Origin of the sequence: Microlunatus soli, assembly GCF_900105385.1 — a bacterium.
GTDB classification, from domain to species: domain Bacteria; phylum Actinomycetota; class Actinomycetes; order Propionibacteriales; family Propionibacteriaceae; genus Microlunatus; species Microlunatus soli.
Genome location: NZ_LT629772.1, coordinates 1,654,930 through 1,770,272, shown reverse-complemented (window position 1 = coordinate 1,770,272; position 115,343 = coordinate 1,654,930). Strand labels below are relative to the sequence as shown.

General features: G+C 67.8%; 97 protein-coding genes, 1 tRNA gene, 2 pseudogenes and 2 riboswitches (2 of these 102 only partly in view). Of the genes and pseudogenes, 62 read left to right on the top strand and 38 right to left on the bottom strand.

Going from position 1 to position 115,343, the window contains the following annotated elements:
- Together hisD and BLU38_RS08240 are read left to right on the top strand one after the other, a co-directional pair.
- On the top strand, window positions 1–739 hold the 3' portion of the coding sequence (hisD, locus tag BLU38_RS08245; protein WP_231920234.1) for a histidinol dehydrogenase. 593 nt of this gene lie to the left of the window's left edge; 739 of the gene's 1,332 nt are visible here — the last part of the coding sequence; its start codon lies beyond the left edge, outside the window; it ends in the stop codon at window positions 737–739.
- Entirely contained in the window at window positions 732–1,481 is a 750-nt protein-coding gene (locus BLU38_RS08240) for an SDR family NAD(P)-dependent oxidoreductase (RefSeq protein ID WP_197680043.1), read from the top strand. The genes hisD and BLU38_RS08240 overlap by 8 nt, the downstream gene beginning before the upstream one ends.
- A 125-nt stretch (window positions 1,482–1,606) precedes the next feature.
- On the opposite strand, the gene BLU38_RS08235 is transcribed toward BLU38_RS08240, so the two are convergent.
- Window positions 1,607–2,557 carry a TauD/TfdA dioxygenase family protein gene (locus BLU38_RS08235; protein WP_091522790.1) on the bottom strand — a complete coding sequence of 317 codons (951 nt, stop codon included), beginning with the start codon at window positions 2,555–2,557 and terminating at the stop codon, window positions 1,607–1,609.
- A 172-nt stretch (window positions 2,558–2,729) separates the two neighbouring features.
- Here BLU38_RS08235 and BLU38_RS08230 point away from each other — a divergent pair, with 172 nt between their 5' ends.
- Window positions 2,730–5,651 (top strand): DUF2961 domain-containing protein, encoded by a 2,922-nt coding sequence (locus BLU38_RS08230; protein ID WP_091522786.1) that lies wholly within the window; start codon window positions 2,730–2,732, stop codon window positions 5,649–5,651.
- 44 nt (window positions 5,652–5,695) lie between these two features.
- Window positions 5,696–6,850: a M20 family metallopeptidase gene (locus BLU38_RS08225; protein WP_197680042.1), complete on the top strand. Its 1,155-nt coding sequence runs from the start codon at window positions 5,696–5,698 to the stop codon at window positions 6,848–6,850.
- Here the strand turns inward: BLU38_RS08225 and BLU38_RS08220 are convergent, their stop codons facing one another.
- Window positions 6,851–8,164: an MFS transporter gene (locus BLU38_RS08220; RefSeq protein ID WP_157683300.1), complete on the bottom strand. Its 1,314-nt coding sequence runs from the start codon at window positions 8,162–8,164 to the stop codon at window positions 6,851–6,853. It lies immediately after the preceding gene.
- Between the two features lie 244 nt (window positions 8,165–8,408).
- Here BLU38_RS08220 and BLU38_RS08215 point away from each other — a divergent pair, with 244 nt between their 5' ends.
- Both BLU38_RS08215 and BLU38_RS08210 read left to right on the top strand, forming a co-directional pair.
- The gene (locus BLU38_RS08215; RefSeq protein WP_091522778.1) at window positions 8,409–10,064 is read left to right on the top strand and encodes an amidohydrolase family protein; all 1,656 of its coding nucleotides are present in this window, start codon (window positions 8,409–8,411) and stop codon (window positions 10,062–10,064) included.
- Between the two features lie 156 nt (window positions 10,065–10,220).
- On the top strand, window positions 10,221–11,849 hold the full coding sequence (locus tag BLU38_RS08210) for a PucR family transcriptional regulator (protein WP_091522774.1): 1,629 nt from the start codon (window positions 10,221–10,223) through the stop codon (window positions 11,847–11,849).
- A gap of 28 nt (window positions 11,850–11,877) precedes the next feature.
- On the opposite strand, the gene BLU38_RS08205 is transcribed toward BLU38_RS08210, so the two are convergent.
- Window positions 11,878–12,849 carry a helix-turn-helix transcriptional regulator gene (locus BLU38_RS08205; protein WP_157683299.1) on the bottom strand — a complete coding sequence of 324 codons (972 nt, stop codon included), beginning with the start codon at window positions 12,847–12,849 and terminating at the stop codon, window positions 11,878–11,880.
- Between the two features lie 114 nt (window positions 12,850–12,963).
- Between BLU38_RS08205 and BLU38_RS08200 the strand changes: the two genes are divergently transcribed.
- From BLU38_RS08200 to BLU38_RS08155, 10 genes are all read left to right on the top strand, one after another.
- On the top strand, window positions 12,964–13,692 hold the full coding sequence (locus BLU38_RS08200) for a VOC family protein (protein WP_091522767.1): 729 nt from the start codon (window positions 12,964–12,966) through the stop codon (window positions 13,690–13,692).
- 120 nt (window positions 13,693–13,812) lie between these two features.
- Window positions 13,813–15,825, top strand: coding sequence for a S9 family peptidase (locus BLU38_RS08195; RefSeq protein WP_091522764.1), 2,013 nt, complete (start codon window positions 13,813–13,815; stop codon window positions 15,823–15,825).
- Window positions 15,806–16,795: a GNAT family N-acetyltransferase gene (locus BLU38_RS08190; protein ID WP_091522760.1), complete on the top strand. Its 990-nt coding sequence runs from the start codon at window positions 15,806–15,808 to the stop codon at window positions 16,793–16,795. Before BLU38_RS08195 ends, BLU38_RS08190 begins: the two co-directional genes overlap by 20 nt.
- Window positions 16,796–16,802: 7 nt before the next feature.
- Window positions 16,803–17,930: an o-succinylbenzoate synthase gene (gene menC, locus BLU38_RS08185; RefSeq protein WP_091522757.1), complete on the top strand. Its 1,128-nt coding sequence runs from the start codon at window positions 16,803–16,805 to the stop codon at window positions 17,928–17,930.
- 458 nt (window positions 17,931–18,388) lie between these two features.
- On the top strand, window positions 18,389–18,934 hold the full coding sequence (locus BLU38_RS08180; RefSeq protein ID WP_231920378.1) for an AAA family ATPase: 546 nt from the start codon (window positions 18,389–18,391) through the stop codon (window positions 18,932–18,934).
- Window positions 18,935–19,194: 260 nt separating this feature from the next.
- A complete protein-coding gene (locus tag BLU38_RS08175; RefSeq protein ID WP_197680041.1) occupies window positions 19,195–19,878 on the top strand; it encodes an alpha/beta fold hydrolase in 684 nt (227 codons plus the stop codon).
- 71 nt (window positions 19,879–19,949) lie between these two features.
- Window positions 19,950–20,270: a hypothetical protein gene (locus BLU38_RS08170; RefSeq protein ID WP_157683296.1), complete on the top strand. Its 321-nt coding sequence runs from the start codon at window positions 19,950–19,952 to the stop codon at window positions 20,268–20,270.
- Window positions 20,270–20,617, top strand: a complete 348-nt coding sequence (locus BLU38_RS08165) for a hypothetical protein (protein WP_091522747.1) — start codon at window positions 20,270–20,272, stop codon at window positions 20,615–20,617. The genes BLU38_RS08170 and BLU38_RS08165 overlap by 1 nt, the downstream gene beginning before the upstream one ends.
- Window positions 20,618–20,794: 177 nt before the next feature.
- Window positions 20,795–20,904: riboswitch (TPP riboswitch) on the top strand.
- A 43-nt stretch (window positions 20,905–20,947) separates the two neighbouring features.
- Window positions 20,948–21,562: a YkoF family thiamine/hydroxymethylpyrimidine-binding protein gene (locus BLU38_RS08160; protein ID WP_091522743.1), complete on the top strand. Its 615-nt coding sequence runs from the start codon at window positions 20,948–20,950 to the stop codon at window positions 21,560–21,562.
- 62 nt (window positions 21,563–21,624) lie between these two features.
- Window positions 21,625–22,749 carry a serine hydrolase domain-containing protein gene (locus BLU38_RS08155; protein ID WP_091532118.1) on the top strand — a complete coding sequence of 375 codons (1,125 nt, stop codon included), beginning with the start codon at window positions 21,625–21,627 and terminating at the stop codon, window positions 22,747–22,749.
- Here the strand turns inward: BLU38_RS08155 and BLU38_RS31360 are convergent.
- On the bottom strand, window positions 22,734–22,919 hold the full coding sequence (locus BLU38_RS31360) for a hypothetical protein (RefSeq protein ID WP_197680040.1): 186 nt from the start codon (window positions 22,917–22,919) through the stop codon (window positions 22,734–22,736). The two genes, BLU38_RS08155 and BLU38_RS31360, sit on opposite strands and share 16 nt — an antisense overlap.
- A 61-nt stretch (window positions 22,920–22,980) precedes the next feature.
- Window positions 22,981–23,649: pseudogene (locus tag BLU38_RS32300) on the bottom strand (aldo/keto reductase); the annotation flags it as partial.
- A 170-nt stretch (window positions 23,650–23,819) separates the two neighbouring features.
- On the opposite strand from BLU38_RS32300, the gene BLU38_RS08145 reads away from it, so the two are divergent.
- From BLU38_RS08145 to BLU38_RS08130, 4 genes are all read left to right on the top strand, one after another.
- Window positions 23,820–24,428: a TetR/AcrR family transcriptional regulator gene (locus BLU38_RS08145; protein ID WP_091522740.1), complete on the top strand. Its 609-nt coding sequence runs from the start codon at window positions 23,820–23,822 to the stop codon at window positions 24,426–24,428.
- A 10-nt stretch (window positions 24,429–24,438) separates the two neighbouring features.
- The gene (locus BLU38_RS08140) at window positions 24,439–27,840 is read left to right on the top strand and encodes a pyruvate carboxylase (RefSeq protein ID WP_091522736.1); all 3,402 of its coding nucleotides are present in this window, start codon (window positions 24,439–24,441) and stop codon (window positions 27,838–27,840) included.
- Between the two features lie 15 nt (window positions 27,841–27,855).
- Window positions 27,856–28,833 carry a family 43 glycosylhydrolase gene (locus BLU38_RS08135; RefSeq protein WP_091522733.1) on the top strand — a complete coding sequence of 326 codons (978 nt, stop codon included), beginning with the start codon at window positions 27,856–27,858 and terminating at the stop codon, window positions 28,831–28,833.
- Window positions 28,834–28,984: 151 nt separating this feature from the next.
- On the top strand, window positions 28,985–29,371 hold the full coding sequence (locus BLU38_RS08130) for a GreA/GreB family elongation factor (protein ID WP_231920232.1): 387 nt from the start codon (window positions 28,985–28,987) through the stop codon (window positions 29,369–29,371).
- A 32-nt stretch (window positions 29,372–29,403) separates the two neighbouring features.
- Here BLU38_RS08130 and BLU38_RS08125 read toward each other — a convergent pair whose 3' ends face one another.
- Window positions 29,404–30,375 carry an amidohydrolase family protein gene (locus BLU38_RS08125; RefSeq protein ID WP_091522725.1) on the bottom strand — a complete coding sequence of 324 codons (972 nt, stop codon included), beginning with the start codon at window positions 30,373–30,375 and terminating at the stop codon, window positions 29,404–29,406.
- Between the two features lie 307 nt (window positions 30,376–30,682).
- On the opposite strand from BLU38_RS08125, the gene BLU38_RS08120 reads away from it, so the two are divergent.
- Window positions 30,683–31,363, top strand: coding sequence for a rhomboid family intramembrane serine protease (locus BLU38_RS08120; RefSeq protein ID WP_157683295.1), 681 nt, complete (start codon window positions 30,683–30,685; stop codon window positions 31,361–31,363).
- 46 nt (window positions 31,364–31,409) lie between these two features.
- Here BLU38_RS08120 and BLU38_RS08115 read toward each other — a convergent pair whose 3' ends face one another.
- Window positions 31,410–32,657 carry a glycoside hydrolase family 76 protein gene (locus tag BLU38_RS08115; protein WP_091522717.1) on the bottom strand — a complete coding sequence of 416 codons (1,248 nt, stop codon included), beginning with the start codon at window positions 32,655–32,657 and terminating at the stop codon, window positions 31,410–31,412.
- Window positions 32,658–32,719: 62 nt separating this feature from the next.
- On the opposite strand from BLU38_RS08115, the gene BLU38_RS08110 reads away from it, so the two are divergent.
- The 3 genes from BLU38_RS08110 (at window position 32,720) to BLU38_RS08100 (ending at window position 38,099) form a co-directional block, all read left to right on the top strand.
- Window positions 32,720–35,866 (top strand): GH92 family glycosyl hydrolase, encoded by a 3,147-nt coding sequence (locus BLU38_RS08110; RefSeq protein ID WP_091522713.1) that lies wholly within the window; start codon window positions 32,720–32,722, stop codon window positions 35,864–35,866.
- A 121-nt stretch (window positions 35,867–35,987) separates the two neighbouring features.
- Window positions 35,988–36,926 carry an aminoglycoside phosphotransferase family protein gene (locus BLU38_RS08105; RefSeq protein WP_091532116.1) on the top strand — a complete coding sequence of 313 codons (939 nt, stop codon included), beginning with the start codon at window positions 35,988–35,990 and terminating at the stop codon, window positions 36,924–36,926.
- Window positions 36,927–37,058: 132 nt separating this feature from the next.
- Window positions 37,059–38,099 carry an aldo/keto reductase gene (locus tag BLU38_RS08100; RefSeq protein ID WP_091522710.1) on the top strand — a complete coding sequence of 347 codons (1,041 nt, stop codon included), beginning with the start codon at window positions 37,059–37,061 and terminating at the stop codon, window positions 38,097–38,099.
- Between the two features lie 18 nt (window positions 38,100–38,117).
- On the opposite strand, the gene BLU38_RS08095 is transcribed toward BLU38_RS08100, so the two are convergent.
- From BLU38_RS08095 to BLU38_RS08080, 3 genes and pseudogenes are all read right to left on the bottom strand, one after another.
- Entirely contained in the window at window positions 38,118–39,317 is a 1,200-nt protein-coding gene (locus BLU38_RS08095; RefSeq protein WP_091522706.1) for an anhydro-N-acetylmuramic acid kinase, read from the bottom strand.
- Window positions 39,314–40,423: pseudogene (locus BLU38_RS31620) on the bottom strand (serine hydrolase domain-containing protein). The gene BLU38_RS08095 and the pseudogene BLU38_RS31620 overlap by 4 nt, the downstream one beginning before the upstream one ends.
- A 171-nt stretch (window positions 40,424–40,594) precedes the next feature.
- On the bottom strand, window positions 40,595–41,254 hold the full coding sequence (locus BLU38_RS08080; RefSeq protein WP_091522694.1) for a DUF7691 family protein: 660 nt from the start codon (window positions 41,252–41,254) through the stop codon (window positions 40,595–40,597).
- Between the two features lie 287 nt (window positions 41,255–41,541).
- Here BLU38_RS08080 and BLU38_RS08075 point away from each other — a divergent pair, with 287 nt between their 5' ends.
- Window positions 41,542–42,618: an SdiA-regulated/phytase-like domain-containing protein gene (locus BLU38_RS08075; protein ID WP_157683293.1), complete on the top strand. Its 1,077-nt coding sequence runs from the start codon at window positions 41,542–41,544 to the stop codon at window positions 42,616–42,618.
- Here BLU38_RS08075 and serC read toward each other — a convergent pair.
- Window positions 42,582–43,712, bottom strand: coding sequence for a phosphoserine transaminase (serC, locus tag BLU38_RS08070; protein WP_091522688.1), 1,131 nt, complete (start codon window positions 43,710–43,712; stop codon window positions 42,582–42,584). The two genes, BLU38_RS08075 and serC, sit on opposite strands and share 37 nt — an antisense overlap.
- A 293-nt stretch (window positions 43,713–44,005) precedes the next feature.
- Here serC and pdxH point away from each other — a divergent pair, with 293 nt between their 5' ends.
- Window positions 44,006–44,668: a pyridoxamine 5'-phosphate oxidase gene (pdxH, locus tag BLU38_RS08065; RefSeq protein ID WP_091522685.1), complete on the top strand. Its 663-nt coding sequence runs from the start codon at window positions 44,006–44,008 to the stop codon at window positions 44,666–44,668.
- 209 nt (window positions 44,669–44,877) lie between these two features.
- On the top strand, window positions 44,878–47,037 hold the full coding sequence (locus BLU38_RS08060) for an MSCRAMM family protein (RefSeq protein WP_157683292.1): 2,160 nt from the start codon (window positions 44,878–44,880) through the stop codon (window positions 47,035–47,037).
- Between the two features lie 24 nt (window positions 47,038–47,061).
- Here BLU38_RS08060 and BLU38_RS08055 read toward each other — a convergent pair whose 3' ends face one another.
- The 3 genes from BLU38_RS08055 to BLU38_RS08045 all read right to left on the bottom strand — a co-directional run bounded on the left by BLU38_RS08055 (window position 47,062) and on the right by BLU38_RS08045 (window position 50,252).
- Complete coding sequence (locus BLU38_RS08055; RefSeq protein WP_091522678.1) at window positions 47,062–48,279, bottom strand: MFS transporter; 1,218 nt, start codon at window positions 48,277–48,279, stop codon at window positions 47,062–47,064.
- A 129-nt stretch (window positions 48,280–48,408) separates the two neighbouring features.
- Window positions 48,409–49,392, bottom strand: coding sequence for a hypothetical protein (locus BLU38_RS08050; RefSeq protein WP_091522676.1), 984 nt, complete (start codon window positions 49,390–49,392; stop codon window positions 48,409–48,411).
- Between the two features lie 227 nt (window positions 49,393–49,619).
- The gene (locus tag BLU38_RS08045; protein ID WP_091522673.1) at window positions 49,620–50,252 is read right to left on the bottom strand and encodes an acVLRF1 family peptidyl-tRNA hydrolase; all 633 of its coding nucleotides are present in this window, start codon (window positions 50,250–50,252) and stop codon (window positions 49,620–49,622) included.
- A gap of 327 nt (window positions 50,253–50,579) precedes the next feature.
- On the opposite strand from BLU38_RS08045, the gene BLU38_RS08040 reads away from it, so the two are divergent.
- The 5 genes from BLU38_RS08040 to BLU38_RS08020 are packed head-to-tail and all read left to right on the top strand — an operon-like array spanning window position 50,580 to window position 55,768.
- The gene (locus tag BLU38_RS08040; RefSeq protein ID WP_091522669.1) at window positions 50,580–52,157 is read left to right on the top strand and encodes an ABC transporter substrate-binding protein; all 1,578 of its coding nucleotides are present in this window, start codon (window positions 50,580–50,582) and stop codon (window positions 52,155–52,157) included.
- Window positions 52,157–53,257 carry an ABC transporter permease gene (locus BLU38_RS08035; RefSeq protein WP_091522666.1) on the top strand — a complete coding sequence of 367 codons (1,101 nt, stop codon included), beginning with the start codon at window positions 52,157–52,159 and terminating at the stop codon, window positions 53,255–53,257. Before BLU38_RS08040 ends, BLU38_RS08035 begins: the two co-directional genes overlap by 1 nt.
- A complete protein-coding gene (locus tag BLU38_RS08030) occupies window positions 53,254–54,159 on the top strand; it encodes an ABC transporter permease (protein ID WP_197680038.1) in 906 nt (301 codons plus the stop codon). Before BLU38_RS08035 ends, BLU38_RS08030 begins: the two co-directional genes overlap by 4 nt.
- Window positions 54,156–54,983, top strand: coding sequence for an ABC transporter ATP-binding protein (locus BLU38_RS08025; RefSeq protein WP_091522662.1), 828 nt, complete (start codon window positions 54,156–54,158; stop codon window positions 54,981–54,983). The genes BLU38_RS08030 and BLU38_RS08025 overlap by 4 nt, the downstream gene beginning before the upstream one ends.
- Window positions 54,980–55,768, top strand: coding sequence for an ABC transporter ATP-binding protein (locus tag BLU38_RS08020; protein ID WP_091522657.1), 789 nt, complete (start codon window positions 54,980–54,982; stop codon window positions 55,766–55,768). The genes BLU38_RS08025 and BLU38_RS08020 overlap by 4 nt, the downstream gene beginning before the upstream one ends.
- A gap of 757 nt (window positions 55,769–56,525) precedes the next feature.
- On the opposite strand, the gene BLU38_RS08015 is transcribed toward BLU38_RS08020, so the two are convergent.
- On the bottom strand, window positions 56,526–57,296 hold the full coding sequence (locus tag BLU38_RS08015) for a DeoR/GlpR family DNA-binding transcription regulator (RefSeq protein ID WP_091522653.1): 771 nt from the start codon (window positions 57,294–57,296) through the stop codon (window positions 56,526–56,528).
- Between the two features lie 155 nt (window positions 57,297–57,451).
- On the opposite strand from BLU38_RS08015, the gene BLU38_RS08010 reads away from it, so the two are divergent.
- The 11 genes from BLU38_RS08010 to BLU38_RS07960 all read left to right on the top strand — a co-directional run bounded on the left by BLU38_RS08010 (window position 57,452) and on the right by BLU38_RS07960 (window position 70,189).
- Window positions 57,452–58,351: an SIS domain-containing protein gene (locus BLU38_RS08010; RefSeq protein WP_231920231.1), complete on the top strand. Its 900-nt coding sequence runs from the start codon at window positions 57,452–57,454 to the stop codon at window positions 58,349–58,351.
- Window positions 58,352–58,394: 43 nt separating this feature from the next.
- Window positions 58,395–59,378: an ROK family protein gene (locus tag BLU38_RS08005; protein WP_157683291.1), complete on the top strand. Its 984-nt coding sequence runs from the start codon at window positions 58,395–58,397 to the stop codon at window positions 59,376–59,378.
- A gap of 2 nt (window positions 59,379–59,380) precedes the next feature.
- Entirely contained in the window at window positions 59,381–60,565 is a 1,185-nt protein-coding gene (nagA, locus tag BLU38_RS08000) for an N-acetylglucosamine-6-phosphate deacetylase (protein WP_091532112.1), read from the top strand.
- On the top strand, window positions 60,562–61,428 hold the full coding sequence (locus BLU38_RS07995; protein WP_231920230.1) for a class II fructose-bisphosphate aldolase: 867 nt from the start codon (window positions 60,562–60,564) through the stop codon (window positions 61,426–61,428). Before nagA ends, BLU38_RS07995 begins: the two co-directional genes overlap by 4 nt.
- 354 nt (window positions 61,429–61,782) lie before the next feature.
- Entirely contained in the window at window positions 61,783–62,478 is a 696-nt protein-coding gene (locus BLU38_RS07990; RefSeq protein WP_091522638.1) for a metal-dependent transcriptional regulator, read from the top strand.
- Window positions 62,479–62,483: 5 nt separating this feature from the next.
- A complete protein-coding gene (locus BLU38_RS07985) occupies window positions 62,484–63,257 on the top strand; it encodes a class I SAM-dependent methyltransferase (RefSeq protein WP_157683290.1) in 774 nt (257 codons plus the stop codon).
- Window positions 63,258–63,378: 121 nt separating this feature from the next.
- Entirely contained in the window at window positions 63,379–63,783 is a 405-nt protein-coding gene (gene trxA, locus BLU38_RS07980) for a thioredoxin (protein ID WP_091522631.1), read from the top strand.
- Window positions 63,784–64,252: 469 nt separating this feature from the next.
- Entirely contained in the window at window positions 64,253–65,233 is a 981-nt protein-coding gene (locus BLU38_RS07975; RefSeq protein ID WP_091522627.1) for an ABC transporter permease, read from the top strand.
- Window positions 65,234–65,286: 53 nt separating this feature from the next.
- Window positions 65,287–66,225, top strand: coding sequence for an ABC transporter permease (locus BLU38_RS07970; protein WP_091522623.1), 939 nt, complete (start codon window positions 65,287–65,289; stop codon window positions 66,223–66,225).
- Window positions 66,222–68,312 (top strand): ABC transporter ATP-binding protein, encoded by a 2,091-nt coding sequence (locus tag BLU38_RS07965; protein ID WP_091522620.1) that lies wholly within the window; start codon window positions 66,222–66,224, stop codon window positions 68,310–68,312. Before BLU38_RS07970 ends, BLU38_RS07965 begins: the two co-directional genes overlap by 4 nt.
- 158 nt (window positions 68,313–68,470) lie before the next feature.
- Complete coding sequence (locus BLU38_RS07960) at window positions 68,471–70,189, top strand: ABC transporter family substrate-binding protein (RefSeq protein WP_091522617.1); 1,719 nt, start codon at window positions 68,471–68,473, stop codon at window positions 70,187–70,189.
- 79 nt (window positions 70,190–70,268) lie between these two features.
- Here the strand turns inward: BLU38_RS07960 and BLU38_RS07955 are convergent, their stop codons facing one another.
- Window positions 70,269–71,333, bottom strand: a complete 1,065-nt coding sequence (locus tag BLU38_RS07955) for a YeiH family protein (RefSeq protein WP_157683289.1) — start codon at window positions 71,331–71,333, stop codon at window positions 70,269–70,271.
- 194 nt (window positions 71,334–71,527) lie between these two features.
- Here BLU38_RS07955 and BLU38_RS07950 point away from each other — a divergent pair.
- Window positions 71,528–71,603 (top strand) — tRNA-Arg (locus BLU38_RS07950).
- Window positions 71,604–71,632: 29 nt separating this feature from the next.
- On the opposite strand, the gene BLU38_RS07945 is transcribed toward BLU38_RS07950, so the two are convergent.
- Window positions 71,633–72,937: an alpha-amylase family glycosyl hydrolase gene (locus BLU38_RS07945; protein WP_091522611.1), complete on the bottom strand. Its 1,305-nt coding sequence runs from the start codon at window positions 72,935–72,937 to the stop codon at window positions 71,633–71,635.
- The gene (locus tag BLU38_RS07940) at window positions 72,934–73,902 is read right to left on the bottom strand and encodes a hypothetical protein (protein ID WP_157683288.1); all 969 of its coding nucleotides are present in this window, start codon (window positions 73,900–73,902) and stop codon (window positions 72,934–72,936) included. Before BLU38_RS07940 ends, BLU38_RS07945 begins: the two co-directional genes overlap by 4 nt.
- An 84-nt stretch (window positions 73,903–73,986) precedes the next feature.
- On the opposite strand from BLU38_RS07940, the gene BLU38_RS07935 reads away from it, so the two are divergent.
- Window positions 73,987–75,366, top strand: coding sequence for a UTP--glucose-1-phosphate uridylyltransferase (locus BLU38_RS07935; RefSeq protein ID WP_197680036.1), 1,380 nt, complete (start codon window positions 73,987–73,989; stop codon window positions 75,364–75,366).
- A gap of 97 nt (window positions 75,367–75,463) precedes the next feature.
- Here BLU38_RS07935 and BLU38_RS07930 read toward each other — a convergent pair whose 3' ends face one another.
- From BLU38_RS07930 to BLU38_RS07915, 4 genes are all read right to left on the bottom strand, one after another.
- Window positions 75,464–76,114 (bottom strand): malonic semialdehyde reductase, encoded by a 651-nt coding sequence (locus BLU38_RS07930; RefSeq protein ID WP_091522600.1) that lies wholly within the window; start codon window positions 76,112–76,114, stop codon window positions 75,464–75,466.
- Window positions 76,115–76,183: 69 nt separating this feature from the next.
- The gene (locus BLU38_RS07925) at window positions 76,184–76,804 is read right to left on the bottom strand and encodes a LutC/YkgG family protein (protein ID WP_091522595.1); all 621 of its coding nucleotides are present in this window, start codon (window positions 76,802–76,804) and stop codon (window positions 76,184–76,186) included.
- Window positions 76,801–78,336 (bottom strand): LutB/LldF family L-lactate oxidation iron-sulfur protein, encoded by a 1,536-nt coding sequence (locus BLU38_RS07920; protein ID WP_091522593.1) that lies wholly within the window; start codon window positions 78,334–78,336, stop codon window positions 76,801–76,803. The genes BLU38_RS07925 and BLU38_RS07920 overlap by 4 nt, the downstream gene beginning before the upstream one ends.
- Window positions 78,337–78,397: 61 nt before the next feature.
- Entirely contained in the window at window positions 78,398–79,093 is a 696-nt protein-coding gene (locus BLU38_RS07915; RefSeq protein WP_091522590.1) for a (Fe-S)-binding protein, read from the bottom strand.
- 188 nt (window positions 79,094–79,281) lie between these two features.
- On the opposite strand from BLU38_RS07915, the gene BLU38_RS07910 reads away from it, so the two are divergent.
- Window positions 79,282–79,671, top strand: a complete 390-nt coding sequence (locus BLU38_RS07910; RefSeq protein WP_091522586.1) for a hypothetical protein — start codon at window positions 79,282–79,284, stop codon at window positions 79,669–79,671.
- Between the two features lie 122 nt (window positions 79,672–79,793).
- Window positions 79,794–80,693, top strand: a complete 900-nt coding sequence (locus tag BLU38_RS07905) for a LysR family transcriptional regulator (RefSeq protein ID WP_091522582.1) — start codon at window positions 79,794–79,796, stop codon at window positions 80,691–80,693.
- A 106-nt stretch (window positions 80,694–80,799) separates the two neighbouring features.
- On the opposite strand, the gene BLU38_RS07900 is transcribed toward BLU38_RS07905, so the two are convergent.
- The 4 genes from BLU38_RS07900 to BLU38_RS07885 all read right to left on the bottom strand — a co-directional run bounded on the left by BLU38_RS07900 (window position 80,800) and on the right by BLU38_RS07885 (window position 85,241).
- Window positions 80,800–81,567, bottom strand: coding sequence for an oxidoreductase (locus tag BLU38_RS07900; protein ID WP_091522578.1), 768 nt, complete (start codon window positions 81,565–81,567; stop codon window positions 80,800–80,802).
- A gap of 210 nt (window positions 81,568–81,777) precedes the next feature.
- A complete protein-coding gene (locus BLU38_RS07895; protein ID WP_091522575.1) occupies window positions 81,778–82,413 on the bottom strand; it encodes an SAF domain-containing protein in 636 nt (211 codons plus the stop codon).
- Between the two features lie 111 nt (window positions 82,414–82,524).
- Window positions 82,525–82,887: an FmdB family zinc ribbon protein gene (locus BLU38_RS07890; RefSeq protein WP_091532110.1), complete on the bottom strand. Its 363-nt coding sequence runs from the start codon at window positions 82,885–82,887 to the stop codon at window positions 82,525–82,527.
- A 128-nt stretch (window positions 82,888–83,015) separates the two neighbouring features.
- A complete protein-coding gene (locus BLU38_RS07885) occupies window positions 83,016–85,241 on the bottom strand; it encodes a DUF6351 family protein (RefSeq protein WP_197680035.1) in 2,226 nt (741 codons plus the stop codon).
- Between the two features lie 206 nt (window positions 85,242–85,447).
- On the opposite strand from BLU38_RS07885, the gene BLU38_RS07880 reads away from it, so the two are divergent.
- The 7 genes from BLU38_RS07880 (at window position 85,448) to BLU38_RS07850 (ending at window position 92,670) form a co-directional block, all read left to right on the top strand.
- Window positions 85,448–87,961, top strand: a complete 2,514-nt coding sequence (locus BLU38_RS07880) for a penicillin acylase family protein (protein ID WP_197680034.1) — start codon at window positions 85,448–85,450, stop codon at window positions 87,959–87,961.
- A gap of 87 nt (window positions 87,962–88,048) precedes the next feature.
- The gene (locus BLU38_RS07875; protein WP_091522568.1) at window positions 88,049–88,588 is read left to right on the top strand and encodes a mycothiol transferase; all 540 of its coding nucleotides are present in this window, start codon (window positions 88,049–88,051) and stop codon (window positions 88,586–88,588) included.
- A gap of 51 nt (window positions 88,589–88,639) precedes the next feature.
- Window positions 88,640–89,233 (top strand): GNAT family N-acetyltransferase, encoded by a 594-nt coding sequence (locus BLU38_RS07870; protein ID WP_091522565.1) that lies wholly within the window; start codon window positions 88,640–88,642, stop codon window positions 89,231–89,233.
- A gap of 93 nt (window positions 89,234–89,326) precedes the next feature.
- Complete coding sequence (locus BLU38_RS07865; protein WP_157683287.1) at window positions 89,327–90,820, top strand: ArnT family glycosyltransferase; 1,494 nt, start codon at window positions 89,327–89,329, stop codon at window positions 90,818–90,820.
- 185 nt (window positions 90,821–91,005) lie between these two features.
- On the top strand, window positions 91,006–91,653 hold the full coding sequence (locus BLU38_RS07860; RefSeq protein WP_231920229.1) for a class I SAM-dependent methyltransferase: 648 nt from the start codon (window positions 91,006–91,008) through the stop codon (window positions 91,651–91,653).
- 26 nt (window positions 91,654–91,679) lie between these two features.
- Entirely contained in the window at window positions 91,680–92,036 is a 357-nt protein-coding gene (locus BLU38_RS07855) for a hypothetical protein (RefSeq protein ID WP_091522558.1), read from the top strand.
- Window positions 92,037–92,160: 124 nt separating this feature from the next.
- A complete protein-coding gene (locus BLU38_RS07850) occupies window positions 92,161–92,670 on the top strand; it encodes a GNAT family N-acetyltransferase (protein ID WP_091522553.1) in 510 nt (169 codons plus the stop codon).
- On the opposite strand, the gene BLU38_RS07845 is transcribed toward BLU38_RS07850, so the two are convergent.
- Window positions 92,651–93,241, bottom strand: a complete 591-nt coding sequence (locus BLU38_RS07845) for an ATP-binding protein (RefSeq protein WP_157683286.1) — start codon at window positions 93,239–93,241, stop codon at window positions 92,651–92,653. The two genes, BLU38_RS07850 and BLU38_RS07845, sit on opposite strands and share 20 nt — an antisense overlap.
- Window positions 93,242–93,316: 75 nt before the next feature.
- Window positions 93,317–94,372 (bottom strand): NAD(P)-dependent alcohol dehydrogenase, encoded by a 1,056-nt coding sequence (locus tag BLU38_RS07840; RefSeq protein ID WP_091522546.1) that lies wholly within the window; start codon window positions 94,370–94,372, stop codon window positions 93,317–93,319.
- A 117-nt stretch (window positions 94,373–94,489) separates the two neighbouring features.
- Between BLU38_RS07840 and BLU38_RS07835 the strand changes: the two genes are divergently transcribed.
- Window positions 94,490–95,068, top strand: coding sequence for a TetR/AcrR family transcriptional regulator (locus tag BLU38_RS07835; protein WP_091522543.1), 579 nt, complete (start codon window positions 94,490–94,492; stop codon window positions 95,066–95,068).
- 21 nt (window positions 95,069–95,089) lie between these two features.
- Here the strand turns inward: BLU38_RS07835 and BLU38_RS07830 are convergent, their stop codons facing one another.
- The 4 genes from BLU38_RS07830 to BLU38_RS07815 all read right to left on the bottom strand — a co-directional run bounded on the left by BLU38_RS07830 (window position 95,090) and on the right by BLU38_RS07815 (window position 100,469).
- On the bottom strand, window positions 95,090–96,460 hold the full coding sequence (locus BLU38_RS07830; RefSeq protein WP_091522539.1) for an MFS transporter: 1,371 nt from the start codon (window positions 96,458–96,460) through the stop codon (window positions 95,090–95,092).
- Between the two features lie 95 nt (window positions 96,461–96,555).
- Window positions 96,556–97,665 carry an alcohol dehydrogenase catalytic domain-containing protein gene (locus BLU38_RS07825; RefSeq protein WP_231920228.1) on the bottom strand — a complete coding sequence of 370 codons (1,110 nt, stop codon included), beginning with the start codon at window positions 97,663–97,665 and terminating at the stop codon, window positions 96,556–96,558.
- Between the two features lie 142 nt (window positions 97,666–97,807).
- Window positions 97,808–99,253: an aminotransferase class V-fold PLP-dependent enzyme gene (locus BLU38_RS07820; RefSeq protein WP_091522535.1), complete on the bottom strand. Its 1,446-nt coding sequence runs from the start codon at window positions 99,251–99,253 to the stop codon at window positions 97,808–97,810.
- Window positions 99,254–99,298: 45 nt separating this feature from the next.
- Window positions 99,299–99,413: riboswitch (SAM riboswitch) on the bottom strand.
- 114 nt (window positions 99,414–99,527) lie between these two features.
- Complete coding sequence (locus tag BLU38_RS07815) at window positions 99,528–100,469, bottom strand: quinone oxidoreductase family protein (RefSeq protein WP_157683285.1); 942 nt, start codon at window positions 100,467–100,469, stop codon at window positions 99,528–99,530.
- Window positions 100,470–100,551: 82 nt separating this feature from the next.
- Between BLU38_RS07815 and BLU38_RS07810 the strand changes: the two genes are divergently transcribed.
- Both BLU38_RS07810 and ileS read left to right on the top strand, forming a co-directional pair.
- Complete coding sequence (locus BLU38_RS07810; RefSeq protein WP_172836096.1) at window positions 100,552–101,196, top strand: TetR/AcrR family transcriptional regulator C-terminal domain-containing protein; 645 nt, start codon at window positions 100,552–100,554, stop codon at window positions 101,194–101,196.
- 281 nt (window positions 101,197–101,477) lie between these two features.
- Window positions 101,478–104,819, top strand: a complete 3,342-nt coding sequence (gene ileS / locus BLU38_RS07805; RefSeq protein WP_091522526.1) for an isoleucine--tRNA ligase — start codon at window positions 101,478–101,480, stop codon at window positions 104,817–104,819.
- A gap of 24 nt (window positions 104,820–104,843) precedes the next feature.
- Here ileS and BLU38_RS07800 read toward each other — a convergent pair whose 3' ends face one another.
- Window positions 104,844–105,617 carry a helix-turn-helix domain-containing protein gene (locus BLU38_RS07800; protein WP_091522523.1) on the bottom strand — a complete coding sequence of 258 codons (774 nt, stop codon included), beginning with the start codon at window positions 105,615–105,617 and terminating at the stop codon, window positions 104,844–104,846.
- Between the two features lie 142 nt (window positions 105,618–105,759).
- On the opposite strand from BLU38_RS07800, the gene BLU38_RS07795 reads away from it, so the two are divergent.
- On the top strand, window positions 105,760–106,143 hold the full coding sequence (locus BLU38_RS07795; protein ID WP_231920227.1) for a nuclear transport factor 2 family protein: 384 nt from the start codon (window positions 105,760–105,762) through the stop codon (window positions 106,141–106,143).
- Window positions 106,140–106,526, top strand: coding sequence for a DUF1330 domain-containing protein (locus BLU38_RS07790; protein ID WP_091522519.1), 387 nt, complete (start codon window positions 106,140–106,142; stop codon window positions 106,524–106,526). Before BLU38_RS07795 ends, BLU38_RS07790 begins: the two co-directional genes overlap by 4 nt.
- Window positions 106,527–106,538: 12 nt before the next feature.
- On the opposite strand, the gene BLU38_RS07785 is transcribed toward BLU38_RS07790, so the two are convergent.
- Window positions 106,539–107,705: a mandelate racemase/muconate lactonizing enzyme family protein gene (locus BLU38_RS07785; protein ID WP_091522516.1), complete on the bottom strand. Its 1,167-nt coding sequence runs from the start codon at window positions 107,703–107,705 to the stop codon at window positions 106,539–106,541.
- Window positions 107,706–108,055: 350 nt separating this feature from the next.
- Between BLU38_RS07785 and BLU38_RS07780 the strand changes: the two genes are divergently transcribed.
- The gene (locus tag BLU38_RS07780; RefSeq protein ID WP_091522512.1) at window positions 108,056–111,160 is read left to right on the top strand and encodes a BTAD domain-containing putative transcriptional regulator; all 3,105 of its coding nucleotides are present in this window, start codon (window positions 108,056–108,058) and stop codon (window positions 111,158–111,160) included.
- Here the strand turns inward: BLU38_RS07780 and BLU38_RS30790 are convergent.
- From BLU38_RS30790 to BLU38_RS07770, 3 genes are all read right to left on the bottom strand, one after another.
- Entirely contained in the window at window positions 111,133–111,333 is a 201-nt protein-coding gene (locus BLU38_RS30790; RefSeq protein WP_157683283.1) for an HD domain-containing protein, read from the bottom strand. The two genes, BLU38_RS07780 and BLU38_RS30790, sit on opposite strands and share 28 nt — an antisense overlap.
- A gap of 165 nt (window positions 111,334–111,498) precedes the next feature.
- Complete coding sequence (locus BLU38_RS07775; protein ID WP_157683282.1) at window positions 111,499–111,849, bottom strand: hypothetical protein; 351 nt, start codon at window positions 111,847–111,849, stop codon at window positions 111,499–111,501.
- A gap of 79 nt (window positions 111,850–111,928) precedes the next feature.
- Window positions 111,929–112,753, bottom strand: a complete 825-nt coding sequence (locus BLU38_RS07770; RefSeq protein WP_091522505.1) for a class I SAM-dependent methyltransferase — start codon at window positions 112,751–112,753, stop codon at window positions 111,929–111,931.
- Window positions 112,754–112,874: 121 nt separating this feature from the next.
- Between BLU38_RS07770 and BLU38_RS07765 the strand changes: the two genes are divergently transcribed.
- The gene (locus BLU38_RS07765; RefSeq protein WP_091522501.1) at window positions 112,875–114,053 is read left to right on the top strand and encodes an FAD-dependent monooxygenase; all 1,179 of its coding nucleotides are present in this window, start codon (window positions 112,875–112,877) and stop codon (window positions 114,051–114,053) included.
- A 137-nt stretch (window positions 114,054–114,190) separates the two neighbouring features.
- Window positions 114,191–114,736 (top strand): hypothetical protein, encoded by a 546-nt coding sequence (locus BLU38_RS07760; RefSeq protein ID WP_091522497.1) that lies wholly within the window; start codon window positions 114,191–114,193, stop codon window positions 114,734–114,736.
- A gap of 46 nt (window positions 114,737–114,782) precedes the next feature.
- Here the strand turns inward: BLU38_RS07760 and nadC are convergent, their stop codons facing one another.
- Window positions 114,783–115,343 carry the 3' portion of a carboxylating nicotinate-nucleotide diphosphorylase gene (gene nadC, locus BLU38_RS07755; protein ID WP_091522494.1) on the bottom strand. The gene runs 360 nt beyond the window's last position, so 561 of the gene's 921 nt are visible here — the last part of the coding sequence; its start codon lies off the right edge, out of view; its stop codon occupies window positions 114,783–114,785.

Sequence of the window (115,343 nt, the reverse complement as noted above, 5' to 3'; positions counted from 1 at the left end):
CGAATCGATTCCGCGGGTCGACCTGCTGGCCGGTCCCGGCAACGCATTCGTGGCCGAGGCGAAGCGGCAACTGTTCGGCGAGGTCGGCATCGATCTGTTCGCCGGGCCGACCGAGGTGCTGATCGTCGCCGACGACGCGGCCGATCCGTTCGTGGTCGCGGTCGACCTGCTGTCGCAGGCCGAGCACGGACCGGACTCACCGGCGGTGTTGATCACCACCTCCGAGCAGGTGGCGACCGAGACCATGGCGCACATCGAGCGACTGCTGCCCGACATGCCGACGAAGGACTTTGCCGAACCGGCCTGGCGTGATCACGGCCAGGTGCACCTGGTGCCCGATCTGGCAACGGCGTATCGGCTGGCCGATGATTTCGCTTTCGAGCACGTGCAGATCCTGACCGAGCAGCCGCGTGCGGCACTGGATGCAATGCACAACTACGGCGCGCTGTTCCTCGGCGAAGGCACCTGCGTCTCCTACGGGGACAAGACGATCGGGACCAACCACGTGCTGCCGACCCGCGGGGCTGCTCGCTACACCGGCGGGCTGTGGGTCGGCAAATACCTGCGGACCGTGACCTATCAGGAGGTCACCGATACCGGGTCCAGTGCGATGCTCGGCGAGGTGACCGGCCGCGCGGCCCGGGTCGAACGCTTCGAGGGCCATGCCCGCTCCGGAGACGTCCGGGTCGCGAAATACGGTGATCGCCGCTTCGACTGGATCGACGCGGCGCGTGGCTGACCCCGGCAGACCGCTGTCCGGTCGCAGCGCGGTGGTCAGTGGGGCGGCTCGCGGCCTCGGACAAGCGATCGGTGACGCGCTGCAGACGGCCGGTGCGGAGGTCCGCGGCAGCGTACGGACGGCCCGGGACGCCGAACCGGTCGCCGCCCGCTGGGGGACCGAGCCGCTGGTGATGGACGTCACCGACGTGTCCGCGATCCGGTCCGCCGTCGACGCGGTCTTCGCGGCCGGCGCGGCACCCGATCTGCTGGTGGCCAACGCCGGGATCAACCGCCCGGAGCCGGCGCTGGAGATCGAACCCGACAGCTGGGATCTGGTGCACCGGACCAATCTGCGCGGCGCGTTCTTCACCGCACAGGCGTTCGCCCGGCACTGGACCGCCGACGGTACGCCGGCCGGCATCGTCTTCGTCGGGTCCCAGGCCGGACGAGTGGCGATCGAGAACCGCGCGGCGTACGGATCGAGCAAGGCCGGGATCGATCAATTGGTCCGCAACCTGGCCTACGAGTGGGCCGACGCGGGCATCCGGGTCAACGCCGTCGCACCGACCTTCGTGAAGACCGGTCTGACCCAGGATCTGGAACGGTCCGACTTCGGTGCCGCGGTGCTGTCCAGGATCCCGATCGGGCGGCTCGGTCTGCCGTCCGAGGTCGCCGATGCCGTGGTCTATCTGGCCGGGCCGGGGGCGTCGCTGATCACCGGCCAGACATTGGTCGTCGATGGCGGCTACACCATCCACTAGGGAAGTGCTGATCTCGTCGGGTTGCAACGCGGGCCGCAGCCCGAAGAGCAGTGCGTGCCTCGGCAATCCCACGGCGCGCCGACGGCGGTCGACCGATGCCCGCTGGATGCCGGCTGCGGCAGCTGTCAGGCCAGCGTCGAGTAGTGCGAGGCATCTCCCTGGCGGACGCTGGACCGGACACCGTCGATGCTGACCGGCACATCGCCGGCGAGCGTGATCCGGTGCAGCACCCGCTTCTGGTCGCCGTAGTCGGCGATCCCGTAGTGCTGGGTCGCCCGGTTGTCCCAGATCGCGATGTCGCCGGGCGACCACACCCAGCGGACCGTGTTCTCCAGCCGGGTGACCTGACGTTGCAGCAGCTGGAACAGCGCCTCGGAGTCGACGGACTTGATCCCGACGAAGTGCTTGACGAAGTGGCCGAGCACCAGCGAACGCTCGCCGGTCTCGGGATGCACCCGGACGACCGGGTGCTCGGTCTCGTAGAGCTGGCTGCGGAATTCGTCCTTGTAGGACTGCTCCTTGACGTCGATGCCGCCGATCCGCTTCTCGTCGATGTCGGCGGCGTAGTCGTACTGATTGGTGTGCACGGCCCACAGCTGCTCGACCAGCGCCTTCAGCGCCGGGTGCAGCCGCTCGTAGGCGGTGACGGTGTTGGCCCAGACCGTGTTGCCGCCCCACTTCGGCAGGGTGACCGCGCGCAGCAGGCTGATCGCGGGGATCCGGTCGACGAAGGTGACGTCGGTGTGCCAGCTGTTGGCCTTGCTGAAGTCGGAATCGACCGGCAGCACCGACCGGCCGTCGCCGCGGACCGTCGGATGCGGCAGGGTCGGGGTGCCCAGCCGACTGGCGAATTCGTGCTGGATCTCGTCGGTCAGGTGATCCTGGCCGGAGAAGAAGATCACCTTGTTCTCCAGGAGAGCTCGCCGGATCTCCGCAACGACATCGTCATCGAGGTCGCCGCTGAGGCGTACGCCGCTGATCCGGGCGCCGATGTGTTCACCGGCCTTGGCGACCGCGATCCGGCTGTAGCCGAGATCGGCGTCGGTGGCGACCGGACGCTCGGTGGTGAGGGTCATGACTGAATCTCCTGTCGGGCGGTTCCACTGCATTCCGGTATCAACTGTAGGAAATACCGGATATGGATCCAACGACTCTCGCCTGCTGGACACACGATTCATGTCTTGACAGCTGATTCCCGGTGCTGTTCGATCACTCGAAATCGATTTCATCAAATTCAGGAGCAGTTCAGTGTCGAACTCGGTCCGCACTCTGCGGGTGCTCGTTGCCCTCACGGTGGCAGTCAGCTGCCTGATCGCACCCGGTGTCGTCCCGGCCGCCGGGTCACCGCCGGCTCAGCCGACGCCGACCTCCTCTACCCACGCGACCGGTGGCCGGACGACCCAGGTCGCTGCCGACCAGCCGGCCGTCGGGTGGGACAGCTATCGCCATCTCGACCGACTCGCCGAGATCGGCAGCGACACCCGATCGCGGCAGTTCTCCAGTTTTGATCGGAGTGACGGCAACGACGACGGCTTCGACGGCACCTACTCCTGCCTGCGGACCGACGACGGCTGCGTGATCGCCGAACGGTCCGGCGCCGGTGAGATCAGCTCGATCTGGTTCACCCGGGACGGCGGTGACGTTTCCAACACCGGCAACATCACGATCGAACTCGATGGCACGGTGGTGCTGGATGCGCCGCTGCAGGACGTCGTCGACGGCAAGCTCGGTGCGCCGTTCAGTCAACCGCTGGTCGCCAACGCTGATCAGAGTTCCGGCGGTGTCTACATCAAGGTGCCGATGCCCTATCGGACCTCGATGAAGATCACGACCACGCACAACCCGCTCTTCTATCACGTCACCTATCGCGACTTCTCCAGCGCCGTCGGTGTCACGACCTTCGATCCCGATGATCAAGCCCTGGACGTGATCAAGAAACTGCGGGCCGCCGGCACCGCCGATCCGAAGCCGGCGCAGCCCGACACCGAGACGATCAGCACGTCGGTCGATCTTGCTGCCGGACGTTCGCAGGTGCTTGCGCGGTCACACGGCCCCGGTGCCGTCACCGCGCTGAAGCTGCGACTGCCGCAACTCGCGCAGACCAAGATCGATCGGGCCCGTCGGGCGCCCGCCCGACCGACGGATTCGAGCATCGACCCCCGCAAGGCACGCTGGCTACGCCCCGACCCGATCACTGCTCAGCAGACCGACGCGACCAAGATCACCGATCAGATCCTGGCCGGCGCCAGGATCCGGGTGACCGTCGACGGGCAGCGGACCGTGGACGCGCCGCTGGGCGAATTCTTCGGCACCGGGCTCGGCCTCTACGACGTCCGATCACTGATGTTCGGCGTCGACGCGCAGACCAAGACCCTGCAGGCGTGGTGGTTGATGCCGTACGCCGGCAACGTCAAGATCGAACTGGCCAACCGATCCGAGGCCAGCATCGAGAACGCGACCGCAGCGGTCACAGTCTCCGACAACGCCGCCTGGAAACAGCGCCTGCGCAACCACCAGGTCGGCTACTTCCAGGCCACCAGCAATCGTGAGCAGACTCCGTTCGACCAAGATCATCTCTTCCTGCACACCCAAGGCACCGGTCGAGTGGTCGGTGTCTCGCAGACCGTCGAGGGCCTGATCCCGGACGGCAACCTGCGCAACTACCTGGAAGGCGACGAACGGGTCTTCGTGGACGGCTCGGCGAGCCCGGACTGGCACGGCACCGGGACCGAGGACTTCTACGAGGGTGGCTGGTACTTCAACCGGGGCACCTTCAACGCACCGATGAACGGCAACCCCGCCCACGAGGAGGCCGGCGGCGGCTGCCGATATGACTGCACCAGTCTGTATCGGCTGATGGTGTCGGAGGCGATCGACTTCGACAGCTCGATCAGATTCGGCATCGAACACGGGCCCGGCAACGACGCCGACGCGATCGAGGGATCGACGACCTACTGGTACGGCCAGGACGGCGGCCGGCTGCGCTGGACCGACTCGGTCGACCTCGGCGACGCTCGCAGTGAACGGGCTCACGACTACCGGCCGACCGCACCGGACGACTCGGTGTTCCAGCAGACCAGCCGGTACGAGGGGATCGACGGGCCCGACGAACCGATCACCCTGGACGGCAGGACGGCGACCGGGCCGATCAGCTTCCGGCTCACGATCACCCGATCCAACACCGGAGTCCTGCTGCGCCGGATCTCCGATCAATCCCGGCCCTATCAACGGGCAGACGTCCGGATCGACGGCAGGGCCGCCGGGACCTGGCTGCAGCCACTGGGTAATGATCATGATCGCTGGCTCGACGATGCGTTCGCGATCCCGCCGGACCTGACCCGGGGCAAGTCCTCGATCAGCGTCCAGCTGACACCCTCCGACCAGGCACCCGGCTGGCAGGCGGCGAGTTACCAAGCCCTGTCCAAGATCACCGACGCAACCGATCGTCGGGCACCGGGACGGATCAACGGTCCGGTGGCGACACCGGACGAATTCACCGGCATCACCCTCGGCTGGCAGCCGGCCACCGACGACGTCTACGCGCCGCACTACCAGGTGTTCGCGTCGACGACGGCCGGCTTCACCCCGTCGGAGGAAACGCTGGTCGGAACGACCCGGGGCAACGGATTCACCCACCTCGGACTCGATGTCGATCAGACCTGGCACTACCGGGTGCGGGCGGTCGATGACGCCGGGCACACCGGCCCCTTCTCCGCCGAGATCGAAGCCACCACCGGGCGGACCCTGCGGATCGAAGCCGAATCCCTGATCGCCGACGCGACCGCGACCGCACCGGTCCAGCTGCAGGGCAACTGTTGCGGGCTCACCTGGTCCGGCGATGCGCAGCTGTGGTTCACCCCGGACGCGGCCGACAACACGGTCACGATGCGATTCGAGCTCGGCACCGCCGGCCGATACCGGCTGTCCGGGCTGCAGACGATGGCCGCCGACTACGGCATCAACACCCTGACCCTGGACGGGAAACAGCTGGGCGAGGCCTTCGACGCCTATCACACGCCCGGAGTCGTACTGAGTGATCCGATCGACTACGGCGAACGAGAACTCGCGGCCGGGCAGCACACGCTCGAACTGCGGGTGACCGGCCGCAACGACGCTGCGACCAGCTACATGGCCGGGCTGGACTACCTGCAACTGCAACGCCAGCCGTGACGTAGCCTGCCGGGCAGGATCTTCGAACACGGAAGGACAGCCGGGTGACTGAGTTGCTGGCACGCGCCGAGGGGCGATTCGACGAGTTGATCAAGGACATCGAGGCGTTGGTCCGCCTGGAGTCACCCTCGGACGATCTCGAGGCGGTCGGTCGCAGCGCCGATCTGGTGGCCGAGATCGGTGAACGCTACCTGGGCTCGGCACCGGAACGGGTGGAGGTCGACGGCCGGCCGCACCTGGTCTGGCGGCTCGGTGACGGTCCACGCCGGGTGATCGTGCTGGCCCACCATGACACCGTGTGGCCGATCGGTTCCTGGGGTCCGGATCCGTGGTCCTTCACCGATGGTGTGATCCGGGGTCCGGGCTGCTTCGACATGATCACCGGGATCGTGCAGGCCCTGCTCGGGATGCGGTTGTTGATCGAGGACGGGGTGTCCCTGGACGGCGTCACCCTGTTGGTCACCGCCGATGAGGAGGTCGGGTCGAAGACCTCCCGGTCGCTGATCGAGAGCGAGGCGGCCGGCTGTCGGGCCGCGTTCGTGCTGGAGGCGTCGGGGCCCGGCGGTGCGCTCAAGATCGAACGCAAGGGCACCTCGGACTACCAGATCAACATCAACGGTCGAGCCGCACACGCAGGTCTCGAGCCGGAGAAGGGGATCAACGCCGGCGTCGAACTGGCCCACCAGCTGCTGGCGATCAACGAGCTGGGTGACTCGGACCTCGGCACCACGGTGACACCCACCGTCCTGTCGGCCGGCACCACTACCAACACCGTGCCGGCGAAGGCGATGATCAAGGTCGACTGCCGGGTCCGGTCGGCCGCCGAACAACAGCGGGTGGATCACGACATGCACGCCCTGCAGGCGGTCCTGCCCGGAGCGGAGTTGATCATCGAAGGCGGACCGAACCGTCCGCCGTTGCCCGCTTCCGCGGCCACTGCGCTGTTCGACCGGGCCCAACAACTCGCCACCGACGCCGGCCTCGACCCGCTGCAGTCGATGGCGGTCGGCGGAGCCTCCGACGGCAACTTCACCGCCGGGATCGGCGTCCCGACCCTGGACGGACTGGGCGCGGTCGGCGGCGGTGCGCACGCCGACGACGAGCACGTCGAGGCCGACAAGATCCCTGCCCGTACGGCGCTGCTGGCGTTGCTGATCAAGGACCAGCTCGTGTCCCGCGGGACACTGGACCAGCAGTAGTCAGCGTCGGACTCCGGTGGGCGTCGGCTGCGCGACGTCGGAGTAACCGCCCTCCAGCCGCCAGTTGCGACGCAGCCGACCGGCCAGGTGGACCGGGGTCTGCGGCACGACCAAGGCCATCACCAGCGTCAGCAGCGCACCCGCGACCGGGAACATGAAGGCGGCGGTGTAGCTGAATCGGTCGACGAGGAAACCCATCACCACCGGCGCCAGCACGCCGGCCATCTGCCCGCCGAAATTGATGGTGCCGGACGCCGACCCGGTGAAGCGACCGTTCAGGGTCTTCAACGGCACCGACATCACCGGCATGAACGACAGCCCGAAGCAGCCGATCCCGACGCACTCCCAGATCACGAACGCGGTCAGCGAGTCCGACAGCGCCATCATCAACAGCGCGGCTCCGCCGACCGCCATCGCCGGTGCCACGACCAGCCGAGGACGACCGCCGAGCCGGTCGGTCAGCCGGCCGCCGATCATGGTCGTGATGCCACCGATGGTCGGCGGGATGGCGAGCAGGATCGCCGAGCCGCTGATGCTCAGGCCGCGGACCTCGGACAGATAGGACGGCATCCAGGTGTTGATGCCCCAGCCGATGATGTCGAGCCCGAAGAACATCACCACGTACAGGTAGATCGCCGGGCTGGCCAGGATCGCCCAGACCGGACCCTTCCGTTGCCGCGAGGTGTACTGCGCCGGATCGGTACGCGGTCGGTCGCTGTTGCCGGGCGGTGCGGTCGCGAGGTCGGGATGGTTGCGTCCGGGCAGCCAGATCAACAGCACCGCGAGCATCACCAGACCGGCGATCGCCGAGAAGCCGAAGCTGAGCCGCCAGCCGATCGCGGCGACCAGCGGAACCGCGACCAGCGGAGCGACGGCGGAGCCGAAGTTGTTGGAGCTCAGCATGATGCCGTTGGCGAGCATCCGCTCATGCGGCTTGGTCCGTTCGGTGATCGCCTTGATCGACGCGCCGGGGAAGATCCCCTCACCGATCCCGAACAGGCCGCGGATCACCAGCATCGCCGCGAATCCCCAGGCGACGGCGGTCAGGCCGGTGAACAGCGACCAGATGATCATCGCCGCGGCGATCATGAACCTGGTGCCGAAGCGGTCGGCGAGGATCCCGCCCGGCAGCTGGGAGAACGCGTAGGCGAAGAAGAACGCCGAGATGATCAAGCCCTGTTGGGTGTGGTCGAGGTGGAAGGCGGCGCCGACATGGGGGAGTGCGATGGTCATGATCAGCCGGTCGAAGTAGTCGATCAGCCAGGTGACGAACAGCAGTCCGGTGGTGACCTTGGCGACCCGCGACATCCGCATCCCTGCTGGTCCTGCAGGCGGGGGTGGTCCGGCAGCACCGGTCGGTCCGGCATCGGTGGGCGACATCTGACCTCGGCTCATGATCGGCCGGAGTTGCGGTGCAGCTCTGGCGGCGTGTTCGAGTTCCACCCACTGTCGTTGACCGGGGCCCGAGCCCGCCTTGTACGGACGACCAAAGTCTGCCGGCCGGAATTGGGCGGACGGATGGTTCCCGTGCTCGGCCCGCTGCACCGATGATGGGCCGATGACTCTCCCCGACGGCGGCCAATCTCCCGACGCTCTCCGATCCGGGACCGGCGGGGGCTCCTGGGACGGTGAACGGTCGGGACGTGGCCTGTCGGAACGTGAACCGTTCGATCTGTTGGTGACCGGCGGACGGGTGATCGATCCGGCGTCCGGCCGGGACGAGATCGCCGCCGTCGGCATCCGGGCAGGCAGCATCGCCTACGTCGGGCCCGTGCCGGACCGCGCGGCGGCGTACAGCCGCCGTACGATCGACGCGACTGGCCAGGTGGTCGCACCGGGCTTCATCGATCTGCACAGCCACGCGCAGACGATCAGCGGCGGCAGGCTGCAGGCGTTGGACGGCGTGACGACCGCGCTGGAACTGGAGGGTGGCGCGTTGCCGGTGGCCGACCACTACCGCTACGCCGAAGATCAGGGACGCGTGATCAACTTCGGCATGTCGGCGTCCTGGTCATCGGCCCGGATGTGCGTCCTGGACCAGGCTCCCGCGGTCCGGCCGCAGGATGATCCGCGGTTCCGGCTGCCGCTCGCCATGTTCGACCAGTTCCAGAACGGCCCCCGGTGGCAGTCGGCCGCCGACGACGCTCAGGAGAGCAAGATCGTCGGCCTGGTGGAACGTCAGATCGCCGCTGGCGCGATCGGCATCGGGGTGTTGCAGGGCTATGCGCCGGGATCGCGGCTGAGCGAGCAACACCTGCTGGGCAGGCTCGCCGAGCAGGTCGGGCAGCCCCTCTTCGTGCACGCCCGCTCGATGGCACCCGCCGGACCCGGCAACGCGGTCGACGCGGCACACGAGCTGATCGACACCGCGGAGCTGACCGGCGCCCACGTCCACCTGTGCCACCTGAACTCGACCTCCGGACGGCGGGCGGACCGGGTCACCACCGACTGGGCGACCGCGCAGCGGTCGGGCCTCCGGCTGACGGCCGAGGCCTATCCGTTCCATGCCGGCTCGACAGTGATCGGTGCAGCCTTCCTTGATCCCGAGGTGCTGGCCAGGGACGGGATCTCCACCCGATCGGTGATCTACCTCGCTACCGGCGAACGGGTCGCCGACGCCGACCGGCTGCTCGAGCTGCGGGAGACCGACCCCGGCGCGCTGTGCATCCTGGAGACCTTTGATCTTGATGATCCTCAGCAACTCGCGCTGCTGCTCACCGCGGTCACCTTCGGCGATGCGGCGATCGCCTCCGATGCGATGCCGTTGACCTACACCGGTCCGGCACCAAGATCGGGCACCGATCACTCCGAACGCGCGCTCGCCGCACTCACCGGTGACGTCTGGCCACTGCCCGACGGGCTGATCGCGCACCTGCGGACCAGCGGATGTTTCGCCCGTGCGTTGCGCTGGCTGGTGCGCGATCTCGGCGTGCTGGATCTGGTCGAGGTGATCCGCCGCTGCACCATCCTGCCGGCGACCATCCTGGCAGCGGCCGCACCCGCGATGCAGCGGAAGGGCAGGCTGTCGGTCGGTGCCGACGCCGACCTGACGATCTTCGATCCCGATCGGGTGCAGCCGGCCGGGGACTACACCCGGCTGGCGCCGTCGATCGGTTTCAGCCACGTGATCGTCGCCGGCACCCCGGTCGTCGACGGCGGCGATTTGGTCCCCGACGCGTTCCCCGGGCGCGCGATCCGAGGCTCGGCCGGCTGACCCCACCCCACCCGCCGACCCGCCATTTTCTCCCCGACACGCCCGGCGTGTCGGGGAGAAAATGGCGGGTCGGCGGGTGTGGGCATCCCAACTGGCGAAGAAGGGCGCCATGCTCCGCCGCAGAGTACGGTGCGAGACAGCGGGAGGAGGCGAACCTTGTTCGGTGAGACGTCAACGACGATCGAGCAGTTGCTCGACAGCCTGGGCTTCACCCTGATCAGGGCGGTCGACGACGCGGTCGACCTGCGTGCCCCGGTGGCGACCATCGGCATCCATGATCCGCTGGAACCGTTGCCGGTCGCGGCCGGCGAGCTGATCTTCGGAGCCGGAGTCACCGATGACGAATCCGCGTCGACCTTGATCAAGAACGCGGCTGCTGCCGGAGCAGCCGGCGTCGTCCTGCGCGATCAGCTGACCACCGGCAGCGCGGTCCGGGAGGCGGTCCGGTCCACCCGGCTGCCGGTGCTGGATCTCGTCCGCGGGGCGTCCTGGCTGCAGTTGGCCTCCATGATCGAATCCCAGTTGACCGCCGCCGGCGCGGGTGATCGCGGATTCGGTGCGGCGGGGGCCGATCTGTTCGAGCTGGCCAATACGATCGCCGCATTGGTCGGCGGGCCGGTGACGATCGAGGATCTGTCGTCTCGGATCCTGGCCTATTCCTCCGATCAGCAGGAAGCCGATCTGGCCCGGCAGCAGACCGTGCTCGGTCAACAGGTACCGGCCGGTTATTCCGAGCGGCTCAGCCAGGACGGCGTCTTCTCCCGGATCTACGGCACCGACGGGCCGGTGTACGTGGCATCGCTGGGGCCCGAGGTGCTGCCGCGGGTGGCGATCCGGCTGGCGGCCGGCGGTGAGATCCTCGGATCGATCTGGGCGGTGGCGGCAGAAACCGATGCCGAGGACGGACCGCTCACCGAGCAGCAGCGGCTCGGCCTGGTCGAGGCGGCCGGCGTGGTGGCGTTGTCGATCATGCGCAATCGGATGAGCACCGAGTCGGCTCGGCGGCAGCGCGCCGAGGAAGTGATCACACTGCTCGAGGGCGGACCGCAGGCCGTACAGGCCGCCCGCCGAGCAGGCTTTCCGGACGGTCCGGCGTGCGTCCTCGCCTTCGGCGTCGATGATCAGAGCGGCGACGCGCAACGCGGGGTGGACCGGCTGGCGGGCTCGCTGCAGATGTACCTCGCTGCGGCTCATCCGTCGGTCCGCACCGCCGTACTGGGCGATGTGGTGTACGCCGTCCAGCCGTTGTCGGAGGATCGCGGACTGCAGGCGGCGGTCCAGCTGGCCGAGGACTTCGTACGCCGCAGCGCAACGTTCGCTTCCAGCCCGCTGGTCGGGATCGGTCGGTCCGCCGAGGATGTGGAGACCCTGGCCTGCTCCCGGCGCGATGCCGACGCGACCCTGCGGGTGCTCGCCGAGGACCGGCAACGGCCACGGACCCGACGGCTGGCGACCGCCGATCAGGTGCAGGCGGCCATCCTGTTGATCAAGGTTCGTGATCATCTGACCGAGTCGGACGACCTGGACACCGGTCCGCTGGCGGCGTTGCTCGCCTACGATGCCGCGCACGATGCCGGTCTGGTCGAGACCCTGCGGGCCTGGCTGGAATCGTTCGGTGATGTCAACGGGGCGTCGGCCGAACTGCACATCCACAAGAACACGTTCCGCTACCGGCTCCGTCGGCTCAGTGAGATCGCCGACCTTGACCTGGCCGATCCCGACACCCGACTCGGTCTGATGCTGCAGTTGCGGCTTGTCGGCGATGCCGCGACGGCCACGGGCTGAGAGATGACTTCCGGTCACCCCGGCACCGTCACCACTGCGGTGCGTGGGCGGCGATCAGCCGATGCCCGATCCGGACCAGCTCGGCGCGGACCGACGCCGGTTCGAGCAGCTGGACGCCGTCGCCGAGACGGATCAGTTCACAAGCCGCCTCGTGGACCGAGGTGAAGGTGGCCCGGAACACGCGCGCCGATCCTGGTTCGGTGTCGACCGGCTGTAGCCGGGCGTCTTCGGGCAACGCCGAGGCGACCCGGCCGACAGCCTCCGATCGGACCCGGAAGGTCACCTCCACCCGTGTTCGCCAGCAAGGCACCTGGCGGCGGTTGACGTCCTCCCAGGCACGGACGAGATCGAAGCCGTCCGGCCGCTCGACCGGCTCGCGGGTGGCGACGGTGCTGCTGACCCGGGACACCCGGAAGGTCCGCAGGTCGGCGTCCACACCGGCGACCAGATACCAACTCCCGTTCTTGCAGACGAGTCCGTACGGGTGAACCCGGCGGACCGTCGGTTCGGTCGCCGGCGGGGCGTAGCCGAGATCGACCCGAACACCGGCGACAACGGCGGCCCGCAACGCCGACAATGCGGCAGGCACCGGCTGCGCCGGACGTCCCCACCGGGTCGGATCGATGTGGATGGCCTGCCGGGTCCGGTCGGCCTGCTCGCGGGTGGTGGCCGGGAGAGCGGCGAGCAGCTTGCGGACGGCCGAGGTCACGCCCTCCTCCATCCCGAGGCCGGCCAGCAGCTCCGGACCGGTGACGAGGAAGAGCGCCTGTGCCTCCTCGGTGGTCAGCGCCGACAGGTTGATCGCGGGACCGTCGAGCAATGCCCATCCGCCGCCGCGGCCGCGCTCGGAATACAGCGGGAGACCGGAGAGCAGCAGGGTGTCGAGGTCCCGGCGGATCGTCCGCTCGGACACGTCGAGGCGGCGCGCCAGCTCTGGCGCGGTCAGTCGTCGGTGTGCCTGCAGCAGCAGTGCGATACCCACCAGACGCTCGGCTCGCATGATCGCCAAATTAGCAACAGAACAGGACAGACAGCTGTCCGGTTTTGTTGGCTACGGTCGAAGAAACGTCCAGCAGGATCCGACGGCAGACTCATCATCGAGAGGGAGACCACTATGACCACCCAGGTGCTGACCGGGCAGCAGATCGGAGCGGCCGAGCTCGACGGCTGGACCCTGCTGCTGTCCTACGGGCAAGGCGGACTACAGACCCGCATTCACACCGAAGGCTTCAGCCAAGGGCTCGAGCTGGTGGCGTCCATCGGGCGAGCAGCCGAGGAGCTGAACCATCGGGCAGAACTCGATCTGCGCCCGTTCCTGATCGACGTCAGACTGTCCAGCCGGGATGACGGCGGTGTCACCGAGACCGATCTGACGCTGGCCGGCCGGGTGACCGAGATCGTCACTGCTGCGGGCGCCGAACTCGAGTGCGGCAGCATCACCAGGATCGAGCTCGGCCTGGACACACCCGGCTACGACAAGATCGCGCCGTTCTGGGCGGCGGTGTTGGACTCCGAGCACGTGATCGGCACTGACGACTGGGGTGATGTCGGCGATATCCGCACCGGTCTGCCGATGCTCTGGTTCCGGACCGACCCCGACGCGTCGTCCCGACGGGTCTGGCATCCTCACCTCTGGGTCGACCCGGCGCAGGTCCGGCCCCGCATCGACGCCGCACTGGCCGCCGGCGGCAGCCTGATCAGTGATCACGGCGCACCGTCGGTCTGGGTACTGTCCGATCCCGACGGCAACCACGTCTACCTGTGCACCTGGCAACCAGGGGACAGCATGCTGTGCGATTCGCAGTACCGCCCCGGAGGGCCGAATTGGGTGGATCACACCTGAGGCCGCTGCACCGAGCCGCCGGCCGAACCGATCCCGGCCGGCCGTTGCACGAATCGAGGACCGGAAGTTTGGCCGATCGGCCAACGGTCCGGCGGTCCGGGGTAGGGCAGGCTGAGGTGCATGGAGGCCGCACCCGACACCGGTTGGATCGACACCCTGTATCGGATCGAGATCCCGACCGGCCCGACGATCAACCCGGACGGAACGATCGCCGTGTACGTCCGGCAACGATCGGACCGGACCTCGGACAGCATCACCGGTCGACTGCACGCGGTCGGCCCGGAGCTCGCCGACCGCCCGATCACCGACGGCCCGTACGACTCCGCACCGGTCTGCTCGCCGGACGGCAGCACGATCGCCTTCCTGCGAAAGATCGACGACGTGCCACAGCTGTGTACGGTCGCGGTCACCGGCGGCGAGGTCAGCGTGCTGACCGATCGTGCCCTCGGGGCCGGACCACCGGTCTGGACGCCGGACGGTTCCATGATCGTCTTCGTCGCACAGACCCGGGCCGAAGCTGACGTCGAGACGGGTGATGACGGGGCTGGTGCCGGCGAGACTGGTAGCGGCGGGGCTGGTGTTGGCGAGGCGGAATCGGCGCCGATCGTCGCCGACGACCTGCTGTTCAAGGCCGACGGCATCGGTCGCTTCGGCACCAGGCGCCAGCATCTGCATGCTGTCGAGCTCGACTCCCGCACCGTCCGGCAGTTGACGGCGGGGGACTGGCACGCCGGACAGCCCGCGGTGTCGCCGAGCGGGACCATGATCGCCTTCACAGCCCGGCTCGACGCCGGGTCCGATCGCGCAATGACCTCCTCGGCCTACCGCATCCCCGTCAGCGGCGGCGTACCGACCCGGATCGGCACCAGTCGGCATGTCAGCGGACCGCTGCTCTGGCTCGAGGACAACAGCGGTGTCGTCGCGGTCGGACGACAGGACGCCGAGATCGGTAACGCGCGACTGTTGACCCTCCGGCTGGACGGCGCTCCGGACCGCGACCTCACCGGCCACCTCGACCGCAACATCATGCCCGGCGGTTCGGCTGCCTATCCGGGCGCGCCCCCGGCTCTCACCAGCACCGGCGAGATCGCCTTCTGCATCAGGGATCGGGGCTGGACCCACCTGTATCGGATGCCGGTCGGGGGAGGACGCGCGCAGCCGGTCGTCGCCGGTGATCAACAGCGCGTCGACGCAGTCGCGGTCGCCGCGGCTGCGCCGGTCGCAGCGGTGATCATCACCGACGACGCGTCCTACGGCGAGGTGGCCTTCGTCCGGCTGGACGAGCCGTCGCTGCGGATCGCGACGAGCATCAGTGCCGATCTGCTGGACGACCGCCGACCCCTGGCCCAGCAGCAGCGGGAGTTCATGATCAGTGACGGTCGTCGGGTGCACGGCTGGTTGTTGCGTGCCCCGAACACCAACGGACCGGCCCCGTTGTTGCTCGACGTCCACGGCGGCCCGCACAACGCCTGGACGGGGGTCGCGGACGCGACCCATCTCTACCAGCAGGAACTGGCCCGACGCGGCTGGAATGTGTTGACCCTCAACCCGCGCGGCTCGGACGGCTACGGTGAGGACTTTCTGCGTGCCGTTGTCGGTGGCTGGGGTGTCGCCGACCAGGCCGACTTCCTGGAGCCGATCGACCGATTGATCAGCGAAGGACTGGTCGACGAGGACCGGGTCGCGATCACCGGCTACAGCTACGGCGGCTTCACCAGTTGTCATCTGACGGCCCACACCGATCGGTTCGCCGCGGCCGTCGCCGGCGGGCTGGTCTGCGACCTGAACGCCCAGCTCGGGGCCTCCGATCTCGGCGTCGAACTGACGCGCGCGTTCGGACGGACCGACCCGGTCACCGAGCAGCACGATCTGGCGGCGGGATCACCGATCACCGCTGTCGGTCAGGTCAGCACGCCGACGCTGGTGTTGCACGGCGAACAAGATCACCGTTGCCCGGTCAATCAGGGTGAGCGTTGGTTCGGTGCGCTCCGGTTGCAGCAGGTCCCCACCCGGCTGGTGGTCTACCCCGGTGCCGCCCACGGCTTCTTGATCAACGGTCGGCCGTCGCATCGGGTCGACTACGGGCGGCGGTTGTTGGACTGGTTGGATCGCTATGTCCCGACCCTTCCGTGACGGCTCGACGGCTGCTCCGATGATCACCGGGCGACCAGCCGACCTCGCCGACGGTGTGCGCGCCGCCCAACGGACGGCCGGCCTGGCTGCACAGCGGTCCGGCGTCCGGATCTCGTTACTGCGCAGCAAATCCGAGGCAGCGGCGTTGGTCGGATTGCTGGCTCGGATCTGGGGTGTGCCCGATGATCACGCACCGGTCGACCCGTCCATCGTCGCCGCGATGATGCACGGTCAGGGCTATGTCAGCGGCGCCTATGCCGGATCAGAACTGGTCGCCGGCAGCATCGGCTTCGTCACCGGTGACGGCCTGGACACCCTGCATTCCCACGTCACCGGCGTCCTCGGCGGTCGAGCCGGGGCCGGCGTCGGCACCGCGATCAAACACCACCAGCGAGCCTGGGCCGTCGAGCACGGCCTGACGTCGATCACCTGGACCTTCGACCCGCTGATCGCCCGCAACGCCCGATTCAACCTGCACCGGCTCGGTGCCCGACTGGAGGAATACCTGGTCGACTTCTACGGGCCGATGAACGACGACCGCAACCGGGGTCAACCGTCCGATCGGGCCTTCACCCGTTGGGATCTCGACGATGCCGGCACCCCGCCGACGTCGTCCGCTGCCTGCGGAAGGACTGATGCCAGCACCGTGCTGGACATCGTTCGAGGTGGTCCGACGATCGACGATCGGGCTCTGGCGACGGCTCTGCGACACGACGTCGGCCTGGTGGAGTTGATCATCCCGGCCGACATCGAAGCGGTCCGATCCCGTGCACCCGAGCTGGCGATGAGCTGGCGAATCGCGTTGCGCGACACTCTCCGGCCACTGCTCGCCGCGGGTTGGCGGGTCGCCGCCTTCCTGGCGTCCTCCCGGACCGATGCCGTCGACCCGGACAACGACGTCGGGTGCTACCGACTGATCCGCACCACCTCCACCGACAACGACTCGACAACGACTGCCGACAAGGACTGATGCTGCGATGAAGATCGACGAGTTGCTGCTGCACACCGTCTCGATGCCGTTGGTGGCACCGTTCACCACCTCGTTCGGCACCCAGACCGAACGCATCGCCGTCATCCTCGAACTGCGAGCCCGCGATGATCATGGCGATCCGGTCACCGGCTGGGGTGAGTGCGTCGCGATGGCCGAGCCGCTCTACTCCAGCGAGTACGCCGCCGGCGCCCGCCGGGTGATCGGCGACTTCCTGCTGCCGATCCTGGCAGCCGCCGAACACCTGACCGCAGAGACCGTCGACCATCTGCTCAAGCCGATCGTCGGACACCGGATGGCCAAGGCCGCGGTGGAGATGGCCGTCCTTGATGCTCAACTGCGCAGTCGTGACCTCCGGTTCGCCGACTACCTGGGAGCGGTCCGCGACTCCGTACCGTCCGGGGTCAGCATCGGCATCCAGCCGAGCATTGATCAACTCCTGGATACCGTCCAGGGCTATCTCGATCAGGGCTACGTGCGGATCAAGCTGAAGATCGAACCCGGGCGCGACATCGCGCCAGTCCGCGCGGTCCGGGAGCGGTTCGGCGATGACCTGCTGCTCCAGGTCGATGCCAACGCGGCCTACACCTTGGTCGACGCCCCGCTGTTGCGACGGCTGGACGACTTCAACCTGCTGCTGATCGAACAGCCACTCGGCGAGGAGGATCTCCGCCAGCACGCCGAGCTGGCCCGGCAGATGCGGACGCCGATGTGTCTGGACGAATCGATCGTCTCCGCCGAGGCCGCCGCCGACGCGATCACCCTCGGTGCGGCTGCCGTGATCAACATCAAGCCCGGCAGAGTCGGTGGCTACCTGGAAGCCCGCAAGATCCACGACCTGGCCCGCGCCCACGGCATCGCGGTCTGGTGCGGCGGCATGATCGAGACCGGCATCGGTCGGGCAGCCAACGCCGCTCTGGCTGCGCTGCCCGGTTTCACCCTGCCCGGCGACATCTCCGCCTCCGACCGCTTCTACCGCACCGACATCACCGAGCCGATCACGATCGACAACGGCTCCGTCACGGTACCGACCGGCCCGGGCCTGTGCTCGGAGCCGATCCGCGACGCGTTGGCCGAGTTCACCGTCGACTCCACCCGTATCCCGATCGACCGGTAGGCACAGCAGCCTCGTGCGATGACCGTCGGCGAGATCGGCCGAAGACGGACAGATTGTCGTCGGAGTTCTGTGACGACGCACCGGACGGCACCGACCGTGCCCTCCAACGGCTTGCGGGCAGGTTACGCGAGTGCGACAGGTGTCGATCCGGCTGTAGCGTCCGACCGTGCACAACGACGATGCCATCCTCTCGGACTCAACACGAGTGCTTGACCTCCGAGCCACTCTGCCGAGGGCAGACCGACCCGACGACGCGGTCGATGACCTGTGCTTCACCCCGGAGATGGTTGCCGGGGTGGGCCAGCGGCATCGGCTGGGGAACTGACCCAGGTGGGCGTCAGGGCCAGCAACGCGGGAGTTGTCGGGTCACTGATCATGAGCACACCGCTCCGACGCTCGATCGTCTCCGGCAGCGGGATCCGTGGTCAGCCCCAGCCGATAACGTGTCCAAGGTGAGCATGGAATCGTCTTCGCTGGCATTCGTTCTGCTGGTCGGACCACAGGCGTCCGGTAAGAGCACGATCGCGCGCGCACTCGCGGCGGAGTTGCGTCGCGAAGGCGAGCGGGTGGCTCTGGTCGAGCTTGATCAGATTGCCGAGATGGCTCGTCCGACCCTTCCGAGCTGGGACACCGCGTCCCGCATCTTTGCGATGGTCGCTGGGGAGTGGGCTCGTGATGACCTGACGTGCGTCATTGCCGAGGGGATATCGAGTCAGGATGAGGTGTCGATCTTGCTCGAGCAGGTACCTGAGGCCGCCGCGATGATCACTGTGGCCATGACGACTCCGCTCGAGGCCGCGCTGCCACGGGCACAGGCAGACCCGTCCCGCAGTACGTCTCCGTCTCGCGATCGCTACTGGCTTGCCGAGCGTTATCAGGAATGGTCGCTGGAGAAGGACCGGATCGGAGCTGATGTGCTCCTCGACGCGAGTGCGATGCCGCTGGATCAGAGCGTGCGCAAGCTCATCGCGGACATCCGGTCTGCTCGCGCATCTCACGGGTGATTGCACGGCGCTCGTCACCCGACGGACTCACCAATCGCCGGCTACGCGCGTCGGGCGGGGTCCGACGTTCTGCAGGAACGGCCCTGCGCGGGAGGTCTGCCCGTGTCCGTTCACCTGCCAGCCTCCACGGCGGACGCAGCGCCTAAACTCCGGTGCCGGCGACCGTCATGATCAACTTTGTGCGGCCGCCACTTCCTTCCTCGATCTCGACAACCGCGGGCGAGCGACCGCGGCGGACGGGTGCGGAATAGGCTCTGGTCGTGAAGTTCGTGATGGTGCCCGGCGGTTGGCAGGGCGGCTGGGTCTTCGACACGGTGGCGGCCGAACTCCGCGGCAACGGTCACCAGGTGGAGGCGCTGACGTTGGCCGGCCTGGGGACCGAGGGGCCGGCAGAGGTCGGCAGTCCTCCTAACCTCGACACCCATATCGATCAGGTGGCCGAGGTCATCGAAGCAGGGGGCGACTCACCACTGGCCCTGTGTGGACACAGCTACGGCGGGATGGTGATCGCCGGAGTGGCCGACCGGCTCGGGGATCGTCTCGATCAGTTGATCTTCATCGATGCCTACGTTCCCGACGACGGCGATTCCTGCTGGTCGTTGACCAGTGACGATTTTCGCGCGCAGTTCATCGCCGGCTCAGCAGCGGACGGCCGGTGGGTCGCGGTGCCCGACGGGCTCGACCCACGGGCCAGGCCGCACCCGCTCGCCTCGTTCGTCCAGACGGTCCGGCTGGCCGGTGATGCGGGACCGCTGCCGAACAGGACCTTCATCAGCGGTGGCGCGTGGCCGGGGAGCCCGTTCGTCTCCTTGGCCGAACGATTACGTCACGATCCCGGATGGCGAGTCCTGGAGATCCCGGTCGGGCACAACATCGCACGGCGGGATCCACACCGCCTTGCCGGTGCGCTGCACGACCTGGCTTCGGCCGATCACGGGCGGTGAGTCCGCGTACCTGATACCAGGTCCAGAAAATCCGCGAGCCTTCGGACCGTCGGGAGGCTAGGGTGGCCGCGATGGTCGAATTTCGGATACCGGCCGCGGAGTTCCTGTCCGCTGCAGTCATCGTCATCTGCTTCGTCATCGCCGTGGTCATGATCAACATGCAGGCGATGGGCAGAGCCCGGACGTTCGGCGTTCTGGGTGTCGCGCTGCTGTTCGCGAGCATGATCATCGCCGCCCTGAACGGATCCCTCGGCAGTGCCTACGGGACGGGTTCGCTGGTGTACGGCGTCGGTGCCGTGCTGGTCGCCGCAACCGCCGCTGGCGGGTTGATCCTGCTCGCCCTGGCCGTGATCCGAGCCGACAAGGCGAGGACGAGGACAGGTGATCGCTGATGACTCCCGGTCCGATCGTCGCCGGCGTCCTCGTGGTCATCGGGCTGCTGCTGGCCCTCTGGCTGTTCATCGGCCGGGCCGACGGGCGGGGCCGGGTGACCGGAAGCATCGGCTCGGTGCTGCTGGCCCTCGGTGTGTTCAGCCGGTTGGCCTACCAGAGCTTGGCCGAGCGGCTGCTCGGGACCGCCGACGACAGCGTCATCGTGTCGATCCTGGCCGGTGAGATCGCCGCCGGCGCGTTGCTGACCGGCGTCGGCCTGATCCTGCTCGCGCGAGCGGTCGTCATCGCTGGCTGGCCGCCGAAGGTTTCCAGACGCAAGGACGCACCGGTCCGCAGCACGTCCTAGTGTGGTGAGTCGTTGATCCGGCACCCTATTCGAACGCCCGAAGCGGCGATCTGCTGCGTTGTCGTCGGCTGACATGCCCCAGCATGCGCACCTGCTCCGCCTCTGCAGCTCACCATTTCAGCCTCCGACTCCTCGCACGACCTTCGGACGCGGGATACCAGTCGGTGCTGTTAGGTTGATCATGAGCACGGGAGCCCGCCACAGGAGGGGCTGAGAGGGAGCATTCGACTCCGACCGTTGAACCTGATCTGGATGATGCCAGCGAAGGAAGCGAACTTGGCTCGGGCACGGTGCCCGGTCCACCGTGCCGACGACCGGTGAGGTGGACGGATGACCGAGATCATTGACGACCCGATGCGATTCGGGGTCGGCGCCCGGGTGACGGCGGCGGTGATGACCGACCGGTACGCCGACGTCATCAGCAAGGCCTTGCAGACAACGGATCCGGGCGGACTCGTGGTGCAGATCGGTGATGTCAGCAGCTACGTCGGTGGCAGCGAGCCGGAGTTGCTGCGCTACCTGACCGACCTGGCCGCGGCGATCGCATCGACCGGCGAGCACGCGTCGCTCACCATCCAGCTGTCCCGCGGCTGCCCGGGCGAGGTGGTCTGCGACCTTCCCGGTGGCGCCGGACCGCGTCCGGTCGACGTACCGGAGGGCAGGCAGACCGGACTGTACGCCGCGGCCGAGTGGTCGCTGTATCCCTTGGCCGACGAGGTCCGGGCCGGGACCGTGCCGGACCACATGCGCGACATCTACGCCGCGATCGACCTGGCCAAGGAGAACGGGACGTTTCGGGGATCGGAGCACTTCGTGACCCGGTTGGAGGGCGATCTCGGCGCAGTGCTGGCGACGGCCGTCGCGGGCTGGGTGCTGGTCGGCAGCAGCGTGCAGCACGTGACCAGTCATCTCACGGTCTCGGTGAACAGCCCGTCCCATCGGTGACCTGAGCCCCGGTGATCGTCATCCCGTCGGCGTCCGGCGGGCGGATCTGGCAGTGTGTCGACATGGGTGAACTGCAACGCATCCTCGATCGGTCCTGCACCAGCGGACACGTTCCGGGAGCAGGCGCCCTGGTGGCGCGTGATGGCGAGATCGAGATCGCCTTTGCCGGCGAGCAGACGGTCGGCGGCCCGTTGATGTCGGAGGACACCATCGTCCGGATCGCGTCGATCACCAAGCCGATCGTCGCAGCAGCGACGATGGTGCTGATCGAACGGGGTCTGGTCGGACTCGACGACCCGATCGATCGGTGGCTCGACGAGCTCGCCGAGCCGGTGGTGCTGCGTACCCTGGACGGCCCGGTGGACGACGTGGTGCCCGCCGAGCGGCAGGTCACCGTCCGTGACCTGCTCACCTTCTCCGGCGGCCTCGGGCTGCCACAACGCTTCGATCTGCCGATCGCTCAGCTGCTCTTCGAACGGATCAGCGAGGGGCCGCCGCAGCCGCAGCAGCACCCGGCGCCGGACGAATGGTTACAGCGGGTGGCCACCGTTCCGCTGCTGCACCAGCCGGGGCAGGGATGGACCTACAACACCGGTGCCGAGCTGTTGGGCGTGCTGCTCGGGCGAGCGGCCGGCGGCACGCTGTTCGACGTCCTGACCGACACCGTGCTCGGACCGGTCGGGATGGCGGACACGGCGTTCTTCTGCACCGACGTCGAACGGATCGCCTCGCTCTACCAGCACACCGACGACGGGCTGGAGTTGATCGATCCGCCCGACGGGCAGTGGGCGGCCGAACCGCCGTTTCTCAGCGGTGGCGGTGGCCTGCTGTCGACCGTCCGCGACTGGTACGCCTTCGGCGCGATGTTGCTGGCCGGCGGTGAGCACGACGGACATCAGGTGCTCACCGAGGACTCGGTACGGCAGATGACGTCGGCCCACGTCGATGGCGGGCCGAAGCATCTCTTCCTGGACGGTCAGGGCTGGGGCTTCGGCGGCGGGGTCGACCTGCGGACCACCCATCCGTGGAACGTCCCGGGTCGCTATGGCTGGGTCGGTGGCACCGGGACCGCCGGCTACCTGATCCCGTCCACCGGGACCGTCGTTGTCTGGATGTGCCAGGTCCAACTCGGCGGCCCCGACGACACCCGCTCGATGGCCGACGTGCTGACCTACGCCGCGCGCTGACCGGGCCGTGCCCGCGCCGGCGGCTTCGTGGCCCGGTCGGCAGCCTCGTTCAGCGCAGCCAACTCGTCGGCATCGAGCCGCAGGCGCATCGCGGAGGCAGATTCGGCGGCCTGGGCCGGCTTCGAGGCACCCGGCACGCAGACCACGGTGTCGCCGTAGTTGGTGATCACCCCAGGCCAGCGCGACCTGCCCCGGACGGACGCCGTGCGCGTCGGCGATCGCGGTCAGTTCCTTGATCAACGGCTCCGACCGGCGCACCATCCGGTCACCGCCGATCATGGTCCGCCGGATCAGCGGCAGCGCCCGCAGCGCCGCCGGGTCGGCATGGAACCGGCCGGTCAGGATGCCCTGCCGCAACGGTGCGTAGCCGATCAACGTGATCCCCAGACGACGCGCCGTGGCGAGCACGCCGTTGGTCTCGATGTCTCGATGCAGCAGGTTGATCTGCACCTGGTTGCTGGCCACCACCAGTCCGTGCGAACGGGCCCTGGCCTGGGCGCGCTCCAACTGGCGGGCGTTGAAGTTGCTGACACCGATGGCAGCGATCCGGCCGGAGCCGACCAACGCGGCCATCGCGTCGATCTGCGCGTCGACGCCGGAGAAGCTGACCGGAAAATGGATCTGATGCAGGTCGAGCGGATATCCCTGCAGGGCGTCCAGCCGGCCGCCGATGGTCCGGCCGATGCTCGCCGCGGTCCGCCCGACCGGAGTCCACTTGCTGGCGATCCGAACGCTCCCGGACCGGACACCCAGCTCGGTCAGTGCCGTGCTGAGCGCGCGCTCGGACTGCCCCCTGCCGTACATCTCGGCGGTGTCGAACCAGTCGACACCGTTGTCCAGGGCGGTGCGGACGATCTCGGTCGCGGTCTGCTGCGGAATCACCGGGAACACCTGCTCCATCACGCCACGGCCGCCCATCTGCATGCAGCCCAACCCGATCGCGGAGACCTCGATCCCGGTCCGGCCGAGCTGTCGCCTGCTCTCCATGATGGTTCTCTCCTGTCGGCGAATGAGACAGTGATGTCTTATTCAGAAGCATAGTCGTCTCCGTCCAGCGTTAGGGTGTGGCCATGAGGACGACACCGGAGCCCGCCGTCCGCAGTGGTGTTCGGGCGGCGATCCTGAACACTGCGGCCGCCGTGATCGCCGAACGGGGCGACGCGGCCAGCATGGCCGAGATCGCTGCCACCGCCGGCGTCGGCCGGGCGACCCTCTATCGCTACTTCCCCAGCCGGGAGCAGTTGCTGCAGGGCATGACGGTGGCCGCGATGGAAGAGCTGGCCGGCAATATCGCCGCGGCCGAACTCGAGACCGTCGACGTACCCGAAGCACTGGCCCGGCTGAGCCGCGCGTTCCTGGCGGCAGCCACCCGGTATGCCGCCCTGGTCCACCTGCGGGACCGGCATCTGACCAAGCCGGCCGAGCTGGAGGAACGCATTGCCCGACCGGTACTCGACGTCCTCCGCAGGGGCATCGCCGACGGTTCGCTGCGTTCCGATGTGCCGCTGGAGTTGCAGTTCACGGTGCTGACCGGGCTGTACGAGAAGGTGATGCGCCTGGTGCTCAGCGGCGAGTTGCAGGCCGAACGGGCCAGCAGCCTGGTTACCAGCGTCTTCCTGGACGGCGCCGGTGTCAGCAGTGTGGGACGCGAGTTCGGTCCGACAGCCGGGAACCGTTAGATTCCTGGCTATGTTCGCCAAGGTCTTGGTTGCCAATCGCGGGGAAATCGCTGTCCGGGCATTCCGTGCTGCCGTCGAGTTGGGGGCGCACACCGTTGCCGTCTACCCGTACGAGGATCGCAATGCGGTGCATCGGATCAAGGCGGACGAGGCCTACCTGATCGGGGAGCGCGGCCATCCGGTCCGGGCCTACCTGGACGTCGACTCGATCGTCCAGGCAGCGGTCGCCTGCGGCGCCGACGCGGTCTACCCGGGGTACGGGTTCCTGAGCGAGAACCCCGATCTCGCGCGCGCCTGCGACGAGGCCGGGATCACCTTCGTCGGCCCACCCGCCGACGTCCTGGAACTGGCCGGCAACAAGGTGCGGGCGATCGCCGCCGCTCGCGAGGCGGGCATCCCGACGTTGCAGTCCACCGAGCCGTCGACCGATGTCGAGGCGTTGGTCGCCGGAGCGGAGGAGATCGGCTTCCCGGTCTTCGTCAAGGCCGTCGCCGGTGGCGGTGGCCGCGGCATGCGCCAGGTCAACGAGGCGTCCGAGCTGCGGGACGCGCTGGACCAGGCGATGCGAGAGGCCGACAGCGCCTTCGGCGACGCGACCGTCTTCATCGAGCAGGCCGTCACCGCTCCGCGGCACATCGAGGTCCAGGTGCTGGCCGACGGGCAGGGCAACACCATCCACCTCTTCGAGCGGGACTGCTCGCTGCAGCGTCGGCATCAGAAGGTCATCGAGATGGCCCCGGCGCCGCACATCAGCGACGAACTGCGCGCCGCGCTGACCGCCGACGCGGTGAAGTTCGCCGAATCGCTGAACTACTCCTGTGCCGGCACGGTGGAATTCCTGGTCGAGACCGAGGGGCCGCGTGCTGGTCAGCACGTGTTCATCGAGATGAACCCGCGAATCCAGGTCGAGCACACCGTCACCGAGGAGATCACCGGCGTCGACCTGGTCCAGGCGCAGCTCCGGATCGCCTCCGGTGAGACACTCGATGATCTTGATCTGCACCAGGAGCAGATCAAGATCACCGGCGCCGCTCTACAGTGCCGGATCACCACCGAGGACCCCGCCAACGGCTTCCGGCCGGACACCGGCACCATCACCGCCTATCGGTCGGCCGGCGGTGCCGGCGTGCGATTGGACGGCGGCACCGCCGATACCGGCGCCGAGGTCAGCGCGCACTTCGACTCGATGCTGGTCAAGCTGACCTGCCGCGGTCGCGATTTCAGCACCGCTATCGCTCGTGCGAAGCGGGCGTTGGCGGAGTTCCGGATCCGCGGCGTCAGCACCAACATTCCTTTCTTGCAAGCAGTTCTGGAGGATCCGGAGTTCCTCGCCGGGAACATCACCACGCATTTCATCGAACGGCGCCCGGAGCTGCTGAACGCCCGGACGCCGGGGGACCGCGGCACCAAGCTGCTGCGCTACCTCGCGGAGGTGACGGTCAACAAACCGCACGGCGATCGGCCGACGGTGTTGGATCCGGGGGACAAGCGACCGACCGGAATCGATCTTGGTCAACCGTCGCCTGCCGGATCACGGCAGCGGCTTCTTGATCTTGGTCCGCAGCAGTTCGCTGCTGATCTTCGTTCTCGGACCAGGGTCGAGGTCACCGACACCACCTTCCGCGATGCCCACCAATCGTTGCTGGCCACCCGGGTGCGGACCAAGGATCTGCTCCGGATCGCGCCGTACGTCGGCCGGATGCTGCCCGAGTTGTTCTCCGTCGAATGCTGGGGCGGTGCGACCTACGATGTCGCGCTGCGCTTCCTGCACGAGGATCCGTGGGACCGGCTCGCCGCGCTGCGCTACAACATGCCAGGGCTTGCGTTGCAGATGCTGCTCCGCGGGCGGAACACCGTGGGCTACACGCCGTACCCGACGAAGGTGACCCGCGCCTTCGTCCAGCAGGCTGCCGAAACCGGGGTGGACATCTTCCGGATCTTCGACGCGCTGAACGATGTCGAACAGATGCGGCCGGCGATCGAAGCCGTACTGGAGACCAACAGCACCGTGGCCGAGGTCGCGCTGTGCTACACCAGCGATCTGAGTGATCCCGACGAGAAGACCTACACGCTGGACTACTACCTGCGACTGGCCGAACAGGCGGTCCAGGCCGGTGCGCACATCCTGGCGATCAAGGACATGGCCGGACTGTTGCGACCGCCGGCTGCGGCCAAGCTGGTCGGTGCCCTGCGGGAGAACTTCGACCTGCCCGTGCACCTGCACACCCACGACACCGCCGGTGGTCAGATCGGCACTCTGCTGTCCGCCGTCGAGGCCGGCGTCGACGCCGTCGACGTGGCCAGCGCGCCGATGTCGGCGACCACCAGCCAGCCGCCGGCTTCGGCGCTGGTCGCCGCGCTCGCGCACACCGAACGGGAGACCGGTCTCGACCTTCGTGCGGTGATGGACCTGGAGCCGTATTGGGAGGCGGTGCGGCGGATCTACGCGCCCTTCGAGTCGGGGCTGCCGAGCCCCACCGGCCGCGTTTATGATCATGAGATTCCCGGCGGTCAGCTGTCCAATCTGCGGCAACAGGCGATCGCTCTCGGCCTGGGCGAGAAGTTCGAACAGATCGAGGCGATGTATGCAGCAGCCGACAAGATCGTCGGCCGGCCGACCAAGGTGACGCCGTCGTCGAAGGTGGTCGGTGATCTGGCCCTGCACCTGGTTGCCGTCGGCGCCGACCCGGCCGACTTCGAAGCCAACCCGAACAAGTACGACATCCCCGACTCGGTGATCGGCTTCCTGGCCGGTGAGCTGGGTACGCCGTCGGGCGGCTGGCCGGAGCCGTTCCGGACCAAGGCGCTGGCCGGTCGGACCGTACCGGTCCGTGAGGAAACCCTGGAGCCGGCCGACGAGAAGGCGCTCGACGAGGGCGGCCGGACCGCGCAGCAGACCCTGAATCGGCTGCTCTTCCCCGGTCCGACCAAGGATTTCGAGGCCGGCTACGAGACCTACGGCGACATCAACCGGTTGGACACCGCGGACTTCCTCTACGGCCTGCAGCAGGAGACCGAGCATGTCGCCCGGATCGGTCGCGGCGTCAGCGTGATCCTCGGCCTGGAAGCGATCGGCGAGGCCGACGAGCGCGGCCTGCGGACCGTGATGTGTACCTTGAACGGCCAACTACGTCCGATCCGGGTCCGGGACAATTCGATCAAGGTCGACATCAAGGCCGCCGAACGAGCCGACACCGGAAATCCGGGTCACGTCCCGGCGCCGTTCTCCGGCGTGGTCAGCCTGAAGGTCGCCGAGGGTGACACGGTCGAAGCCGGAGCCACCATCGCCACCATCGAGGCGATGAAGATGGAGGCAGCGATCACCGCGCCGAAGGCCGGCACCGTCCAGCGGCTGGCGATCGGCGGTGTGCAACAGGTCGAGGGCGGCGACCTGGTGCTGGTCCTCGACTGAGCGCGGGCCGTGATCATGGAACACAACAGACCCGGCGATCCAGTCCACCCGGCCTTGATCGGGGACCCCTGGGCTGATCGGGAACGCATCGGTGCGCCGTTCAGCAAGGATCCGTCGGTGGTGCGGCTGGGGGATCGTTATCTGCTGTACGTGTCGTTGCCGCCGGACCAGTCCTGCCCGCAGCCGCAGGGAAATCAGCCGGGCGAGGCCGGATGGACGTCGGCGGTCGCGGTCAGCGACGATCTGATCAGCTGGCAGTTGGTCGCAGACATCGGGCCGTTCGGTGACTACGACGCCAACGGCACCGCGGCACCTGGCGCCGTCGTCATCGATGGCCAGGTCCATCTGTTCTTCCAGACCTACGGCAACGGCCGGGACGACGCGATCTGCCATGCGGTCAGCGACGACGGCATCAGCTTCACCGCCAATCCGGCGAATCCGGTTTTCGCCCCGACCGGCGACTGGACCTGCGGTCGGGCGATCGATGCCGATGTCGTCCGCGCCGGCGACCGGCTGCTGTTGGCCTGGGCCACCCGGGATCCGCAGATGGAGGTGCAGATGGTCGGCACCGCCTGGGCACCGATCGACAGCTCGTTCGGCCCGGACAGCTGGACCCAGCTCAGCGTCGACGGTCCGGCGCTGCGCCCCGAGTTGGACTGGGAACGGGACTGCATCGAGGCACCGGCCCTGCATTGGGACGGCGAACGCTTCACCATGTTCTACGCCGGCGGCTACAACAACGAGCCGCAGCAGATCGGCTGGGCGACCAGCACCGACGGCATCGATTGGGTCCGCGGCACCGAGCAGCCGTTCATCGCCAACGGCGCGCCCGGCAGCTGGAACAGCTCCGAGAGCGGCCATCCGGGTCTTTTCACCGATCACGACGGCAGCAGTTTCCTGTTCTTCCAGGGCAATGCCGATCACGGTCGGACTTGGGAGATCGCAGCCACCCGGATCGGCTGGACGGCGGCGGGGCCGGAGTTGCTGGGCTGAGATCCACGCCGCGCGGCGCACGGTCCGATGCGTTGATTCAGCAGTATTCGCTCTGCTCTGTACGATAGGAACTTCACCCTCAGCAGGTCGGCCACTCCGGCGGACCGCGCGAACCCAGGGAAGGTGAGGTATGGCGACGGATTCGGTGTGGATGACCCAAACCGCTCGGCAGCGGTTGGAGGACGAGCTCGCGACGTTGGAGCAGGCCCCGGCGGGCTCCGCGACGGACGGAGCCCGCGCACAGGAACTTCGCCGACTGCTGCGGACCGTCGAGGTCGACCGCAAACCCGACGACGGACTGGTCGAGCCGGGGATGCAGGTCACCGTCCGCTTCGGACAGGACAGCGACCAGGTGACCTTCCTGGTCGGTGACCGGGAGATGATGGGACTCGACCCCGACCTCGACCTGGACGTCTACTCGCCGACCTCGCCGATGGGTGCCGCGATCACCGGCAAGTCCGTGGGCGACACGGTCAGTTACCAGGCGCCGAACGGCGAGCAGCAGGTGACCATCGTGCAGGCTCAGCCGTTCGGCTGAGTCACAACCGACCGCCGACCGGCCCGTCACCTTCACGCGGTCGGTCGGCGGCCCTCGTACAAGGCTCGGGCGTTGCCGGCCAGGATGTCGTGGATGTCGATGTCCGGTAGTGGTGCTGCCCTGATGTAGTCGAAGGCGCGAACGTACTTGTCGTGTTGGAAGTACGGGTGATCCGATCCTGCCAGGATGCGATCGCTGCCGAAGGTGTTCCGGGTCAGGACCAGTGACGGCGTGTGGAAGTTGGCTGCGTCGAACCACATCGCGCGCAACGTCTGCACCGGGGATGCCGGAAAGGCGTTCCAGTCGGCGTAGTTGTCCTCGATGCGTTGGGCGAGGAACGGCAGGTCGCCGCCCAGATGAGCGATGTGGAACCTGATCCGCGGGTAGCGGCCCGGGATGTCGGCCTTGAGCAGCTGCAGGGTTGCCGTCGCATCCTCCACCGGGGCACCGTTGACCCACTCCAGCCGGGGCTCGGTGATCATCGGCGAGAACGCGCCGAACCCGGTGGGATGGATGTTGACCACGGCCGCGTGATCATCGAGCGCTGCACATACCGGATCGAGCCGGGGCGAGGCGATCGACGTGGCGTCGGGAAGGGTGGTGGTGATCGACACCCCGACCGCAGGCGTCCGGGCGAACAGGCGACAGATCTCGCTGACCGACTGGTCGATGTGGGGCAGCGGCGGTGCGCCGTACACATCGAACCTGCCCGGGTATCGTCCAGCGATGTCGATGTACTCGTCGTTGATCATCCGGGCCGTTGCCTGGCTGGACGCAGGGTCCGGCCCGGCCGGGACCTGCGGCGTCGGTGCAATGACCTGAGTGGCGACCCCGGCACGGTCCATCCAGAGCAGCCGCTGGGCGATGTCGTGATCAGTACTGTCCGCGTCGAGGCCGCGGGCGATCGCGGTGGTCGCGGGGTTGATGCCGATCTGTTCGAGCCGATCCAGATACCAGGTCGGGTAGATGTGCGCGTGGGTGTCGATCGCCGCAGGCTGGTCCATCGGGCTGGCTCCTGATTTCCTCGGTGACGAGGTCCGAAACCGCGATCGTACCGACCGACGGGCCGACCAGGTACCTACGACGATGGACACAGCGATCGAGCGACGCCGATGCCTTGCCCGGTTGATCGTTGTCCGGGAGCCCCGTGCCGCAGCCGCGACGAAAGTCGGGTGATGAACCACCGAACTGCCGATGTGCGACCACTGCCCCGAGCCCGATGATCGGACCATGATCAGAACCACATCTCCGACCGCTGCCGGACCTAGCGCTCGCGCCGGAATCCTCCGTCGCTGCCCGACGACCGTCGTCGTGACCGCACTGACCGCCGTCGTGAGCATCCCGGCGCTGTTCGTCCCGAGCATCGTGACCGCGTTGCAGCAGGATCCGGGGCTGATCCGACACGGGCAGTGGTGGCGGCTGATCACCCCGATGCTCGTCCAGGGGTACGGGATCGGCCAGTTCGTCTTCAACCTTGCCGGCATCGTGCTGGCCGGATCAGCGGTGGAACGTCGGACCGGACCGCTGAGGTGGTTGACGATCTACCTGATCGCCGGTGTCGTCTCGATCGCGGTGACGTCGGCGATCTTTCCCGATCGGGTCGACTCGGGTTCGTCGGCGGCGGTCGCCGGGCTGATCGGTGCACTTGTCGTCACGACGGCGATCCGGCGCGAGTCACCGCCGCTGCCGGCGCTGCTGTACACCGTGTTCTTCGCGGCCTACCTCAGCGGACTGGCGCTGGCCGGCCCGGTCGTCGGAGCGGTCGCCGGCAGTGCCGGTGTCGCGGCGATCGGCCTGGCGCGGCGCGTCACATCCCGGTCGGCTCTGCGTCTCGGTGCAGCCGCGGTCGTGATCACGGCGACCGCCGCGATGCTGGCCGTCGGTGATGTGCACGGCATCGGCCTGCTCACCGGCATGATCATCGCCGCCGCGCTGTCGGCTCTCGTCGACCGGCGGCCGTCGGCCGCGGAAGACCGCCCACGGGGACGATGATCGGGACGGCCGACCTGTCGGGTGTCGTGTTGGAGGTGCGGTCGGGTCAGGTCAGGCGGGAGTAGTCCTGCTGCTTCCACGCCAGCATGCCCTCGATCCGGACCATCGCGGCCTGATGCAGCAGCGGCACCGGTTCCTCGAAGGTGTACAGCCCGCTGTCCGGGGCGCGGTAGCGCCGGTACGCCTCGTCGGCGTACCAGGCCAGGGCCTGCCGGTAACGAGGATCCGGTGCGATCACCGACAGTTGCAGCAGGTTGGCGAAGAAGATCGCGTGGAACTCCGCCGGCTGGCTGAAGTAGCGCTCATCCTCGGCATAGAACGCCAGCGCTGCCGCCGCGGTGTCCTTGGCCTGTTGGAGATAACGATCGTCCCGGGTCGCTCGGTAGAGCAGCGCACCGGCGCCGATCATGACGCCCTGGTTGTACGACCATTGGGTCTTTTCGATCACACCGGCGAGGTTGACGTGGTCCCAGTAGAGGCCGTTCGGCGCCAGCATGTAGCTGCGGGTCCACTCATACATCTTCAGCGACCAGTCCAGATAGGACTGCTGCCCGGTCTCCAGATAGAGCCGGAGTCCGACCTCGGCACCGGGTGCGTTGGACACCGTGTTCCGGTCGTTGCTCCAACTGGCCTGGGTCCAGAAAACGCCACCGGGGCAGGGATGTGAGCTGTCGTCGTCCCAGCCGAAGACGATCAGATCGAAGATCTCGGCGGCCCGACGCAGCGCAACGCTGTCGCCGTGCGGGCTCATGTTGTGCCGCAGCAGGAAGGACAACGCGATCCACTCGTTGTCGTCGTAGAACTTGTCGCCGCCCTGGCCGAGCGGCGGACGCAGATAGGAGTCGTAGCCCGTCGGCGTGGTCTCGCTGTTCCAATAGGCCTCGAGCGCGTCGAACCGGCTGCTGACGGCCGACGCATACTGCCGGCCGACACCGGGGATACCGGCCAGCACCTGGGTGCCGACCACGGCCTGGGAGAAGGGCCACACGTAGGACCAGGGATTGCCGTCGGTCTGCGGCGTGTGTTCGCGATAGAGACCGGTCTCGGGGTCGTAGAGATGATCCTGCAGCGCGGAGTAGGCCTGGCCGGCGCGCACCAGATGGGACGGCAGGTCGTCGTCGGCCCGAGCGACCGGCGTCGAACGCCAGCCGGCAGCGACCGCGGCGGTTGCTGCCAGTCCTCCGGTCAGTGCAGTGCGGCGGCTGAGCCTCGGTGTGGCGGTCGCCGAACCCTCAGCTGATGCTGGGCCGGCAGCAGATTGTGGGCGAGCAGGGATGGCGGGGCGATGCGTCATTGCATGTCTCCTCAGGCGTCCTGGGTCGGCGGAAACGTTTCCCGGACCCGTAGCATAGTGCCGTGATCATCGAGGTGGGTAGTGGTCCCGTCGACGGAACCACCAGCAAGGACGGTGCAGGCTTCTCCTCTGTCGAGGCGACCCGTTATGCCGGGACGGCCGACGGGCGACAGTCGGCGGTGATCGACCGACGGTCGGTGCCGGTGGCTGCCGGCGATCGGCTGCGCTACCTGATCTATCCCGAGCTCGACGACGCGCTGAGCTACGTCGCGACCTACGCCGCGGTCGACCTCCGGTTCTCCGACGGCAGCTTGCTCTCCGATCTCGGCGTGACCGACCAATATCAGATGGCGTTCGGTGCGGCCGGCCAGGGAGCGGCGAAGATCCTCTACTGCGGCCAGTGGAACGACGTCCAGGTCGACCTGACCGCTGCCGCCGGCCGGACCGTTGCCGAGGTCGTGCTGGTCGTCGATACCCCGACTTCTCTTGCAGGGCAGGATTTCACCGGCTGGCTGGACGGTATCGAGATCGGCCCGGCGCCGGCCCGCAACGATCCGGCCGATCTCGTCGGCTACGTCGACACCCGGCGCGGCAGCAACGCCAGCGGAGACTTCTCCCGGGGTAACAATCTGCCGATCACCGCGTGGCCGAACGGTTTCAACTTCCTCACCCCGGTGACGAATGCGAGCACCCATCGCTGGCCGTATGAGTACCACCGTGCCAACAACGCCGACAATCGGCCGGAGCTCCAGGGGCTGGCCTTCTCCCATCAGCCCAGCCCGTGGATGGGCGATCGCGATCAGCTGATCGTGATGCCGGTGGCATCGACCGAGCCACTCGGCGATCCGGCCGAGCGAGCGGCCGCGTTCAGTCACGATCAGGAGACCGCACGTCCCGACCATTACCGGGTACGGCTGGACTCCGGCGTGGTCGCCGAACTGGCGCCGACCGACCACGGCGCGATCTTCCGTTTCGATTTCGGTGCCGATGCGGCCGGACGGCACGTGATCATCGACACCATCGATGACCATGCCCGGTATCAGATCGACGGCACCGTGCTGACCGGTTGGGTCGAGAACGGCTCGGAGTTCGGTCGGACCCGGATGTACTGCTACGGCGAGTTCTCCGTCGCACCGGCCGACTTCGGACCGACCGTCGGCGGTCGACCGTCCGCGCGGGCGGCCTCCTTCGCCGACGAGTCGGAGGTCGTCCTGCGGATCGCCACCTCGTTCATCGGCACCGAGCAGGCCAAGCACAATCTGGCACTGGAACTTGCCGGTCGCAGCCTCGAAGAGATCCGGCAGGACGCCCGGCAGGCGTGGCAGCAGCGGCTGTCGGTGATCACGGTCGAGGACGCCACCGAGCCCCAGCTGCGGACGCTCTACGGCTGTCTCTACCGACTCAACCTGTACCCGAACAGCCAGTTCGAGAACGCGGGCAGCGTTGATCAACCGGAGTATCGCTACGCCAGCCCGGTGCTGCCGCCGGACGGCGAATCGACCGACGACCGCACGGCGGCGGTGATCAAGTCCGGCAAGGTCTACGTCAACAGCGGCTTCTGGGACACCTACCGGACGGCGTGGCCGGCCTACGCCTTCCTCTATCCGGAGCTGGCCGCCGAACTCGTCGACGGCTTCGTCAGTCAGTATCGCGACGGCGGCTGGGTCGCCCGGTGGTCCTCGCCGGGCTACGCCGATCTGATGACCGGCACCAGCTCCGACGTCGCGTTCGCCGACGCCTACGTCAAGGACGTACCACTCCCGGATCCGTTGTCCACCTACGACGCCGGGCTCCGCAACGCGACCGTGACCCCGACCGACCCCGCCGTAGGACGCAAAGGTGTCGACCGAGGACTCTTCACCGGTTACGTCAGCACCGACGTCGACGAGAGCGTCTCCTGGGCCCTGGAGGGCTATCTCAACGACTTCGGACTGGCCCTGATGGCCGAACGGCTGGCCGCCGATCCGGCCACCCCGGCCGATCGCCGCCGACAGCTCAGCGAGGAGGCCGTCTACTTCCGTCGCCGGTCGCTGAATTACGTGCTGCTCTTCGATCCCAAGATCAACTTCTTCCAGGGACGGCGAGCAGACGGCGAGTTCGCCAAGTCACCCGAGGAATTCGATCCGGCCGAATGGGGCGGCGATTTCACCGAGACCGACGGTTGGAACTTCGCCTTCCACGTCGCCCACGACGGCCGTGGCCTGGCCAACCTGTACGGCGGCCGGGACGGGCTGCGGGCCAAGCTCGACGAATTCTTCACGACGCCGGAGTTGGCCGACAAGAAGGGCACCTACGGCACCGTCATCCATGAGATGACCGAGGCCCGGGCGGTGCGGATGGGGCAGTACGGCTTCTCCAACCAGCCCGCTCACCACATCGCCTACCTGTACAACTACGCGGGTGCCCCGCACCGGACCCAGCAGGTGACCCGGGAGGTGCTGCAGAGGCTCTTCGTCGGTGAGCAGATCGGCCAGGGCTACCCGGGCGACGAGGACAACGGTGAGATGTCGGCCTGGTACATCTTCAGCGCGCTCGGGCTGTATCCGCTCCGGGTCGGCGCTCCGGAGTATGCGGTCACCGCACCGCTGTTCCGGCGTGCCGAGGTCCGGCCGCAGGGCCGAGAGCCGCTGTCGATCACCGCCCACGACCAAGATCACGAACACCACTACATCCAGTCCGTCCAGCTGAACGGCCGACCGGTGCGGACCTCGTCGATCGATGCTGCCGCCTTGCGCGACGGCGGGACGCTGGACTTCACCCTCGGAGCCGAGCCGTCCACCTGGGCAGCGGGCGCGGATGTGGCCCCGCCGTCGATCACCGATCATGATCGGATCGCGGCCCCGTTGACCGACCTGATCGGATCCTCGTCGACGCCGACCGAGCTCTTCGACGACGACTCCACGACCGAGACAACCTTCGCCACCGCGACACCCACCATCAGTTGGTCGCTGACCGAACCGGCTCGTGCGGAGTTCTACACACTGACGTCGGGGCAGAATGACGGCGACCCCTCGGCCTGGCGGCTGGAGGGCTCGGCCGACGGCAAGGACTGGGTGCTGCTGGACGAGCGGACGGACCAACGCTTCGACTGGCGACGACAGACCCGGCCGTTCATGATCGACAATGCCGGTGACCATCAGCATTACCGGCTGGTGATCACGCGGGCTCCGGGGCGATTCGCCCTCAGTGAGATCGAGTTGCTGCGGTGACATCGCCGCCGCGGAGGCCCACCCCATTCCGCTGACCCGTCAGTTTCTCCCCGACTCGCCCGGCAAGTCGGGGAGGAACTGACGGATCAGCTGGTTGGGATGCTGTGACAGGATGAACGGGATGTCTTCGTCGATCCCCGCCGGTCTGTTGGCCAAGGCCGGTCAGTCGCCGGACTGGGCCGACTGGCTGGAACGACTGCCGAAGCTGATCAAGGATCTGCTGGCTGAGTGGTCGCTGACGCCGGACGGGGCCGCGATGCACGGTGCCGCCGGCTACGTGCTGCCGGTGAGCACTGACGACGGCGCGTCGGCCGTACTCAAGATCAGTTTCCCGCACCCCGAGGCCGAGCACGAGCACCTGGCACTGCGCAGTTGGGCCGGTCATGGGGCGATCCGACTGTTGCGTGCCGACCCGCACCGGTGGGCGATGCTGCTGGAACGCGCTGACAGTGCCCGTACCCTCGATGATCTTGATCCGCTGGACGCATGCCGGGAGGTGGCCGATCTGTATGCACGGCTGCACATCCCGGCAATCCCGCAATTGCGGCGGCTGTCGGAGGAGACGGCCGGCTGGGCCGACCGGTTGCGCTCCCTGCATGACCATCCGGCGGTGCCGCGCCGGCTGATCGACCACGCCGCGAGTCTTGCTTCGGGGTTGGCGACCGACCCACAGACCGACGGCCGGTTGATCCACACCGATCTGCACTTCGACAACGTCCTCGGATCCCGTCGGGCTGCCCTTCGACAAGCTCAGGGATCGGCGGACGAATGGTTGGCGATCGACCCGAAGCCGTTGTCAGGGGATCCGCACTACGAGGTCGCGCCGTTGCTGTGGAACCGCTGGGACGAGATCGTCGCGACCGGCAACGTCCGCAACGCCATCCTGGACCGGATCTACACCGTCGTCGATCACACCGGCTTGGACGAGGACCGGGTCCGGGACTGGGTGCTGGTCCGCGAACTGGTCAACGTCCTCTGGGCTCTGGCCGACGGCGAGGACGCGGCCGGCAACGACTGGGTGACGATGTCCATCGTGATCGCCAAGGCCGCACAGCGCTGACCGGTCGATCGGGCTGACCGGTCGATCGGCTCCGCACAGCAGCCGATAGGCTTTCGCGGAAGCGCTTTCCTGCTCGTCGGGTGGTTGTCACCGCCCGGACAACAGATACGCATCTCGCCGAAGGAGACCCTGGTGGACCCGCTGACTCCGAATCCCGATCTCTACAACGTCACCTATCAGGCCGACAGCTACCAGTCGATGCCGTACCGGTTCCTGGGGCGCAGTGGACTGCAGGGCCCGGCGATCGGCTTGGGGACCTGGAAGTTCGGCTACCCCGACACCGGCGACGAAGCACGGATCGGCCCCGACCTCGCGATCAAGATCCTGGACCGGGCCGCCGAACTGGGCGTGATGTTCTGGGACACCGCCAATCGCTACAACGCCGCCTCCGGCAACTCCGAACGGATCATCGGTCAATGGTTCACCGCCCATCCGGAGCGCCGTCGCGACGTGGTGCTCGCGACCAAGACGCACGGCGGGATGGACGGCTGGACGCCCAACCACTCCGGGCTGTCCCGGCTGCAGATCACCGAATCGGTGAAGGCGTCGCTGGCCCGGCTGCAGACCGACTACGTCGACGTGCTCTGGTTCCACCGGTTCGACGAACGGGTACCGCTGGAGGAGAGCCTGGAGACCGTCGAGGACCTCGTCAGCCAAGGCTTGGTGCGTTACCTCGCGGTGTCCAACTTCACCGCCGACCAGCTCACCGACTGCCTGCGGGTCAGCGACTCGCTGTCCCGACGCTGTCGTCCGATCGCGGTCCAGAACCGCTTCGACCCACTGACCGGCGAGTCGATGCCGGGGGTGCTCGACATCTGCGCCGATCAAGGGGTCGCGTTCGTCCCGTACTCGCCGCTGGCCAAGGGATTGCTGACCGATCGCTACCTCGATCCGGCCAAGGTCGGCCCGGGGGACCGGCTCTTCGACGAGGGCACCTTCGCCGATATCGGTCAAGATCAACTCGCTGCCGTCCACCGGCTCGGTGAGCTCGCGACCGAGTGGAAGATCAAGGTCAGCACGCTGACCCTGGCCTACATCCTGACGCTGCCGGCCATGGGTACCCAGATCCCGTCCAGCTCGTCGGTCGAACAGCTCGAGGACAACGCCGCGGCCGCAGCCGTCGAGCTGTCCGAAGATCAACTCGGCGCGTTGCGAGAGATCTTCGCCAGCTGATCAGGCCCACTCTTCTGATCAGATCCGCTCATCGGGTGGGACGACCAGCATCCGGCTGGGAGCGATGGTCTCGGTTGTCGGCAGCCGGAGTGGAGCGGCGCCGGGGGTGAACGAGCCGAGCAGCGAACTGGCGCCGGTTGCGGTGCCGATCGTCCCCGGTAGGCCATGCCAGGACAGGTAGCCGATCAGCGCCATCAGATAGCCCTCCTTGGCCTGCGCGGGGATCCCGAAGTCCTCGATCGGGCGGACTGCTACGCCGTCGGTGAGCGCTCCGATCCGGTCCATCAGGGTCGGGTTGCGGACTCCGCCGCCGGCGACCACCAGCTCGGCCAGCTGGTGTCGGTGGCAGGCATCGCCGACCAGTCGAGCGGTCAGTTCGGTGAGGGTCGCGACAAGGTCATCGAGCTCGAGGTCGTCGTCGCCGATGATGGCGTCCAGGTAGTCGGTGTGGAAGAGCTCCTTGCCGGTCGACTTCGGCGGATCGAGCCGATAGTAGGGTTCGGCCAGCAGCCGTTCCAGGAGTTGATCATGGACCCGGCCGTGGGCGGCTCGTCGGCCGTCGGTGTCCATCCGCTCGGCGCCACCGGTGTGCCGACCGATCACAAGATCAAGAAGGGCGCCGGCCGGGCCGAGGTCGTACGCGATCACCTCCGGTGCGCCGATCGCGGTGCCGGGGACCGGGGAGTCCTGGACGGTGATGTTGGCGATCCCGCCCAGGTTGAGGGAACCGCGGCGGACGTCGTCGGACAGCACCAGCAACGCGTCCAGGACGGCGGCCAGCGGCGCACCCTGGCCACCGCGGGTGATGTCCCGGGTCCGGACGTCGGACAGCACAGCCACGCCCGTCGTCTCGGCGATCCAGGCGGGACTGCCGAGCTGCAGGGTGCCGAGGACGGTGCTGTCCCGTACCCAATGGAAGACGGTCTGGCCGTGGGAGACGACAAGATCAACATCGCCGAACCGCTGCACCGCCTCGCCGGCGACGTCGGCGAAGAGCTGCCCGAGCTCGGTGTCCAGCCGGCACACCTGCTCGATGCTGGTGCCGTTCGGCGGCAGCAGCTCGGAGATCCTGGCCCGCAGCTCCGGCGCGACGGCACGGCTGATCATGCCGAGCGGCGTGCAGGTCAACAGCTCACCGTCCTGGTCGAAGTCGGCCACCGCGACATCGACCGCATCGTAGGAGGTGCCGCTCATCATCCCTGCCACCCGCAACGTCATCGTGGTCCCTCCGTCGGCTCCGTCGGTGTCGACGAGGTCGCCGTCACCGCCTCGATCATGCCGTGCAGCGCCGTCTGCCAGAGATCCTCCAGCCCGACCGGCGTGCCGTCGGTGTGCAGCCGGTTGGTGATCATCGCGAGCACGGCATCGGCGTCCGGTAGCACGGCGAAGCCGACGCCGGGAAAGCCGGTGTGACCGATGGCAGGGCCGGCCGGGGTCTGCCAGATCCGCCAGCCGAGCGCCTGACCCGGGTCGTCACCGGCAGTGACGAAGATGTCCGCCGTCCGTCGGCTGATCGGTCCACTGCCGGCCAGGCTCTGCAGGATCACCCGGCCGAACCGCAGCAGGTCACCGAGCGAGGTGAAGAGGCCGGCGTGACCGGCGCACGATCCGAACGCGTGGAAGCTGTTGCCGTCGTTGACCTCACCGACGAGTGGATGATCACGCCAGCCGGCGAAGTCGTCCGGCGAACCGTCGACCGGATACGGCACCCCGGTCGCGATCATGGTCCGCTCGATCCGGTCGCCCGGAGAGCTGGCCGCGACCGGCCTGCCCTCGACCGGCGTGCCGAAGCGGGTGTCGGCCAATCCGTACGGGGTGAAGACGAGGCTTTCGGCGGCCCGGTCCAATCGCAGTCCGGTGACTGATTCGATCACCGCACCGAGCAACATGAATCCAAGATCGGAATAGTGCCGACCGGAGCGTGCCGGCTAGCGCCGCGGAAGCGTACCGATCGTGGCCAGCGCGGCGGTGCGATCGCTGCAGTCGAGGTAGAGCGGCCACCACTCCCATAACCCGGACCGGTGCTCCAACAGGTCCCGGACCGTGATGTCACTGGCCAGACCGAGCCCGAGGACCGCGTCCACCGACTGGTCGAGGGACAGCCTGTCGTCGTCGACCAGCCGCATCAGCACCGCCGTCGTCGCCATGATCTTGGTCACCGACCCGGCATCGGTGCAGGTCGTCGTGGTGAACGGGACCCGACGGCCCCCGTCGATCCGCTGTGCGTCACCGACCGCCGCACCCAGGACACGGTCGCCGACGTCCGCCCCGAGCGCCGTCCCAGGCGGCGCCGCCAACCCAGCCGGACCAACGTCAGCACACATCGCGCCCGCAAGCTCGCCCAGAGCGCTCCGCAGTCGGTCCGACACGTCCCCAGGTTAACGATCCCTCACCGGGTGAGCACCTGGGCGCGATATATCAAGGTTAGGCACGTTCCCGCGGTGCTGGAACGTGCCTAACCTTGATATATCGCGTTCCGGCTTGTGACCTGGGGGTCAGGAGATGCCCCAGAGGCCGATGAGGTCGGGGGTGGGGCGGGCGGTGGTAGGGGCCAGTTCGGTCCAGTGGGCGAAGCCGTCGAGCCAGGTGGCGATCCGGCGGACCAGTTCTCGATGGTCCTCGGACTCGATCTCGCCGATCGCCTGGTGGTAGGACTCCGCCATCCAGATCGCCTGGTCGCCGGTGTGATAGCCGACCATCAGACCGTGTGGAGTGACCAGCGGCAGCTGGGTCGGGGTGGTCAGCAGATGCCGGAGACCGGCGGCGGCGTGGACGCCGCCGCGGGCCAGGGCGAAGTCGAGGCTGTCCAACTCCTCGCCGGTCAGGGTCAGGCCGGTGCAGCCCCAGCTGTTCTCCTTGATCAACAACTCCCAGAGCCGCCAGGTCGCCGCACTGCGTTCGGCCGGGATGTAGCTGCCGGCCAGGATCCGGTCCAGGTCGGCCGGGATCGGATCGTCGGGATCGAGCACCGGGGTGCCGGGCGGCCGTCGGAAGATCGGGCCGAGCCGGGACAACAGACCGCCGTGCCGCGGATCCTCGGGCGGGGCCAAGGCGACCTGGGCCTGCCGGCGCAGACGTTCGGCCAGTCCGGCGGGTGCGCCGAACATGTCCCGGACTTCGTCGATCCCGATGGCGTACAGCCGTAGCTCGCCCATGCTCACACGGTAAACCAGCCGAATGGCCGAGGCCAGTAAGGCGACGCCGACAAGGCAACTAGGCTCAGGATCATGGACACCCGGACGCGTCGGATCATCGTCACGGGTCTGTTGGTGCTGTTGGTCGCCGTCGTCGTCCTCGGCGCGGTGATCCAGGCGGTGCGCTGAGCCGGTTCGCTTCGGTGTGGTTCCGCTCCGTTGCCCTTGATCGCGTACGCTCCAGTTCTGCGCGGCGGACACGGGTCCCGCCGCGTCGGCGTACCGAGCGATGAGGGGATCACACAGGCATGGGCGGAGCTGAGACGCGCACCCGACCGAGAGGTCGAGCCGCTGCCTGGTCCGGTGGTCCCCGCGTGGTGCTGGTCGCCGTACTGACGATGCTGCTCACCCTGGCCTGGGCGGGCACACCGGCACAGGCGAAGCCGAAGGTGGCCTTCAAGATCACTGATGAGGCGATCGCCGAGTCCAGTGGTCTCACCCGAGATCCGGACCGTGGCCTGTACTGGACGGTGAACGATTCCGGGGACACCGGCAGAGTGTTCGCGTTGAACGAGTCCGGTGAGCTGCAGGGAACGGTCAGCTTCCGGGCTCAGCCGACCGATGTCGAGGCGGTGGGCTATCACGACGGCAGCCTGTACGTGGCCGACATCGGTGACAACGAGTCGTCCCGCGAGTTCGTCACGGTCTATGCGCTGTTCGACACCGAACCCAACGACAGCACGGTGCTGTATCACGCCTACGACTTCGCCTACCCCGACGGGCCGCACGACGCCGAGACCCTGCTGATCGACGGCGACGGCCGGATTTCCCTTGTCACCAAGGGAAAGAAGGGCGCCATCTACCAGGCTCCCGAGGACCCGTCCCGCAGCGAGGTCAATACGCTGACCCGGGTCGCCGACGCTCCCGGCTACGTCACCGACGGCCAGGTCCTCGACGACGGCCGGATCGCGCTGCGCAGCTACGTCGACGTCAAGATCATCGACCCCGAGGACGACTACCGGGTGGTCGCGAAGGCCGCGACCCCGTTCCAGCCACAGGGCGAGTCGCTGAGCCAGGAACTGGACGGCGATGGTCTGCTGGTCGGCAGCGAAGGCAAGGACTCGGCCGTCTACCGGATGGATCTGCCGGACCGGATGGGTGATGCACCGTCTGCCGGTGCCTCGCCGCCGGAGAGTGCGGAGCCGTCCCCGTCGCCGAGTGCCCGTCAGACCCCGGCAGCCGACGGCGCAGCGGAGGACACAGACCCGACCTCGGGCGGCGCGCGCGGCGGAACCACGACGGCGGTGCTGATCGCCGCCGCGGTCGCGATCGTCGCCGGCGGTGCGGTCTACCTGCTCCGCGGTCGGGCTCGCGCCAACAAGTAGTCCAGGCAGCCGCAGAGGGCACTGATGTCGTCGGGGTCGACCGCGGCGAACATCCCGATCCGCAGTTGGTTGCGGCCCAGGCTGCGGTACGGCTCGGTGTCGACGACACCGTTCTTCCGCAGCGTGGCAGCCAGCCAGCCGGCGTCGATCGAGCCGTCGAAGTCGATGGTGCCGATCACCGGTGACCGCAGCTGTGGATCGGACACGAACGGCGTCACGCCGTCGGTCGCCTCGGCCCAGGAGTAGAGCCGGCGCGAGGATTCCGCCGTCCGACCGGCGGCAAAGCCCAGCCCGCCGGAGGAATTCAGCCAGTCGATCTGGTTGGCCAGCATCAGCAGAGTGGCGACGGCCGGGGTGTTGTAGGTCTGGTTCTTGGCCGAATTGCTGACCGCGGTTGCCAGGCTCAGCGTCGGTGGGATCCACCGATCGGAGCCGGCGATCTCGGCGACCCGGTCGAGGGCGGCGGGGGAGCAGAGGGCGATCCAGAGCCCACCGTCGGCGCCGAAATTCTTCTGCGGGGCGAAGTAGTAGACGTCGGTCTGGGAGACGTCGACCTCGACGCCGCCGGCCGCGGAGGTGCCGTCGATGACGGTCAGCGCATCGCCGGCGGTGCCGATCCGATGCACCGGTGCGATCGCCCCGGTCGAGGTCTCGTTGTGGGCCCAGGCGTACAGATCGACGCCGGCGCTGTCGGTCGGCAACGCGACCGATCCCATCGCCGCGGTAGTCAGGATCGGCTCGTCCAGGTACGGCGCCGCAGCGGCCGCCGCGGCGAACTTCGCCGAGAACTCCCCGAAGCTACCGTGCGCACTGCGCTGCCGGATCAGCGAGCTGACCGCGATATCCCAGAACGTCGTCGAGCCACCGTTGCCGAGCACCACCTGGTACCCCTCAGGCAGGGTGAACAGTTCGGCCAGGCCGCCGCGGATCCGGCCGACCAGATCCTTCACCGGTGTCTGCCGATGAGAGGTGCCCAACGGCGATCGGCCGGCCGCGGTGAGATCCGCGACGACCTCGGGCCGGATCTTCGAGGGCCCGGATCCGAAACGGCCGTCGGAGGGGAGCAGGTCGGCAGGAATGACGAGATCGGTCACGGCGGCAATTCTTTCAGAACGCCGCGGCGCACTTCCGCGCTGTCCACCCTCCAGCCGGGCCGCTGTCGCCGCGAAGGACGGAGCTCCCAGGGCCTTCGCGTACTTCCCGCACCCCGCTCCGTCTTCCCGCACCCTGTGCACGCGGTGCGGGAAGACGGAAGGGGTGCGGAAACGTGGCGGCGGACGGTCGGAGGGAGCGGCCGGTCGGCGGGAGCGGCCGGTCGGCGGGAGCGGGCGGGCGTCGGAGAGCGGGCGTCGCGGGCGCGCTGCGACGGGTAGGACAGACTGGGGCCATGAACGACGCCCATCACGACCTGGCGGCGGAGCGGATCGACTACCGCAGTGACCAGCTGCTGGAGGAGAACGCACCGAAGGAGCCGTACGCACTGTTCGACCGTTGGATGGCGGACGCGTTCGCCGCCAAGGAACGTGGTGTGCTGCCCGAGCCGACGGCGGTCGTGGTGTCCACCGTCGATGCCGACGGACGTCCGAGCTCACGGACGGTGCTGCTCAAGGACGTCAGCGAGGGCGGCTTCGTGATCTACACCAACTACGACTCCCGCAAGGGCACCGAACTGGCCGGCAACCCGCGGACCGCGATGCTGTTCGGCTGGTATCCGCTGCAGCGGCAGGTCCGGATCGAGGGAATCGCCGAACGCGTCTCGGCGGCCGAGTCCGACGCCTACTTCGCGACCCGGCCGCGCGGTTCGCAGCTGGGCGCCTGGGCCTCGGCGCAGTCGTCGGTGGTCGGGTCGCCGACCGAATTGCAGGATTCCTACGCCGCGGCAGAACGACGCTTCGACGCACGGGACGTCCCGCGGCCGGAGCACTGGGGCGGCTACCGGATCGTGCCGGAGACCATCGAATTCTGGCAGGGCCGGCCGAGCCGGATGCATGATCGGCTGCTCTATCGGCGCGGCGGTCAGGCCTGGTCGATCACCCGGCTGGCACCCTGATCCAGCAGCGGCAACCGAGGACCCCGGTGCAGTGACCGGGGCACATCGGCCTCGACCTCGGAGCCGATCAGCACGGGACCATCGCCAACGGCGGGTCGACAGAAGTCTGGTCACCGAGCACAAGCTGCTCTACGCTCATCTCCATCCGGACCGCATCGGCCCTGCCGACCTCTCCCTTGACGTGGCCGGTGATCCGAGGAGTCCGTCTCGTGCGCCCAGTCGTCCGTTTCCTGGCCGTTGTCGTCGCCGCATCGTTGATGATCATGTCTGCGGGGTGGCTGCCGGCCGCGGCTGCCGAGACGAGTTGGGCCTCCTTCGGCCCGCTGCAGGGTGCGTCCAGGGACTACACCACGACCATGAGGCAGAGCCCGGCATATTTTCCGGCGGCCGCGGTCACGACCACCTCGGTCGGTGGCAGCGGTGTCGGGCCACAATCGGGCGCCAGCAGTTTCCTTGCCCCGACGACACCACCCGGAGATGCGTACGGATCCAGCAGGAATCAGCCCTACCTCAATCTGCGACCGAACGGGTTGAGCAGCGCTCCGCCGTCGGTGACGACGTACACCTTCGAGCGGCCGACGCCGACATCCGGCTGGACCTTCGTGCTCGGTGACGTCGACGCCGACCGAGTGATCATCACCGCGACCGATACCGACGGCCACCCGGTGGCTCCGGCGGACCTCGGGTTCCGGAGCGTCTTCAACTACTGCGCGGCGGGCACGACCCCGAAGCCGAGTTGCTCGGGGCCGGGGAACGACGGCAGCGATCTGCCGAGCTGGGACGAGAAGACCGGCGTGCTGAACGGGAACGATGCCGCCGCCGACACCGCCGGCGCGGCCGCCTGGTTCGAGCCGACGGTCGCCCTGTCCTCGCTGACCTTCACCTACGAACAGCGATCCGGCAGCCCGGTCTACCAGACCTGGTTCGCCGCCAGGTCCTACGAGCTGAGCGGCACCGTGACCGCGCCGGCAGGTGAGCAGGGCGGCATCGGCCTGCGGCTGGTCGACCCGGACGGGAACGAGGTCGCGAACACCACCACCGAAGACGACGGCAGTTACAGCTTCGGCGAACTCGCCTCGTACGACGGCTATCAGGTCGAGCTGGATCGGCCGAGCGGTCTGACCTCCGACGACCCGCTGATCCAGACCGTCGATCTCGGTTCCGGTGACCGGATCGACGTGGACTTCGCGCTGCGCGCCATCGAACCGGTCCAGGTCAGCGGCACCGTCGCCGACACCGAGAGTGGCGATCCGATCCCGGGAACCACGGTCACTCTCACCGACAGCAACGGGGACACCGTCGACACCGCGGTCACCGACGAGGACGGCGGCTATGTCTTCGACAACGTGCCGGTCGGCGACGACTACCAACTGGCCGTCACCGATCAGCCCGACGGCTATCAGCCGACCGACGACAGCCTGACCATCGACGTCCCGGCCGATACCGAGGAGCCGATCACCGATCAGGACTTCACGCTCGACCCGGTGCCGTCGCCGGTCAGTGGTTCGATCTCCGGGACGATCACCGACCAGACGGCCGACGGACCGGCCGCGGCTGTCGAGGTCACCGCGACCGACGCCGCCGGAGAGTCCTATGTCACCCACACCGACAGCGACGGCGACTACACCTTCGATGAGATGCCGGCCGGCGACTACGACGTGACGGTGGTTCCGCCGGACGGCACCGAGGTGGTGGGGGAGGACACCCAGCGGGCGACGATCACCGAGGATCAGACCTCGGTCGACGACGTCGACTTCGTCGTCGCGACCCCGGTCCTGAACGACATCGCCGGCAGCGTGGTCGATGCCGACCACGACCCGGTACCGGGTGCGGTGCTGACTCTCGACCCGCCGAAGGGCGAGGAGATCACCACGACCACGAACAAGGATGGTGACTTCGGCTTCGAGAGCCTGCCGCCCCAGGACGGCTACCAGCTCACCGTGACGCCGCCGGACGGGTTCACCATCGACGACGAGTACGCGACCCAGCCGGTTGACCTGACCGACGGCGATGTCACCGACATCAGCTTCGCTGTGACGGCTGAGGAGACGGCCCCGCCGAGTTCGATTCCGCCGAGTTCGATTCCGCCGAGCTCGATTCCGCCCAGCTCTGCGCCCCCGTCGAGCACGCGTCCGAGCAGCGCAGCACCGACTCCGTCGGTCTCCGGCAGCCCCGTACCGTCCGACGTCCCGAGCACCCCGGATCAGACACCGACCGGTGCCGCGCCGTCCACCGGGCCGTCCGGGCCCGCAGGTCCGGACGGCGGTCTGGCCAGCACCGGTGGCGTCTCGCTGATCATCGTCTTCGCCGGAGCGCTGGCGATCCTGGCCGGAGCCGGCACTCTGGCATTGCGTCGGCGTCATCGGTAACGGGCTCGCTCGCCGCGCTCCTGCTCAGCGGGTGGCGAGCCGCCACGCCAACGGGACAGCGATCAGCATCAGTGCGCCGAGGACGATCACGCCGGCGGCGAAGCTCGCGGAGGTTGCGACGACGCCCAACAGCATCGCGCCGATCGCGGTACCCGAGTCGAAACCGATGTTCCAGACCGCGCTCGCTGTGCCGTACTGGGATGCGCGGACCTGTTGGAAAGCCGACAGCAGGGTCAGGTTCTGCAGGGCGCCGTAGGCGCAACCGGCCAGGGCGACGCCGATGATCATCAACGCGACCCCGGAGACGATCAACGATGCGGCGAGCAGGCCCATCCCGAGGGCACCCAGGAAGAGCAACGGGATCATCATCCGGCCGGCGCCGCGACGATCGGCGAGATGGCCGATCCACCAGCGGGTGAAGGCCCCGGTGGCGGTGAACGCCAACAGTCCGGCAGCCGACCAGATGCCCGCCCGGCTCGTTGTCAGGTCGTTGGTCAGCTGTGGCAGGAAGGTCATCACCGCGCCGCCGGCCAAGGTGACCGACAACAGGATCGCGGCCGGCGGCCACAGCCGCAGCAGTGCGGTCCGGCGGCCGGCTCGCTGTTCGGGTGACGATTCGTGCGCGTGTCGGTTGTGTCGGTGCACTGCGCGGCCGAGCAGCATCGCGGCGGGTACGCCGACCAGCGGCATCGCGCCCGCCGCGAACACCCACCCGAAGCCGAACGTCTCCGCCGCAACGACACTGAACGGCAGGAAGATCAAGTTGGGCAGGGCGATCGCCAGACCGTACGCACCGATCGCCGCCCCGTGCCGGCTCGGCGGAGCAAGATCGCCGACCACCGCGCTGCCGGTGACGGTCAGGATCCCGAAGCCGAATCCGCGAACGGCCGAGAGCAGCAACACCCAGGCCAGGTCGGACGACAGCCCGAAGCCGACCGCCGGCAGGCCCAGCGTGATCAGCCCGGCAGACAGCACCACCGACAGACCGAATCGGCCCAGCATTCGGGGGACGAAGGTCTGGGTGAGCACGGTCGCGAGCAGCATCACGGTGGTGACCAGGCCGGCGCCGGTCTCGTTCGCGCCGCCGCGGACCACCCAGAGCGGGACCACCGAGATCAACGAATCGAAGCCGCCGAAGCCCAGGAGCGACACCACGGCGAGTGATCGCATCCCCGGCAGCAACCAGACCGATCCGGAATGGTCGGCGGTGTCGGCATCCGAGGAGGCAGGGGTGTGATTCATGACCGCCCCAGCCTAGGAGGGCACCGATGGTCGGCTGCCGGGGGACGCTGATGAGGGCCTGAGTTGCCGGGGACGGGCTGCCGGGAAGCCGACGAGTGTGCCGTCCCCGACCGTCCGCCGTGACCGAGATCAGGAATCGACGGTTGCCCGGACCGACTCGATCGTGCCGGCCGCCGAGGTCTCCGGCGGCCGCGGCGCCGCCGCCGTCCGTCGGGCGTGGACGACGGCGAGCCCGACGGCGACCGCCGACAGCGCGGTCAGCGCACAGCCGGCACCGGTGATCCTCGGATCGATCATGATCACCGACTGCCCGATCGCTGCCTGCGCGGCGAGCAGCAGGAAGATGCCGGTGCACCAGATCCCGGCGACCGTGATCAGCACCGTGCGGATCCGTTCCGGCCGCAGCCAGGGATACCGGGACGACGCGATCACCAGCACCAACACCAGCGCGAGCAACAGATGGATCACGTGCATGCCGAAGAAGTGCGGCACCCGCAGGTCGCCGGCGGTCGTGCTCCAGCCGACCAACGGCAGCCCGGGCCCTCCCGGTGCCGCACCGACGGTGTGGGCTGCGCCGAGCTCGACCGGATGACCGTAGGCGTCGGTGACCTGGTAGCGATGACCGCCGCCGGCCAGGGCGAACGCCACCACCATCCCGGCCGCTGCCAGTGGTAGGCCGAAGATCATCGCCGTGTTGATCGCTCTCGACCCCGCACGCTGGATGAGCAGGACGATCACCAGCACCAGGTTGGCGAGGAAGAGGCCGATCACGCCCCATTGGAAAACCTGCTGCCCGATCCGGTTGAAGCGTTCAGGGTCGGAGTTGAAGTGGCTGAAGGTTCCGCGGGCCGCCTGGATCGCGACGAACGCGACGTCGATGATGCCGGTGACCGCGAACGCGGTGCCACACCACCACCCGATCCGACCGGCGATCCTGCGCAGGGGGTCGAGGCGGCTCAGCAACCAGGCCAGCGTTGCCCCGTACAGCACGAACGAGACGGCAAACTTGAACGGCTTCAGCCAGACGGACTCACCGAGGATCTGCCGACCGTCGACGATCAGCCCGCCGGCGGCGACGACGGCCAACGCGGCCATCGCAGTGACCATGATCATCAGAGGTCGATGCCAGCGGCGGGGATCGACGCCGTTCTGCTGAGCAATGCTTGTGGCTGTGGGCAACATCGGGGCCTTCCGGATCGGCGACCCGCAGGTCGAAGGAGTCACCCTCGACGCTATGGAGACGGGGCCGCCGAGTCAGTGATGGTGCCCGGCCGATCCGGGGTAGGGCTGACCCCACCGCAACCGCCGCAGTGAATGGCCCGGTTCGGTACGGCAGCCGATCACGCCAGGTCGTTCAGCTCGATCTCGACTGCGAGGAAGCGAGCCGGAAAGTCCTCGAGAACCCGGCGTCGAGGATCGTCGGTCGGATGGATCGTCGGCAGCAGCAGCTGCCGTACCGGGGCGAGCACGCTCGGCTCCAAGGCGGCCACGACGCCTGCGCGGTCACCGCCCCCGACGACGGCGACAAGATCATCGACCACCGGCAGCAAGATCGACTCGACCACCGCCGAGGCCTTGCCATACAGCTGCTGGGCCTGGTTGCTGCGACGTCGGGCGTAGCGCTGCTGCGACCATCCCCCGGCCTTCGTCCTGCCCTGGACGTAGCCGGACCCGGTCTTGGAGCTGCTCAAGGAATCGCCGTCGAAGACGCCGACTGCGAAACCGCCGCGTCGGACCAGGACGGCGCCGATCAGCCGGTCGGCGGCAACATGATCAAGCAGTCGCGCCGTCGGATCGCCGATGTCCGGCGCGAGCGGTCCGAAGGGCACCCGGACCCGTGCTTCGGCGCCGTCGACAGCCTGGAACAGCACCGCTCCCTGCTCCGCCGTTGCCGTCACGCTGCCGTGCCGGGAACCGAAGTTGTCCAGCCAGCGCGGCAACCGGTGCCGGTCGATGCTGATCATGCGGGCCATGGGACGAGCTTAGGGAAGCACCGACCTGTTCGGGCTACTGCGGCCCACGCTGCACGCCCGCTCGCTGCGTTGCACTCGTTTGACGGGCCCCGGCCCGCCTGCACTCGTGCGCCTGGCGAGCGGCCGCGCATCGCGGGTCCTCGCAACGCCTGAACAACTCAGTGCTTCCCTCATCAGCGCAGCCGCGTATCGATCCGCCCGTTCGGGCGTGTCAGGTGTTACCACTGTGTAAGAAACGCGGACAATTCCTGACACGGACCGGGTGGCTGTCATAGGTTCGGCCACGACCGTCGGTCGCGCAGGGCAACACGAACCGAGGAGTTTCTCATGGGAGTGAAACGTCGTACCGTGCTCGGTGGGTTGGCGGCGCTGGCCGTCGGCGGTGCGGTCACCGGATGCAACAGCGACAGCGGGGTCTCCGGTGGCTCCGGCGGCGGTTCGGGCGGCGCCAAGGCGCTGGTGGTCGATGATCAGTTCGACGTCAAGACGATCGACCCGGCGCGGCAGTTCGAACCGACCGGATCGACGCTGGACCAGCAGATCTACCAGCAGGCGCTGACCTTCACCGGCACCGATGTGAAGAAGGTCCAACCGGACATCTGCAGCTACCAGATCTCCTCGGACAACAAGATCGTCACCCTCAAGATCGAAGGCAAGCACACCTTCTCCGACGGCACCGAAGTCACCGCCGACGACATCGTGTTCTCCTATCAGCGGGTGCAGGGGATCAAGGGCAATCCCTCATTCATGTTGGACGGGGTGACGGTGGAGAAGGTCGACGACAGCACCGTCAAGCTGACCAGTGAGGCACCGAATCCGCAGTTGCCGTACATCCTGCCGAATGCGTCGCTGAGCATCGTCAACTCCAAGGTCGTCAAGCAGAACGGTGGGACCACCGGGACCGACGACAAGGCCGAGCAGTTCCTGAACGAGAAGTCCCAGGGCTCCGGTGCCTACATGGTGGAGTCCTACAACGCCCAGTCCAAGATCACCCTGAAGCCGAATCCGCACTACGCCGGTGACAAACCGGTCTACGGCCGGATCGTGATGGAGAACGTCACCGCCGACTCGCAGAAGGTCAACCTGCTCGGCGGCACCGCACAGATCGCCACCGGCATCGCCCCGGACGAGATCGCCAGCCTGGACACCTCCAAGGCACAGTTGATCAAGGGGACCAGCACGACGACGATCTTCCTCTGGTTCAACGCCGACCCGAAGTACGGCAAGGCGGTTTCCGATGTGCACTTCGTCAACGCGATGCGGCATGCAGTGGACTATCAGGAGGTGCTCAAGGTCGCCGGAGTCGGTTCGGTCCAGCCCGGCGGTCTGGTGCCGGTCTCGTTCCTCGGTGCCTTGGAGTCCGACGAGGCGAACAGCTACGACGCGGCGGAGGCCAAGCGGGAACTGGCGGCGTCGCCGTACAACGGTGAGCCGATCACGGTGTTGTACTCCAACGACGTCGGCTACAGCCTGGACGAGGTCGCACAGACCGTTCAGGCACAGGTGAAGAAGGTCGGCATCAACCTCAAGCTGGCGCCGCAACCGTCGGCGACCTCGCTGGATCGGTTCCGCAGCGGCAAGCAACAGGCCGGAATCGCCTACTGGGGTGCGGATTATCCGGACCCGGCCGACTACTTGGTGTTTGCGCCGGGGCAGAGTGTTGCCGTCCGAGCAGCCTGGACACCGGCCCGCGGCAAGGCAGCGGCGGCACTGGCCAAGAAGGCTGCCGCGATCACCGACAACGACGATCGAGCGGCCGCATACCAGGAGCTTCAGCGGGAGTTCAACCGGAGCGGGCCGTGGATCCCGCTCTACCAGCCGCCGGCGGTGACCGTCGCGGCGCCGACGTTGAAGAACGTCGTGGACAACCCCGCGACCGGAATCCTCTACCGCAACATCACCTGATGACGGCCTCCGCAACACCGGCGACGGCACTGGAGTCGGCCGGACCGAAGATCGAAGGACAGCGTGGCTTCTTCGCCCGTTATCCGTTGGTCCGCTACATCCTGGTCCGCCTGGTGGTCAGCGTCGTCCTGCTCTGGGGTGTCACGCTGGTGACCTTCGTGTTCACCAATCTGGTGCCGTCGAATCCGGCGCAGGCGGCCCTCGGCGACCGGGCAGCGTCCGATCCGGCGGTGGTGGCACAGTTCAACCACGAGTACGGCCTGGATCGTCCGGTGTGGGTGCAGTACGGCGTCTACCTGTCCCATCTGCTGCACGGCGATCTCGGCCGGTCGACACAGACCCATCAGCCGGTTGCTGCCGACCTGGCGACGGTCTTCCCGGCGACGGTCGAGCTGGCCGTCGTCGCGGTGATCATCGCTGCGCTGTTGGGGATCCTGCTCGGCCTCCATGCGGCGCTGCACCAGCGGTCGCCGGTTGATCAACTGATCCGGGTGGTCAGCCTGATCGGGGTGTCGACACCGACCTTCTGGATGGCGCTGGTGATCTACTTCCTGCTGTTCTACAAGCTCAATCTGTTCCCTGGGTCGGGGCGGCTGGACCCGGCGCTGGTGCCGCCGCCGCAGGTGACCGGCTTCTACACCGTGGACGCCCTGATCGCCGGACAGTCCCACGTCTTCATCAACGCCGTCCAGCACCTGGTGTTGCCGTCGCTGGTGTTGGTGATCTACAACCTCGGCTACCTGGCCCGGTTCACCCGGTCGTCGGTGCTGGACGTGTTGGGCAACGACTACGTGACGACAGCGCGCGCCAAGGGCTTGCCTGCCCACGCCGTGACCGGTCGCTACATCCTCCGCGGTGCCCTGGTGCCGATCCTGACCATCGTCGGGATCTCCTTCGGCGGCGTGCTGTCCGGGGCCGTGCTGACCGAGACGGTCTTCTCCTGGGGAGGCCTGGGACAGTACGCCTACAAGGCGTCGACGACCCTGGACCTGCAGGCCGTGATGGGTGTCGGTGTCGTCGTGGGGGCGGTGTTCGTCGGCGTCAACTTCGTCGTCGACCTGCTCTACGGTCTGATCGATCCTCGGGTGCGTGTCGGATGAGCCAGAACACCGGGGAGCCGGGGACGACCGGAACGCTGCCGGTCCGACGCCGTCGGACCATGATCAATCTCCCGTCGACGTGGCGGCAGCCGCTGTCGGTCATCGGCGTCGTGATCATCGTGCTGTGGGCGCTGATCGCGGTCTTCGCGCCGCTGATCCAGCCGTACGATCCCTTGGCCCAGGTGGCCGACCGGCTGCGGCCGCCGAGCGGTGATCATCTGCTGGGGACCGACAGCCTCGGACGGGATCTGTTGTCCCGGATCATCGCCGGGTCCCGGATCACGCTTCCGGTGGCGTTGATCGTCGTGGTCGCATCGGCCGTCGTCGGGATCACCGTCGGCGCCATCGCCGGCTACTTCGGTCGGGTGATCGACGAGGTGCTGATGCGGATCACCGACCTGGTGTTCGCCTTCCCGACGATCATCCTGGCGATGGTGATCACCGCCGCTCTCGGGCCCGGGATCCAGAACGCGATCCTGGCCATGTTGTTGGTGTCCTGGCCGAGCTACGCCCGGGTCACGCGGTCGCTGGTGCTCGGCGCCCGGGAGAGCGACTATGTGGTGGCCGGCAGGTTGCTCGGCCGCAGCATCTGGGCTTCGTTGCTGCGGGACATCCTGCCCAACGTGATCACGCCGCTGCTGGTGCTGGCCACCATGGACTTCGGCTCGGCGATCCTGACCATCTCGGGGCTTTCGTTCCTCGGGCTGGGCACCGTGCCGCCGAGTCCGGAGTGGGGTGCTCTGGTGTCGGAGGGGGTCGGCCAGTTCAGCTACTGGTGGATCGCGGTCTTCTCCGGGATGGCGATCTTCACGGTGGTGATCGCGTTCAACTTCGTCGGAGATGCTCTGCGTGACTCGCTCGACCCGCGGACGCAGGAATCGGTACGGGGGCAGTCGATATGAGCGGCCCGAACAGCGCTGGTCCGGATGCGTCGACCGGGGGTCTGGTGATCAGCGGACTCGAGCTGCGGATCGGATCGGCGACCGTCCTGGACGGTGTCGACTTCACCGCGGCGCCGGGGCAGGTCAGCGGGCTGGCCGGCGAATCCGGATCGGGCAAGACGATGACCGGGATGACGATCATGGGACTGCAGCCGGCGGGCGCGGTGCTCGGCGGCAGCATCCGATTCGGCGACAGCGAACTGATCGGGCTGGCCGACAAGCAGCGGAACAGGCTGCGCGGACGTCATATCGCGATGGTGTCGCAGGATCCGTCCACTGCGTTGCATCCGATGATCAGCATCGGCGCGCAGCTCACCGACCATCTACGACACCATCTGCGGATCCGGCGAACCGACGCACTGCAGCGCGCGACCGATCTGTTGGGTGAGGTCCGGGTCCCCGACCCGGGGGCTGCGTTGCGACGTTACCCGCATCAGTTCTCCGGCGGACAGCTGCAGCGGATCGCGATCGCGTCGGCGCTGGCCTGCGAGCCGGAGCTGTTGATCGCCGACGAACCGACGACCGCGCTCGACGTCACCGTCCAGGCCGGCATCCTGCGGCTGCTGCGTCGGCTCTGTGACGACCGGGGGATCGGCATCGTGTTGATCACTCATGATCTTGGTGTGATGTCGGCACTGGCCGACACGATCACGGTGTTGCGGTCCGGCAGCGTCGTGGAGCACGGCTCGCGCTACCAGGTGATCAACGACCCGCAGCACCCGTACACCCGTTCCTTGATCGACGCATTGCCGGACCGGATCGCTGCCGAGGAGGGGACGTCGTGAGCACGCTGCAGTTGGATGACGTCGGTGTCAGTTATCGATTGCCCGGCGGTCAGCGACTGCTTGCCGTCGACGGCGTCGATCTGCAGGTGGCGGCCGGTGAGGTCGTCGGTCTGGTCGGTGAGTCGGGCTGCGGCAAATCGACACTGGCCAAGGCGATCTGCGGTCTGGTGCCGCTGTCCGCCGGCCGGGTGCGCTATGACGATCGGCCGATCGGCAGGCTCGGTCTGCGGACCCGGGCAGCCGAGCTGAGGCGGATCCAGATGGTGTTCCAGAATCCGTACGCCTCACTCAATCCGCGCCGCAGGGTGCGTGATCAACTCCAGGACGGTCGACGGATCAATCCCGGTGCGGCGCCGTCGGTGGCCGAGTTGCTCGACCAGGTCGAGCTGCCGGCCGATGCCGGTGCCCGGTTCCCGCATGAGTTCTCCGGCGGGCAACGGCAACGGATCGCGATTGCGCGGGCGATGGCCGCCGGACCGACACTGCTGATCGGCGACGAGCCGATCGCCTCGCTGGACGCCTCCCTCCAGGCGAGGATCGCCAGCCTGATGCGAGAGGTCGCCCTGGCCGCCGGCGCGTCGATGCTGTTCATCAGCCACGACCTCGCCGTGGTCCGGTTGATCGCCGATCGCGTGGCGGTGATGCGCGCCGGCCGGATCGTCGAGCTCGGACCGACCGAGCAGGTCTGGCGCGAGCCGGCGGACGCCTACACCAAACGGCTGCTGGCCGCGATCCCGGTCGCCGACGGACGAGGACGGCTACCGGAGGAACTGGCTGTGGACTGATCAGCGGGGGATCACTGGATCGTCAACGCCGGCGGACGCGCTCAGCGGAGGTCGGGCTGCTGCGGACGTCTGAGCTTCCGACGAGGTCCGGGCTAGGAGTTCTGGGCTAGGAGGCCCGGGCTAGCAGGCCCGGGATTCGAGCGCTGCTCCGGAGCCGAAGGCGTACCAGGCTCTGCATCCGAGGATCTGCTTCGCGGTCGGTCCCAGGAACGGACAAACCCGCGAGCTTGCGACGATCCCAAACCGCTCACTTAGGGAGAACGGTCCTCGCGGGGAGGTGGTGGGTCCGTCGGCCGGGGGACAACTCCGGCGCTCGCGGGTTCGGGTGTGCGGCTGTGGATTCGCCGGCCGCTCGGCCAGTGATCCAGACCAGCTGAATCGTTAGCAGCGGCTAGCTAGCCGTCACCTCACATGTCCGATAAGCAATCATTCTTCGGACCACCTCCTTTCCGTGTGTGATCAACGGTAGGTCGCGCCGCTCTGCCGGTCAACGGATTTGCCGGGGCAGCCAGATGTGGTGCGCGTCACAGCCGCCGCCTCCGCAGAGCTTTCGGGCCGGCAGGGTCGAGCCTGGGACACCACCGTTCCGCCCGCTCCCCGCCATGTGGCATCTCGTACTGCGAAATCGCCCCGTCCGCCCGCTTTTCGAGGACGATATGGCGCCACGTGCTGCGTTCTGACCCGAGGGAATGGGCGGGGTGGCGCCTGCCCGGGAAGGGCTGCGAGCCGGCGTGGGTGTCGCGTTCAGGGAACGGGATCAGGCGAGGATGACCTCGACGCCGTTCTTGCGCATCCGCTTGACCTGGTCGGGGTCGGCGTCGCTGTCGGTGAGGACCGCGGCGACCTCGTCCAGCTGGCAGATCCGGGAGAAGCCGATCTCACCGAATTTGGTCGCGTCCACCACGACGATGGTCTGCTTGGCGCGGGTCACCATGATCCGGTTGATGGCGGCCTCGGCCTCGTCCCCGGTGCTGACGCCGGCGTCGGCGTCGATCCCGGTCGCGCCGAGGAAGCAGATGTCGGGGGTGAGCTGGCTGAGCGTGTCCGCGGCCAGAGATCCGACCAGTTCATAGCTCTGCGGCCGGGCCACACCACCGCAGACGACGATCTTGATGAACGGCCGGACGGTCAGCTCGGTGGCGATGTTGATCGCATTGGTCAGGATCGTGACGCCGTTGTGCAGTGCTGCCGAGGTCGGGATGGTGCGGGCGATCTCCACGGTGGTGGTGCCGCCGTTGAGCGCGACGGTGCAGCCGGGCCACAGCATCTCCACCGCGCGTTCGGCGATCCGGGTCTTGGCCTCGGCATGCGAGCTGGACTTGTAGCGCAGCGGGAGGTCGTAACTCGTCGAATTGGGCACCGCACCACCGTGTGTACGGGACAGCAACTGCTGGTCGGCCAGATGATCAAGGTCGCGCCGGATGGTGGCCGCGGACACCCCGAAGAACTCTGCCGACTGCTCGACGTCGATCCGTCCGTGGTCGACCAAGCGCTCGAGGAGGGCGGTCAATCGCTCGGCTCGGGTCATCGGGGTGGGCCTCCTGTTCGATCCCTCATGGCGAGAAGATCAGAGCGACGCCCGTGTGGGCGTTTCCAGCATGATATGTTCATATCTGCTTGTTTGAGTAGCAAACACGCAAATATCAGCCCTTCGGGCCCCTCTTCTCGCAGATGGAGATCACGGTGAGCACTGCGTCGGATGCCGGGCAGCACGTCACGGCCGAAATCGCTTCCCAGCCCGAGACCTGGGCCCGCGGCATCGAGCTCGCCGGCCGGGTCGCCGGGCAGCTCGGCAAGCCCGGCGAACGTATCGCATTCGTCGGCTGCGGCACGTCCTGGTTCGTCAGTCAGGTGATCGCCTCCTGGCGCGAATCGGCCGGCCTCGGTGAGTCCGACGCCTTCACCGCCACCGAGGCCCCGCTCGAACGGGGCTACGACCGGGTCGTCACCATCACCCGATCCGGCACCACGACCGAGATCATCGAGTTGCTGAACGGGCTCCGTGGCAAGACGCCGACGGTGTCCTTGACCGCGGACCTGTCCACCCCGGTGGTCGACGCCGCGGACGAGATCGTCGATCTGTCCTTCGCCGACGAGCGCTCGGTGGTGCAGACGCGCTTCGCGACCACCGCGATGATGCTGTTCCGACAGGCCTACGGGCTGGTGCCGGACGGCATCGTCGAAGCGTGCAGCGAGGCGACCACCGCCGAGCTGCCGCCGGCCCACGCCGCCGCCGAGCAGGTCAGCTTCCTCGGCGCCGGCTGGACCATCGGTATCGCCAACGAAGCGGCACTGAAGTTCCGTGAGACGTCGTCCAGTTGGGCCGAAGCGTATTCGGCGATGGAGTATCGGCACGGCCCGATCAGCGTCGCACAGCCGGGACGGTTGACCTGGATGTTCGGCAAGGCGCCGCAGGGTCTGGCCGACCAGGTGGCGGCGACCGGCGCCGAGTTCGTCGATCATGATCTTGACGGAATGGTCGATCTGGTGCTCGCACAGCGGGTCGCGGTGGCCCGGGCACTGCAGCTCGGTGGCGATCCGGACACCCCGCGCAACCTGACCCGTTCGGTCGTGCTGTCCTGACCGTCACCACGACGCGGGGGAGGACGCCAGGAGGATGGGCGCGATGACGACGACCGCCGAGCTGGTCGCTGCTGTTGATCTTGGTGGCACCTTCACCAAACTCGGCTTGATCGACCGGACCGGTACGGTGCGGGCCGAGCAGCGGGTGCCGACCAAGATCACCGCCGGAGCCGATGATGACGGCCGAGGCACCGTCGACTGGCTCGGCGACCAGATCGCCGAGCTGGCCGCGGCCGGTGCTACCGACATCGGCGGCAGCGTCACCGCCTTCGGGGTGATCGTGCCGGGCATCATCGACGCCGTCGCCGGCACCGTGATCGCCGCGCCGAATGTCGGCTGGTCCCAGATCGAGGTGGCTGCACCGTTGACCGACCGGCTCGGGCTGCCGGGTGCGATCGGGCACGACGTCCGGACTGCCGGCCTGGCCGAATGGCAGCTGGGGGCCGGCAAGGGCGTCTCCAATCTGATCTTCGTCCCGCTCGGCACCGGGATCGCTGCTGCGGCCGTGGTCGACGGCCGGTTGTTGGAAGCCGACGGGTACGCCGGCGAGCTCGGCCACGTGTCGGTGCCGGCTGCCGGTGACCAGGTGTGCGCCTGTGGCCGGATCGGGTGTCTGGAGATCGTCGCATCGGCCTCCGGCGTGGTCCGCAACTACGCCCAGCTGACCGGGGAGACGGCGCCGCCGACCGCCGAGCAGATCGCGGTCGCAGCGCGAGGCGGGGACCCCGCCTCGCTCGCGGCGTTCGAGATCGCCGGCCGTGCGCTGGCCGAGGCGTTCACGATGGCCCTGACTCTGTTGGGTCCGGAGATGATCGTCGTCGGCGGTGGCCTCTCCGGCGCCGCCGACCTGCTCTTCGGGCAGATCGAATCCGAGTTCGACCGGCGACTGAGCTTCCAACGCCGACCGACCTTGATCACCTCGGTCTTCGGTAGTCAGGCAGGACTGATCGGTGCCGGGCTGCTGGGCTGGCGGCAGGCGGAGGAGAACGACTCGTCGACCGACCCGGGCCGACCGGAAGGCAGATGATCATGGCCGAGCAGTCAACCGGGTCGACGGCTCGGATCCGCTTGCGGTGTGCACATCTGGTGACTCCGACCGGGACGCTGACCGACGGCGTGGTGGTGATCGACGGCGACACCATCACCGAGGTCCGATCCTTCACCGATCACGATCTCGAGTCGGGTGAGCCGATCGAGAAGATCGACGGATGGGTGCTGCCGGGCTTCGTCGACACCCATACCCACGGCGGTGCCGGACGCGATCTCGGCAGCACCGACAGTGACGACATCCGCGCCGTCGCCGCGTTCGCCCGCCGGCACGGCGCCACCAGCATCTTCGCCAGCCTGGTCACCGCCGAGCTGACCCGGATCGAAGATCAACTGAGAACTCTCGGGCCACTCGTCGCTGCCGGAGAGATCGCCGGCATCCACGCCGAGGGTCCGTTCCTGTCACCGGAACGACGTGGCGCCCACGATCCGCGCCTGTTGCGACATCCGGAACCCGAGGCCGTCGACCGGATCCTCACCGCTGCCGACGGTCGACTGTCCATGATCACGATCGCACCCGAGTTGCCGGGCGCGCCGGAGGCGATCAGCCGCTTCGTCGACAACGGCGTCGCGGTGGCGATCGGGCACACCGACGCCGACGACCGGATCGTCGCTGCGGCGGTCGATGCCGGTGCTCGGGTCGCCACCCATCTGTTCAACGCGATGCCGCCGATCCATCACCGTCACCCGGGGCCGATCCCGCTACTGCTCACCGATCCGCGGGTCACCGTCGAGTTGATCATGGATGGCGTGCACCTGCATCCGGAGGTGCTGGCGATGGCGGTCGCGGCCGCCGGGCCGGACCGGGTGGCGATGGTCACCGACGCGATGGTCGCGACCGGAATGGACGACGGTGACTACCGGCTCGGTGACCTGGAGGTGGCCGTCGAGGCCGGGGTCGCCCGGCTGCGTACTGCCGACGGCAGCGTCGGCTCGATCGCCGGGTCGACGCTGACCATGCAGGCTGCGTTCGGTTATGCCGTGCAGACGCTGGGGCTGTCGATCACTGACGTCGCCGCGATGGCGGCGACGACTCCGGCTCGGACCCATCGGCTGGATTCCGTCGGCACCGTCGAGCCGGGCCGTCGAGCCGATCTGGTGGTCGTCGATGATCAAGGAAATCTGCACGCGGTGATGGCCGCCGGACAATGGGAGGACCGTCAGTGACACTGGCCAGACTGACCGACCTGATCGGCCGCGCAGCTGCCGACGGCCGCGGCGTCGGGGCGTTCAACGTGTTCAGCATCGAGCATGCCGAGGCGCACGTTGCCGGTGCCGAGGAAGCCGGGCTGCCGGTCGTCCTGCAGTTGTCCCAGAACGCAGTGAAGTATCACCGCGGCCTGGAGCCGATCGCCTTGGCCACCCTGTCCATCGCGCGAACCGCGACCGTCCCGGTCGTCGTGCACCTGGACCATGCCACCGACGACGCTCTGGTCGACGAGGCGATCGCGATCACCCGAGCCGAGAAGGCGGCCGGCCGCGACGGGTTCGGCTCGGTGATGTACGACGCCAGCGCGCTGGACTACGACGCCAATCTCGCGGCCACCGCCGATGTCGTCCGCCGCTGCCGGTCCGCCGGGATCGACGTCGAAGCGGAATTGGGCGAGGTCGGCGGCAAGGACGGCGTCCACGCGCCGGGAGCCCGTACCGATCCGGCCGAGGCCACCGCGTTCGTCGAGGCCACCGGAGTGGACGCCTTGGCGGTCGCCGTCGGCTCCTCGCACGCGATGACCACCCGGACCGCCGCACTCGATCTGGACCTGATCTCACAGTTGGCTGGGGTGGTCGGCGTACCACTGGTGCTGCATGGCTCCTCGGGAGTCCCCGACGACGAGATCGCCCGCGCGGTCCGGGCCGGGATCACCAAGGTCAACATCGCCACCCATCTGAACGTGGTGTTCACCGATGTCGTCCGCGGGCTGCTCACCGAGAACGCCTCGATGGTGGACAGCCGGAAGTATCTCGGCCCGGCCCGGGAGGCGGTCGCCGTCGAAGTGGCGCGCCTGCTGGCCCTGCTCGACAGCAACTGACCCGGCAGCCGGAGCAGGACAGCGGCGAGGGCTCGGGCAGCCGAGGTCATCCCCACCGACGTCGGGTGAGCGGAGGCGTACGGTCGGCGCCTTCGCTGGACTCCCGTTCGGTTCCCGCAGTGCACTGCAGCGTGGATCCATCGATGTGCCGCTGCTGCGCGGCCCCATACGGGCACATCGCCGGCGTTGCCGACGCTCAACGGTCAACCAGACCGCCCTCGCGCCGGCGCCTGGCCGATGTACCCGTCTGGTGCCGCTCGCGACACGGCACATCGATGGATCCACGCTAATCTTGCATCGTTCCAGATTTGAGCAGAATCGGCCCGACCTGCCGGTTTGTCACGAGGAGTTGCCGTGCGGGACCTGATCGACACCACCGAGATGTACCTGAAGACCATCTTCGAGCTGGAAGAGGAAGGCATCGTCCCGCTGCGGGCCCGGATCGCCGAGCGGCTGCACCACAGCGGACCGACGGTGTCCCAGACCGTGGCCCGGATGGAGCGCGACGGGCTGCTGCATGTCGAGGGCGACCGGCACCTCGAGCTGAGCAAGCTGGGCCGGCAGCGAGCGACCCGGGTGATGCGCAAGCACCGGCTGGCCGAGCGGCTGCTGACCGACGTGATCGGGCTGGAGTGGGAGCTGGTGCACGACGAGGCCTGCCGTTGGGAGCATGTGATCTCCGAGGAGGTCGAGGAGCGGCTGGTCGAGCTGCTGAAGGCGCCGAGTGCCTCGCCCTACGGCAACCCGATCCCGGGCCTGAACGAGCTCGGTGTCAGCTGTCAGGTGGAGGGCTTCCGGGACGGCAACGCGCCGCTGGCCGAGGTCGTCGATCCCGACGGCGCACCGTTGGCGGTCCGCGTGTCACGCATCGGTGAGGAGCTGCAGAAGGACGTCGAGCTGATGGCCACCCTGCGCAACGCGGGGATCCAGCCGGGCGTCGAGGTGAAGGCCGGCGTCGGCGGTCTGGGCTACGTGCTGCAGCCCGAACAGGGCAGCGGATGCGAGATCGACTCCGCTTCCGGGGTCCACCTGTTCGTTGCGACGGTCTGATTCCGATGGCGCCCGAGGACGCCGACTGGTCGGACTATCTGGCCGACTTCCACGCCAAGCGGCCGGGAGCGGTGGAGACGGTGCTCTCCCAGTCCCTGGCCGGCGACCACACTCCGTACCGCTGGCTGGCCCGCGCCGTTTCCGGGCCGGCCAGGACGGTGCTGGATCTGGCCTGCGGTTCGGGCGCGATGTCGCGCGAACTCGCCGCACCGGACCGTACGGTGATCGGCATCGACAACTCCGCTGCGGAGTTGAAGCTGGCCGCCGAACGGGGGCCCGGGCCCTGGCTGCGCGGCGACATCCGCGCGCTGCCACTGGCCGATGGTTCGGTGGATGCGGTGACCGCATCGCTCGGCCTGGTGGTGGTGCCCGAACGGGATCAGGTGCTCGCCGAGGTCGCCCGGGTGTTAAAGCCGGGGGGAGTGCTGGCAGCGATCGCACCGGCGTTGCGCGGGATCGCACCGCGGGACCTGCGGGTGCTGACCCGGGTGACCACCCGACTGCGGACAAAACCGCAATTCGCCGGACCGTTGGAATTCACCGGCTTCAGTAAGGCGCTGGAGGCCCGCGGCCTGCGCAAGGTCGAGGACGGCCGCCAACGGTACGGCTTCTGGATCACCTCCCGTGCCGATGCCGAGACGGTGATGTCGGCGATCTACCTGCCGGACACCCGCTGGTCCCGGGTCGAGGCCGCGATCGAGCACCTGGAGGACCGGGTCGCCTCCCGTGGACCGTTCGAGATGGCGATCCCGATCCGTCGGCTGGTCGCGATCAAGTAGAGCGTCCCGCACGTCACGACCGTCGGAATAGTCGCCGGTACGGTGGCGTTGGACATCACGAAGGCAACAGAACCAAACCGCCTGATCCGCCGCCGGCGGGCCGGGCAACAGAGGAGTTCGGATGGCAACCGTCGACATCAGTGCCGACACCTTCGAGAAGACGATCACTGACAACGACATCGTGCTGGTCGACTTCTGGGCTGATTGGTGCGGCCCGTGTAAGCAGTTCGGGCCGGTGTACGACAAATCGTCCAGCACCCACGAGGACGTCGTTTTCGCCAAGCTCGACACCGATGCCAACCAGGAGCTGGCCGGCGCGCTGGGCATCCAGGGCATCCCGACGCTGATGGCGTTCCGGGAAGGTGTGCTGGTCTTCAACCAGGCCGGCGCGCTGCCCGCCAAGTCGCTGGAGGAGGTCGTCACCGCGGTCAAGGGGCTGGACATGGAAGAGGTCCACGCCGAGGTCGCGAAGATGCAGGCCGAGCAGGACGGTCAGGCGCAAGGCGCTTCCGCCGAGCAGGGCTGACACCAGCAACGAACGGGCCGGGTGGAGCATGGTCTCCATCCGGCCCTTTGCTGTGCCCGGGAATCTTTCTGCCGGGTTCGGGATTGTTCTGCCCGGTCGGGATACTTCGCCGGCACATTCACCAGGTGGTGGGGCTCAGGGCCGGCCGACGCCGCCGATTCGACACCGGCCGAATACACACGACTGTTGCAACACTGTGACAGTTTGGCGCCCAGAACTCGACGCGCGTTCGACGCTGGCGGTCTATAGTCTCGCGAGGAATGGCTGACCAGGAGGCGCGAGGGGTGCAGGCGCAAGATCTTGTCGCGGCGGGGGCCAAAGTGACCAGTTCCTCAGGAGCGGCAGCTCCTGAGGACGTTTTGTTGCGTGGCGTGTCTGTGGGTTACCGTCCATCGTCGGACGGACTGTCCTGCCCGTCCGGATTTCTCGGCGTCGTTTCGCAGCGACCCGCATCCTGGAGGACTCGGTAGTGGTCAAGTATCTGCTCCGGCGCATCGGCGGCTGGTTGCTGATGATTGTCGTCGCGACCAATCTCACCTATTTCCTGGCCAACGCCTTCCTCGATCCCCGGTCGTTGTACATCGGTCGACGACCACCGCTGTCGCAGTCGGCGATCGATCAGCTGTTGCAGGTCAACAACCTGAACGACAAGGTCAGCATCTTCGAGCGCTGGTGGATCTGGATCAAGGGCATCGTCCTGCACTGGGACTGGGGTAACAGCCCGGTCGGTGATCCGGTCAACGCCCAGGTCGGGTTCCGGATCTGGGTGAGCGGCGAGCTGGTGATCGGCGCCTTCATCCTCTACACGCTGATCGGCGTCGCGCTCGGCGTCTTCGCAGCGTCCCGGCAGTACAAAGCCGCCGACCGGGTCACCCAGGCGCTGTCGATCATCACCCTGAACATCCCGATCATCGTCGCGGCACTAGGGATCGTTCTGCTGGCGATCAAGTTCAATAACGCCGTCGGAACACGGATCTTCTACGTCACCGGTTCCAAGAGCCAGGACGTGCACGGTCTGGCAGTGATCCCCGACGTCGCTCAGCACCTGGTGTTACCGACCATCGCGCTGATCATCGTGAACTACGCCTCCACCCAGATGCTGCAGCGGTCTCTGCTGCTGGACAACATCTCCGCCGACTACGTCCGGATGGCGCGAGCCAAAGGCCTGACCAAGGCCCAGGCGATCCGCAAGCACGCGCTGCGGCCCTCGCTGATCCCGGTCGCCACCCAGGTCGCCTTCTCGATCCCCGCCCTGTTCACCGGTGCGGTGCTGACCGAGTCGATCTTCAACTGGGAAGGCATGGGGAAGTACTTCATCGACACGATCGGTAAGTCCGACGTCCACGGCGTTGTCGCCGTCGCGGCGTTCGGTGCATTGATGACGGCGATCGGCGCGATCCTCGCCGACATCGCCGTCGTGGTGCTGGATCCACGAGTGCGGGTGAGCTGAGATGGCCCCGTACGGAGGTGAGCTGAGATGGCCCCGAACGGAGGTGAGCTGAGATGGCTTTGACCGATATCGACAACGACTCGATGCGCGATCCGGAGGCGTCCTCGACGACGCCGGCTCCGTCGACCGGACGGCGACGGCTGTCCCGGCGGCAGCTCTACACCCGGCGCTACCTGCGCAACCGCCCGGCCGTGGTCGGTCTGGGGATCTTCGCGATCCTGGTCCTGTTTGCCGTGCTCGGCGGACTGATCGCCAAACACGACTACCTGGCGACCGACTTCATGAACCTGTCGACCGGACCGACGCCGGACCATTGGTTCGGCACCAACGACGCCGGCAACGACCTGTACGCCCAGACCGTGCACGGTCTGCAGCGGTCCCTGATCATCGCCCTGATCGTTGCTGCCGGCAGCACCGTGCTCGCTGCCGTCATCGGCGCCTCGGCGGCCTACTTCGGCGGCCCGTACGAGCGGATCGTGCTGACGGTGATCCACTTCCTGATGGTGATCCCGACCTTCCTGATCCTGTCGCTGTTCTCCAACAGCTCCGGCGGCGACTGGAAGGTGATCGCGATCATCCTGCTGTTGATCAACTGGTTCTTCCCGGCCCGCACCGTGTGGACGCTGTCGCTGTCACTGCGGGAGCGGGAGTACGTGTCGGCGGCCCGCTACATGGGTGTCGGCGGCTTCAAGGTCGTGTTGCGGCACATCATCCCCAACATCGGCTCGCTGCTGATCATCCAGTTCACCCTCGGTGTGGTCGGTGCGGTGCTGGCGGAGACCAGCCTGTCCTTCATCGGCTTCGGCGTGAAGGCCCCCGATGTGTCGCTCGGCTCGCTGATCGGTGGCGGTGCCGACACGATCACCAGCTCGCCCTGGCTGTTCTACTTCCCGGCCGGCGCGCTGACCTTGCTCACGGTGTCGATGGCCCTGGTCGCCGATGGCCTGCGCGACGCTCTCGATCCGACCTCGGCGGCTGGAGGCCGGGCATGACCGATCCGGTGCTGAGTGTCCGGGACCTGCGGGTCAGCTTCCCGTCCGAAGCCGGACGGGTGGACGCCGTCGACGGTGTCTCCTTCGATCTGTTGCCCGGCCGGACGCTGGGCATCGTCGGTGAGTCCGGATCGGGCAAATCGGTGACCTCGCTGGCCGTGATGGGACTGCTGGCCGACTCGGCCCGGATCCGCGGTTCGATCAAGCTCGGCGACCGCGAGTTGCTCAACCTGAACGACAACGAGATGTCGAAGATCCGCGGTCGCGACATCTCGATGATCTTCCAGGACCCGCTGTCCTCGCTGACCCCGGTGTTCTCGATCGGCGATCAGCTCATCGAGGCGCTGACCATCCACAACACGATGTCCCGGCGGGATGCCGCCGCCCGGGCCGTCGAGTTGCTCCGGCTGGTCGGCATCCCCCAGCCGGAGAGCCGGATGAAGTCGTTCCCGCACGAGTTCTCCGGCGGCATGCGGCAGCGTGTGGTGATCGCCATTGCGATCGCCAACAACCCGAAGGTGATCATCGCCGACGAGCCGACCACGGCCCTCGACGTCACCATCCAGGCACAGATCCTGCAGGTTCTGAAGCGGGCCCAGGAGGAGACCGGCGCGGCGGTGGTCATGATCACCCACGACATGGGAGTGGTGGCCGGCACCGCCGACGACGTCGTGGTGATGTACGCCGGACGTCCGGTCGAGCAGGCGTCGGTGCATGACCTGTTCTCCGAGCCGCGGATGCCGTATTCGATCGGTCTGCTGGCGGCGATCCCGCGCGCGGACAAGAGTGAGAAGGCTCCGCTGGTCCCGATCAAGGGCAATCCGCCGATCCTGATCGATCTCCCGGCCCGGTGCCGGTTCGCCGATCGCTGCCCGATCGCGGTCGACGAGTGCCGAGTGACCGATCCGGAACTGATCGCGGTCCCCGATCTCGGCACCGTCGATGCCGCGGCCGGACGCGACACGTTGGCGGTGCCCCATCAGGCTGCTTGCATCCGTTCCGACGAGATCCGGGCCGGTGGCATGATCAACGACGAGCCGGTCTATCCGGTGCCGGAGATCCCGGACGGCGAACTGGCCACCGTCCCGCGCGAGCAGCGCCCGGTGGTGCTCGGGGTGGACAACCTGATCAAGGAGTTCCCGCTGCTGAAGGGCGCGGTGCTGAAGCGGCGGGTCGGCACCGTGTACGCGGTGAACGGCATCTCCTTCGACATCCGCGAAGGCGAGACGATGGCCATCGTCGGCGAATCAGGATGTGGCAAGACCACCACCCTGCTGGAGATCATGGATCTGGCCGACCAGCCGAACGGTGACATCCAGGTGGCCGGCCGCAGCGTTTCCACGCTCAGCCGTCGGGAGACCCGTGCTCTGCGTCGCGACCTGCAGATCGTGTTCCAGGATCCGATGGGGGCGCTGGACCCGCGCCTGACGGTCTTCGACATCATCGCCGAGCCGCTGAGGTCCTTCGGTTACAGCTCGGCCGACATCGAGGCCCGGGTCGACGAGCTGATGGAGCTGGTCGGTCTCAACGTCGAGCACAGCGATCGGTTCCCGGCCGCCTTCTCCGGTGGTCAGCGGCAGCGGATCGGCATCGCCCGGGCGCTATCCAGCAACCCCAAGGTGATCGTGCTGGACGAACCGGTGTCGGCACTGGACGTGTCCATCCAGGCCGGTGTGATCAACCTGTTGGACGAGTTGAAGGCCAAGCTCGGCCTGTCGTACCTGTTCGTGGCCCACGACCTGTCGGTGGTCCGACACATCGCCGACCGGGTCGGCGTGATGTATCTGGGCAAGTTCGTCGAGTACGGCGACATCGACTCGGTCTTCGACAATCCGCAGCACCCGTACACGCAGGCCTTGCTGTCTGCGATCCCGTTGCCGGATCCGATCAAGGAACGGACCCGCGAACGCATCCTGTTGTCGGGCGATCTACCCAGCCCGATCGACAACTCCCCGGGTTGCCGGTTCGTCAGCCGCTGCCCGCTCTACCTGACGCTGCGTGAAGATCAGCGGGTTCGTTGTCGGGAAGAAACACCACAGCTCACCGGAACGGAGGGGGTCCACACCAATGCATGCCATTACCGCTGATGCAGCCAGTGCTGCCGATCAGACGATCACTGCCGATCGGCGCGTGCGACCGGGTGCTCCGTCCGGTTTGCACGAGGGGAAAGGTCCTGGCTATCGAGTGATGAGATGAACAACAGAACCCTTTGTTTCGTTTGATCAAAGTTGTGAAAGGAAGTCTCATGAGACTCGGCAAAAAGGCCGTGGTCGCCGGCGTGGCGGCACTCGCCCTCGCGCTGTCTGCCTGCGGCAGTGGTGGTAGCAGCGGCAGCGGTGGCGATGGGAACGGTGACGGGGCGGGCCAGGGCAGCACCGAACTGTTGGCTGACTACAACCCGCAGCCGCGGGACAAGGTGAAGGACGGCGGCACGGTCACGCTGCCGATCACCGAGGTCTCGGCTCAGCAGAACACGTTCCAGGCAGATGGATCTGCCTACACCAACCAGCTGTGGACCTGGTACAACCCGCAGATGATGTTCTTCAGCCCCGAGGGCGAATGGTCCTTCAACAAGGACTACCTCAGCGATGTGAAGGACGAGGAGAAGGACGGCAACACCGTCATCACCTACACGATCAACCCGAAGGCCAAGTGGAACGACGGGTCACCGATCACCTGGGAGACGTTCAAGACTACCTGGGAGACCAACAACGGTAAGAATTCCAAGTACATCGCCAGCAGCACCGACGGCTACTCCCAGATCAAGTCAGTGACCAAGGGCGCTGACGACAAGCAGGCCGTCGTCACCTTCGATGGTCCCTGGGCATGGTGGCAGGGCCTGTTCAACCTGGTGCTGAATCCGCATGTGGACAACCCGGACGTCTACAACAAGGGCTACCTGAACAAGATGCACCCGGAGTGGGGTGCAGGCCCGTACACGATCGACAACGTCGACTTCAAGACCGGCATCGTCAACTTCAAGCAGAACCCGAAGTGGTGGGGCGACAAGGGCAAGCTGGACAAGCTGACCTTCAAGCAGATGGAAGACACCGCCTCCATCAATGCCTTCAAGAACGGTGAGATCGATCAGACCGGTGTCGCCACCAAGGACCGGTTGGCGCAGGTCAAGGACATGCCCGACACCACGATCCATCGCGCGACGCGGCTTTACGTCGGAGTGTTCGAGCTGAACGCTGATCGACCCGTACTGAAGGACGCCAAGGTGCGGCAGGCGATCATGGAAGGCATCGATCGGCAGACGGTGGCAAAGATCCGCTTCAACGGGCTGGACTACAGCGAGAAGCCGCCGGGTTCGCTGAACCTGCTGCCTTTCCAGGACGGCTACAAAGACTCCTTCACCGAAGCCGGCTACAAGTACGACAAGGCCGCGGCCGGCAAGATGCTCGACGAAGCAGGCTGGACCAAGGGGTCGGACGGCATCCGTGAGAAGGACGGCAAGAAACTGACCTTCGAGTTGCCGCTGACCGGCGACGACCCGTCGATCATCGCTCAGGGCAAGGCGATCGTGTCGATGCTGAAGGAGATCGGCGTCGACATGAAGATCAAGCAGATCGCCAGCGCGGACTTCTCCAATGTCTTCAGCGGTGGCGACTGGGATGCCTTCCTGCTCGGCTTCACCCAGAGCGATCCGTTCGGTGTGGCCTACATGTGCCAGTTGTACTGCTCGAGCTCCACGTCGCTGAACAAGTCGGCAACGGCGGACAAGGCCGACGATGCCAAGATCGAGGCGCTCTGGAAGATCTCAGATCAGAAGGAGCAGACCGAGGCGGGTATGAAGCTCGAGGTCGAGATCATGAAGAAGACCTGGGGCATCATGCCGATGTGGAACGGCCCGTCGATCTCGGTGACGAAGAAGGGGCTGGCCAACCTGACCCCGGAGCCGTACTCGGGTCTGGACGGATTCGGCATCCAGCCGGTACAGAACTTCGGCTGGCAGAAGTAGCACTGGATCCTCAGTTGGACTGACTGATCGGCGGGATCGCACCTCGGTGCGGTCCCGCCGTTCGCGTTCCGTGATGTCGTCAGCCCACCAGGAGCTGCAGCGCCAGACTGCTCAGGGTGACCGTCACCCAGAGCAGCGCGCCGAGCAACAACGGCCTGCCACCGGCCCGACGCAAGGCCGCGATGTCGGTCGTCAACCCGATCGCGGACAGTGCGACGGTGATCATGAAGAGCGCGAGGCTGCCCAGCGGCTGCTGCAGTGCGGTGGGGATCAGGCCAACGGAGTTGGCGATCGCCATCAGGACGAAGCCGACCAGGAACCACGGCACCAACCGCAGCACGCGGGGAGAGCGGGTGCGCCGCGCCTCGCCGGCGGCCTGACCGGCGGCGACCTCGGCCGCGGCCTGTCGGCGCCGGACCAACGCTGCCAAGCCCAGGCAGATCGGGATGATCATCAGGCTGCGGACCAGTTTGACGACCACCGCGTGGTGGGCTGCCTCGGGCCCGTAGGCGGCTGCCGCAGCGACCACCGAGGAGGTGTCATTGACCGCGGTGCCGGCAAACAGGCCGAAGGCCTGCTGGCTCATCCCGAGCAGGTGACCGATCGCCGGGAAGGTGACGACGGCGGCGATGTTGAACAGGAAGATCGTCGAGATCGCGTAGGCGATGTCCGCGCTCAGCGCCCCGACCACCGGTGAGACCGCCGCGATCGCCGAGCCACCGCAGACCCCGGTGCCGACCCCGATCAGCGTCCGCAGGTCGCCGACCACGCCGAGCAGCCGTCCGAACAGCCAGGCGGCCGTCAGGCAGAGCGCCAGCGTGCCCAGCATCACCGGCAGCGACGTCAGGCCGACCCGGGCCACCTCGCCGACCGACAGCTGGGTTCCGAGCAGCACGATCGACAGCTGCAGCACCGGGTGGCTGGCCAGCTCGATGCCCGGCGTTGCCGGCCGGCCCGGCCGGAAGATCAATCGCACGAGCACGCCCAGGAGCACCCCGGGCACCGCGCTCCCGAGCACCGGCAGGATCCGGCCGATACCGGTCGCGCAGGCCGCGATCGCCAGCGCCAACCCCAGACCGGGCAGGACCGCGAGGACGCGGCGCGCGATGGTCGGCCCTGAGGGTGGGGTGGCAGATGTTGTCATGGCAGCATCCATCGTCTGTCCCGCCGGCTGTCCGGAGTACCCCTGCGCGACTTGTGTAGCCACAAGCGCACCTTGTGGTCGAGGCGCATCGTGGTCGGCTGCTGTGCCGCGGCGGGCGCAAGATGCAGCTTCGGCGGCCGATGCCGTACGCTGGGGTCGCCCGACTGGGTGCCGGAACCGAGACTCCCGGCGTTGCCCTCGTAGCTCAGGGGATAGAGCAACCGCCTCCTAAGCGGTAGGTCGTGCGTTCGAATCGCACCGAGGGCGCCAGTGGCGCGGGCCGGTCCCGACCGACGGCCTCACTCCGCAGCGAGAATGCACCAGCCGTGTGGCTCCACGTCGCCTGGTGGGCGCCCGGGGGCGGAAGCCGCCAGCACGGCATCACCGGCACTGGAGTCGGTCGACAGGGGCTCGTCGGAGAGATTGAGGATCAGCCGGAGAACGGATTCGTCCGCGGCTCGCCCGGACGCGGCGAGCACCAGCCGTTCATCCTCGAGTAGCTCGACGTCGACGGTGGCGTCTGCCAGATACCGATGGCGGCGACGCACCGCGATCAACTGCCGATACAGATCGGGCAAGCCGTCGACGGCCGGAGTCAGCTGGTCCGGAGTCGGCGGGAACGCCGGCCGGATCGCATCGTCACCGCCGAGCCGGTCCTCCTTGACACCGGGCAGCCCGTCCCCGTCACCGTAGTAGACACTCGGCACCCCCGGGAGGAAGAACAACAGTGCGACCGCGTGCGGAAGATGGCGTTCGTCGGTGATCATGCTGGCGATCCGGGTCACGTCGTGATTACCGATGAAGGTCAGCGGCTGGAAGGCGGCGACGAAGTCGGCGTGTCGTTGCAGGGCCCAGGACAGCTCGAAGAAGTTGTGGTCGTTGATCGAGCTCCAGATCGCCTTCCACAGCTCGTACTGGGTGATCGAGTCCAACCCCGAGGCGGCGGCGTATCCGGCGTAGTCGCCGTGGATCATCTCACCGACGAACCAGGCCTGCGGATGTCGTTCGCGGATGACCGGCAACACCCCGGCCCAGAACGCCGCCGGCACCTGATAAGCGGCATCCAGCCGCCAGCCGTCGACACCCCGCTGCAGCCAACGATCGAGGACGCCGGTCACCAGCTCGGCGACCGGTGGATGATCATGATTGAGCGCGACGAGTCGATCATGGCCTTCGAAGTTGTCCGGCACCGGCTGTCCGTCGCGTTCGGTCCAGCGCAACCAGCGGCCGGCCTCGGAGTCCGGTCCGTCCTGCACGGCTGCGCGGACGCGGGGATGGGCGCGACCCAGATGGTTGAACACGCCGTCCAGCAGGACCCGGATCCCACGATCGTGGGCTGCCGCCACGAGCCGGTCGAAGTCATGATCATCGCCGAGCCGCCGATCGATCGCGAGATGGTCGACGGTGTCGTACCCGTGACTCTCCGATTCGAAGATCGGCCCCAGTAACAGCCCGTTACATCCCAAGCTGATCAGGTGATCCAGCCACGACACATCGGGTAGCCGGTGCTCCAGCCGACCGGCGGGCAATCGGCTCGGCTCGGCGCCGACGAAGCCGAGTGGGTAGACCTGCCACCAGATCGCCGTACCGGACCAGTCGATCATCGGCTGACCTCGAGGCCGGTCTGCCGTTCCTCACCGGAGACCAGGGTGAGCTTGCCGGCTTCCGGGACGATCGCGGCGAACATGCCGCCCCAGTCGGAGACCACCTGGCGATAGTGGTCGGGATAGGTCTTGTGTTCGGTCGCGGCCGGTGCGAAGAACACCGACTTGCCGGCCGACGCGGTGACGGTCTGGTTGAAGCTGTAGCTGCCCAGTGCCAGGTAGCCGCCATTGATGCCGATCGCGATCAACAGGCTGCCCGGCGTGTATTCACGAGCGACCGTCCCCATCGCGGCCGCCTTGCTGGTCTCGGTTGCCAGGTCGTCGGCGAAGCGCTGCCGGACATCACTGGCTCCGAACTTCTTCGCGTCGGCCGAGTCCGGATCCTGCAACGCCTTGGCCACCAGACTCGGGACCGTGTTCGGGACGGCGGCGAAGTCGGTGCTGTCCGGAGCGATCGAGGACAACGCCTCCTCAGAGCCGAAGTCCGGCACGTCGTCGGCGTACATGCCGCCGCTGAAGACCCGCAGCCATCGTCCGGCCTCTCCTTGCCGGACGTAGAGACCGAGATTGCGCCACGGTGCGGTGGTGTTGCTGTAGCTCCCGACGGTGACCAGGCGTTGTTGATCACTGTCGGTGGTGGAAGCGATCGGGTGACCGGTGGACTGCGGGAAGGTGAATTCGTCGGTCGTCCTCGGGTTGTGCAGCCGCGCCGCGAGCTTCATGGCCGCCAGATCGCGTTCCAGCAGATCGCCGGCCTCGACGGTCTTGATCAATGCCTGGTCCCGCTTCCGCATCGCCTTGAACGATTCCCGTGCGTAGCGGTCCTGGAGCTGTTGCACCTCCGCGGCGGTGAGCCGGGGAACGTTGTCACCCGGGCGCTGGCAGCCGGCGAGGATCGGCACCGTGACGGCCAGGCCGACCAGACCGAGCAGCCTCCGACGGTCGAGCCGTGGACCGTCGTACATCGGTTGCTCCCGTCGTTCGGCACTGCCCGCCACCGCGATTGGCTGGTTGGTGGCCAATATCTCATGTCCCTTACGATCAGGCACATGAATGGTCTGACCCAAGCCCGGGAGAAGATGGCCGACGCCGGCGTGGCTGCCGAAGCGATCGAGGTCTTCAGCCATTACTACGAGCAGCTCGCCTCCGGCGCCACCGGCCTGATCGGTGAGGAGACGATCAGGCCGCTCACCGACCCCGACCGGCTGGCGGACGTGCAGATCAGCGACGCCGACCAGCAAGCCGCCTTCGCCAAGACGGTGATCATCAAGCTGAACGGTGGTCTCGGCACCTCGATGGGGATGGAGCAGGCCAAGTCGCTGCTCCCGGTCCGCGGTGACAAGACCTTCCTGGACATGATCGTCGGCCAGGTGCTCGCCGCGCGCAAGCAGTACGACGTGCCGCTTCCGTTGATCCTGATGGACAGCTTCCGGACCCGGGACGACACCCTGGCCGCGCTGCAGCCGTATCCGGAGTTGGCGGTCGACGGGCTGCCGCAGGACTTCCTGCAGAACCGCGAGCCGAAGCTGCTGAGTTCCGACCTGACACCGGTGGAGTGGCCGGCGGACCCGAGTTTGGAATGGTGCCCGCCCGGGCACGGTGATCTGTACACCGCGTTGCTGGCCTCCGGGGTCTTGAAGTCCCTGCTGGACGCCGGCTACCGCTATGCGTCGGTGTCCAACTCCGACAACCTCGGTGCCGCGCCGAGTCCGGAGATCGCCGGCTGGTTCGCCGCCTCCGGGGCTCCGTACGCCGCCGAGCTGTGTCGGCGGACCAAGGCCGACCTGAAGGGCGGCCACCTGGCCATCCGCAAGTCCGACGGACAACTCATCCTGCGTGACACCGCCCAGACCCCGCCGGAGGAGATGGACTACTTCACCGACCAGGACCGGCACCCGTTCTTCCACACCAACAACCTCTGGTTCGATCTGGAAGCGCTGCACCGCACCCTGGTCGAGCGCAAGGGCGTCCTCGGGCTGCCGTTGATCAAGAACGTCAAGACCGTCGATCCGTCCGACTCGTCCTCGCCGGAGGTGATCCAGATCGAGTCGGCGATGGGCGCGGCGATCGAGGTCTTCCCGGGTGCGACCGCGATCGTGGTCGGGCGGGAGCGCTTCCTGCCGGTGAAGACCACCAATGACCTGTTGCTGTTGCGCTCCGATGCCTACCGGGTCACCGAGGACGGGCGGATCGAGGCCGTCGGGACGGTGCCGCTGATCGATCTGGACTCGCGGTACTTCAAGAAGATCGCCGGTTTTGACGCGCACTTCCCGGCCGGCGTCCCGTCGCTCACCGAGGCGGACAGCCTGACGGTCAGAGGCGACTGGACCTTCGGCTCGGGTGTCCGCGTGGTCGGCGCCGCCGAGCTGTCCGACGACGGCACCCCGCAGACCGTCTCCGACGGCTCCACCATCGGCCCCACAGCCTGAAACCACCTTCCCGCACCAGTTACGTCTCTCCGCACCGCGTGTACACGGTGCGGAAGTACATAACTGGTGCGGGAAGGGGGTGTTGTGCTCCTGGCGGTCAGAGGACGGTGGCGACCTCGTCGAAGGACAGCCGCGGCTGACGGTCGAACCACGGGTTGTCGCCGGGCTTGCCGATGTTCACCACGACCAGCGCCTCGTGCTTGCCGTCGGGGAAGAACTCCTTGCTGACGGCCGCGGCATCGAAGCCGGCCATCGGACCGGCGGCCAGGCCGGCGGCGCGGACACCGAGGATGAAGTATCCGATCTGCAGGCCGGCGCTCAACCGGGCGGTGCCGACGCGGGCCTCGTCGTTGCCGGCGAACATCTCGCGGTAGGCCTCACCGGCATGCGGAAAGACCTTCGGCAGTTCGTCGTGGAAGTCGGTGTCGGCGGCCAGGATCGCGACCAACGGCGCGGTGCCGGTCTTGGCGCGGTTGCCTTCGCTCATCAACGGCAGCAGCCGCTCCTTGGCCTCCTGAGAACGGACGAACGCGATCCGTAGCGGCTGGCTGTTGGCCGCCGTCGGGGCGTACTTCACCAGCTCGTAGATCGCCTTGATCTGCTCGTCGCTGACCGGTTCGTCGGCAAACGTGTTGGCGGTCCGCGCGTTGCGGAACAGCAGATCCTGGGCGTCGGGGGTCAGCGCGAGCTGAGCGGCGAACTCGGCCTCGAAGTCGGCGAGCTCGGCGGATGTCGTGGTGTCGATCATAGTCGGTTGAACATTCAAGAGACGGTTGGATGTTCCGGCTATGTATTGTGACGATGGTCACGACCGAGGTCAGTCGGTGACGATCAGGACGACCAGGGTACGGGGTCCGTGGACGCCCTCGACCCGGTCCAGTTCGATGTCGCTGGTGGCGCTCGGGCCGGAGATCCAGGTCAGCGGGCGGGTGGCGTCCAGCCGGGCCACCGCCTCGGACACGGTGCCGACGATGCTGTCCGCCTCGACCACACACAGATGCAGATCCGGCACCAGACTGATCGCCCGCCGGCCCTGGATCGGGCCCGCGTCGAGCACGATGGTTCCGGTCTGAGCGATGCCGAGTGCGCTGCCGGTGACCACCGCGTCAACTCCGTCGAGATCGCCCGCGGCGAGATCCGGTGCGTCCTTGATCACCTTGCAGGTGACCGTGGTGAGCAGGCCCGGATCAAGATCATCGGGAACCACCACCGAGCCGGCCTGTCGGCGTCCCAGCTGGGCACCGATCGTGCGGCCCAGATCGGAACGCTGCACCGCGGTCACCTCGGCGCGGTAGTCGTCGACGCGTTCAGTGAACAACTCGATCAGCCCGTCCCGGTCCAGGCCGAGATCGCGGACGTAGTCCCGTGGCACCTCCGGCGCCGCAGCATCCCGGATCGCGCCCCGGACGGCGGCCAACACCTGCTCCCTGCTGCTCATCGGGACCCCTGTCCGCGGGTTCGCGCCCACCATTGATGGAAGGACTCCTTCGGCACCGGCGGCAGGTCGCGGCTCTGCGTCCAGCCACCCAGCATGCCCGGCAGCCGGCGTACGTATTTGGCGGCCGGCCCGACCGCGCCGGCGACCTTCTGGACACGTTCCAGCCGCCGGTGATCGGCGAAGGTCCAGGCCGCCACCCGCATCGCCAGCGCCTCTGGATCCGGGGCGGTGTGGTCGGCCTTCTCGTCGACCACCTCGGCCCGCTGTTCGATCAACACCGTCGGGATGTCGATCTTGACCGGGCAGGCCTCGTAACAAGCACCGCACAGGCTGGAGGCATACGGCAGGGCGGCGTCGTGCTCGTCGGCAACCCCGTGCAGCAAGGGATTCAGGATGGCGCCGATCGGTCCGGGATAGACCGAACCGTAGGCGTGCCCGCCGACCCGCTCGTACACCGGACACACATTGAGACAGGCAGAGCAGCGGATGCAGCGCAGCGCCTGCCGGCCGACATGATCGGCCAGCGCCCGGGTCCGGCCGTTGTCCAGCAGGATGATGTGCATCTCCTGCGGTCCGTCTCCGGGCGTCACACCGGTCCACATCGTCGTGTACGGGTTCATCCGCTCGGCGGTCGAGGACCGGGGGAGGACCTGCATGAAGACGTCGAGGTCGGCGAAGGTCGGCAGGATCTTCTCGATCCCGACCACCGACACCAGCACGTCGGGCAGGGTCAGGCACATCCGGCCGTTGCCCTCCGACTCCAGCACTACCAGGGTCCCGGTCTCGGCGATCGCGAAGTTGGCACCGGAGAAGGCGACCTTGGTGGACAGGAACTTCTCCCGCAGGTGCAGCCGCGCTGCCTCGGCCAGCCGTCGCGGCTCGTTGGTCAGATCGTCGGGGGCGGCGCGTCCGACTTCGCCCATCTTGTCCAGGAAGATCTGGCGGATCTCGTCGCGGTTGCGATGGATGGCGGGCACCAGGAAGTGGCTGGGGGTGTCGCCGCCGAGTTGCACGATCAGCTCGGCAAGGTCGGTCTCCCAGGCATGGATCCCGTTGTCGGCAAGGGCTTCGTTGAGTCCGATCTCCTGGGTGGCCATCGACTTGACCTTGATCACGTCGGTGGCCTCGTGCTGCCGGGCGATCTGCAGACTGATCCGGCACGCCTCTTCGGCGTCGGCCGCCCAGTGCACGGTGGCGCCGGCCGCGGTGGCGGCGGCCTCGAACTGTTCGAGATGTCGATCAAGGTCGGCCAGCGTGCTGTCCTTGATCGCTGCCGCCGAGGTGCGCAGCTGCTGCCAGTCGTCCAACTCGGCGACCGCCCGCTTGCGTTTGTCCCGGATGGTGTGGGTCGCTCGGCCGAGGTTGTTGCGGAGTTGATCATCATCGAGCGCGATGTGTGCGGCCTTGGTGAAGGACGGCATCCCCAGGAACGCGACTCCGGGCTGGGGTTTCAGGCCGACCTCGGTTGTTCGTCGCCGGGAGACCCTGCCGCGTCGTCGGGCAACCGGTTCGAGTTGGTGACCCGGTGTCATGATCAACTCCTCTCGTTCAGTCCGGGGCGTTCAGGCCGTGATGTTCAGTCCGTGCGGGCGTTCACTCTTGGGCTGCGAGGATCTCGGCCAGGTGCATCGACTTCACCGGGAGCTTGCGGCGGCTGGCAAATCCGCCCAGATGCATCATGCAGGAGGAGTCGGAGGTGCAGACGATCTCGGCGCCGGTCCTGATCACGTTGTCGATCTTGTCGCTACCCATCGCCGACGAGGTGTCGGCGTTCTTCAGGGCGAAGGTGCCGCCGAAGCCGCAGCACTGCTCGGCCTCGGGCAGTTCCCGCAGATCGATCCCTGTGACCTTGGACAACAGCTGGTACGGCCGGTCGCCGACGCCGAGCAGTCGCAGCGAATGGCAGGTCGGGTGGTAGGTGACGCTGTGTGGGAACGATGCGCCGACGTCGGTGACCCCGAGCACATCGATCAGGAATTCGCTGAGCTCGTAGGTCGGCGGCAGGTGTACGCCGGGCGCGACGTTGCTGCCGTGTTCGCGCAGCATCCCGGTGCAGGACCCGGACGGCACCACGACGGCGTCGGCGTCGGCGAAGGTGTCGGCGTAGCTGCGGACCATGTCGCCGGCGGGCCGGGCGTACCCGGTGTTCATGTGCATCTGGCCGCAGCAGGTCTGAGCAGCCGGAAAATCGACCTCGCAGCCGAGTCGCTCCAACACGGTGACGGTCGCGCGGCCGACGTCGGGGTACAGCGTGTCGGCCAGGCAGGTGACGAACAGCGACACCCTCACCCGACACCTCCTTGCGTCCAGACATGGATCGAACGCTCCAACCCTATGGCACCGGCCGCCGTGGCACCGGTCGGGGCGACCGAGCTCGACCCAGGGTGTGTCTCCCTATTCGGGTGGCAGCCCACACGAGTAAGGAGAACGCCCTCATCGCCGTACGATGACCGAGGAGTCGGGAGCGGAGGTGCGCGATGGCGCAAGGACAGGATGACGGCGCGGCAGGACCGGCCTGGCATCCGGCATTGATCTTCGCGATCACCGGCGAGCGAACTGCGGCCGGTACGTCACAGCTACGGCCCGACCTGGCCGCGGTCGGTGATCAACTGGCGGCGCGCACGGGCGGGTTGGAACAGCTGCGAGCCGACGTCCGGGCCCGGCGGGCGGCCGGGCGACCGTGGCCGTACCCGATTCCCGATGATCTTCGCCGAGGGCTGGGTGCGGCTCAGCTGCTGGCAGCGTTGGCCGAGTTGCGGCGTCGACTTCTGCTGGACGAACCGGAGCGCGCAGTGCTGAGCAACCGAGCGCCCGATGCCGACGAACGCCGACTGCTCGCCGACGTGCCCCCGCACCACGGACACTGAAGGCAGACCTCGGATCGGCGTCAGCGGCACTGAGGGTGGATCCAGGCTGAGGCTGGGGCCCGACCTCGGGCGAGCAATACTGGCAGCCGCCGACCGGAGCGCCGGTGAGGAGAGGGAGCCCGATGAGTCTTCGTCAATACGAGTACGCCCTGGCCGTTGCCGAAGCGGGTTCGGTGACCGCTGCCGCCGAGCTGCTCCGCGTCGCTCAGCCGTCGATGTCGCAACAGATCCGCGGCCTGGAACGTGACCTCGGCGTCGAACTGTTCGACCGCACCCCGACCGGACTGGTTCCTACCGCGATCGGGAAGGCGTTCCTGCGCGAGGCCGAAGTTGCGGTGAACGCCGCACGGCGAGCCACGGCGACGGCCCGCGCCGGAATCGGGGAGCTGACCGGTGAACTGGTGGTCGCTGCCCAGTTGGGTCTCGGCTCCCGACAGTTGCCGGGCGCGTTGGGTGCTCTGCGTCGGCGATTCCCGCGGCTGGAGGTCACCGTCTTCGAAGAGCCGAGTGCCGTCGAGCTGGACCGCCTCTGTCGAAGGGGCAACCTCGATCTCAGCCTGATGGCTGCCTGCCGTCAGTCCCCGGATGACGCCCATCGGTTGGGCGAGGAGGAGTTCGTGGTGGTGCTCGGACCCGGGCACCCCCAGCTGGCCGCGGACCGGGTCCCGTTGCGCGATCTCGGGGGAGCGTCGTGGGTCCGATTCGACCCGGACAGCGCGCTGGATGCCGTCCTGCGGGAGGCGCTGGGTGCTCACGATCTGACGCCGTCCACGGCCGCCCGGGTGTCCCAGACCGCGACTGCCGTCCGGTGGGCCGCGCAGGGCCTGGGCGCCGCGCTGGTCCCTGCCTCGGCGGTGCCGCCCGGTCATGATCATCTGGTCCGGGCGGTGTGGCCGGCGGTGACTCAGCCCGTGATCGCGGTCCTGCCCCGCGACGCCGGTCCCGGCGGTTCGGCACTGCTCGAACTGCTGCGCCGGGAGAGCTGGTCGGAGAATTCCGCACCGATGTCGGCGGCGTCCTGATCGTGCGTTCTTCGATGCGTTTCGGCGATCCGCGTGACCGGACGTCATGCCTTGCGCGAGCGGCGGCCGCGGAATTTCTTCGAGATCGATAGCCGACGCCGGCGCGTTATCGAGGGAATTCGCCGCCGTCGACGAAAAGATTGCTTCCGGTCAGCCATCCGGCCCGGTCCGACAGCAGGAACAGCACCGCCTCGGCGATGTCGTCGGGCTGTCCGTCCCGTCCCAGCGGCGGGCTGGTGACGTCCTGGCCGGGGCCGGAGCCCAGGTGCGCCCACTGCTCACGGGTCGCCTCGCCGCCCGGTGTTGCGGTCCGGCCGGGTGAGACGGTGTTGACCCGGACGCCGTACGGAGCCAGGTCCTGGGCCATCCCGCGGCTGTAGTTCTCCAGTGCTGCCTTGGCTGCGGTGTAGTGCAGGAACGGCGGCGCCACGGCCGGCACGGCAGCCGAGGAGACATGCACGATCGACCCGGCGCGCTGATCCCGCATTCCCTGTGTCAGTAGGGAATCCAGGCGTACGGCCGACAGGAAGTTCAGGTCCAGCGCGGCCCGCCAGGTTTCGTCGGTGATCTCTGCCGCGGCACGGTACGGACGGGCGCCGCCGACATTGTGAACCAGCAGATCCACGCCGCCGAGTCGATCCTGTACGGCCGCTGCGACGGTCTCGGCGGCGACCGGGGACTGGGCGTCGGCCTCGACGACCTGGACGCCGTCCGGAGCGTCCCGGGGCGCCGACCGCGCCGTCGTCAGCACCGTGGCGCCGGCCTGCTGGAGTCGACGAACGACCGCCGCGCCGATGCCGCGGGTGCCGCCGGTGACCACGGCCCGCTTGCCGGCGAATTCTTGCGTTCTGGATTCGGTCTGAGTGAGAGTCATGGCCGTCATTCCTTCCGGATATCCCGAGTTGTCGGCTCGACGGAATGCGGTCGCTGAGATCGTCGGCGATGACGTGTCGGAAATCCTGCTGCGACAGCAATTGATCGAGTGATATCACCGTACGTTCGGAATATCCGGCCGGGCAAAGACGAAATATCAGTAGCTGCCAGAGGGTCTTCCTATGGCATTTCGTGGGTGACGCGAAGAGCGCTACAGGAGCAGGCTGATCTGGCTCCTGGCGGCCGCGTCGGCCAGCACGGTGGCCTGCTGCCGATCGACCTCGACCAGCAACAACGACGCGGCATCGCGGTCGGTGCCGCCGAGACCACCGGCGCCGGACGTCCGCGGGATGGTCACCACCCGGACCTGCTCGGCAATCACCCGGGCGCCGGTGCCGGACTCCGGATCGGAGGCAACCACATCCACCCGGTCGCCGACCCGGAGCAACGCCAGCACCGCTGCGTCACCGATCCGCAGCGGGGTGATCACCAGGCCGGCGGCGGACTCCGGACGGGTACGCAGCACGCTCACCGAGGTCAGCACCGATCCTTCGCTCAATGGTGCGACCAGCGTCCGACCGACGATCGAATCGGGTCGGGTGATGGCGTCGACCGGCAGCAGGTCGCTGGAGACGTCCCTGGTCGTCACATCACCGGCGGTGAGCTGCTGGCCGCCGGTCAGCCGATGGGCTGCGACCGTCACCGTGGTGGTCGGCGGCGGGTCGGGTGTTGCCGCGGTGATCCCGAGAGCGGCAGCCGACATCGCGGCCAGCACGGCGAGCTTGCGCCGATGCCAGGAGATCAGCCGGATCAGATCGGTGAACGGGGAACTGCCGTGACGGGCCATGCAGCGACGGTACGAAAATCGGGCCGACCCGTGGCGTGGTTATCCACAGGCGGCCCGATTCGGGTCGTCAGTATCGCCGGCGCCAGCGATCGCCCAGCTCGCGCCGGTCGCTCAGTTCGCCGCAGCCTTGGCCGGAGCCTTGGAACTGCTCGACTCCGACGAGCTGGACCCCGAGCTGCTGCTGGACGAATCCGACTTGCCGGAGGAGGAGTCGGCCTTGGCATCGGAGGAGGACTTGCTGTCCGAGGACGAGCTGGAGGAGTCCGAGCCGTTGCCGGCGCCGACCTTGGTTCCCTTGCTCCGGTTGTCGGTGCTGTAGAAACCCGATCCCTTGAAGACCACACCCACTGCGTTGTAGACCTTGCGCAGCGCGCCGTGGCAATTGGGGCACTCGGTCAGCGACGCGTCGCTGAACTTCTGGACCACTTCAAGGTCCTGTCCGCACTCGGAACAGCGGTACTGATAGGTCGGCATCTGGGCTCTCTTCGGCACGAAGGTCTCGGGACGTAGCACAGCCGGTCGGCGCCGTGGCCGCACCAGCTGGCACTCCAGCATAACGACTGCTAACCGAAACCTATTCCTCGGCGCCCTGGACGGCACATCTAGCCGGCCCGTCCGAGCCGGTGATACTCACCCGGCTCCGGCCCGAAGGTCAGCCAACTGCCGGCCAGCTCCCGTTGTCCCTTGCCCGGCTGACGCCAGTCGCAGACGCCGTCGGGGAAGACCTCGCGCAGCCTGCCGAGCTGGTCCTCGGTGAGGGTCTTGCCGTACTCGTCGGGATCGACCGGCTTCAGGGTGCAGCCGATGATGTCGGCGCTCAGCGCCTCACCCGCCTGCAGTCGTGGTGAGGAGTAGGCGGGGTAGAGGTCGTTGCACCGGGTCTGACCGCCATACACCTGCGGCTCGGTGATCTTCGTTCCGTCCGGTGCCCAGCAGGCGTCCTTCAGGTCGGCCGGCTTGGCGTCCACGACCGCGTCGTGCCCGTGCCGTCCGGAGCTCCGGACCGCCATGATCCAGTCGTCCATCTGCTCGATCGCGTCGGCGGCGTGGCCGGTCTCGATGTTGAAGCCACCGGAACCGGGTTCGGTCCACCGCACCTGGTTGTCGGCGTCGCCTGCTGCCTTGATCAGCCGTTGCTCGATCACGAAGGTGTGATAGCGCATGTGGATGTCGCCGGACCCCGGTGCCTCGGTCCAGGCCCGGTCGTCGATGATCGGGATCTCGCTCAGACCGGCACCGGCGTTCAGCATCCGGCCGGTTGCGTAGGCTCCTGCGACCGCCTCCGGGTCAGCAGTGGTGCGTTCGGTGGTCGGGTTGAAGTCGATGTCCACACCGCCGACGCCGGCGTTCAGGTCGAGGAACTGATCGAAGCTGATCGAGCCGTCCCGGACCTGGGCCAGACCGTACTGCACTCCGACGTTGTCCACCGGCTGCCGACCGAACCCGCGATCGTCGACACCGTAGGCGCTCTTGCCGTGGTCCCACAGCGTCGACCGGGCGCCATCGGGATTGCTCACGGGGTCGTAGCGCAGGACCGCGGGGAAGTCGCCGATGAAGTCGGCGTCAGGGTCCATCCGGCGCGCCTCGCTGCTCATCGACGCGACGGCCTGGTAGGAGCCGAAGCCGGAGATCGCGGTGAGTTGTTCCTTGGTCAGCGCATCGGGGTTCTTGCGGGCGTACTGGTCGAGCAGTCGGGCGTCGAACAGCTTCTGGGACTGGTCGAAGCCGACGTCGGCGAAGCTGCAGCCGACCACGATGCCGTCCAGCAGGCCGGGATAGTTGTCGGCGATCTGCTGGGCCTGGTACGAGCCGCCGGAACAGCCGACGCCCATCGTGAAGGTCGGCAGGCCGTGATCCTCGATGAATTGCTCACGGGTCATCGCCATCGCCTCGGCGGCGATCAGGTCGTTGCAGTTCTGGCCGAACACGTTCAGTGAGTTGGACGCCATCCCGTAGCCCTGGGACAGCAGGTTGGGCGACAGGACGCCGCCGGTGCCGGTGCCCTGGACGTACCAGCCGCCGTGGCAGCCGCCGCCGAAGGTGTAGATCAACTTGTTGTTCCAGGCCGAGGTGCCGTCCGCCGGGTCGTCCAGGATGCTGCGCTGGGCGACGCCACGGTCGATGGTCGAGGTGTCGATCCGGACGATGAACGGCACGGTCCGGCCGTCGACGGTGATCATCTGCAGATCGTCCGGGCGGGATCGTTGATCATCCTGCGCGTCGGCCGGCAGCGCCTTCCAGGTGTCGGCGGCGGTCCGGTAGACGTAGTCGGTGCGCGGCTCGATCGAGCAGTCGTCGTCCAACGCCGGGCCGAGCGTGCTGCCGTCGGCGAGCTTGAACTTCTCGGTCTGACAGACGAACGGCTGCTCCGCCGGTCCGGCGAACACCGGGCCGGTGATCGGGTGGTTGGTCACCTTGAGCGTCGACCGCTGACCGGCTGCTGTCGCGACGATCGTCGACCGCCCGTCGGGCAGCCCGGTGAGCACACCTTCGAGGGTGTGGCGTCCGGTCGTCCGGAACTCGTCGGTGTGGTCACCGTCGGCGGTACGCACCCGGACCGACTTCGGGGAGGCGTTGCGCGGCACCGTGATCCGGACCCGGGCGTCGCCGCCACTGACCACCTCCGGTCGACTGGACAGTGTCTCGATCGCCAGCTCGTGGCCACCCGATCCGGTGGATGTCGATCCGGTGGAAGTGGCGGAATCGTCGGGGTCGGCGAGGGCTGGGGTCGGGGCGGCGAGTGCCAGCGGGAGAGCGATCGCACCGGCGCCGATGATCACCGCGAAGCGGTGCTTCCAATGGGGGAGAACCTTCGTCATTGAGGGCATTTCGGCATTCTTACCGGGCCGCTGCCCGGACCACAACCGGCCTGGAGGGTGGGGCTGCGCGGCACGCGGTCGGCACCTCGCCGCAGCCGGACTCGGTCGCCATATCCCGATATGCCTGGATCGCCGGCCACGCCGAGGCACTCGACCGCGCACCTGATCGCTCCCACCCGAACAACGAGACACGCCCCAGTGGGTACGCTGTGCCGGTGCGTCGGGTGCATCGGTGGATGCTTTTCGTGATCTTCGTGCTGGTGTTGATCATCGGCGCGCTGTCCAGCCTTGCCGTGACGACGGTGCGGTCCTCGTTCCCCGAGCAGGACGGCACCGAGTCGGTGCCCGGGCTGAACAGCCCCGTCCAGGTGGTCCGCAACGCGTCCGGGGTCGCCGACATCTATGCCGACAATGCCGAGGATCTCTTCGCGGCACAGGGGTATGTGCACGCCCAGGACCGATTCTGGGAGATGGACTTCCGGCGACACGTGACCGCCGGCCGGTTGTCGGAGCTCTTCGGGCCGTCCCAGCTGAAGACCGACGAGGTGATCAGGACACTCGGCTGGCGGCGGGTGGCCGAGCAGGAGTTACCGATGCTGTCATCGGCGACCCGGCGCTATCTGGACGCCTACGCCGACGGTGTCAACGCCTACCTGCGCAGTCAGTCCCGGTCGGCCCTGTCCTTGGAGTACAACGTGCTCGGGCTGACCGGGCTGGATTATCGGCCGGAACCGTGGACCGCGGTGGACTCGATCGCCTGGCTGAAGGCGATGGCCTGGGATCTGAGCAGCAACAAGGACGACGAGATCGAACGCGCCCTGCTGTCGTCCCGCTTCTCCAAGAGCCAGATCGCCGAGCTGTTCCCCGGTTACGATCTTGATCATTACCGGCCGATCGTCGGTGCCGGCAAGGTGGCTGGGGGTTCGTTCGACCCCGGGGCGAAGGCGGCTTCGGGACGACCGCCGGTCGCCGGGCCGGGGCAGCAGGCGGCGTTGACTCGTGCGGCCGGTGCGCTGGACGCGATCCCGGACCTGATCGGTCAGGGCGGGGCCGGCGGCGGGATCGGTTCGAATTCGTGGGTGGTCTCCGGGGACCGGACGACGACCGGCAAGGCGATGCTGTCCAACGATCCGCACCTGGCACTGTCGATCCCGTCGATCTTCGAGCAGATCGGGCTGCACTGCCGGACGGTCAGCGCATCCTGCCCGTTCGACGTCAGCGGCTACTCCTTCTCCGGGATGCCGGGGGTGATCATCGGCCACAACCGGGAGATCAGCTGGGGACTCACCACCTCCTACGTCGATGTGGAGGACCTCTACACCGAACAGATCAGGGACGGCAAGGCCAGGGTCGGCAACGACTGGCAGCCGTTGACGACCCGGGTCGAGGAGATCGCGGTCAAGGGTGAGGCGCAGCCGCGTCGAATCACCGTACGGGAGTCCCGGCACGGTCCGCTGCTGTCCGACGTCGATGATCAGTTCCGCAAGGTCGGCAGGGTTTCGGGCACGACGTACGCGGTGGCGTTGTCCTGGACGGCACTGCGCCCGTCCAACACGATGGACGCGATCTTCGCACTGGACCGGGCAACCGACTTCGCCGAGTTCCGCAGCGCGGCCCGACAGTTGCACGCGCCGTCGCAGAACCTGATCTACGCCGACCGATCGGGCAACATCGGCTACCAGTTGCCCGGCGACATCCCGATCCGCGGCCGCGGCGACGGATCCGTGCCGGTGCCCGGCTGGGACCGACGTTACGACTGGAAGTCCATGATCGACTTCGCGGCGCTGCCGTACAGCTACAACCCGCCCAGCGGCTACATCGTGGCGGCCAATCAGCCGATCGTCTCCGAGGACTATCCCTATCCGTTGTCGGCGGGCGAGTCCTACGGCTGGCGCAGTCAACAGCTGGCGAAGAGGATCACGGCCGCCGGCAAGATCGACCCGGACACCGCGGCTGATCTGTTCACCGATGATCATGTTCCCTATGCCGACGCGCTGCTGCCGGCTCTGACCGATGTCACGATCAGTGATCGTTGGATTTCTCAGGGGCAGGATGTGCTGCGCGCCTGGGATCGCCGTGACAGCAAGGATTCGGCCGGTGCGGCCTATTTCAACGTGGTGATCAAGAACCTGCTGAAGGCCACCTTCGATGATCAACTTCCGGCCGAGCTGCGACCGTCGTCGGGCGATCGGTGGTACGCCGTCCTCGCCGAATTGCTCAAGCATCCGAAGAGCGTCTGGTGGGACGACGTCCGGACCAAGGACGTGGTGGAGACACGCGACGACATCCTGGTCACGGCGCAGACCGAGGCCCGCAAGGACATCACCGCGTTGATGGCACGTGACCCCGACCGGTGGCAATGGGGCAAGCTGCATCGGATCACCGTGAAACATCAGGCCTTCGGCGAGATCGGCGGCATCGGCAGGCTCTTCAACCGCGGTGACATCCCAGCGGCCGGCGGTCCGGCGGTGGTCAACGCGATGGCCTTCGACGACCGCTCGAGTTTTGCCGTCACCAACGGGCCGACGATGCGGATGTTGATCAACTGGGCCGACCTGGACAACTCGCGCTGGATCAACCAGAGCGGCAACTCCGGACACGCCTACCATCGCAACTACGCCGATCAACTGCCGCTGTGGGCCGACGGCCGACTGCTGCCGTTCCGCTTCAGCAGGGCAGCAGTGCACCGGAACGCGACCGCCACCCTGACCCTGCGGCCGGTCACCTGATCGCCCGGATCCTGAGCCTGTGCCCGACGCGGTCGGCGGCGTACTAATGTCGGGATCGTCACCTTGCGTCGAGGGCAGGAGAGATCGATGAGTGAGACCGGATCGCCGAACGACACCGCGGCGCTGCGTGCCCTGGTGACCGACGCGTTCGAACGGGTACTGGAACTGGTCGAGGGCATCTCCGCCGACCTCAGCCCCGAACTGGCCGGCTACCGTCCCGATCCGGAAGCCAACACGATCGCCTGGCTGGTCTGGCACGCGGCACGGGTCCAGGACGACCACATCGCCGACCTGGCCGGTATCGACCAGGTCTGGCCGACCTGGCGCGACCGCTTCGCGCTGCCGTTCGAGCCGTTCGCCACCGGCTACGGGCAGAGTGCCGATGACGTCGGCAAGGTCGCGGTGAGCGGGGACCTGCTCGCCGGCTACTACCGCGACGTCCACACGCTCACCTCCGGCTATCTCGACCGTCTCACCGCCGCCGAATTGGAACGGGTCGTCGACACCAACTGGGATCCGCCGGTCACCGCCTCCGCCCGACTGGTCAGCGTCATCGGCGACACCACCCAGCACCTCGGCCAGGCCTACTACATCCGTGGCCTCGCCGAGCGCGCCGGCGTCGCCTGAACGCCGCTGCGGCTCGGTCCGCTTCCGAAACGTCTGCTGTTGAGTTCGGCCATGGGTGAAGCATGGGTGGAGATCTTCGACGCGACCGATGCGGCAGCCCAGGCCGACGCTGTCGCGGCGGTCTGGTGTGATGCGTTCGACCCGATCGACGACCTGGCCGAGTGGCGGGACACGATCTTCGATCGGCACCGCGGCCGCGAGGCGTACCGGCTCGCCGTCGCCTTCGACATCGATGGGCCGGTGGGATTGGCTTGGGGATACATCGGTCAGCGGGGACAGTTCTGGCCGGACCGGGTGCTCGACCGATTGGGCCGCGTTGCCGAACCCTGGGTCGGCGGTCACGTCGAGTTCGTCGAACTGGCCGTGTCCCGCAGGGCGCGGCGGCACGGGATCGGAGGGCGGCTCCACGATGCGTTGCTCGCTGCGTTGCCGAACCGGCACGCGTTGCTCGGCACCTCCTCCGATCCGGACGATCCGGCGGTGCGGCTCTACCGCTCCCGGGGTTGGGCGCCACTCGGTCTCCTGGACGCCGACGCGCAGGTGATGCTGCGCCCGCCGGACCCCGCGAGATCCCGTGACGGACGGGCGGCCCGGAGCAGCAGCCGTGCGGATCGGGTCGCGGGCGCAGAGCATCCCAGACGCTGAACGCCGGACCGGGCCGTTGCCCTGTGCCGGCGTGCGATCGTGGAACTTGTCGGCCCTAAGGTTCCGGAACGACGGCGGTTGGAGGCTGGTCGCGTGGAGAGAGCCGATGGTCGGTCAGCGCGGGTGATGGCAGTCGTGCCGGTGCTGGTCAGCGCCGCGGTGACCGGGCTGTTGTTGGTGATCAGCGGCCGCTACGGCTACCACCGCGACGAGTTCTACTACCTGGCGGCCGGGTTGCATCCGGCACTGGGCTACGTCGACCAGCCTCCGCTCACGCCGATGATCGCCCGGGCTGAGGTCGCGTTGTTCGGCTACTCGCCGACCGCGCTGCGGATCGCGCCGGCCATCGCCGCCGGCGCCACCGTCTACCTGACCGCCGCGATCACACGCGAGCTCGGCGCCGGCACGGCCGCGCGGGCACTCGCCGCCTGTTGTGCGGCGGTGTCGGCCTTTGCGCTGGCCACCGGGCACGTGCTGGCGACCAGCACCTTCGACCTGCTGGCCTGGACGGCGTTGACAGTGCTGCTGATCCGGGCGCTGCGGCACGGCGGACGTTCCTGGTTGGCCGTCGGCCTGGTCACCGGCGTGGCCCTGGAGAACAAGTCGCTGGTGCTCGCCTTCCTCGGTGCCGTGGTGATCGGGGTGCTTGCCGTCGGTCCACGTACGGTGTTCCGTGATCGATGGCTGTGGGTCGGTGTGGCGGTGGCTGTCGTGCTGTGGGCGCCGCACCTGGCGTGGCAGATCGCCAACGGCTGGCCGCAACTGGCGATGGCCCGGCAGATCGCGACCGTCGGCAACGGCGGTAGTGCACCGGCCTGGAGCTTCCCGCTCTTCCAACTCCTCGAGGTCAGCCCACTGCTGGTGCCGATCTGGGTTGCCGGACTGGTCGCTCTGATACGCGATCCGAGGCTGCGGTCGGTACGGGCGTTTGCCGTCGCCTACGGCGTGCTGTTCGTCATCCTGCTGGTCGGCGGTGGCAAGCACTACTACCTGGCCGGGATGTATCCGATCTTGTTGGCCGCCGGTGCCGCGCCGACCGTGCGCTGGATGCTTCGGTCCCGGCCGCGTCGGCTGTTGGTCGGGCTGGGCATCGGCGCGAGTGCGGTGATCGTTCCGGTGCTGATGTTGCCGCTGTTGCCGGTCAGGACCGTTCCGGACAATCCGGTCGGCGACATCCAGCCGATCACCGCCGAGACCGTCGGATGGCCCGAACTCGCCGATGCGGTTGCCGTCGCCTATCGCACCGTGCCACCCGAACGCCGACCGCAGACGGTCGCGCTGACCGGCAACTACGGAGAAGCGGGAGCGGTGGACCTTTTCCGCCGCCGGATGGATCTTCCACCGGCCTACAGCGGACACAACTCCTACGCACAATGGGGGCCGCCGCCGGACTCGGTCGACACGGTCGTCGCCATCGGGATCGAACACCAGCGACTGCGGCGATGGTTCGGTTCCGTACGCCGTGTGACGCGCGTCGACAACAGGCTCGGCATCGACAACGACGAGCAGGGCGCCGTTGTTTGGGTCTGCACCGGACGGCGGCTGCCCTGGCAGGTCATCTGGCCCGAGATCAGCCACCTCGGTTGAACGAAGGCAGGGCCCACCCGGCAGCGACAAGATCAACTGACCGAACCGTTGATCTCTGACTTGCCATAACCGCAAGTAGTAGTGCCAGACAGGCAATCACCGGCTACTCTCGCGATGGAGTCGACCCGGTGTCGGCAGAACGCGATGGAGAGGTGGACCCGATGGTTGCTCCCCATGATCGGAGAGTGCACGAACGAAGCCACGGCACCGGCGCCGCCGAAGACCACGCCTTCGACAAGGCCTACTGGGAACGGCATTGGAGGCAGCCGCACGGGGAAAGTGCCCCGGCCGGACAGCCACCCAACCCGTACCTGATCGACGAGGTCGCCGACCTGACTCCGGGCACAGCTCTCGACGCAGGATGCGGTGCGGGCGCGGAGGCGATCTGGCTCGCCTCGGCCGGCTGGCGGGTCACCGCCGCCGACATCTCGACCGAGGCCCTGGCCCGCGCAGCCGCACGCGCACCGGCCGATGATGCCGGCCCGCTGGACTGGATCCGGGCAGACCTCGGAGTCTGGGAACCGGAACACCCGTTCGATCTGGTGACGACCCACTACGCCCATCCGGCGATGCCGCAACTCGACTTCTACGAACGCATCGCCCGCTGGGTGGCACCCGGTGGCACCTTGTTGATCGTCGGTCATCTGCACGGTCGACATTCCGGTCACGGCGAGCAGCCACCGTCCGAAGCCTCGGCGACGCCGGCGACAGTGACGGCATTGTTCGCCGAGCCCCAGTGGGGGGTCGTCACGGCAGCAGAGCACAGCCGTACGGTGGTCGGCCGCCCGACGCCGCTGCAGGACTTCGTCGTTCGGGTCACCCGACTCAACTGACGATCGGCATCGGCTACGGTCGGACGATGCGGAAGCGGCGACAGCGTGGGACTCCCGAGCAGCTTCGCGAGGCGCTCGCGCAGCTCGATGCGGAGTCCTCCGGTGATGCGATCTGGACCTACGTCGGCCGAATCCTCCCGATCGCTCTCGGGCAGATCGCCGCAGTGATCGCCCTGGTCGTCATGATCATCAACGGGTTCGCCCGGCGCCGGCGCGGCTTCCGCTATCTCCTCACCAACCGGTCGACCGGGGTGTTCGTGATCCTTGCCGTCGTCGTCCAGACGACGAGGATCATCGTCGTCCGACGAGCACGGGATCAGCTCACAGCGGCGTATTGGCGGTCGCAACAAGGAGACCATTCGGCAGACGACGCCGAATCCTGATCATGCCGGCCGGCGGGTGATCCGACGATCGGCAACTCCTGCCAGGGCGGCGCATCGGGTGTCGGTGCAGGCCGATGACGGTGCCACTCCTCGCCCGACGGGCGGTGCAGGAAGAATGGCGCCCATGGCAGATACCGCGGCACCCACCGTCCGCGAGGCCGTTGCGGAGGACTGGCCGGCGATGTGGGCATTCATGGAGGGCATCGTGCGGGCGGGCGAGACATTCTCCTGGGACCGGGACACCACAGAGTCGCAGGCGCGGCAACTGTGGTTCGCGGACTCACCGGGGCGCCGCACCTTTGTGGCGGTCGACGCCGACGGGACCGTGCTCGGCACCGCCACCAGCGTGCGCAATCACCGCGGCGGTGCCTCACACATCGCCGGAGCCAGCTTCATGGTCGACCCGAAGCACGGCGGACGTGGCGTCGGTCGGGCCCTCGGTGAGCATGTGGTGGAGCAGGCCCGCCTGGACGGTTTCCGGGCCATGCAGTTCAACGCCGTCGTCGAGACCAACGAACGGGCCGTCGCCCTCTGGCGTTCCTTGGGCTTCGAGTTGGTGGGAACGCTGCCAGCAGGTTTCCGACACCCGGTACACGGCTACGTCGGCCTGCACATCATGCATCGGCCGCTCTGAGCGGCCGGTCGGTCAGTCGCGCCGCAGTCTGCTCGACGGCGACGAGGACCTGGTCGAGCGTCATCTCCGAGGTGTCGAGGACGTCGGCACGAGGCTGCTCCCGCCAGGACTCCCAGGCCCAGCGATGGCTCTCCCGGACGCTGTCCTCGCTCAGGGCTTGCACCCGACCCGGATCCAGCCGGCGGCGTTCGAGGCGGGTTTCCAGGCTGGGCAGCAGGGCGATGGTGATCGGCTGCAGTTGATCAAGCTCGTCCCAGACGCCGACCCAGGACGGCGGGTCATTCGGGCCGGCCGGCACCCGTGGCCCGGCGATCAGACAGTCGAAGCCCGAGTCGATGATGTGGGCCGCCGTCAGGGTTGCGATCCTGGCCGCGAATCGGTACTCCGTGCTGATGTCGTCGGCCGCCTGCAGCCGGCTCCCGCGGAACAGAGTGCCGCGCAGCTCGTCCCAGTCCATCGGTGCGGTGATCCGGGAACGTTGGGCCGCCCAGGCCATCGCCGTTGTGGTCTTCCCGGCCAGCGTCGGGCCGGTCAGGAAGATCACCTGTCCGCGCGGCTTGGACTCGCTCATGGTCCGCAGCGTCGCAGCCGGGCCGGCCGGCTGCAACAAGTTTCGCGCCGGGCCGGTCCGGCGACTGTTCGGTTCTCAGGAGGCTCGTTGATCAAGATCGGCAAGATCAAGTACGAACCGGTACCGGACATCGCCCTGCTCGAGTCGGCTGAGCGCTTGCCCGACCTGGGCCGAGGGGAGCAGCTCGATGTCGGCGGCGATCTTGTGGTCGGCGGCGAAGGTCAGCATCTCGGCGGTGCCGGTCGAGCCGCCGGTCCCGGATGAGGTCAGCTTCTTGCGACCGATGGCCAGCGCCATCAACGGCACCGTCGTCTCGAGAGGGAGCCCGACAACGCTCAGTGTGCCATCGAGGTCGAGGAGTGCGATCAACGGCCGGAGATCGTGTGGCGCGGAGACGGTGTCCAGGATCAGGTCGAAGCTGCCCGCGGCAGCAGCCAGCTGGCGTTCATCGGTGGTGATGATCACGTCCGTGGCGCCCAGTCGGCGCGCGTCCTCGATCTTGTCGGGGGTCCGGCTGAGCACCGTGACGTCAGCACCGAGGGCGACGGCGAACTTGACGCCGACGTGGCCGAGGCCGCCGAGACCGGCGATCGCGACGCGGCTGCCCGCACCGACCCCGGCAGCGCGGAGCGGTTCCCACATGGTGATCCCGGCGCACATCAAGGGCGCAGCAGCCGCAGCATCGAGCGCTGCGGGGAGTTGAAAGGCGAACCGATCCCGGACGACGTACTCGCGGCTGTACCCGCCGCGTGTCGGGGTGCCGTCGATCCGGTCTGTGCCGCCGTAGGTCGGGGTCGGCCCCTGGGTGCAGTAGTTCTGCTGCCCGGCCCGACACATCCGACACTCCCCACAGGAATCGACCAGGGTTCCGACCGCGACCCGATCACCGAGCGCGAACCGGGTCACCGAGGGCCCGAGGTCGGTGACGACTCCGGTGAACTCGTGACCCGGGACGAGTCCGTCGGTGGGTTTGCCGACCAATCCGTGGATGGCGTGCAGGTCGCTGTGGCAGACACCGCAGTAGTCGACCCGGACGGCGATGTCGTCGGCTCGCAGCTCTCGACGGTCGATCTCTCCTCGGCGCAGCGCGGTGGAGTTGTCGTGGCTCTGCCAGGCGGTGGTGGTGCGCATGATGTCCCTTCGGGTGGCGCGGTTCAAAAAAGAAACAGACCAGTTGGTTTGTTTTGTCCACCGTAGAACGCTCCGACAGGGAAAACAACTAACCGGTCTTTTTGTTAATCTGCGACTATGCCTTGGGCACCGAGCACGCCGCGGGGAATCGCCACCCACGGGCGGATCCTGGACGCTGCCACCGTCGAGTTCGCCGAACGCGGCCTCGCCGGCGCCAGGATGGAGCGCATCACGGCTGCCGCCAAGGCGAACAAGGCCCAGGTCTACAGCTACTTCCACAGCAAGGAGGGGTTGTTCGATGCGGTCATCGCGCGCTGCGTCGACGACACCACCGACGGCGTGCCGTTCGATGCCGACGACCTGCCGTCCTGGGCCGTCGCGCTCTACGACCGGCACCTGCACCAACCGGAGCTGACCCGGCTGATCGCCTGGACCCGGCTCGAACGTCGACCGACCGGGCGCTGGTTCGACGGCGACAGCTATGACCCGAAGTTGGCTGCGATCGTTGCGGCTCAGGCGGCCGGTCGGCTGCGCGCGGGCGATCCGCTCGACCTGATGGTCCTGATCATCGCCATGGCGTCGGCCTGGTCACCGGCGAGCAGTGTGTACACCGCAACCGTCGACGAGTCGGACGCGGTGCATGACCAGCGCCGGGAGTTGCTCCGGGACGCCGTTGCCCGGGTCATCACTCCCTGACCGTCTGCGTCGGTACCGTGATCAGCGGCGCTCCGGGATCGGGTTGATCTCCTCGACGCCCCGGCCGGCGGTCCGCGGTCCGAGTGCGGCGACGTTCACCACCAAGATCAACATCGCGACGCCGACGATCCCATACATCGCTCCGGCGCCGGCCGCGGCCAGCACCGGCAGCAGGATGAATCCTTGGACACCGCTCATCAAGCGGGACAACGAATAGGTGGACCCGACCGCGGTGGAGCGCAACGAGGTCGGGAAGATCTCGGCCTGGTAGATGTGGAACGAGTTGGAGAACACGTTGCTGGTGACCGTGACGCAGAAGCCGAAGATCACGATCAGCGCAGGACTCCCCGCGACCGCGAATCCGATCCCGAACCCGGCCATCGCGACTGCCGAGGCGATGATCACGTACTTGCGTTCCAGCCGGGCGATGATCGGGGTGGAGATCAGCGAGCCGATCGGATAGCCGAGGTAGGTCAGTGAGGTGTAGAGCAACGACTCGGTGATCGTGTAGCCCTGGCTGGTCAGGACGGTGGCAGCCAGGGTGCCGAAGCCGTAGTAGCCGAATCCCTGCAGCAGTTGGAAGATCACCAGCATGATCATCCGCTTGCGGTATGGGGGCCGGGTGAGGGTGCGTACCGGCAACGGGGCGTCGGACTCGGTTGCGGTCGCCGGCTCGAGCTCGACCGACGGCAACGGTCCGGCCTCCTGCTCCATCGCGGTCACCACGGCGTCGGCCTCGGCGACGCGGCCCTGGGAGGCCAGCCAGCGTGGCGATTCCGGCAGTCGGCGGCGCAGTACCAGCACGATGATGCCGCCGAGTCCGCCGAGAGCCATGATCCATCGCCAACCGTCGATCCCGAGCGGGGCGTGCGGAGTGAGTAGCAGGGCGAGGAACCCGACCACCGGCACGCCGAGGAAGGAGATGGTGTACGCCCAGGTCGCGACCCGCCCGCGATGCTTGGCCGGCAGCAGATCGCTGAGATAGGTGTCACCCAGGGGATATTCCGCACCGACGCCGATCCCGGCGACAAACCGACTGATCATCAGGAAGACCGGCCCGGGAGCGAAGGCGGCCACCACCGTGGCGACCGAATACAGTCCGATGTTGAACAGGAAGGACCTCTTCCGACCGAATCGGTCGGCCAGCCGTCCCAAGATCATCGCGCCCGCGAACATCCCGAGGAAGGTCGAGCCGAGGATGAACGGCAGCGCCGTCTTGCTGAGCCCGAAGTCCTCGACCAGGACGGCGGCGATCGTGCCGGCCACGAAGATCTCGTAGATGTCGAAGAACAATCCGATGCCGACCGCGACGATGGCCCGTCGGTGGGTGCGGGTGATCGGCAGCCGGCTCAGCCGGGCGGCCAGGTGGGTGGAGGTCTGCTGATCTGGCATCCGTCGCCTCGATGTCGTTCGGTTCGCTTGAGGTCAGCACTCTGTCATATACATAGCCGGACGTTGGAACTGTCCCGAATCGGGGTATTGAGTGATCAGGGGAAGGTGAGAAGTTGGCGGATGGCTCGGCCGTCGGCGAGCCGGTCCAGCGCGGTGTTGATGTCGTCCAGTCGGATCCGGTCGGAGATCAGCTCCTCGACCGGCAGTCGGCCCTGCCGCCAGAGCTCGGCAAAGCGGGGGATGTCACGGGACGGGACGGCCGATCCGAGGTAGCTGCCCATGATCGTCCGGGCCTCCGCGGTCAGGCCGAGCGGCTTGATCATCGACTCCGCGTCCGGGGACGGCAGACCCACGGTGATCGTGGTGCCGCCCGGCGCGGTCAAGGCGACCGCCGTCTCGAAGGCGCGCGGATGACCCGCCGCCTCGATCACGATCGGGGCCTTGATGCCTTCGGTGACGGCGTCCGCCGGAGGGAACACGGCCGTGGCGCCGAGCTCGCGGGCGCGGTCCAGTTTGTCGGCCAGGGCATCGACACCGATCACCCGGCCCTGGCCGAGCCCGACTGCGGTGATCAAGGAGGCCATCCCCACCCCTCCGAGCCCGACGATGATGACATCGTCGCCGGCCTGCGGGCGCCCGGCGTTGATCACCGCGCCGCCGCCGGTGAGCACCGCACATCCCAACAGGGCAGCGACTTCGGCCGGTACGTCGGAGTCGACCGGGGTGATCGATCGACGGTCCACCACGGCGTGATCGGCGAAACCGGACACCCCGAGATGGTGGTACACCCCACTCCCGTTGCGCTGAAGTCGACGGCCCCCGGTGAGCAGTGAACCGACCGTGTTCGCCGCCGAACCGGGTCCGCACGGCAGCCGGCCGTCGGTCCGGCACTGTGTGCAGTCACCACAGCGGGGGAGGAAGGACATCACCACGCGCTGCCCGACCTCGAGATCGTCCACGCCCGGGCCGAGCTGGGCGATCAGACCCGCAGCCTCGTGACCGAGCAACATCGGGGTCGGCCGCGGCCGATTCCCGTCCACCACCGAGAGATCGGAATGGCAGAGTCCGGCCGCCTCGATGCTGACCAGGACCTCGCCCGGGCCGGGGGCCGCCAGGTCGAGCTCGGTGATCGAGATCGGTCGGCTGGTGGCATACGGGCGGGGCCGCCCGATCTCGTCCAGGACCGCTCCGGTGATCTTCATCATCGTCCCTCCCTGTTCCGTGCTGGCCGGCTGATCGATTCTCGGCGATCGGCGGCGTCGACAGACGTCAACATGGCACAGCATTCCGCATCAGATACCAGGATGCGGGCCGGGGTCACCGGACGAAGCAGCGGGGCGAGGGTTGTCAGCCCCGGCAGGGATCGGCGGCAGCGTCCAGGCTGTCCAGCCAGGCCGGCTTCGGTCGCGGGTCACCGACCGGCTGGTAGCGGCTGTCGACGAGTTCGTAGCGCCATTGCGGGCCGTCCTCGACCAGCGATTGCAGCGCCGACAGCAGCCGGTCGATGTCCTCCGAACCGCTGCCGACGCCGAAGCTGACGCGCAGTGCGCCACCGGTGAGACCGAGGCGAGCCGCAAGCGGGTGAGCGCAGAACGCGCCGTCCCGGACGCCGATGCCGTGCTCGGCCGACAGATAGGCCGCGACCAGACCGGCGTCATAGGAGTCGACGGTGAAGCCGACGACGCCGACCGCGTCGGTGCAGTCGTCCCAGATCGACAACAGCCGGACCTCTCGCAGTCCGGCCAGTCTGGACAGCAGCCGGGTCCGCAGCCGCCATTCGTGCCGTCGAAGATGATCATCGCCGATTTCGGCGATCGCCCGGCAGGCCGCGGCCACGGCGGCGGCACCGAGGACGTTGGGCGTGCCGCCCTCGTGGCGGGCGACGCCGTCGGCCCAGTCGGTGTGTTCGACAGTGACCTTGCGGACCGCGCCGCCTCCGGCCAGATAGGGCGGGGCCGATTCCAGCCAGTCCGCCCGGCCGATCAGCGCACCGGATCCGAAGGGGGCATACAACTTGTGGCCGGAGAACACCAGATAGTCGATGCCCGTGGCGGCGAGGTCGACCCGGCGATGGGGGACCAGCTGTGCTCCGTCGACCGCGAGTCGGGCACCGTGTCGGTGCGCGAGGTCGGCCAGCCGGGCCAACGGGAGTACTTCGCCGGTGACGTTGGAGGCACCGGTGATCGCGAGCAGGCCGGCGCCGGTCCGCTGCAGGGTCCGATCAAGATCATCGAGGGTCGTGGTCAGACTCCGCGACGCTTTCACGATCGTCGCGCCCAATCCCTGCCAGGGCAGCAGATTGGCGTGGTGTTCGATGTCCAGGCAGACCACCGGGGAACCGGCCGGGACCGCGCCGGCGAGCAGGTTGAGCGCGTCGGTGGTGTTCCGGGTGAAGATCGTCAGGTCGTCGTCGCGGGCACCGACGAAGTCGGCGACGGTGCGTCGGGACTGCTCATACAGCGCGGTGCTCACCGCGGAGGCGTAACCGGCTCCGCGATGGACCGATGCGTAGTAGGGCAGGATCCGTTGCTGGTCGGCCAGCACAGCATCCAGAGCCGGGGCGCTGGCGGCGTAGTCCAGGTTGGCGTAGCGAACCGACCGACCGTCGACCAGCGGGACCTCCAGATCGGCGCCGCTGACGCCGACCAGGGGACCGAATGCGTCCAGCCTTCCGGGTGCATCCGTACGACCGAACGTCCGCGACTGGTCGAGTCCGGCGCGTTCGGCTGCCGGCGGACAGGCGGCGTCGGCGTCGGCCGTCGTGCGGTCGGTGGTCGGGGCGGTGACGGTCATGATCAGGACTCCTCGGGTTGAGGGTCCACCCTGGTATGCACTGCGGACCCGCGCTTGCCGGGTCCCGGTCGGGCCCGGCCGTGTGTTTCACCCGGGGCACCCCACCGCGGAGGAGGGTTGCCGGTCAGCAAGCCGGGGCTTGACGCTGACACTCGTCACACGAACACCTCCATTGGACGGCAGCCCGTCGGTCATCCGCAAGCCGACAGCGACATCCGTCCGCATAGTGGACCAGGCGTCCTCATGATGGACGAAAGCCGTCGAGGGGCCGCGATCACGGCACGACGACGATTCGTTCGCCCGGCGCGACCGCCTCGGTCCAGGTCGTTGCGATGTCGCGGAGCGGCCGGGCGACCGGCCGGACGCTGATCCGGCCGCCGACGATGTGATCGATGAGTTCCGGCAGCTGCGCGGCGATGTCGGACCACGGCACGCCTCGCAGTCCGCTGCCCAGGAGATGCAGGTTGGCAGCGCGCAGGAATCCGGCGTTCAGCGGGAGCGTGTGGCCGGCCATCGAACCGACCTGGACCCAGCTCAGCTGTCGCGCCGGATCGGAGCGGTTGGTGACCAGGGCTTCCATGCTCTGTGCGGCCGGCTCGCCCCACAGATAATCCACGACCAGGTCGACGTCCCCGCCGACCTTGCCCAGCGGGTGGGCCCAGTCGCCGTCCGCGGTGATCCGGACCGTCTCATCGGCGTCGATCTCGGCCAGTGCGTCGGCGTTGCGGCCGATCGCGATCACCCGGCCGGCGCCGAGCAGTCTGGCCGCCTGGACGGCCGCTCGGCCCGAGGCTCCGGTCGCGCCGAGGATCGCGACGGTCTGCCCGGCCTGCAACTCGCCGCGGAGCTTGTAGACGATCCAGCTCGACATTCCGGGATTGACTGTCGCCGCAACGACGGTCGGGTCGGCGTCGGTGGGCAGCGGGACGGCGACCGAGGCGATCGCCGCCCGTTCGGCGAAGGTCCCGTACGGCGGTCGCAGGCCGCCGCAGTAGACCAGCGATCCGTCATCGCGGCGGGCGACGCCGTCGACGCCCGGAATCATCGGCAGCCGGTCCGGGCTGGCGTAATGCTGGCCGGACGCCTGAGCTCGGGTGATCTGGTGCAGGCCCGCGGCCAGCATCGTGACCGACTCTTCGCCGGCGGCGGGCTCGGGGTCGGCGAAGTCGGTGTAGCGCGGCGGCTGACTGGTGTCGGTGATGAGTGCGGCCTTCATGATGCTCCTTAACGTTGTTAAATACGTCTCCAGTGTGCTTAACGTTGTTAAATTCGTCAAGAGGCTGGCAGAATCTGCCGGCATGGCGCTGGATCGCGAGGCCGTCGTACGGGCCGGGCTCGAGCTTCTTGACACCGAGGGGCTGGAGGGACTCACGCTGCGCAAGATCGCCGCTGCGCTGGATGTCAAGGCGCCCGCGCTGTACTGGCATTTCCAGAACAAGCAGCAGTTGCTGGACGAGATGGCGACGACGATGGCGCGGGACGCCTACGCCGGTCACGATCTCGCCGCACTGGCGGCCGAGCGGCCCTGGCAGGACCTGCTTCGAGTCCAAGCGGATGGGCTTCGCCGGATGCTGCTGGGGCATCGGGACGGTGCCCGGTTGTTCGGTGGCACCGCCATGACCGACTCCGGGCCGGTGGTCGCCGGCGAACCACTGCTGCGTGCGCTGACCGACGCCGGTGCGGACCTGCGGACGGCCACGGCAGTGCTGCGGACGCTGAACTGCTTCGTGCTCGGATTCGTCCTGGAGGAGCAGGGCATCGTCGCGCCCGACGGTCAACGCGATCCGCGCTTCGATCCGATGGCCCGGTCCGAACGCGTCGACCGGGACCGCTATCCGTTGACGTCGGCCTCCAGCGAACACCTCTTCGGTGATCTTGACCGTTCGTTCCGCGACGGGGTGGACATGATCATCGGTGGGGTGCGTCTCGGCGAGAGGGGCTAGTGTGCGTCTCCCGAACCGGCTGGCCGCCCGCCGCGCGACGCATTACGATGGCAGCACAGGCGTTGACCCGGCCATCACCGGCGAGCCTCCGGAAGAACGAGCCGCACCCGGCCGAGAGTCGGGTCGGCTTCAGTAGACCCGGACGGTTGGGCCCGTGACAGCCCGCAACGAGCGGTCCGGATGATCATCGGAGATCCCCGGGCAAGCGAGGTGGTACCGCGGCTTGCGTCGTCCTCGTGCACGGTTTGTGACGGCACGGTTTCGAAGAGGGCGAGTCAGCGATGAGCTATCCGAAGGCGACGACCAATCCCGACGGTCAGGGCGACGACACCGGGAAGATCCCGTCCAGCCCACGTTTCGCCGAGGTCGAGGAGCGGGTGCTCGCGTTCTGGAAGGACGACGACACGTTCAATGCGTCGGTCGAGCGCAATCCTGCCGGTGACAACGGCAGCAATGAGTACGTCTTCTATGACGGGCCGCCGTTCGCCAACGGACTGCCGCACTACGGGCATCTGCTGACCGGCTATGTCAAGGACATCGTGCCGCGCTTCCAGACCATGCGCGGTCGGCATGTCGAGCGCCGTTTCGGCTGGGACACCCACGGACTGCCCGCCGAACTGGAAGCGATGAGCCAGTTGGGGATCAAGACCCGGGACGAGATCCTCGAGATGGGGATCGACAAGTTCAACGCGGCAGCCAAGGCGTCGGTGCTGCGCTACACCGAGGACTGGAAGTCCTACGTCACCCGGCAGGCCCGCTGGGTCGACTTCGACAACGACTACAAGACCCTCGATCCGTCCTACATGGAGTCGGTGCTGTGGGCATTCAAAACCCTGTATGACAAGGGATTGGTCTACGAGGGCTTCCGAGTGCTGCCCTACTGCTGGAACGATCAGACACCGCTGTCCAGTCACGAGCTGCGGATGGACGACGACGTCTACCAGATCCGCCGCGACCCGTCGGTGACGGTCGGCTTCCGACTGGAGACCGGCGAACTGGCGCTGATCTGGACCACCACCCCGTGGACGCTGCCGTCCAACCTGGCGATCATGGTGCATCCCGATGTCGACTACCTGGTGGTCGAATCGGACGTCACCGGAACGACCGAGCGCTACGTGATCGCCGCCGACCGACTGGATGCCTACCTGCGCGAGCTCGGCGAGGATGCTGCCGACCACATCGTGCAACGGCTGAAAGGCACGGATCTGGTCGGACGCTCCTACACGCCGCCGTTCAGCTATTACGCCGGGCACCGCAACGCGCACACGATCGTGCCGGCCGAGGAGTTCGTGACCACGACCGAGGGGACCGGCCTGGTGCACAGCGCGGGCGCCTTCGGCGAAGAGGACAAGATCGTCACCGACCGCAACGACATCGAACCGGTCGTCCCGGTCGCCGCCGACGGCACCTTCACCGCTCCGGTCACCGACTACCAGGGCGTGCACGTCTTCGACGCCAACACCTTGATCATCGAGCATCTGAAGCATCGCACCGAGCAGGAGCCTCCTGAGCCTGTCGAAGGACCGGGTTCCAATTCCGATGCCCTGAGACAAGCTCAGGGGTCTTCGGGCGGGGCTGCAACGGTGGCATCGGCCGATGTCGGCTCGACCACACCGGGGACGGTGCTGCTGCGGCAGGAGATGTACGACCACTCCTATCCGCATTGCTGGCGATGCCGGCAGCCGCTGATCTACATGGGGGTCTCGTCCTGGTTCGTCGAGGTGACGAAGTTCAAGGACCGGATGGGTGAGCTCAACCAGCAGATCAACTGGGTGCCCGAACACGTCAAGGACGGCCAGTTCGGCAAGTGGCTGGCCGGCGCGCGGGACTGGTCGATCAGCCGGAATCGCTTCTGGGGAAGCCCGATCCCGGTCTGGCGTTCGGACGATCCTACCTATCCGCGGACCGACGTCTACGGATCGATCGCCGAGCTGGAGGCCGATTTCGGCGTCACCGTGACCGACCTTCATCGGCCCATGATCGACGACCTGGTCCGGCCCAATCCGGACGACCCGACCGGCAGATCGATGATGCGTCGGGTCCCCGACGTGCTGGACGTCTGGTTCGACTCCGGATCGATGCCGTACGCCCAGGTGCATTACCCGCATCAGAATTCCGACTGGTTCGAGCACCACTATCCGGGCGACTTCATCGTGGAGTACATCGGCCAGACCCGCGGCTGGTTCTACACCATGCATGTGCTGGCCACGGCGCTGTTCGACCGGCCCGCTTTCCAGAACTGCCTCAGCCACGGGATCGTGCTCGGCAACGACGGCCAGAAGATGAGCAAGTCGCTGCGGAACTATCCCGACGTCGCGGAGGTGTTCGACCGGGACGGTGCCGACGCGATGCGATGGTTCCTGATGAGTTCGCCGATCCTGCGTGGTGGCAACCTGATCGTCACCGAGCAAGGCATCCGGGAGGGTGTCCGGCAGGTGATCATCCCGCTCTGGAACGCCTGGTACTTCTTCAGCCTGTATGCCAACAGCGCCAACGGTGGAGCGGGTTACGACGCCGTCCGGTCGACCGAGTCGACCGATGTCCTGGATCGCTACATCCTGGCGAAACTGCGGCAGACCGTGACCAAGGTCGGCGACGCGTTGGAGGAGTTGGAGATCGCCGTCGCCTGCGACGAGGTCCGTTGGTTCGGCGAGGTGCTGTCCAACTGGTACATCCGCAGATCCCGGGAACGCTTCTGGGACGGCGAAAGCGCGGAGTCCCGACAGGCCTTCGACACCCTGTACACCGTGCTGGAGACGCTGACCAGGGTAGCCGCTCCGCTGTTGCCGCTGATCACCGAAGAGGTCTGGCGTGGGTTGACCGGTGGCCGTTCGGTGCATCTGACCGATTGGCCCGATGCAGGCCGGCTGCCCGCCGATGATGATCTTGTGGCTCGGATGGATCGGGTCCGCGAGGTGTGCTCGGCGGCATCGGCGCTGCGCAAGGCCAAGCAGCTGCGGACCCGGCTGCCGCTGTCGACGTTGCGGGTGGTCACCGACGACGCGGCGGCGTTGCAGCCGTTCGCCGGCCTGATCGCCGACGAGCTCAACGTGCGGACCATCGAACTGGTCGAGCTCGCCGACGCCGGCGACGATCTCGGTGTCCGACAGGAGCTGCAGGTCAACGCCCGCGCCGCGGGCCCGCGACTGGGCAAGGACGTGCAGGCCGCGATCAAGGCCAGTAAGTCCGGAGATTGGTCGGTCGGCGACGACGGGGTCGTGAGGGCCGGTGGGATCGCCCTGCAGGAAGGAGAGTTCACCCTGCGGACGGCGGTCGGCGGTGAGGATCGCGAGGACCGCGCGGTGGCGATGCTGCCCGGATCCGGGTTCGTGATCTTGAACACCGAGGTGACCGCCGAGCTGGCCGCCGAGGGAGCCGCCCGGGACGTGATCCGTGCCGTGCAACAGGCCCGTCGTGACGCCGGTCTGGAGATCAGCGACCGGATCGGGCTGACCCTGGTGCCCGGGGACGACGACCTGCGCAGCGCCATCGAGGCTCATCGCGAACTGATCGCCGCAGAGACACTGGCCGAAACCGTCGCGCTGGGCAAGGATCAGCCGGCCGACACCGCCGATCTCGGCGGTGGACGGAAGGTCGGTGTCCGGGTGGCCAAGATCAACTGACCGCGACATTCACGCCAGGGCGGCTCAGGCCAGCGCGAGCCGAGTCGCCTCGTCGGCAGGAAGGAAGGTCTCCAGATGGAGGCCTTCCAAGGTGGCGTCGGTGGCGGTGTCGAGCCGGGCCGATGCGCTGAAGAAACGCAGCGGGGCACCGTCGACCTCGATCTCCAGTGTCAGCACGGGACCGGTGGTCGGCGGTTCGAGCGGTTCAGGCCCGAGAAAGCCGGTGATCTCGTCGGCCAGTCGGCGGTGGCGCGGGTCGTGGCTGCGTTCTGCCCGGTGGTTGACCTGGTGCAGCAGGTGTGCGGCCCACTGGTCGAGGTTGCCGATGCGTCCAGCCAGCCCGTCGGGATGCAGACAGACCCTGATCACGTTGACCGGTGGTTCGAGCAGATCCGGCGCGCAGCCGGTCAGCAGTCGATCCACGCCGGCGTTGGCGTCGACGATGTCCCAGTGATCGTCCAACAGCAGCGCCGGGTAGGGCAGGTGCGCGTCGAGCAGACTGCGCAGGCCGTCCATCACCAGGGCGATGCCGGCATCGTCCAGCTGGTGATCGGCGAACCGCGGCGCGTAGCCGGCCGCCAGCAGCAGTCGATTGCGATCCCGCAGCGGCACGTCGAGATGGTCGGCCAGGTGCATGATCATCTCCGGAGTCGGGTGGGCGCGGCCGGTCTCGACCCGGCTCAGGTGTCGGGTGCTGACCAGTGACCGGTTGGACAACTCCTGCTGGCTGAACCGGCGGCGTTCCCGCCAGGTCCGCAACAGCCCACCGACCTCGGTCCTCTCGGCGACGACAGTCATGGCAGCAGCCTAGGAGACTGCTGAACAATCTGCCCTGCTGCGCGGTGCGCTGCACGCACACCGGCGGCTAGGCGACCTGGTCCGGGTGGCCATGACCTCAGAGGTCATGGCCATGCTGCGCCGGACGTTCCAGGCTGGTGCCGTGACATCGACAACAACGCAGAAGGGAACGATCATGGACCACATCGTCGAGAAGTACCTGGCCACCTGGAACGCCACCGGTGACGAGCGGACGAAGTTGATCACCGAGCACTGGGCCGACGACGCGACCTACACCGACCCGCTGGCCGAGGTCGCCGGCCACAGCGAGATCGACGCGCTGATCGACGGGGTGCACGCTCGGTTCCCCGGCTTCGTCTTCACCCGGGTCGGTGAGGCCGACGCCCATCACCGGCAACTGCGCTTCAGTTGGGGCCTCGGACCCGAGGGTGCCGAGCCACTGGTGATCGGCTTCGACGTGCTGGTGACCGATGAGTCGGGACGGATCGCCGACGTCCGCGGCTTCCTGGACCAGGTGCCGGCATGACTCAGCCTGATCCGGCGCCGGTCGGCACCGGGGTACCGACCGGCGGTCGCGGCTACGCGATCGGCTATCTGGAAGACGTCGACGACAGCCCGGAGATCATCGAATACATCGCCCGGATCGAGTCGACCTTCGAACCGTACGGCGGCGAATGGCTTGTCCACGGCAGCACGCCGGACGTGGTCGAGGGTGAACTGCCGGGCGCCGTGGTGATCATCGGCTTCCCGAGCGTCGCCGCGGCCCGGGCCTGGTACGGATCGCCGGCGTACCAGGAGATCCTGGCGTTGCGGTCGGATCATTCACGGTCGGTGATCGCCCTGTTGTCGGGCGTCCCCGACGGGTACCGGGCGGCCGACACGATTGCCAAACTGCAGGCCGGCCACTGAGCGCTTTGGCGATCAGCCCGACAGCTCGCGCATCACCCGATAGAGATCGGACTTGCCTTCAAAGCCGATCCCGGGCAGTTCCGGCATGGTGACGTGACCGTCGACGACCTCGACACCGTCGGGGAAACCGCCGAACGGCTGGAACAGGTCGGGGTAGGACTCATTGCCGCCGAGTCCGAGTCCGGCGGCGATGTTCAGTGACATCTGGTGGCCGCCGTGCGGGATGCAGCGGCTGCGGGCCCAACCATGATCATCGAGCATCGCCAGGGTGCGCAGATACTCGACCAGGCCGTAGCTGAGCGCGCAGTCGAACTGCAGCCAGTCCCGATCCGGGCGCAGCCCGCCGTATCTGATCAGGTTGCGGGCATCCTGCATCGAGAACAGGTTCTCCCCGGTCGCCAGCGCACCGGGGTAGGCCTCGGCGACCACCCGATGCAGGTCGTAGTCCAGTGGCTCGACCGGTTCTTCGTACCAGAACAGGTCGTACTGGCTCAGCGCGTCGGCGTAGCGCAGGGCGAGGTCGACGCCGAACCGGCCGTTGGCGTCGACGGCGAGCTGTTGCCCCGGTCCGAGCAACTCCAGGGTTGCCTCGATCCGCCGACGATCATCGTCCAGGGTGCCGCCGCCGATCTTCTGTTTGATCACCGTGTAACCACGATCGAGGTAGCTCCGCATCTCGTCCTGCAGGGCGGCAATGTCCTGACCGGGGTAGTAGTAGCCGCCGGCGGCGTACACGAACACCCGCCGATCGACGATGCCGGTGCCGAATCGCTCGGCGAGCAGTTGATACAGCGGCTTGTCGGCGATCTTCGCGGTGGCATCCCAGACCGCCATGTCGATGGTGCCGACGGCGACCGACCGTTCGCCGTGTCCGCCCGGCTTCTCGTTCTGCATCATGATCGACCAGATCCGTTGCGGATCGAGATTGTCGCCGTGTCGGGTGGCCACCGCGTGCGGCTCGGCCTCGAGGATCCGCGGGATGAACCGCTCCCGCATCATCGCACCCTGGCCGTAGCGGCCGTTGGAGTTGAAGCCGTACCCGATCACCGGCCGACCGTCGCGGATGACGTCGGTGATCACCGCGACCAGGCTCAGCGTCATCTTGCTGAAGTCGATGTAGGCGTTGCGGATCGGGGAACTGATGGGAAAGGTCTGCTCGCGGATCTCGACGATCTTCATGGCCCTTTTCTACCAATCCGCCGGCCGTGCGGTTCACAAGATCACTGTCTGGCGAGACAACCACTGTCTCAGGAGGACGGTAGGGAAACACTGATCAATACGGGCTACTGCGGCCCGCGCTGCACGCCCGTTCGCTACGTTGCACTCGTTCGACGGGCCCCGGCCCGCCTTCACTCCTGCGCCTTGCGACCGACCGCGCATCGCGGGTCCTCGCTACGCCCGTATTGATCAGTGCTTCCCTAGCCGGTCGGCGGAGCCGGCAGCAGTGGACGTTTCAGGAAGAGCCGAATGGTCAGCCAGTTTTGCCCCGATCACCACCGACGGCGGCACGCGGGCAGAGAATCGGAACCGTGCACTACGACATCCTCGGGCCGCTCCGGGTCCGAACGACCGACGGTGAACACGTCGCCGTCGCCGGGGCCCGGCAACGATCGCTGCTCAGCCTGCTGGCGCTGACACCGGGTCGACCGGTGAGTGTCGAGGAACTGTTGACCGGCCAGTACGAGGAGGATCCACCAGCCGAGGCGACCAATGCGATCCAGGCCCAGATCTCCCGGCTGCGGAGAAGCCTGCCGCCCGGCTCGATCACGTTCGAGGCAGGCCGCTACCGACTCCACGCACAACCCGAAGACGTCGACGTCTGCCGCTTCGAACGATTGTCCTCGGCCGGCCATGATCGTTTGCAGGCCGGCGACGCGACGGCGGCCGCCCGACTGTTGCAAAACGCCCTCGACCTGTGGCGCGGTCCCGCGCTCAGCGACGTTGCCGGAGCCGATGCTGTGATCGCCCGGCTCGACGAGGCACGGCTGGTCGCCTCCGAAGATCTTGTCGAAGCGGAGTTGGCTCTGCCGTCCGGGACATCGGTCGCCGACCTGCGAGCGCTGGTCGAAGCCCATCCGCTCCGCGAACGGCTGTGGGGACTGTTGATGCGAGCCCTGGTGGCGGCCGGCAGCCCGGCCGAGGCCCTGTCCGAATACGAACGGGCCCGCAACCTCCTCGCGGAGGAGTTGGGCACCGACCCGTCGCCGGATCTGCGGGCGATCCACCAGGAGATCCTCCGCCGTGACGAACCCGGATGGCGGTCGGTGCCGCTACAGTCGACCAGCTTCGTCGGCCGATCCGTCGAGATCGACGCCGTGCTGGCCGATGCCGATGCGGGGCGTCTGGTGACGGTGATCGGTCCCGGCGGCGTGGGGAAGACACGGCTGGCGATCGAGGCCGCCGACCGGATCCGGGAACCGGTGGCCTTTGTTGATCTTGCTGCGGTGTCGACCGATCGGCAGGTCGTGCCCGCGGTCCTGGCCGCGCTCGGACGGCGGGATCCGCTGGCCGGTGCCGACGATGCCGCCGACAGCGAGCGGTTGGCCGCATCGCTGTCGACGCAGCACATGGTGTTGCTGCTGGACAACTGTGAGCACGTGGTCGGCGGCGTCCTGCGGGTGTGTCGGTCGTTGCTGTCCGGTAGCCGCGGCGTCCGGGTGATCGCCACCAGCCGGGTCGCGCTGGGGCTGACCGAGGAACTGCTGGTTCCGCTGAGCGGCCTCGCCGCAGACTCGGTCTCGGGCGCCGGCTCGACCGGTGACCCGGCTGTCCGGCTGTTCACCGATCGTGCCGTCGCCGTTCAGCCGGGCTTCTCCCTCGATGACGAGTCCCGGTCGGCGGTCCGCGAGATCTGTGCTGAGCTGGACGGGCTGCCGCTCGCCATCGAACTGGCCGCAGCCCGGACCCGCCAATTCTCGACCGCCGACCTGGCCCGACGACTGATCGATCAGGGGCGACTCCAGCTGCTGCGTGGTGATCCGACCGCCGCCGAACGACATCAGACGCTGAGAGCCGTGGTGCAGTGGAGCTGGGACCTGATGTCGGCCGACCAACAGCGGCTGGCGCGCCGGCTGTCGGTGTTCGTCGGCGGCGCGGACTTCGCCGCAGTCGAAGCGGTGTACGGGGCGGAGGACGCCGATCTGTTGCTTGCCGAACTGGTCGATCACAGCCTGGTCGAGACCGATGGCCACCGCTACCGGATGTTGGAGACCGTCCGGTCCTTCTGCGCCGAACAGCTGTCTGCCGCAGGAGAGGATGAGCCGACCCGGCACCGGCATGCCGGCTACTTCCTCGACCGTGCCGAGCGTGCGGATCCCGAGTTGCGTCGTGCCGACCAACTCGTGTGGCTCGACCGGTTGGCCGTCGACGACGCGAATCTGACGGCCGCACTGGAATGGACGACGGACAACGATCCGCCGACCGCGATGCGGCTGGTCTGCGTGCTGGCCGCCTACTGGTGGCTCAGCGGACGCAACGGTCGGGCAGGCGAGTTCGCCGCCGAACTGGTCGGTCGGCTGGACGACGTCGGACCGCCGGCCGGGTTGGAGGAGGAGTACGTCAGCTGCGTCGTGCACGCCGTGCCGCGGGCGTCGGAGGAACACTGGGAGCGCGCGATCGCGATCATGGCGACCCGGGACCGTCCGCTGCGCCATCCGTTCGGCGCGGCGCTGTGGGGGATGACGGTCGGACCGTCCGACGACACTGCAGCCGCGGAGGTGTTGTTGTCCGGCGATCCGTGGAATCACGCGTTGGCCCGGCTCAGCCGCGTCCTGCTCGGGATGCTGGGCGGACGGCCGGAGCGTGAGGAGCCCGAGATGCGGGCCGCGTTGGAGGAGTTCCGCCGGTTGGGCGATCGGTGGGGGACCGCGCAGGCGTTGGACTGGCTGGGACAGATGACCAGTTGGCGTGGTGCGTGGCCCGCAGCGCACGAGCTGTGGTCGGAAGCCTTCGACCTGCAGTCCGAGCTCGGGGCCCTGGAGGAATGCGCCAGCGTCCTCTGTCATCGTGCGGAATCCATGGTCCGCGAGGGACGCGGCGAGGAGGCTGCGGCGCTGGTGGATCGGGCACAACAGCTGCTGCAACGCACCGGTCGGCCCGACGACACCTGGGTGCAGTTCCTGCTGTCCTTCGGCGAGGTCGCTCGACTCCGTGGTGACACCGACGAGGCCGCGCGATTGATCCGCAAGGCGTCGGTCGCCGCGGACGCCGGCACCTTGGACGTGCCCTGGATGGCGGCCCGGATCCACACCGAACTGGGGCGTCTCGCCGAGCTGGGACAAGCCCCGGCCGAGGCCGAGCGTCAACATGCCGCCGCCGTCGAGCTGGCCGCCGCCGCACCGTTCGCCAGCGAGCTCGCCCACGCCGCGGAAGGGGCTGCCGGATCGGCCGTGCTCGCCGATCATCCCGAGCGTGCCGCCCGACTGCTCGGCGCCGCCACATCGCTGCGTGGATTGGCGATCCGCGGTGACGTCGACGTCGCTCGGATCTCCGCTGCGGCCACCGATCACCTCGGACCGGAGGCGTTTGCCCGGATCTTCGCCGAAGCCGCGCGGCTGGATCCCGAGTCCGCCCGGGACGTCGTCACTGCCGTCGAACAGTCGCTCGATCAGTCGCGCAACTCGACCCGTAATTGATCAAGGAACGACCTCGCGTACGCACGCCCGACTTCGGCCGAAGCTCGTCCCCGAGGTGTCCGGAATCGAACCCGAGCAAGGTTCTGGTCGAAGATCGCCATCGTCTGTTCGTAGCTCTGTCCCGCTGCCCCGCCCTTGGTGAACGCCTTGGCGACGCCGAATGCACCCAGCACCTCGACCTAGGAGGGTGCTGAACAATGTGCCCGTCGCGAGCGGTGCGATGTGCGTGCAACGGCAAGGCGCACGACTGAGGGCGTGCGCCAGCACGTTGAAGGAGTGCAACGCCGCCGGTGTGCGTGCAGCGCGCCGCGCAGCAGGGCAGATTGTTCAGCAGTCTCCTAGTTGGCGTCGTGGACGATCCGCTCTTCGCTGGTCCGGGGCGCGACGCAATGGCGGCGCAGGAGCACGAAACCCTCGGTGATCTCCGAACGCTGCCAACCGAGGTCACCGAGAAACTGCTCGACCTGATGGCGAAACGTACGATCTTGATCAACGCGACTGCCGAGTCCGTGGAAGTAGGCGAGGAAGTACAGCATCCACGGTCGGGGTTGAGGTTCGAGATCGATTGCGAGTTGATCAAGGCGACCGACGATGCGTCGGATGTGGTCGGCGTCGTGCGCACTGTCGCGATCTTGATACAGCGGCAGCGCGAACGCAGCATACGGCGTCGGCAGGGAACGATCCGTCACGCCGTTCACTCTCGCATCGATCGGACCGACCGGCGATCACTTTTCCTGCACGGGTACGGCGCGGCAGGGACGGGCGCCATCAGGATTCTCGGTGATCCCGCTGTCCGGCGGAGGCGAGCAGGAGAACGGCACCGAGGACACCCGCGCGCGACGCGGCGAGGTTGTTGGCGATCCGTTCGGTGAAGTCGGGCCCGAAGATGACCCGTGGGCTGAGGTCGTCCGGCCCGACAGCCGGCGGATCGAGCGTCGCGGCCGTGCGATCCTCGGTGTCGTCGACACTGAATCCGACCTCGATCAGATAGCTGGTGTAGCTCTGCGGCGATTCGACGAACGACGATCGTTCGTCGTCGGCCCACGGCATCGGATAGCTCAGCTCACCGGGCCCGACCCGCATCTGTTCGAAGATCACGAATCGACTGCCCGGTGTCAGGACCCGGTGCACCTCGGCGAAGACGGCACGCTTGTCGGCGATGTTCATCCCGACGTGGATCATCATCGCGGCGTCGAACAGGTGGTCCTCGAAGGGGAGAGCTGCGCCGGCCGCAACGTCGTGGGTCACCCGGCCTGCCAGTCCGACCCGTTCGGTCAGCCGACGGGCGGCGCCGACGAAATCACTGGACAGGTCGACGCCGGTCACCCGAGCCGGTGTGATGGTCGCGGCCAGTCGCGACGGACCGCCGATGCCGCAGCCGACGTCGAGCAGGCTGTCACCCGGTCGCAGCCCCAGCCGGCGCACCGCGTACTCCGTCGCGGCGGCGAATCCGGCATGGAGTTGATCAACGGGGTAGAGGTCGTGAGCACTGAGGTGTGCGACGTCGACGCCCCGGGCGGCGAGCGCCGCGAAGACGGCTCCGGACAGGTCGGGTCGTGCGTAATGGCTCCTGACCAGGTCGCGCTCGTCCATGGCTCACCATCTCCTCCTGATCACGTTACTGCGCTCGACGAGGGGCCGTGGGCGATCGGGAGATCCGGCTGCTGCAGCGACTGTCAGCGGTTTGTCAGCGCCGCGGCGCAGCGTTGGCGTCATGAGAAACCTCAGCGTTCTGATCTCCGGCGCCAGCATCGGCGGTCCTGCCGCCGCGTACTGGCTGCATCGCTACGGCTGCACCGTCACCGTGGTGGAGAAGTCACCGACCCTCCGCCTCGGCGGGCAGGCCATCGACTTCAAGGGGGCGACCCATCGCACCGTGCTGCAACGGATGGGCATCCTCGACGACGTGCTCGCCCGACAGACCGGCGGTCATGATCAAACAGTCGTCGACGCAGCGGGCCGCCCGCTGGCCGTCATCCCGGGCGAATTCACCGGAGGCGAGATCGAGATCGCTCGCGGTGACCTGTCCGAGATCCTCTACCAACACACCAAGAACGACTGCGAGTACGTCTTCGGCGACTCGATCACCTCACTGACCGAGACCGCCAGCGGTGTCCACGTCACCTTCGAGAAGGGTGCACCGCGGACCGTCGATCTGGTGATCGGCGCGGACGGCATTCACAGCAACGTCCGCCGGTTGGCGTTCGGGCCGGAGAGTGACTACGTCCACTTCATGGGGCACTACTACGCGCTGGCCGACATCAACCTGCCCGGCGACGGTCTGATGTACAACGAACCGGGACGGATGCTCGCCATCGGCGGACCCAAGGCGTCGGCGTTCTTCGTCTTCGGCTCACCCGAGCTGACCTACGACCGCTATGACGGTGAGCAGATGAAGCAGATCGTCTCCGCGGCCTACGAGGGCGGTGGCTGGCGGACCGACGAGGTGCTGCGCCGACTCCCCGACGCCGGCGAATTCACTCTGGACTCGATCAGCAGGGTCGCCGTCGATCGCTACGCCCGGGGCCGGATCGTACTGCTCGGCGACGCCGCCTACGGCAACACTCTCGGCGGGTTCGGCACCGGCCTGGCGATCGTCGGCGGCTACGTCCTCGCCGGCGAACTGGAGGCCGCGGACGGTGACCATCACACGGCCTTCGACCGCTACGAGAAGATCTTCCGGCCGTACGCCAAGATCTCCAAGTCGGGCAACGCCGGGCCGTTCATGGCGCCGCCGACCGATGCTGCGATCCGCCGGCGCAACCTCACCTTCCGGTCCGGGCTGCTGCTCAAGGCGATGCTGAAGATCACCGATCTGTTCGCCACCAGGATCAAGCTGCCCGACTACCCGCGACCGGCCGACCGTTCGGAGACGGCGACCCGTGTTTCGTGAGGTGACCCCGGGCGGCTGACCTCAGGCTCTGCTTCAGGACTGCTGTGCGCGACCTCGAGGCGGAACTGGTGTTCGCGTTCGTCCCGAGGAGCTTGTAGCGTGAAAACTCCAGACCGATCGACGATCCGGAGAACACGATGAGCTACGGAGATGACCCGCGACCGGACCGACGTCGTCGAGTGGATCCCGTCCGCGTCTGGGCGGGCGGGGTCGCCACCGCGCTGGTCGCCGGCGGGGTCGCGTTCGTCGGGATCCTGGTGCTGCGGGCGCTGGACGGCGTGTCCGGGCTGCACAAGCTGGCCGGACAGGGCGCCGACCTGGACCGGACTCTGGTAGTCGTCGCCGCCGTGGTGGTCGCCCTGCTGGCGACCGGGCTGTTGCATCTGCTGCTGCTCAGCACACCCCGGGCGCACACCTTTTTCGCCTGGATCATCGGGCTGGTCGTGCTCGCCGTCGTCGTACAGGCGCTGGTCGCCGGAGACTGGTACGGCAGCGTCCTGGTGGCCGCCCTGTATCTGATCATCGGGCTGGCGATCGGGTCGTTGCTGACCGGTGTCGGGCGGACTGCGGTGACCGAACGTCCGGCGCCGCCGCCGGACCAGCGGCAGCAACCGTCGCCGTATCGTCCCGAGTACCGTCCCGGACCCGATGATCAACCGACCCGGCGGCTGCCACCGTCCTGATCGCTTCCGAGCCACGCAGGAGGGTGCGCGGTCAGTGGCTGAGCTCTCAGCGATCGGGCTCGTCGCGGAGGTCGAAGCCGAGATCGTGCACCGGAGCCGAATGGGTCAGCCCTCCGACCGCGATGTAGTCGACACCGGTCGCGGCGACCGCTGCCGCATCGGCCAGCGTCAGCCCGCCGCTGGCCTCCAACCGCACCTGATGACCGGACGCCAATGACACCGCCCGCCGCATTGTCTCGGGGGACATGTTGTCCAGCAGGATGAGATCTGCACCGGCGTCCAACGCCTCCACCAGTTGATCAAGGGTGTCCACCTCGACCTCGACCGATACCTGCGGATCGGCCCGCCGGACAGCGGCGAACGCGGCTCGGACCGATCCCGCTGCGGCGACGTGGTTGTCCTTGATCAGAGCGGCGTCGCCCAAGCCCATCCGGTGGTTGACGCCGCCGCCGCAGCGGACGGCATACTTCTGCAGGATCCGCAGGCCGGGCACGGTCTTGCGGGTGTCCCGGACCGCGCATCGGTGATCACCGATGGCGTCCACCCACGCTGCGGTGGCGGTCGCCACGCCGGAGAGCTGGCCGAGCACATTGAGCAGACTGCGTTC

Bases quoted from the DNA above. Each gene is read 5' to 3' on its own strand.
- BLU38_RS07815 (WP_157683285.1), bottom strand. From the start codon at position 100,469: ATGAAGGCCGCACTCATCACCGACACCAGTCAGCCGCCGCGCTACACC.
- BLU38_RS08130 (WP_231920232.1), top strand. From the start codon at position 28,985: ATGACCCAAACCGCTCGGCAGCGGTTGGAGGACGAGCTCGCGACGTTG.
- BLU38_RS08075 (WP_157683293.1), top strand. From the start codon at position 41,542: ATGGGCGGAGCTGAGACGCGCACCCGACCGAGAGGTCGAGCCGCTGCC.
- BLU38_RS07845 (WP_157683286.1), bottom strand. From the start codon at position 93,241: ATGAGCGAGTCCAAGCCGCGCGGACAGGTGATCTTCCTGACCGGCCCG.
- BLU38_RS08155 (WP_091532118.1), top strand. From the start codon at position 21,625: ATGGGTGAACTGCAACGCATCCTCGATCGGTCCTGCACCAGCGGACAC.
- BLU38_RS07765 (WP_091522501.1), top strand. From the start codon at position 112,875: ATGAGAAACCTCAGCGTTCTGATCTCCGGCGCCAGCATCGGCGGTCCT.
- BLU38_RS08235 (WP_091522790.1), bottom strand. From the start codon at position 2,557: ATGACCCTCACCACCGAGCGTCCGGTCGCCACCGACGCCGATCTCGGC.
- BLU38_RS08080 (WP_091522694.1), bottom strand. From the start codon at position 41,254: ATGGGCGAGCTACGGCTGTACGCCATCGGGATCGACGAAGTCCGGGAC.
- BLU38_RS08035 (WP_091522666.1), top strand. From the start codon at position 52,157: ATGACGGCCTCCGCAACACCGGCGACGGCACTGGAGTCGGCCGGACCG.
- BLU38_RS07885 (WP_197680035.1), bottom strand. From the start codon at position 85,241: ATGCCCTCAATGACGAAGGTTCTCCCCCATTGGAAGCACCGCTTCGCG.
- BLU38_RS07890 (WP_091532110.1), bottom strand. From the start codon at position 82,887: ATGCCGACCTATCAGTACCGCTGTTCCGAGTGCGGACAGGACCTTGAA.
- BLU38_RS08050 (WP_091522676.1), bottom strand. From the start codon at position 49,392: ATGATCATGGTCACTGCGATGGCCGCGTTGGCCGTCGTCGCCGCCGGC.
- BLU38_RS07830 (WP_091522539.1), bottom strand. From the start codon at position 96,460: ATGCCAGATCAGCAGACCTCCACCCACCTGGCCGCCCGGCTGAGCCGG.
- menC (WP_091522757.1), top strand. From the start codon at position 16,803: ATGAAGATCGACGAGTTGCTGCTGCACACCGTCTCGATGCCGTTGGTG.
- BLU38_RS08180 (WP_231920378.1), top strand. From the start codon at position 18,389: ATGGAATCGTCTTCGCTGGCATTCGTTCTGCTGGTCGGACCACAGGCG.
- BLU38_RS08200 (WP_091522767.1), top strand. From the start codon at position 12,964: ATGACCACCCAGGTGCTGACCGGGCAGCAGATCGGAGCGGCCGAGCTC.
- BLU38_RS08215 (WP_091522778.1), top strand. From the start codon at position 8,409: ATGACTCTCCCCGACGGCGGCCAATCTCCCGACGCTCTCCGATCCGGG.
- BLU38_RS07895 (WP_091522575.1), bottom strand. From the start codon at position 82,413: ATGGCCCGTCACGGCAGTTCCCCGTTCACCGATCTGATCCGGCTGATC.
- BLU38_RS07935 (WP_197680036.1), top strand. From the start codon at position 73,987: ATGAATGGTCTGACCCAAGCCCGGGAGAAGATGGCCGACGCCGGCGTG.
- BLU38_RS07790 (WP_091522519.1), top strand. From the start codon at position 106,140: ATGACTCAGCCTGATCCGGCGCCGGTCGGCACCGGGGTACCGACCGGC.
- BLU38_RS08105 (WP_091532116.1), top strand. From the start codon at position 35,988: ATGTCTTCGTCGATCCCCGCCGGTCTGTTGGCCAAGGCCGGTCAGTCG.
- BLU38_RS08165 (WP_091522747.1), top strand. From the start codon at position 20,270: ATGACTCCCGGTCCGATCGTCGCCGGCGTCCTCGTGGTCATCGGGCTG.
- BLU38_RS07960 (WP_091522617.1), top strand. From the start codon at position 68,471: ATGAGACTCGGCAAAAAGGCCGTGGTCGCCGGCGTGGCGGCACTCGCC.
- BLU38_RS07905 (WP_091522582.1), top strand. From the start codon at position 79,794: ATGAGTCTTCGTCAATACGAGTACGCCCTGGCCGTTGCCGAAGCGGGT.
- BLU38_RS07835 (WP_091522543.1), top strand. From the start codon at position 94,490: ATGCCTTGGGCACCGAGCACGCCGCGGGGAATCGCCACCCACGGGCGG.
- BLU38_RS07945 (WP_091522611.1), bottom strand. From the start codon at position 72,937: ATGATCGACTGGTCCGGTACGGCGATCTGGTGGCAGGTCTACCCACTC.
- BLU38_RS07940 (WP_157683288.1), bottom strand. From the start codon at position 73,902: ATGTACGACGGTCCACGGCTCGACCGTCGGAGGCTGCTCGGTCTGGTC.
- pdxH (WP_091522685.1), top strand. From the start codon at position 44,006: ATGAACGACGCCCATCACGACCTGGCGGCGGAGCGGATCGACTACCGC.
- BLU38_RS07930 (WP_091522600.1), bottom strand. From the start codon at position 76,114: ATGATCGACACCACGACATCCGCCGAGCTCGCCGACTTCGAGGCCGAG.
- BLU38_RS07825 (WP_231920228.1), bottom strand. From the start codon at position 97,665: ATGATGAAGATCACCGGAGCGGTCCTGGACGAGATCGGGCGGCCCCGC.
- BLU38_RS07840 (WP_091522546.1), bottom strand. From the start codon at position 94,372: ATGCGCACCACCACCGCCTGGCAGAGCCACGACAACTCCACCGCGCTG.
- BLU38_RS07965 (WP_091522620.1), top strand. From the start codon at position 66,222: ATGACCGATCCGGTGCTGAGTGTCCGGGACCTGCGGGTCAGCTTCCCG.
- BLU38_RS08220 (WP_157683300.1), bottom strand. From the start codon at position 8,164: ATGCGGATGTCGCGGGTCGCCAAGGTCACCACCGGACTGCTGTTCGTC.
- BLU38_RS07920 (WP_091522593.1), bottom strand. From the start codon at position 78,336: ATGACACCGGGTCACCAACTCGAACCGGTTGCCCGACGACGCGGCAGG.
- BLU38_RS07785 (WP_091522516.1), bottom strand. From the start codon at position 107,705: ATGAAGATCGTCGAGATCCGCGAGCAGACCTTTCCCATCAGTTCCCCG.
- BLU38_RS07925 (WP_091522595.1), bottom strand. From the start codon at position 76,804: ATGAGCAGCAGGGAGCAGGTGTTGGCCGCCGTCCGGGGCGCGATCCGG.
- BLU38_RS07850 (WP_091522553.1), top strand. From the start codon at position 92,161: ATGGCAGATACCGCGGCACCCACCGTCCGCGAGGCCGTTGCGGAGGAC.
- BLU38_RS07985 (WP_157683290.1), top strand. From the start codon at position 62,484: ATGGCGCCCGAGGACGCCGACTGGTCGGACTATCTGGCCGACTTCCAC.
- BLU38_RS08045 (WP_091522673.1), bottom strand. From the start codon at position 50,252: ATGGCCCGCATGATCAGCATCGACCGGCACCGGTTGCCGCGCTGGCTG.
- BLU38_RS08125 (WP_091522725.1), bottom strand. From the start codon at position 30,375: ATGGACCAGCCTGCGGCGATCGACACCCACGCGCACATCTACCCGACC.
- BLU38_RS07900 (WP_091522578.1), bottom strand. From the start codon at position 81,567: ATGACTCTCACTCAGACCGAATCCAGAACGCAAGAATTCGCCGGCAAG.
- nagA (WP_091532112.1), top strand. From the start codon at position 59,381: ATGGCCGAGCAGTCAACCGGGTCGACGGCTCGGATCCGCTTGCGGTGT.
- BLU38_RS08005 (WP_157683291.1), top strand. From the start codon at position 58,395: ATGACGACGACCGCCGAGCTGGTCGCTGCTGTTGATCTTGGTGGCACC.
- BLU38_RS08190 (WP_091522760.1), top strand. From the start codon at position 15,806: ATGTCCCGACCCTTCCGTGACGGCTCGACGGCTGCTCCGATGATCACC.
- BLU38_RS07810 (WP_172836096.1), top strand. From the start codon at position 100,552: ATGGCGCTGGATCGCGAGGCCGTCGTACGGGCCGGGCTCGAGCTTCTT.
- BLU38_RS07800 (WP_091522523.1), bottom strand. From the start codon at position 105,617: ATGACTGTCGTCGCCGAGAGGACCGAGGTCGGTGGGCTGTTGCGGACC.
- BLU38_RS08040 (WP_091522669.1), top strand. From the start codon at position 50,580: ATGGGAGTGAAACGTCGTACCGTGCTCGGTGGGTTGGCGGCGCTGGCC.
- BLU38_RS07970 (WP_091522623.1), top strand. From the start codon at position 65,287: ATGGCTTTGACCGATATCGACAACGACTCGATGCGCGATCCGGAGGCG.
- BLU38_RS08160 (WP_091522743.1), top strand. From the start codon at position 20,948: ATGACCGAGATCATTGACGACCCGATGCGATTCGGGGTCGGCGCCCGG.
- BLU38_RS07770 (WP_091522505.1), bottom strand. From the start codon at position 112,753: ATGGACGAGCGCGACCTGGTCAGGAGCCATTACGCACGACCCGACCTG.
- trxA (WP_091522631.1), top strand. From the start codon at position 63,379: ATGGCAACCGTCGACATCAGTGCCGACACCTTCGAGAAGACGATCACT.
- BLU38_RS07870 (WP_091522565.1), top strand. From the start codon at position 88,640: ATGGGTGAAGCATGGGTGGAGATCTTCGACGCGACCGATGCGGCAGCC.
- BLU38_RS07855 (WP_091522558.1), top strand. From the start codon at position 91,680: ATGCGGAAGCGGCGACAGCGTGGGACTCCCGAGCAGCTTCGCGAGGCG.
- BLU38_RS08115 (WP_091522717.1), bottom strand. From the start codon at position 32,657: ATGACGCATCGCCCCGCCATCCCTGCTCGCCCACAATCTGCTGCCGGC.
- BLU38_RS08055 (WP_091522678.1), bottom strand. From the start codon at position 48,279: ATGAATCACACCCCTGCCTCCTCGGATGCCGACACCGCCGACCATTCC.
- ileS (WP_091522526.1), top strand. From the start codon at position 101,478: ATGAGCTATCCGAAGGCGACGACCAATCCCGACGGTCAGGGCGACGAC.
- BLU38_RS08135 (WP_091522733.1), top strand. From the start codon at position 27,856: ATGGAACACAACAGACCCGGCGATCCAGTCCACCCGGCCTTGATCGGG.
- BLU38_RS07875 (WP_091522568.1), top strand. From the start codon at position 88,049: ATGAGTGAGACCGGATCGCCGAACGACACCGCGGCGCTGCGTGCCCTG.
- BLU38_RS08095 (WP_091522706.1), bottom strand. From the start codon at position 39,317: ATGACGTTGCGGGTGGCAGGGATGATGAGCGGCACCTCCTACGATGCG.
- BLU38_RS07760 (WP_091522497.1), top strand. From the start codon at position 114,191: ATGAGCTACGGAGATGACCCGCGACCGGACCGACGTCGTCGAGTGGAT.
- BLU38_RS08195 (WP_091522764.1), top strand. From the start codon at position 13,813: ATGGAGGCCGCACCCGACACCGGTTGGATCGACACCCTGTATCGGATC.
- BLU38_RS08170 (WP_157683296.1), top strand. From the start codon at position 19,950: ATGGTCGAATTTCGGATACCGGCCGCGGAGTTCCTGTCCGCTGCAGTC.
- BLU38_RS08025 (WP_091522662.1), top strand. From the start codon at position 54,156: ATGAGCGGCCCGAACAGCGCTGGTCCGGATGCGTCGACCGGGGGTCTG.
- BLU38_RS07955 (WP_157683289.1), bottom strand. From the start codon at position 71,333: ATGACAACATCTGCCACCCCACCCTCAGGGCCGACCATCGCGCGCCGC.
- BLU38_RS08015 (WP_091522653.1), bottom strand. From the start codon at position 57,296: ATGACCCGAGCCGAGCGATTGACCGCCCTCCTCGAGCGCTTGGTCGAC.
- BLU38_RS07910 (WP_091522586.1), top strand. From the start codon at position 79,282: ATGGCGCAAGGACAGGATGACGGCGCGGCAGGACCGGCCTGGCATCCG.
- BLU38_RS08140 (WP_091522736.1), top strand. From the start codon at position 24,439: ATGTTCGCCAAGGTCTTGGTTGCCAATCGCGGGGAAATCGCTGTCCGG.
- BLU38_RS07820 (WP_091522535.1), bottom strand. From the start codon at position 99,253: ATGACCGTCACCGCCCCGACCACCGACCGCACGACGGCCGACGCCGAC.
- BLU38_RS08205 (WP_157683299.1), bottom strand. From the start codon at position 12,849: ATGCGAGCCGAGCGTCTGGTGGGTATCGCACTGCTGCTGCAGGCACAC.
- BLU38_RS08030 (WP_197680038.1), top strand. From the start codon at position 53,254: ATGAGCCAGAACACCGGGGAGCCGGGGACGACCGGAACGCTGCCGGTC.
- BLU38_RS08145 (WP_091522740.1), top strand. From the start codon at position 23,820: ATGAGGACGACACCGGAGCCCGCCGTCCGCAGTGGTGTTCGGGCGGCG.